Below are 113,029 nucleotides of genomic sequence, written 5' to 3'. Positions count from 1 at the left end.
CCACCTGCCTTCCGCTGCTGTGACATGTTGCGGCTCGGCCGAGTGGGCCGCCCGCGGTGCCCTCAACTGCCGTCGATGATCGCCCGCGCCGCGGCTCGCGCGTCCGCCACCGGTATCGCGAAACCGATCCCGATGGAGCCGCCCCGCTGTTGGTCCAACGTCGCGATGGCCGTATTGATGCCGATGACCCGGCCGTCGGCGTCGACCAACGGGCCGCCGGAGTTGCCCGGGTTGATCGACGCGTCCGTCTGCAGGGCGCGTCGCCGCTCGCCGCCCTCGCCGAGCCGTACGGAGCGGTCCAGGGCGCTGACGATGCCCGAGGTGACGGTACCGCTGAGGCCGAGCGGGGAGCCGATGGCGAGGACGGTGTCGCCCACGCCGGGCTTGGCGCCGGCGGCCAGGTCGGCGGCCCGCAGTCCGCGTGCCGTCTCCGGTTCCAGGACGGCCACGTCGTTGGCGGGGTCGTCGCCGAGCACGTCCGCACGGAGCCGGCGCCCGTCCTGGAGCTCGATCGACACCTCCGAACTGCCCGCCACCACATGCGCGTTGGTGAGGATCCGGCCCCGTTCGTCGAATATGAACCCGGATCCCTGGCCCTCCGCCGTCTCGATCGACACGACACTCGGCAGCACACGCGCGGCGACGGCTTCGAGCCCGGTGACATCCTGCGCGGCGGCCGGCGTGGCGGGGTCCTCGTCGCCGATGGCCCCCGCCGCGTACCCCGCGGCACCGCCCGCGAGGACGGCGGCGAGGACCGCGGCCACTAGGGGGCTGACCTTGCGTGTCGGCCGGGGAGCAGGAGGGGGCTGCGGGGTCTGGTACGGGCTCGCGTAGGGCTGCTGCGGTGGCATCACGGGCGGCCCGAATCCCTCCGGGGGCCGCCCGGGCAGGAAGGAGGGCCCGCGTGGCTCACCCAGACCGAGGTAGGGGGTGTCGGGTTGCTCGCCTCGGTACGGGTCGCCGGACTCCGCCGCTGCCCAGCCGCCCTCGCTCCTGGGGCCGTTGGGGCCCAGCGGGCCGGACGGGCGGGGCGGCCCGGACGGGCGCGACGGGCCCAGGGGGCGGGTCGGGCCGGGGTGGGCCGGAGGCCCCGAGCGGCCCGGGAGGGCCGCACCGCCCGGCAGGCCCTGGCCGTCCGGTGCACTCGGAAGGCCCGTCCGGCCCGGGATGCCTGCGCCGCCCGGAAGGGCGTCGTGGCCCGGATATCGGTCGTACGACACGGTCGTTCCTCCTTGGTCGCGGAACCCGGGCCCGGAGTGGCCGGGGTACGGAACCCGGTGGTGCCGGAAGCCGGACCGGGGCTGCCGGTCAGGGGAGTCGGGAGAACCAGAGCAGCGACGTGGCCGCCGCGGCGAGGGCGGTGATGAGGCCGGCGGCGACGAACCACTGCCAGATCTCGCGTTCCTCGGTGCGGTGGCCGACGGAGCTGCCGATGTCGTCGTACACCTCCTGGAGTTCTTCCCCGGTCGCGGCCTCGTGGAAGTCGCCGCCCGTGCGGGAGGCGAGGTCCTGGAGGGCCGGGCCGTCGACGGGGACGCTCACGGTGTCGCCCGACGGCAGGTCAATGGTCCCGCCTTCCGTCCCGTACGCGATGGTCGAGACCGGGATTTTGTCGCCGGCCGCCTCCTCGGCCGCCGCCTCGACGGACCGGCCCACGGTGTTGGAGCCGTCCGACAGCAGCACGATGTGCGCGGGCGGCGGCTTGGTCTCGGCTTCCCTGTCCAGCATGCGGACGGCGTCCCGGGCGGCCACGACGGCCTCGCCGATCGCCGTGCCCTCGCCGGTGGTGAGCCGTTCGATGGCCGAGCGCAGCGCGTTCCGGTCGGTGGTCGGCGGGACCGCGACCGTGGCGGAACCGCTGAAGGGGACGAGCCCGGTGTTGAAACGCTCGGGCAGCCGGTCGACGAAGGCGAGCGCGGCACGCTGGGCGGCCTCGAAGCGGGTGGGCTCGACATCGGTGGCCTCCATGGACGCCGACACGTCGAACGCCACCACGATCGTGGCCCGTTCACGCGGCACCTGCACCTCCGAGGTCGGCCGCGCGAAGCCCACGACCAGCAGCGCGAGCGTGGCGCAGAAGGCCGCCGCGGGGACATGGCGGCGCCAGCCCGGCTGCCTGGGCGCCACCTTGTCCAGCAGATCGAGGTTGGTGAACCGGACCGCGTACCGGCCTCGCCTGCGCTGCACCAGCAGATACGCGCCGATCAGCAGGGCGAGCGGTACCAGGAGCAACAGCCAGCCGGGCGAGCGCAGACTCACGGCATCTCCAGCGGACTCATGGTCCCTCCAAGGAATTCAGAGGAGACGGGCGACAGGGCTACGGATACGGTCACGCGGCACCGCCTCCCGAGCGGCGTCGCTGTTCCTCGACATACCGGATGACGTCCCGCACCCAGTCGCGGTCCGTACGCAGCCGCAGATGCGCGGCGCCGGACCGGCGGATGGACGCTTTGATCAACGCCCGCTGCTCCAGGGCCGCTTCGGCGTACCGCTCACGCAACCGCCGTGAGTGGGTGGGGATTTCGCGCCTGCGGCCGGTCTCCGGGTCGACGACCGTGAGCAACCCCACGGAGGGCAGCTCCAGTTCGCGGGGATCGACCGTCTCGACCGCCAGGATCTGGTGGCGGTGGGCGATGGTCCGCAGAGGCCGCTCCCAGCCGGTCTCCAGGAAGTCGGAGACGACGGCGACCAGCCCCTGGCCGGGCAGGGTGCGCAGCGCGCGCAGGGCGTCGGCCAGGGTGTGTTCGGCCGCTCCGGACGAAACCCGGGGCCGGTCCAGGGCGGCGCGCAGGATCGTGAGGAGGTGACGGCGTCCGGTGCGGGGCGGAATCCGCTGGATGCCGTCGGGCCCGGTGATCTGCGCGCCGAGCCGGTTCCCGGCCCGCTCGGTGAGGAAGGCGACGGCGGCGGCCGCGCCGACGGCGAGGTCGCGCTTCTCCATCCGGGCCGTGCCGAAGTCCATGCTCGCGGACGCGTCGAGCACGATCCAGGTGGTCAGTTCCCGGTCGGCGAGGGTGAGGCGGACGTGCGGGACGGTGGTGCGCGCGGTGGCGTTCCAGTCCATCCGGCGTACGTCGTCCCCAATGACGTACGGACGGGTCTCGGACACCTCGCTGCCGGGCCCCGGCATGAGGCTGGAGTGGTCGCCCTGGAGGAGGCCGTCGGGGCGGCGGGTGAAGAGCAACTCCAGGTGTTTCAGGGCTTGTTCGGGGGTGAGTTCGCGGAGGCTCGGGGTGCCGCTCATGCCGCTTCTCCCTCTGTCTCCTCCCCAGGGCGGGTGGCGGCCTGGCGCGGGCTGATGCGCGGCTGCTCCACGGCGGCCAGTACCTCGTCGACGATCTCGGCGCCGGTGATGCCGTCGGCGAGCGCGTCGAACGACAGCACGAGCCGGTGGGCGACGACCTCGTGGGCCAGGTCGTGCACGTCCTCGGGCAGGACGTAACCGCGGCCGCGCAGCAGGGCGAGCGCGCGGGCGGCGGCGACCAGACCGAGCGTGGCGCGCGGGCCGGCGCCGTGCGCCAACCGGCTGTCGGGACCGGCGAGTTCACGGGTCGAGACGACCAGGCGTACGGCGTACTCGGCGACCGCGTGGTGCACGAACACCTCGTCGGCGGCGCGCTGGAGCGCGATGAGGCGCTCGGGGGTGAGGACGGGGCGCGGCCGGGGCGGGTCGACGCTCATGCGGTAGAGGATCGCCAGTTCCTCGGACTCGCTGGGGGCGGCGACGTCGACCTTGAGCAGGAAGCGGTCGCGCTGGGCTTCGGGGAGTTGGTAGACGCCCTCGGACTCGATGGGGTTCTGGGTGGCGAGTACGAGGAACGGCTCGGGGACGGGGATGGTGGTGCCGCCGATGGAGACCTGGTGCTCGCCCATCACTTCGAGGAGCGCGGACTGCACCTTGGCGGGGGCGCGGTTGATCTCGTCGGCGAGGACGAAGTTGGCGACGACGGGGCCCGGTTCGACGGTGAACGTCTCCTGGGACGGTCGGTAGATCCGGGTGCCGGTGATGTCGGACGGGACGAGGTCGGGGGTGAACTGCAGCCGGGTGAACTTGCCGCCGGCCACCTGCGCGAGCGTCTTCGCGGCGAGCGTCTTGGCGACGCCCGGGACGCCCTGGAGCAGGCAGTGGCCACGGGCCAGGACCGCGGTGAACATCCGCTCCACCATGCGGTCCTGGCCGACGATCACCCGCTTGACCTCGAAGAGCGCCTCTTCGAGGAGTTTCCCGTCCGCGGCGCTGCCGCCGCGGGGGTCGGCGGTGGTCACAGCGCTGCCGCGGGGTTGCTCGGATCCTCGGACGGTGTGGTGCCCCCGCTTCCGTCCTTCTCGGGGCAGTCCTCGCGGGACCAGGTGCTGGTTCCGCTGTTGTCGGAAGCCCCCTCCTCGACGACTAGCCGGATCTCCTCGCGGGGTGCCTCGTCACCGTCGGCGGCGAGCGCGACGCCGCCGCCGGCGATGCCTGCGGCGGCCAGCACGGCGGCGACGACAACGGTCTTACGGTTACGGATACGACGTGTCATGGTCAGTGGCTCCTTCGGCCGTGTGGACGACGTCGGGTACGGAGCCAAGACCATCAGGTGAGGGCGAAAACGGGCTTAAAGGGGGGTGCGGCCTGCGGATTTGGAGCGCCGAGGGGGTCGTTTGCTGGCTGCGGGTAGTTCGTGGCTGGTCGCGCAGTTCCCCGCGCCCCTTACGGGGCGCGGCTGGCCGGCGCCCCGAAACAGGAGCTGCGCCTACGGGTGCTCCACCCCATCGCCCAGCTTCTGGCCTCTCAGGAGCACCCATGCCGCCACCGACGCCGCCAGCAACACCACCGCTCCCATGCCCGCCGCAAGGGCGATGCCGTCGACGAAGGCGGTGCGGGCGGCGTCGAGGAGCGCCTCCGCGTTCGGCAGGGCTGTCGACGCCTCCACCGCGCCGCCGAGGGATTCGTGGGCCGCTGCGGCCACCTCGGGAGGCGTACCCGCCGGGGCCGTGAAGCCGGCGTAGACGCCGGTGACGATGGAGCCGAGTAGGGCGATGCCGAGGGCCGCGCCCAGTTCGTACGCCGTTTCGGAGACCGCGGACGCGGCGCCCGCCTGTTCCTTGGGGACGCTGGAGAGGATCACGTCGGCGGTCACGGTGAAGGAGAAGCCGGCGCCGACGCCGACGACCAGCAGGGCGCCGCCGAGGAGCGGATAGCCGGTGGACTGGCTGAGCAGGGTCAGGGCGCCCAGGGCGAGCCCTATCGCGGCCAGCCCGCCCGCGGCGACGGCACGCACCGAGTAGCGGCGCGCGAACGTACCGGCGACGAGGCCCGCCGCCACCGCGCCCACCGCCGCGGGCAGTTCGGCGAGCCCGGCCTCCAACGGCCCTCTGCCCTGTACGAGTTGCAGGTACTGCGAGAGGAAGAAGACCAGCCCGGACAGGCCGAGGATGGTCAGCAGATCGGCGAGCACGGCTCCGGAGAAGCCGCGGTTGCGGAACAGCCGCATGTCCAACAGCGGGACCGGCAGCGTGAGTTGCCTGCGGACGAACCCGTAGAGCGCGGCGGCGCCGAGCAGCGCCGCGGCGACCGCCGTCACGGTCGGCCCGTGCGAGGCGGCCTCCTTGATCCCGTACACGATGCCGACCATGCCGACGAGGGACAGCACGACACTGGTGAGGTCCCAGGGGCCGGGCTCGGGGTTGCGGGACTCGGGCAGCAGCTTCACGCCGACGAGGACGAGGACCGCCATCACGGGGAGGTTGATCAGAAAGACGGAGCCCCACCAGAAGTGTTCGAGCAGGAATCCGCCGACGACTGGGCCGACCGCCGTACCGGCCGAGGCGGTGGCGCCCCAGATGCCGATGGCGAGGCTGCGCTCGCGCGGGTCGTGGAAGAGGTTGCGGATGAGCGCGAGGGTGGCGGGCATCAGGGTGGCGCCCGCGACACCGAGCAGCGCCCGCGCCACGATCATCAACTCCGGTGTGCTCGCATAGGCGTTGAGCACGGACACGAGGCCGAACGCGACCGAGCCGACGAGCAGCAGCTTCTTGCGCCCGACGCGGTCGCCGAGGCTGCCCATCGAGACGAGCAGACCGGCGATGACGAAGGAGTAGACGTCACCGATCCACAACAGCTGCGTACCGGAAGGCTTCAGGTCCTCGCTGATATAAGGGGTCGCGAGACCGAGGACGGTCGCGTCGACGGCCACCAGCAGCACGGCGAGGACGAGGACGGAGAGCGCGAGCCAGCGGCCGGGGCGCTTCTCCATCTCTGTCGCGAAGGCCGGCTGCGTCGTGCTGGTCATGATTCCTCTCTCCGTGGTTCGTCTCTTCTGAGTGCGCCGCCGAGCAACAGCTCAGTGATCATGCGCGGGAAGTCCTTCCGGGCGACCTTGCCGGTCAGCACGACCCAGGCACCGGAGGCGATCAGGCCGTACAGCGCCTCGGTGAGCCAGGCGGGCGTCAGGTCGATACGGAACTCGCCGTTCTCCTGGCCCCGTCGGAACAGGGCGGAGATACGGGCGTCGAGCCGCTCCCAGCCCGCGTGCTGCTCCTCGCCCTCGAACAGCTGGTTCTCCGTGTAGAGGAAGGCGAGCAGACCGGCGGCGGGCTCGACCTCGCGCACCAGGCGGCGTACGGCGTCGCTCGCGGCCCCCTCGTCCAGGCGGGCCGCGTCCAGGGCGGCCTCGCACTCCGCGATGCCGAGCGATTCCAGCGCCCGGACGAGGGCGTCGCGCCCGGCGAACTGGCGGTGCAGCGTGGCCCGGCTGATCCCGGCCGCCTTGGCGACCTCGTCCATGGTGGCGGTGGATTTCCGGGTGAGCAGGGCGGCTGCGCTGCGCAGCACGTGTTCACGATCGACGGCCATGAGACAAGAATAGCCCACATGAGACATGAATGTCTCATTCGAAGCATGCGACGCTCACGAACAGGAGGTTTGTCAGCGAAAACGCATACCCGTGAACCCTCGAAGCACGGGCTCTCAGTGCCAGGGCAGCTGCCCGCGCCGCTCCCAGTACGCCTCCGGCTCCTCGGCCAGCGCGTCGAGCCGGGCCAGCTGGTCGTCGTCGAGGTCGACCACGGCGGCGTGCAGGTTCGAGGCGAGCTGGACGACCGTGGCCGCGCCGGAGAGGACTACGCCGGCCCACGGCTGACGCAGCACGAGCGCGAGGGCCACCGCGTCGGAGCCGAGGTCCGTCTCATCGGCGATGGCGCGTACGGCGGCCGGCGCGTGCGGATCGGCGAGGCGGCCGTTGGCCACACCCTCCTTGACGATCACCGTGAGACCGGCGTCGTGCGCCTCGGCGAGGGCGGGGGCGGCGGAGGTCTCCAGCACGTTGTAGGTGGCCTGGACGGTACGGAAGAGGGGCTCGCCGTCCACGGTCACGGCGAGCGCGCCGCGAATCGCCTCGGCCTGGGCGGGGCCACTCGTGGAGAAGCCGACGGTCAGGCCCCCCGCGGCCGCCTCGGCCAGCTTGGCGTGCAGTTCCTTGTCGGTGAGAGCCGGGCTGTCGGGGGTGACCGAGTGGATCTGGTAGAGGTCGAGCCGGTCGCCGAGCAGCTCCGCGGTCTCGGCCCGCTGCCTCTCGAAGGTGGCGACGCCGTGGTCCTTGACCTCGTGCGATTCGGCGTCGGCGCGCCAGCCCGCCGTATACGTGTAACCCCACTTGCTGCCGACGACCACGTCGTCGATGTCGGGCCGCATGTTCAGCCAGTCGGCGAGGAACTCCTCCGAGCGGCCGTACGAGCGGGCCACGTCGAAATAGCGCACGCCCTGGGCGTAGGCGGCGTCGAGGAGTTCGTGGGTGCGGGTGCGCAGCGTCTCGACGCTGCGGTCCTCTCCGAGGTCTTGGTCCCGGCCGAGGTTGATGTAACCGGGGCGGCCGACGGCGGCGAGGCCCAAGCCGATGTGGCAGGTGGGCGTCGTGGCGGTGGCGAGACGTGCGAAGGGCATCGCGGGCTCCGTTCGGTCGGCTCCGGTACGGCTTTCCGACCAACGTAACCCGCGATGACCTTCGGTTCCGCCTAAGAGCTCGGTTCGTGCGGTGCTTTGGCGGGTGCGGGATCGTTGTGGCTGGTCGCGCAGTTCCCCGCGCCCCTTAAGGGGCGTTTCCCTTACCGCTTCTTCTTAGCCGTGGCCCACACATGCTGGGCCGCCACGTCCGACTTCAGCTCGGCGAGCTGTACGGCGACCGCGCTGGGGGCCGTTCCGCCGCGGCCGTTGCGGGACGCCAGGGCGCCTTGGACGTTGAGGACGGACCGCACCTCGGGCGTCAGGTGCGCGGAGATCTTCGCGAACTGCTCGTCGGTCAGCCCGTCCAGCTCGATGCCGTCGGCCTCGGCGGCCTTGACGCACTCCCCCGCGACCTCGTGCGCGACGCGGAACGGCACGCCCTGCTTGACCAGCCACTCGGCGATGTCGGTGGCGAGCGAGAAACCGGCGGGAGCCAGTTCCTCCATGCGCTCGCGGTTGACGGTGAGAGTCGCCATCATGCCGGTGAACGCGGGCAGCAGGACCTCCAGTTGGTCACAGGAGTCGAAGACCGGCTCCTTGTCCTCCTGGAGGTCGCGGTTGTACGCGAGAGGCAGTGCCTTGAGCGTCGCCATCAGCCCGGTCAGGTTGCCGATCAGCCGGCCCGACTTGCCGCGCGCCAGCTCGGCGATGTCCGGGTTCTTCTTCTGCGGCATGATCGACGAGCCGGTCGAGAAGGCGTCGTGGAGGGTGACGAAGGAGAACTCCTTCGTGTTCCAGATGATGACCTCCTCGGCGATCCGGGAGAGGTTCACACCGATCATCGCGGTGATGAAGGCGAACTCGGCGACGAAGTCACGGGAGGCCGTGCCGTCGATGGAGTTGCCGGAGCTGCCGTGCTCGAAGCCCAAGTCCTTCGCGACGGCCTCGGGATCCAGGCCCAGCGAGGAGCCGGCGAGCGCACCCGAGCCGTACGGCGACACGGCCGTCCGCTCGTCCCACTGACGCAGGCGCTCGGCGTCCCGGGACAGCGACTGCACGTGGGCCAGCACGTGGTGGGCGAAGAGCACGGGCTGGGCGTGCTGGAGGTGCGTACGGCCGGGCATCGCGACGTCCGGGTGCGCCTCGGCCAGGCCGATCAGCGCGTCCTGGAGGTCGGCGACGAGGCCGCCGATGATCCGGGCGTGGTCGCGCAGGTACATCCGGAAGAGCGTGGCGACCTGGTCGTTCCGCGAGCGGCCCGCGCGCAGCTTGCCGCCGAGATCCGGGCCGAGCCGCTCGAGGAGACCGCGCTCCAGGGCGGTGTGGACGTCCTCGTCGGCGATGGTCCCGACGAAGGAGCCGTCCGCGACATCGGCCTCGAGCTGGTCGAGCCCCGCGAGCATGCGCGCCAGCTCGTCGTCGTCAAGGAGGTTCGCCTTGTGCAGCACGCGCGCGTGGGCACGCGATCCGGCGATGTCGTACGGCGCCAGCCGCCAGTCGAAGTGGACGGACGCGGACAGCTTGGCCAGGGCCTCGGCGGGACCGTCGGCGAAACGACCGCCCCAGAGCCGTACGTCACCGCTGTTGCTGCTCACTTGCTGCGCTCCTCAAGGCTGTTGAGTACGGGACGCGCCCCGTAGGGGCGCGGGGAACTGCGCGACCAGCCCACCACAACCCGCACGTGGTGACGAACCGGACTCCGCAAAACGCTTACGCCAGATCCCTCTTCGCCGCGATCTTCGAAGACAACGCGAAGATGTCGATGAACCCCTGCGCCTTGGACTGGTCGAACGTGTCGCCCGAGTCGTACGTGGCGAGGTTGAAGTCGTACAGCGACTCCTCGGACCTCCGGCCGGTGACCACGGCGCGGCCGCCGTGCAGGGTCATCCGGATGTCGCCGGAGACGTGCTGGTTGGCCTCGTTGATGAAGCCGTCCAGGGCGCGCTTGAGGGGGGAGAACCACATGCCGTCGTAGACCAGCTCGCCCCAGCGCTGCTCGACCTGCCGCTTGTAGCGGGCGAGCTCGCGCTCGACCGTGACGTTCTCCAGCTCCTGGTGGGCCGTGATCAGCGCGATGGCGCCGGGAGCCTCGTAGACCTCACGGGACTTGATGCCCACGAGCCGGTCCTCGACCATGTCGATCCGGCCGATGCCCTGGGCGCCCGCGCGCTGGTTGAGCTGCTGGATCGCCTGGAGGACGGAGACGGGCTTGCCGTCGATGGCGACCGGGACGCCCGCCTTGAAGGTGATGATCACCTCGTCGGGCTCACGCGGCAGCGCCGGGTTCTTCGTGTACTCGTAGACGTCCTCGATCGGGCCGTTCCAGATGTCCTCCAGGAAGCCCGTCTCGACGGCGCGTCCGAAGACGTTCTGGTCGATGGAGTACGGCGACTTCTTGGTGGTGGCGATCGGCAGGCCCTTCTCCTCGCAGAAGGCGATCGCCTTGTCCCGGGTCATCGCGTAGTCACGGACCGGGGCGATGCACTTGAGGTCCGGGCCGAGGGCCTGGATGCCGGCCTCGAACCGCACCTGGTCGTTGCCCTTGCCGGTGCAACCGTGGGCGACGATGCCCGCGCCGTGCTTGCGGGCGGCGGCGACGAGGTGCTTGACGATCGTGGGCCGGGAGAGCGCGGAGACCAGCGGGTAGCGATCCATGTAGAGGGCGTTGGCCTTGATCGCCGGGAGGCAGTACTCGTCGGCGAACTCGTCCCTGGCGTCCGCGACCTCGGCCTCGACGGCACCGCAGGCGAGCGCGCGCTTGCGGATGGCGTCCAGGTCCTCGCCGCCCTGGCCGACGTCGACCGCGACGGCGATGACCTCGGCGCCCGTCTCCTCGGCGATCCAGCCGATGGCAACGGAGGTGTCCAGACCGCCTGAGTAGGCGAGTACGACGCGCTCGGTCACGGGTTTCTCCTCACACTGCATTCGCTGACATGCATGAGTATGCAAGGCTCTGCATGATTCGTCAATCTGAGGGGTGCCGGGAAGTAATTCCGAAGACGTTTGAACGCGGGAAACCGCTTTCACGTACTCCACCCCGAACGCCGGCGCCGCGTTTGTAAACCCACTCCTGACCCAAGTGAGGCATCCGCATGTCCAGGGCTCTTCCGAAGTACCACAAGCGCCGCGTGGCGATCATCGGTGGCGCGGCCGCCGTGGCGTTGTCCGGAGCGGTGATCGCCGGGTCGGCCTTGGCCGGGGAAACCTCCAAGAGCGGCAGCGGGAAGGCCGCCAGAACCAACGCGTCCCCCGGCACGGTGAGCTGCCCCGCGGTCGCGCCGAGCCTGCCCGCGATCCCCGCCTCCGCCAAGGCCGAGGTCGACCGCAACCTCGCCCTCCTGAACACCCAGATCGCCGAGGCCAACAAGCGCCTCGTCGACACCGTCGGCCAGGGCGGCCCCAACTTCGCGCAGAACGCGATCGTCGGCCCCCTCAAGGACAAGCGCGTCGCAACCATCAACCGCATCGCCACCGCCATCGGCCGCACCGCCGCCAAGCCCCAGGGCCTCGACTCCCTCGCCGCCTGCACGCTGAACACGGGTGCGGCGAACGGCGGCGGTGCCGCGGCGACGCCGAGCGCGCCGGCCGCCCCGCCGGCGGGCGGCAACACCGGGAACGCGGGCAACACGGGGAACAACGGCAACGCCGGCAACGCGAACGCGGCCGGCACCGTGAACTGCCCCGCGGTCGCGCCGAGCCTGCCCGCGATCCCCGCCTCCGCGAAGGCCGAGGTCGACCGCAACCTCGCCCTCCTGAACACCCAGATCGCCGAGGCCAACAAGCGCCTCGTCGACACCGTCGGCCAGGGCGGCCCCAACTTCGCGCAGAACGCGATCGTCGGCCCCCTCAAGGACAAGCGCGTCGCAACCATCAACCGCATCGCCACCGCCATCGGCCGCACCGCCGCCAAGCCCCAGGGCCTCGACTCCCTCGCCGCCTGCACGCTCAACAAGTAACCGGCCCCCCACGGGCGCCCCGCACGCCGACCGGGGCGACCCCGGGGCCCGTGGACCACATGGTCCGCGGGTCCCGGGGATCACGGAGGATCATGAGGAGGGCGCAATTCCTTAGACAGGCAAAGGACTTCCGCCCATAATCGTTGGACATGGGAAAGATCCACGAGCGCATAGACGGCCGCCTGCGTACGTTCATCGAGGCGCAGCCCCTCTTCTTCACCGCGACCGCGCCTCTGTCGGGCGACGGCACGATCAACCTCTCCCCCAAGGGCCTGACCGGTTCTTTCGCGATCCTCGACGAACTCACCGTGGCGTATCTGGACTTCGCCGGCAGCAACGCCGAGACGATCGCCCACCTGCGGGAGAACGGCCGGATCACCCTGATGTGGTGCGCCTTCCAGGGCCCGCCCAATATCGTCCGCATCCACGGGCGCGGCGAGCCGGTGTTCCGCGACGACCCGCGCTTCGAGGAACTCCTCACCCGTTTCCCGGGCATCGACCCGACGCCGCACGGCCTGCGCGCGGTCATCGTCGTGACGGCCGAACTCATCCGCGACACCTGCGGATACGCGGTGCCCAACATGTCGTACGACGAGGACCGCGACCTGCACGCCAAGCGCTTCGCGCGCGAGGACGACGTCTCGCTGAACGCGTACTTCGAGAAGAAGGAGCACGTGGAAACCAGCCTGGATGGCCTACCCGGGCTGCCGCTGCCGCTGCCTCCCCGTAGCGTCTGAGCATGCGCCTCGGAGCCGTCGCACTCGCGTCCGCGTCCCTGTTCGTGCTGGCCGCCGGCGGCCGGCCCGGCCAACTCCCGCTGCCCGAGCGTATGGCGGACACGGGCGGCGGCAGCCAGCTCATCACCGCGCAGGCCTCGCGGGCCTCCTCGACGACCGGCACGGTCACGTGGTGGAACCGCCGTGACGGGCACTGGGTGAAGGCCGGTTCCACGCCGGCCCGCTTCGGCGCGAAGGGGCTCGTCGAGGGCGGCTCCCGCAAACAGGGCACGAACACCACCCCCACCGGCCTGTACGGCCTGCCGTACGCCTTCGGCATCAAACCGGCACCCAAGGGGACGACGACGGCGTACCGCCGCGTGAAGCAGAACTCGTGGTGGTGCCAGGACAACGCCTCCCGCTCCTACAACCGCTGGACCGAGCCGCGCCCGGCCCACTGCCGCGCCACCGAGTCCGAGCACCTGATCTCGTACGGGACGCAGTACGCGTACGCCCTCGTCGTCGGCTTCAACTATGAGCGGCCGGTGCGGGGGCGCGGCGCGGGGATCTTCCTGCATGTCAACGGGCGTGGGGCGACGGCCGGTTGTGTGTCCGTGTCCCGGGACGCGATGCGGCGCATTCTGAGCTGGGCCGACCCGGCCCGGGGACCGCACATCGCCATCGGGACGGACAGCGGCCCGACCTCGATCATCCGCTACTGACCTCCGCGCGGCCACTCGCCAGGACATCCGCACGACGGCGGGGTTACCGCGAGTCTCAGCAGTTCACGGCTTGCTCCGCAGCCCGTTGAACACACGGCCGTCCCGGGACGTACCAGTGGGCCAGGGCCACTCCCCTTCCCAGCGTCCCCCAACGGAGGAACCGTGAGCACGATCGCCGGCGGTCGCGCCGCGCGGCGCCAGACGATGCGCCGTATCCGACCTCGCCGCTCCCCCGCAGTCCCGTTGCTCATCGCCGTGTGGGCGGGTGCGGCGGGCGTGCTCTGGCTGTGGTGGAACAACACCCCGTCGATCGCGGACGACAAGGGCCGCGTCCTGAACGCGGGGCGGATCACCGGTCTGCTCGCCGGGTATCTGATGGCTCTCGTGGTACTGCAGATGGCCCGGGTACCCGCACTGGAACGCCGGGTCGGCTCGGACCGGGTCGCCCGCTGGCACGCCATGAGCGGCCGCTACATGCTCTGTCTGACCCTCGCCCACATCGGGCTGACGATGTACGGCATGTCGATGCAGGCCGGCATCGGGATCGTCGACCAGACCATCGACGCGGTCAAGACGCTGCCCGACATGGGCAAGGCGGCGATCGGCACGGGTCTGCTGCTGTTCATCGGCCTGATCTCGATCGGCGGGCTGCGGCGCAGGATCCCGTACGACACCTGGTACCACATCCACCTGCTCACCTACGCGGCCGTGTACCTGTCGTTCTGGCACCAGCTGTCCACCGGGAACGACTTCGCCGTCGAGCCCGCCGCGACCACCGCCTGGTACGCGCTGTACGGGACGGTGACCGCGCTGGTGCTCTGGTACCGGGTGATCACTCCGATCCGGCTGAACCTGCGGCACCGGATGCGGGTCGAGGAGGTCGTCGAGGAGGCGCCCGGCATCGTCTCCGTGCTCATCAGCGGCAAGCGGCTGCACCGCATCGGTGCCGAGCCGGGGCAGTTCTTCCGCTGGCGGTTCCTGGCACCGGGCATGCGGCTCAGCTCGCACCCGTACTCGCTGTCGGCGGCGCCCCGCCCCGGTCTGCTGCGGATCACCGTCAAGGCGCTGGGCGACCACAGCACCGCGCTGCGGGGGCTGAAGCGGGGCACGCGGGTGTGGGCGGAGGGCCCGTACGGGGCGCTGACCGCGTCCCGGCGCAGCCGCGGCAAGGTGCTGCTGATGGCCGGCGGAGTGGGGATCACCCCGATGCGGGCGCTGTTCGAGACGCTGCCGGCGGCGCGTGGCGACCTCACGCTGCTGTACCGGGCCAACAGCACGCAGGACCTGGCGTTGTGGGACGAGCTGTCGGCCATCGCCGACGAGCGCGGTGCCCGGCTGATGTACGCGGTGAACAGCCCCGACGGGGAGCGCCCCGACATCAACCCGGAGACGCTGCGCCGCAAGATGCCCGACATCGACGATCACGACGTCTTCCTGTGCGGGCCGCCCGGCTTCGCGCAGGACGCGTACACCGCACTGCGCGGCGCGGGCGTGCCGGCCCGCCGCATCCATCACGAGTCGTTCGAGCTGTGAGGAACGGGAGTCCGGACCGATGAAGAAGAGTCATCCCCTGCGACGCATTGTGCTGGCCGGTGCCGCCACGGTGTCCGGGATCGTACTGCTGCTGACCATGAAGCCCTCGTCGGATCCGGCGTCCGCGTCGGCCGAGGGCGCACCACAGGGGCAGCAGTCGGTCGCGCCCCAAGGAGGAGCGCAGGCCGCGGGCAACGGACAGGCCCAGACCCTGACCGGTGACGTCGTCAAGACCCAGTACGGCAATGTCCAGGTCCGCGTCACCATGAGCGGCGGGAAGATCACCTCGGCCGCCGCGGTGCAGGCGCCCAGCGGCGGCCGCAGTACCGAGGTCAGCTCCAACGCGGTGCCCAAGCTCAACCAGGCGGCGATCGCCGCGAGCACCGCCGACATCGACGCCGTCTCCGGCGCCACGTACACCAGCGGCGGCTACAAGGAGTCCCTGCAGTCGGCTCTCGACAACGCGGGCGCGACCGGCGGCGGCTCGGGCAACGCGAGCGGCACGGGCGGTGGCGGTGGCTCGGCCGACGCGAGCGGATCAAGGTCGGGCGCCGCCCAGGCGCAGACCCTCACCGGCAAGGCCGTCACGACCGACTACGGCCCGGTGCAGGTCCGGATCACCGTCAGCGGCGGGAAGATCACCAAGTCCGAGGCGGTGCAGCAGCCCAGCGGCGGACGCAGCAGCCAGATCAGCGGTGACGCGGTGCCCAAGCTCAACCAGGCCGCGGTCGCGGCGGGCAGCGCGGACATCGACGCCGTCTCCGGCGCCACGTACACCAGCGGCGGCTACAAGGAGTCCCTGCAGTCGGCCCTGGACCAGGCCGGTGGCTGAACCCACCGAATCGGCTGATCCCGCCGAGGCGCCCGTGGCGGTGCGGCACGCGGAGGAGGTGATGGGCACGGTCTTCTCCTTCGACGTACGGGGTGGCGAACCCAAGGCCGTACAGGCCGCGTTGGAGGCGGCCGTCGCCCAACTCCACGTGGTGGACGAGGTGTTCAGCACGTACCGCGAGGACAGCCAGATCTCCCGGCTCGCGCGCGGCGAGCTGACCGTCGACCGGTGCGACCCGGAGGTCGCCGAGGTGCTCGAACTGTGCGCCGAGGCCGAGCGGTCGAGCGACGGCTGGTTCAGCATGACGTACGGGGGTGTCGTCGATCCGACCGGCATGGTGAAGGGCTGGGCCGTGGAGCGCGCGGCCCGGAGCCTCGTCGCGGCCGGGGCGACCGGCGTGAGCCTGAACGGCGGCGGCGACGTGCAGATGTACGGCGCCCCCGGACCGCACCGGCCCTGGCGGGTCGGCGTGTCCGACCCGCTGCGGCCCGGCGGTCTGGCCGCCGTGGTCTCCGCGGCCGGGGTGAACGAGCTGGCCGTGGCCACCTCCGGCTCCGCCGAGCGCGGCACGCACATCGTGGACCCGCGCACCGGCCGCTCCGCGGTCACCGACCTGGTCGCCGTGACGGTGGTGGGCCCCCGGATCACCTGGGCGGACGCCTGGGCAACAGCGGCCTTCGCCATGGGCTCCCGCCAGGCCCTCGGCTGGCTGGAGTCCCTGCCGGACATAGAGGCCCTGCTCATCACGGCGGGGGACGAGGTCAGATGTACGGGCGGCCTGGCAAACAGGCTGGGCTGAGGCAGCTTTTTAGGGGCGCGGGAGCACTTTTAGGGGCGCGGGAGCGCCTTCAGGGGCGCGGGGAACTGCGCGACAAGCCACAGATCACCCGCACCCGACACACAACCCTCAATGGTTGTTCTGAGCCAACCGCAGCAAGTGGTCCGCCAGCGCCTGCCCACCCGTCGGATCACGACTGATCAACAGCAACGTGTCATCCCCGGCGATCGTCCCGAGAATGTCATGCAGCTCGGCCTGATCAATCGCCGAGGCAAGAAACTGCGCAGCCCCCGGAGGGGTCCGCAGGACCACGAGATTCGCCGAAGCCTCCGCGGAGATCAGCAGCTCCGCGGACAGCCTCCGCATCCGCTCCTCCTTCGCCGACTCCCCCAGCGGCGCACGGGGGGTACGGAAACCCCCCTCGCTCGGCACCGCATAGATCAGGTCGCCGTCGTTGTTGCGGATCTTCACCGCGTTCAGCTCGTCCAGATCCCGGGACAGCGTCGCCTGCGTGACGTTCAGCCCGTCGTCGGCGAGAAGCTTGGCCAACTGGCTCTGCGAACGCACCGGTTGCCGGTTGAGAATGTCCACGATCCGGCGGTGGCGTGCGGTGCGGGTCTGCGGGACGGCAGGCCCCGCGTGCTCGTGATCCTGCGCCTGACTCATCGTCGTCTCATTCTTTGGGTCGTCCGTCCCCGTTGGCTACCGCGTCGAGAACCCCGGGAAGCACTTGGAGAAACGCGTCCACTTCGTCGTCGCCGAGGTTCAGCGGCGGCATCAGCCGTACGACATCGGGGGCGGGCGCGTTCACCAGGAAGCCGGCGTCCTGAGCCGCCTGCTGCGCCTGGGGCGCGAGCGGCTCGGTGAGCACGATACCCAGGAGGAGGCCCGAGCCCCGGACACGGCCGATCAGCGGATGGCCGAGGGACTCGATTCCGTTCCGCAACTTCTCGCTCGCCCGCTTCACGTTCTCCAGCAGGCCCTCGGCCTCGATCGTGTCGAGGACGGCGAGTCCGGCGGCGCAGGCGACCGGGTTGCCGCCGAACGTCGTGCCGTGGTGGCCGGGCTTCAGGAACTGCGCGGCGCGGCCGAAGGCGACGGTCGCGCCGAGGGGCAGTCCGCCGCCGAGGCCCTTCGCGAGCGTGACAATGTCCGGCAGGACACCCTCGTGGGCCTGGTACTCGAACCAGTGCCCGGTCCGGCCGACGCCCGTCTGCACCTCGTCGAGGACGAGGAGGGTGCCGGTGGCGGCGGTGATGGCGCGGGCCGCCTTGAGATAGCCGGGCGGCGGCACGACCACACCGTTCTCGCCCTGGATCGGCTCGATGACGACCAGCGCGGTGTCCTCGGTGACGGCGGCGGCCAGCGCCTGCGCGTCCCCGTACGGTACGTGCGTGACGTCGCCCGGCAGCGGCAGGAACGGCTCCTGCTTGCCCGGCTGGCCGGTGAGCGCGAGCGCGCCCATGGTCCGGCCGTGGAAGCCGCCCTCGGTGGCGACCATGTGCTTCCGGCCCGTCAGCCGGCCGATCTTGAAGGCGCCCTCGATGGCCTCGGCCCCCGAGTTGCAGAAGTACACGCGGCCATCGCGCCCGAAGAGCTGGAGCAGCCGTTCGGCGAGCGCCACGGGCGGCTCGGCGACGAAGAGGTTGGAGACATGGCCGAGGGAGGCGATCTGCTTGCTCACGGCCTCGACGATCGCCGGGTGGGCGTGGCCGAGCGCGTTGACCGCGATCCCGCCGACGAAGTCCACGTACTCCTTGCCGTCGGCGTCCCAGAGCTTGGCGCCCGCGCCGCGGACGAGGGGCAGCCGGGGGGTGCCGTAGTTGTCCATGAGCGCGCCCCGCCAGCGCTGGGTGAGCTCCTGGTTGCCGGTGGGTCCCTGATGGCCCGTCGGCTCCTGACTGCCCGTCATTTCATGTCCCCCTCTTGCTTGTTCTGCTCTTTCTCGTCCGGCACGACCATCGTGCCGATGCCCTCGTCGGTGAAGATTTCCAGCAGGATCGAGTGCTGGACCCGGCCGTCGATCACGCGGGCCGTGTTGACGCCGTTGCGGACGGCGTGCAGGCAGCCCTCCATCTTCGGCACCATGCCGCTGGCCAGCTCGGGCAGCAGCTTCTCCAGCTCTCTCGCGGTGAGCCGGCTGATGACCTCGTCGGAGTTCGGCCAGTCCTCGTAGAGTCCCTCGACGTCCGTGAGGACCATCAGTGTTTCGGCACCAAGCGCCGCAGCGAGTGCCGCAGCCGCCGTATCAGCATTGACGTTGTAGACATGTCCGTCGTCCTGGGAACGGGCGATCGAGGAAACGACCGGGATGCGGCCGTCCGAGAGCAGCGCCTCGATCGCGCCTGTGTCGATTGCGGTGATCTCGCCGACCCGCCCGATGTCGACGAGTTCGCCGTCGATCTCGGGCCGGTGCTGGGTGGCGGTGATGGTGTGCGCGTCCTCGCCGGTGAGCCCGACGGCGAGCGGTCCGTGCTGGTTGAGCAGCCCGACGAGCTCGCGCTGGACCTGCCCGGCCAGGACCATGCGTACGACGTCCATGGCCTCCGGGGTGGTGACCCTGAGGCCCGCCTTGAACTCGCTCTCCAGCCCGTGCAGATCGAGCTGCGCGCTGATCTGCGGGCCGCCGCCGTGCACGACGACGGGCTTCAGGCCCGCCTGCCGCAGGAACACGACGTCCTGCGCGAAGGCGGCCTTCAGCTCCTCGTTCACCATGGCGTTGCCGCCGAACTTGATGACGACGGTCTTGCCGTTGTGCCGGGTCAGCCAGGGCAGCGCCTCGATGAGGATCTGGGCCTTGGGCAGTGCGGTGTGCTTACGAGTAGTGCTCATGACGAGTACGCGCTGTTCTCGTGGACATAGTCCGCGGTGAGGTCGTTGGTCCAGATCGTGGCGGTCTCCGTGCCGGCGGCGAGGTCGGCGACGATGTGGACCTCGCGGTAGCGCATGTCGACCTTGTCGCGGTCCTCGCCGACGCCGCCGTTCTTGCAGACCCAGACGCCGTTGATGGCGACGTTCAACCGGTCGGGCTCGAAAGCGGCTCGGGTCGTGCCGATGGCGGAGAGGACGCGGCCCCAGTTGGGGTCCTCACCGTGGATCGCGCACTTGAGGAGGTTGTTGCGGGCGATGGAGCGGCCCACCTCGACGGCGTCGTCCTCGCTCGCCGCGCCCACGACCTCGATCTTGATGTCCTTGCTGGCGCCCTCGGCGTCCCGGATGAGCTGCTGACCGAGGTCGTCGCAGACCTTCCGTACGGCCTCGGCGAACTCGGCGTATTCCGGGGTGACCTGGGAGGCTCCGGAGGCGAGCAGCAGCACGGTGTCGTTGGTCGACATGCAGCCGTCGGAGTCGACGCGGTCGAAGGTCGTACGGGTGGCGGCGCGCAGCGCCTTGTCCAGGCTGTCGCTCTCGACGTCGGCGTCCGTGGTGAGGACGACCAGCATGGTGGCGAGGCCGGGGGCGAGCATGCCCGCACCCTTCGCCATACCGCCGACGGTCCAGCCGTCCCCCTGTGCGACCGAGGTCTTGTGGACGGTGTCGGTGGTCTTGATGGCGATGGCGGCCTTCTCGCCACCGTGCTCACTCAGGGCGGCGGCGGCCTGCTCGACTCCCGGCAGGAGCTTGTCCATCGGGAGCAGCAGGCCGATGAGCCCGGTCGACGCGACGGCGACCTCGCCGGCGTTCTGCCCCAGAACCTCGGCGACCTTCTCCGCGGTGGCGTGCGTGTCCTGGAAGCCCTTGGGTCCCGTACAGGCGTTGGCGCCACCGGAGTTGAGAACGACGGCGGAGACCTGGCCGCCCTTCAGCACCTGCTCGGACCACAGCACCGGCGCGGCCTTCACACGGTTGGAGGTGAAGACGCCCGCGGCGGCCAGACGGGGCCCGTTGTTGACCACGAGGGCGAGGTCCGGGTTGCCGTTCTCCTTGATGCCTGCTGCGATGCCGGAGGCGGTGAAGCCCTTGGCAGCGGTGACGCTCACGGTGCGACTCCGATCGTGGAAAGGCCCAGCTCCTCGGGGAAACCGAGGGCGATGTTCATGCTCTGCACCGCGCCGCCCGCGGTGCCCTTGGTGAGGTTGTCGATGGCGCTGATCGCGATGATGCGGTGCGCGGCCTCGTCGTACGCGACCTGCACCTGAACGGCGTTGGAACCGTAGACGGACGCGGTCGCGGGCCACTGCCCCTCGGGCAGCAGGTGCACGAACGGCTCGTCGGCGTAGGCCTTCTCGTACGCGGCCCGCACGGACTCGGCGGTGACGCCCTCACGAGCCTTCGCGGTGCACGTGGCGAGGATGCCGCGCGGCATCGGGGCGAGGGTCGGTGTGAAGGACACGGTGACGGGCTCGCCGGCGGCCGCGCCGAGGTTCTGGATCATCTCGGGGGTGTGCCGATGGCCGCCGCCGACGCCGTACGGGGACATGGACCCCATGACCTCGCTGCCGAGCAGATGGGGCTTGGGCGCCTTGCCCGCGCCGGAGGTCCCGGACGCGGCGACGATCACCGCCTCGGGCTCCGCCAGCCCGGCCGCGTATGCCGGGAAGAGCGCCAGCGAGGCGGCCGTCGGGTAGCAGCCGGGCACCGCGATGCGCTTGGACCCCTCCAGCGCAGCGCGGCCGCCCGGCAGTTCGGGAAGGCCGTAGGGCCAGGTCCCGGCGTGCGCCGAGCCATAGAACCGCTCCCAGTCGGCCGCGTCCTTCAGCCGGAAGTCTGCCCCCATGTCGACGACCAGCACATCGGGCCCGAGCTGCTCGGCGACGGCGGCGGACTGCCCGTGGGGCAGCGCCAGAAACACGACATCGTGCCCCGCGAGGACATCGGCTGTGGTCTCCTGGAGCACGCGGTCGGCCAACGGCAGCAGATGCGGCTGCAGCGCACCGAGCCGCTGTCCCGCGTTGGAGTTGCCGGTCAGAGCGCCGATCTCGATCTCGGGGTGCGCCAGGAGCAGACGCAGCAGTTCCCCGCCCGCGTACCCACTCGCTCCGGCCACTGCCGCACGTACCGCCATGGAACCCTCCTCTTGGATGGCATGACTATACGTTTCCCTGCACTTTTATGCAATCCATTTGCGGTCGGGGCGGTGCGTGCGGGTCCTCCCGGGCTGAGCGCGCCCGCGCGGCGGGAGCGGGTGCCACAGCCCCGCGCATCCGAAGAGGCGCCGCCGCCGAGGCGGACCGGCCCGTCTCGCGGAAGCCGCCCCGTCGCGGTGCCGCGATGCCCGGACCAGGCTCCGGCAAGCCCACAGCGCGGGGAGCAGCGCCGCCGCGGGCCGACGCTCCCCCGCCGCGATCACCACGACCGGGCGCTCGGCCGCCCGGTACTCGCGCTCAGGCGAGACGGTATCGGTACGCCCCCGGTCACCGGCCCTTCCGCGCCGCGTAGGCCCGGGCCGCCCGCACCCGGTTGCCGCACTTCGTCGTGCACCAGCGGCGGGCCGCGTGGGAGCGCAGGAACCAGCGGGCGCAGCCCTGGGCGGCGCATTCGGTGAGCTGGTCGGCCTCGGGGTCGGTGAGGAGTTCGGTGGCGTCCTCGGCGAGGAGGGAGAGCGCGGCGGCGGCCGGGTTGCCGGTGTCGGGTTCGTCGGCGCGGTGCGGGCCTTCGGACGTCCAGGCGAGCCGGGGCGTCGAAGGGGCCGCACCCAGCGCGGAGTTGAGGGTGTTCAGGCTCTCCCCCGGTGGCACGGAATGGGCTGTGCGCGCCTCGAACAGTGCGCGCAGCGCCTCGCGCAGGCCGAGGAGCCGGCCTGCCTGCCGTCCGTTCAGCGCCACCCGGTCCGGCAGCAGCTCATGCCGTACGAGCCACAGGTGCGCGGCCTCGGTGCCGTCCAGCAGGTCAACCGGGCCGTGGCTCAGCGTAAAACGCGTGTTGACCAGGGCGAGCGAGACATAGCGCTCCTCGCCGGGGACCTGCAGCTGGTGCAGGTAGTGAGGGGCCTCGTGATCCACGGCCTCATGTTAACGCTTGCGATTCTCCGTGAGAATGCCTAGCGTTCCTCACGCCAAATGCCCTGAGTACCCGTGAGAGGTGAACCGCCGTGGCCTTCGACGTGGACACGCTCCGCAAGGACTTCCCGATCCTCGGCCGGACCGTGGAGAGCGGCGCCCGGCTGGTCTACCTCGACTCGGGGGCCACCACCCAGAAACCCCTCCAAGTCCTCGACGCCGAACGGGACTTCTACCTCACACACAACGCCGCCGTGCACCGCGGCGCCCACCAACTGGCAGGCGAGGCGACGGAGGCGTACGAGAACGCGCGCCGTACCGTCGCGGGCTTCATCGGCGCCTCCGCGGACAGGACGGACGAGGTCGTGTTCACCAAGAACGCCACGGAGGGGATCAACCTCGTCGCGTACGGCCTCGGCAACGCCCACCGGATCGGCCCCGGCGACCGGATCGTGGTCACCGAGATGGAGCATCACGCGAACCTCGTCCCCTGGCAGCAGCTCGCGCAGCGCACCGGCGCGAGCCTGGACTGGTTCGGGCTCACCGACGAGGGCCGTCTCGACCTGTCCCGCATCGACGAGCTGCTCGACGAGCGGACGAAGGTCGTCGCGCTCACGCACCAGTCGAACGTCCTCGGCACACTCAATCCCGTCCGGCTGATCGCCGAGCGCGCCCACGCCGTGGGGGCGCTGGTGGTCGTGGACGGCGCCCAGTCGGTGCCCCACCGGCCAGTGGACGTACGGGAGTTGGGCGCCGACTTCCTCGCCTTCTCGGGGCACAAGATGCTCGGCCCGAACGGTGTCGGTGTGCTGTGGGGCCGGCGCGAACTCCTCGCGGATCTCCCGCCGTTCCTCACCGGCGGCTCGATGATCGAGGTCGTCGAGATGGACCGTTCGACGTTCCTGCCGCCGCCCCAGCGGTTCGAGGCGGGCGTCCCGATGGCCCCGCAGGCGGTGGGGCTCGCGGCGGCCGTGGACTATCTCCAGGCTCTGGGCATGGACGAGGTCGCCGCACACGAGGACGCGCTCACCGTGCGGGCGTTGGAGCTCCTCCAGGAGATCCCCGGCGTACGGATCATCGGCCCGCGCGAGGGCGGCGAACGCGGCTCCGCCGTCTCCTTCGCCGTCGATGGCATCCACCCGCACGACGTCGGCCAGGTGCTCGACGACCGGGGCATCGCGGTCCGCACGGGCCACCACTGCGCCCGCCCCATCGTCCGCCGCTACGGCGTTCCGGCCACCACCCGGGCGACCTTCTACGTCTACAACACCCTTGAGGAAGTGGAGCAGTTGGCGGAAGGAGTACGGGCGGCCCAGGCATACTTCGGCACCTGAGCCGCCCGCCGGGTCACCCCTTCTTGATCCTGAGGAACGTCACCGAGTTCGCCGGGAAGGTGTACGTGAACTTGTCGGACACCCCGGAGAAGGTGGACGTGACCGGCGCGACGGCCGTGTCCGTCTCGGTGTTCACCGCGTCGGGCGCGGCCGCGAGCGTGGTCACCCGGGCCTTCGACGCGACCTTCGCGCCACCGAGGTCGATCGCCGTACGGGCGTCCGCCGCCTGGGCGTTGACCACCTTGACGATCAGGTCACCGGTCTTCGCGTCCCGCGTGACGACCTGCCGGAACGGCTCGGCCGGCTTGTCGTCGGTGAAGCTGCCCCACTCCTTGCCGTCGAGGTAGAGGGTCACCTGTCGGCCGCGCACCTTGATGTCGATGTCGTACGCGCGGCCCGTCTCGATGGACCCGGCCTTGGAGATGAGCGTCGACTTGCCGCCGTCCGAGGCCTGCTCGACCGCGGACTGGGTGTTGTTCCAGCCGCCCAGGTTCCACCAGTAGTAGTTGCCGGTGTCCTTGACTCCGAAGGCGACGAGGAAGCCTTCCTTGCCGGCCTTCTTGGTGGCCTTCACGTGCAGGTCGTAGTCGTGCCAGGCCGGGTCGCCCGCCGACACCATGGTGTTCTCGGCGGCCTCGTCGGTCTGCACGTACTGCCCGTCCTGGACGCTCCAGCTGCCGCCGCCCGTGTGGGTCCACTTCGAGGCGTCACCCGAGAAGTCGTCGCTGAGCAGTGCCGTGCCGTCCGCGCCGGTCACCTTCACGTCGTCGTACGCCGCGGTCGTCGCCCACGTCGACAGGCCGACCGCGCCCGTGATGGGCCCGCTCAGCGAGGGCGTGCCGGTCGCGCTCGACGGCACGACACGGTCGCCGACGTTGCGCATGAAGAGCTTCTGGACCTCGTAGTTGGCGGAGTTCCAGGAGGCGTGGTTGTTGAACCAGATCATGTCGGGGCGCCACTGCACGTAGTCCTCGTTGGCGAGCAGCGGGGCGTACGAGGCGAGCTTCACGATGTCCGCGTTGCGTTCGAGGCCGGTCATGAACGCGGCTTCAGAGAGGGCGTTCTTGAAGGTGTTGCCCTGCGAGGCGTACTCGCCGAGGAAGACCTTGGGGCCGTTCCTGTCGTACGAGTCGTAGCGGTCGTTGTTCTGCAGGAACCACTGCGGGCTGTTGTAGTAGTGCTCGTCGACCATGTCGACGTTCGCTTCCCGGTTGAGCTTCCAGGCCGTGTCGAACGTCGAACCGGCGTCGTCCGGACCGGAGTTGGAGATGATGGTGATGTCCGGGTACTTCGCCTCGATGGCCGTGCGGAACTGCTTGAAGCGCTCGAAGAACTCGTTCGGGAGGTTCTCCTCGTTGCCGACCCCGAGGTGGGTGAGATTGAAGGGCTTCGGGTGGCCCATCCTGGCCCGCTTCTTGCCCCACTCGCTGGTCACGGGCCCGTTGGCGAACTCGATGAGGTCCAGGGTGTCCTGGATGTGGCGCTTGAGGAGGGTGTCGTCGTCGGTGGCCTTGTTCTGGCCGCAGCCGGTGACGAGGGCGGGCACGACGGGCAGCGGCATCGCGCCGATGTCCTCGGAGAACTGGAAGTACTCGTAGTAGCCGAGCCCGTAACTCTGGTTGTAGCCCCAGAAGTTGGAGTTGGTCGCGCGCTGCTCGACCGGACCGATGGTGTCCTTCCACTGGTACGAGCGCTTGCGCTCCCAGCCGGATGCCTCGTCGTAGCCCTCCATGCTGCCGGTGTTGACCAGGCAGCCGCCCGGGAAGCGGACGAAGGCGGGGTCCAGGGCGGCGATCTTCTGGGCGAGGTCCTTGCGCAGCCCGTGGCCCTTGTACGTGTCGCGCGGGATGAGCGAGATCATGTCGAGCGCGGCCGGACTGCCGGCGGCGACGGTGAGCCGGCCGGTGGTGCTGGTGCGCGTCGCGGTGAACCGTGCCGTGTACTTGGCCCAGCCGCCGCGTGCGGTGACGCGACGGGCCTGCGCGAGCTCGCCGTCGGCGTCCTGCAGGGTCACCGTGAGGGCCGACGCCCCTTCGGCGCGGGCCCAGACTGAGAAGTCGTAGACCTTGCCGCTCTCGACCGCGATACCGGTGTTGTAGCCGGAGTTGGTGACGGACGAGCCGCCGTCCAGGGCGAGATACGTGCGGTTGCGGGCGTTCAGGCGGCCGTCGTCGTCGACGGTCTTCGCCGTGCCGGTGGTCGCCCAGGAGGTGAGGGGCGTGTACGAGCGGTTGTCGGCCGTCGAGTACTCGAACGACCGGTTCTGCACGAGTTCCGCGTACAGGCCGCCGTCCGCGGCCCGGTTGATGTCCTCGAAGAAGACGCCGTACATCGTGTCGTCGATCTTCGCGCCCGACGCCTTCGGGTCGACGGTGATCGCGTAGTCGGTGGTGTCCTCGGCGGCGGCGTTCACCGGGGCGGGGACGAGGAAGGAGGCGGCCAGCAGGGCGGTGGCCGTGAGGGAGAGTCTCCAGCGGGTCCGGGTGCGGGCATGTGACATGGATCCTCCGCGGCTCTAGAGGGATTCAGCAGGACCAGCGAGTGCACAGCAGATTCGAAATATCGGACAGTGATCAATACTTCGAACGGCAACATAGATAGCGGGCAGGAGGGCGTCAATGGGTTGCACAGGAGAGGCCGGGGAGGCGGAAGGGATGTCCGAATTCTGGCCGGTGGCCGACGTGTTGGCGTATCTGGCCGGGAGCTGGCACGTGGAGCGCTCGGTACGGGATCTGGCGAGCGGGGCGGCGGGGTCCTTCAGCGGGACGACGGTGTTCGAGGCGCCGGCCGACGGCGGACCCGGCCTGCTCCACCATGAGTCCGGCACCTTCACCTGGGAGGGTGCGGCCCGGCCCGCCGAGCGCACACTGCGGTTCCTGCCGGGCGACGACGGGGCCGGCCGGGCCGACGTACGGTTCGCGGACGGCCGCCCCTTCCACGACCTGGACCTGACGTCCGGGCGGCACGTCGCCGACCACCCGTGCGCGGCGGACCTCTACCGGGGCGAGTTCACCGTGTACGACGCGGACCACTGGCGGACGGTGTGGCGGGTGGGCGGCCCGGCCAAGGACCTGGTCCTCACGACGGACTACACGCGGAACTGACGGACTGCGCGCGGAACCGACGGACCCCGCGCGGAACTACACGCGCGCGGGCTGAGCGTCGAGGCGGAGGTTCCAGCGCCCGGCGCGGCCGGTGAGCGTGGCCGTCGACAGGGGGCGGACGTCGAGGTTCCAGTACGTCGACGGGGGCGCCTTCAGGGCGTAGACGAGCGCCGCGCGCACGACCGCGGGTTCGGCCACGGCGACGATACGGCCACCGTCGTCGGCGGGGCGGGTGTCGAGCCAGTGCCCCACCCGCCGGACGAACTCCATCAGCGGCTCTCCGCCATGCGCCGCGGAGTACGGATCGGCGAGCCAGGCGTCCACGGCCTCCGGTTCGCGGGCCATCGCCTCGCCGAGCGTCAGGCCGCGCCACCGGCCCATGTCGCAGTCCCGCAGGGCCGGCTGGGCCAGCGGCGCGAGGCCCAGCGCGTCACCGGTGGCCCGGCTGCGGGGCGTCGGCGAGCAGTACCGCAGCTCGGCCGCCGCCAACGGCACCAGCGCGTGCGCGACACGCTGCACCTCGTCCCAGCCCGCCTGGTCCAGCGGCCGGTCGTCGTCGAAGCGCTCGGCGAGCAGCGAGGAGCTGCGGGCGGCGGCGATCAGCGTGACCCGAACATGCATGTGGGGATGGTGGAGCCCGGGACTCCGCAGGTCAAGAGGGGATCGATGGCACGCACGGAATGCTCACGGACGGTGGATCACTGGAGACCCGTCGCCATCCATTGGCCAGGATTGTCGAGCGCCTTGAAGCCCAGCTTCTCGTAGACACCGTGGGCGTCGTGGGTGGCGAGCAATATGCGGCGCAGGCCCATGGGTTGGAGGTACTCGCGCACGGCGGCGACCAGAGCGGTACCGAGTCCCTTGCCCCGCACGGACCGGTCCACGTACACATCGCAGAGCCACGCGAAGGTCGCCCGGTCGGTCACCACCCGCGCGTAGGCCACCTGCTCGTCCGAAACCGTGTCATACGCCCCGAAGTTGAGCGAACCGGTCATCGCCCGCTCCTGCTTCTCGCGCGGGCGGTCGATCGCCCAGTACGCGTCGCCGGCGAGCCGGCGGTGGACACGGTCCACGTCGATCCGGTCGGGGTCGGTGGAGATCTCGTAGCCCTCAGGGAGGTCCGGTACGTCGGTCATGGCGGGGTCCGGTACGTCGGTCATGGCGGGGTCCGGTACGTCGGTCATGGCGGGAGAGTCACAGGTCAGGCGCGGCTTGTCGAACCGTTTTCGGCGGCCGTGGAGGTTCCCCGGGCCGAAGGCCGCAGCACCTCGTCACAGGCCGTCCGCAGCCTTCGTACGCCCTCGGTGATCTCCGCCGTCCCCGCGACCGCCGCGAAGCTCAACCGCAGGTGTGCGGCCGGAGGCTCGGCGCTGAAGTAGGGGCGGCCCGGGGTGACGGCCACGCCCGCGCGGAGGGCGGCCGCGAGGAGGCTCGGCTCGTCCGTGCCGTCGGGGAGGCGCAGCCAGAGGTGGTAGCCGCCGGACGGGATGTGGGGCAGGGAGAGTTCGGGGAGGTTCAGGCGGAGCGCGGCGGTCATCGTGTCGCGGCGGGTCTTCAACTCGGCCGCGACGGCACGGAGATGGCGGGGCCAGGCGGGTGAGCCGACGAGTTCCAGGGCCGCCTCCTGGAGAGGGCGCGGTACGAAGAGGGTGTCGACGACCTGGATCGCCCGCAGCCGTTCCAGGACGGGCCCGCGGGCGGCCAGCGCGCTCACCCGGAAGCTCGGCGAGGTCGCCTTGGTGAGGGAGCAGACGTGCACGACGACTCCGTCGGGGTCGTCCGAGGCCAGCGGACGCGGCAGCGGCCCCGCGTCCTCGTGCACGAGCCGGCGTACGAAGTCGTCCTCGATGACGAACGCGCCCGCGTCGCGCGCGATCCGCAGCACGTCGCCGCGGCGCTCCGGGGCGAGCACGGCACCGGTCGGGTTCTGGAACAGCGGCTGGCAGACGAAGACGCGCGCTCCGGTCGCCTTGAAGGCGTCGGCGAGCAGCGCAGGCTTCACACCGTCCCGGTCCACGGGCACCGGCACGGGCCTGAGGCCGGCCGCGCGGGCGATCGCCAGCATGCCGGGGTACGTGGGCGACTCGACGAGGACCGGTGCGCCGGGCGGGGCGAGCGCGCGCAGGGCGGTGGTCAGCGCGGACTGGCCGCCCGCCGTGATCAGCACCTCGGCGGCGGTGATGGCGCCGCCGATGCCCCGCGCGAACCACTCGCGCAGCTCCGGCAGCCCGTCCACCGGCGGGCGCGTCCAGGCGCCGGGGCGACGGCCCGCCCTGGACAGGGCGGCGGCCATCGCCCGTTCCGGCTGCAGTGAAGGGTGCAGATAGCCGCCGTTGAACTCGACGACTCCCGGCGGCGGGGCGGCCAGCGTGACCAGCACTCCGGAGGCGTCCACCGTGCGTGGCACGAGTTCGGCGGCGGCGTCCGCGCTGAGTGCGACCTCCTGCCAGGAGGTGTCCCCGACGGCCGGCCCGGCGTCGCGCGGCTCGGCCCGGAAGGCCCCAGCCCCGGGCCGCGTGACGACCAGCCCCTCGGCGGCCAGCTGAGCCAGCGCCCGCGACACGGTCACCGGACTCACCCGGAACCGGTCGACGAGCACCCGACTCGACGGCAGCTTTCCACCTGGAGAGTAGCGGTTGAGCTCTCTCCTCAACTGATTCGCCAAATCACCGACACTGCTACGCTCTTGCATGAGAGCACAGGATAGCGCTACCGCACAGACCTCGATAGCGGTGCCCGCCCGGTCCGGATCCACTCAGGCCACCGCCGACCGGGCCTCCACCCCGCACGCCCCCTCAGGGAGCGGCACTCTCCAAGCCGCCCTCGGCGTCACCGCCTTCTCGCTCACCTTCCCCGCGACCGCGTGGGGCCTGGAGGGCTTCGGCCCGTGGTCGCTCGTAGCGGTACGCAGCGTGCTGGCGGCGGTCATCGCGGGCAGCTGCCTCCTGGCCCTGCGCGTACCGCTCCCCGGCCGCCGTCACTGGGCGGGCCTGGCCGTCGTCGCCGCCGGAGTCGTCCTCGGCTTCCCGATGCTGACCACCCTCGCCCTGGAGACGTCGACCACCGCGCACGCCGCGGTCGTGGTCGGACTGCTCCCCCTCACGACCGCCCTGTTCTCGGCCCTGCGCGTCGGCACCCGCCCGTCCCGCACCTTCTGGGCCGCGGCTCTCGCGGGTGCCGCCGTGGTGATCGCGTTCACCGTGCAACAGAGCGGCGGCGCCCTGACCAGTGCCGACGCCTATCTCTTCGGGGCCCTGCTGGTCTGCGCGGCGGGCTACACGGAGGGCGGCCGGCTGGCCCGCGTGATGTCGGGCTGGCAGGTGATCGGCTGGGCGCTGGTCCTTTGCCTGCCGCTTACGGTGCCCGCGGCCGCGATCGCGCTGTCCTACGAGCCGGTACACCTGACCGCGCACAGCGTGACCGGACTGCTGTGGGTCGCGGCCGGCTCGCAGTTCCTCGGCCTGGTCGTCTGGTACCGCGGGATGGCCGCGATCGGCATCCCGAAGGCCAGCCAGTTGCAGTTGGCGCAGCCGCTGCTCACACTGGTGTGGTCGGTACTGCTCCTGGGCGAGCACCTGACACCGGCCGCACCCCTGGCGGCAGCGGCCGTGCTCGTCTGCATCGCCGTCACCCAACGGGCGCGAGGCTGAGCGGCGCGTACGGACCGGTCCCAACCGGCACCACCCGCCGTAGACTTGCGGCCACGAACAGCTACTCCCGTGCCATACGAGGAGGCCCTACAGATGCAAGCAACCGTAGGCGACCATCTGCTGGTGCACGGCAGGATCGTCGGGCAGCACGACAAGGTCGCGGAAGTCATCGAAGTGCTCGGACAGCAGGGGAATCCCCCCTACCGAGTCCGCTTCGAGGACGGTCACGAGGCCCTGATGTCGCCCGGCCCCGACTGCGTGGTCCAGCACAAGGACACCGCCCGATAGGCCTTGTCGGCCCAGGTCAGCGTGGGAGCTTCGCCGGCTGCTGGTAGTGGTCGGCGACCACGCGTGCCATCGCGCCGATCTTGTCCGCTCCCACTTCTCTGGCCGAGAAGAACACATGCCCGCACACCTGCGGGTAGTCCTTGGCAAAGGTGAGGTGCCGGGACAGCTCGCCCGCGTCCTGCCAGGCCGCGGGCTGCGCCGGGTCACCGGCCTTGTAGAGCGCCTCACCCACGTACAGCTGCGTCCCGCTGTCGCGCGCAACCCCGGCCCACCAGGGGACCAGCTTCGCGTAGTCGGCGGCGGCGAAGCCGATGTTCCAGTACAGCTGCGGGCAGATGTAGTCGATCCAGTTCTCGCGGACCCACTTCCTGGTGTCGGCGTGCAGGTCGTCGTACGTCTGCACACCGGCCCGCGTGTCCGAGCCGAGCGGGTCGGTCGCGGCGTTCCGCCACACCCCGAAGGGGCTGATCCCGAACTTCGTGCCCGGCCGGACCTCCTTGATCCGGGCGGCCGTCTCGCGCACCAGCTTGTCGATGTTGTCCCGCCGCCAGGCCGCCCGGTCCGGGAAACCCCCGCCGTACGCCGCGTACGCCGCGTCGTCGTCGAAGTCCTGGCCCGCGACCGGATACGGGTAGAAGTAGTCGTCCCAGTGCACGGCGTCCACGGCGTACTTCTTCACCGCGTCGAGCATCGCGTCCTGCACGAAGGCGCGGACCGCCGGCAGACCCGGGTTGTAGTAGAGCTTCCCGCCGTACGTCACCACCCAGTCGGGGTGCCTGCGGGCGGGGTGCGAGGCGACGAGCTTCGTCGGATCGGCGTGGTTGGCGATCCGGTAGGGGTTGAACCAGGCGTGCAGTTCCAGACCGCGCGCGTGGGCCTCCTTGACCGCCGTGCCGAGCGGGTCCCAGCCGGGAGCCTTGCCCTGGACACCGGTGAGGCACTGCGACCAGGGCTCGTACGGGGAGGGCCACAGGGCGTCGGCCGTGGGGCGCACCTGGAAGATCACCGCGTTCAGCCGGCGCTCCACCGCCACGTCGAGCTGCGCGAGCAGTTCGGAGCACTGCTGGGCCGCGGTCAGGCCGGGTTTGGACGGCCAGTCCCGGTTGGCTACGGTCGCCAGCCACATACCGCGGAGCGCACCGGCCGCAGAACGGCGCTTGGACGACGCCGACCCGCCTCCACCGGACCCACCGGACACCTCCGCCGCCACCGCCAGTCCCGCCGTCACGAGTCCCGACAGCCCCACCGCCGCGGCCGCCGCGAACCCCCGACGTGACATACGCCCCATGCCGTAACACCCCAAACGCTGTGGGCCCGCCTGGTCACGGACCGTTCACCCGCACAGCATGCCCGACCCGGCCCGTCGATCGTGTGCAGATCCGGAGTAACGTGCGTGGCGGCAGCAGGCGCCGTACAACGGCGGCTGCCGAGCCCGTGAACAGCGAGAGCGAAAGGCACGATGTGACGGACACCTGGGGCGACATCTCACGCGTCGGAGTGGTGGGCTGCGGCCAGATGGGGGCAGGCATCGCCGAGGTGTGCGCCCGCGCCGGCCTGGATGTGAAGGTCGCCGAGACCACCGGTGAGGCGTTGGAGATCGGCCGGACCCGGCTCTACAACTCGCTCTCCAAGGCGGCCGAGCGCGGCAAGATCTCCGAGGAGGAGCGGGACGCCACCCAGGGGCGGCTCTCCTTCACCACCGACCTCGGCGAGTTCGCCGACCGCGACCTGGTGATCGAGGCGGTCGTGGAGAACGAGCAGGTGAAGACCGAGATCTTCCAGGTGCTCGACCAGGTGGTGACCCGGCAGGACGCGATCCTCGCCTCCAACACCTCCTCCATCCCGCTGGTGAAGCTCGCCGTCGCCACCTCGCGTCCCGACCAGGTCATCGGCATCCACTTCTTCAACCCGGCCCCGGTGCAGAAGCTCGTCGAGCTGATCCCGGCCCTCACCACCTCCGAGGGCACCATCAGCCGGGCGCAGGCGCTGGTCGAGAAGATCCTCGGCAAGCACGCGATCCGCGCCCAGGACCGCTCGGGCTTCGTGGTCAACGCGCTGCTGATCCCGTATCTGCTCTCCGCGATCCGGATGTTCGAGTCCGGCATGGCGAGCCGCGAGGACATCGACAACGGCATGGAGCTGGGTTGTGCCCATCCGATGGGCCCGCTCAAGTTGTCCGACCTGATCGGCCTGGACACGGTCGCGTCGGTCGCGTATTCGATGTACGAGGAGTACAAGGAGCCGCTGTACGCGGCTCCGCCGCTGCTGCAGCGCATGGTCGACGCGGGTCGGCTGGGCCGGAAGTCGGGCTCGGGCTTCTACACCTACGCCTAGACGAATGAGTCCGGTGCCGGGGGGCTGGTGCGCGAGCTTTGCCCACGCCGTCCCGCGCGCCGGACTGCTCGGCATCGCAACGGCGGCCACCTGCTTCGGGGTTCTGTTCGGCAGGCTCAGGGGTAGAGGCCGGCCCGGAAGGCGAACGAGACGAGTTGCGCTCGATCACGTGCGCCGACCTTCGTCATGGCCCGCACCGCATGCGTCTTCACGGTGAACGGCGACACGGACATCTGGGCCGCGATCTCGTCGTTGCCGAGACCGCTCGCGACGAGAACGACCACGTCCCGCTCCCTGGGTGTCAGCGCGTCGAAGCGTCGAAGCAGTTCCTGGTCGATCACCGGGGGCGGACTGTCGGTCATGTGACCGATGAGCGCGGCCGTCGCGGCGGCCGACAGCGCACCGCCACCGCCGACGACCTCGGTGATTCCGGCGACGAGTTCAGCGGGGCTCACGGTCTTGCTCAGGAAACCGTTGGCGCCCGCGCGGAGGGCGGCGAGAACGATGTCGTCCTGGTCAAAGGTGGTCAGCACGATCACCCGCAACCTTTCGGGTGGGTGCTCTTTGCGGATCCGGCGGGTGGCTTCGACACCGTCGATGCCGGGCATCCGAATGTCCATCAGGACCAGGTCGACGGGGTGGTCCCGGAGGAAGGGGACGACCTGGAGTCCATCGGAGAGATCACCCGCAACAACGAGACTCGGGTCGAGCCGGAGCATCGCTTTGATGCCGGCCCTTATCTCGTCCTGGTCATCGACGATCAGAATCCGCGTCATCAGACGACGGCTCCCAGGGGGCTGAACTCCGCATGGACCCGGAATCGCCCGTCGTCACTGTCGATCGTCAGCCGCCCGCTGGAGGACTCGACGCGTTCGCGCATCCCCACGAGTCCGAGTCCGCTGCCCGAGCCGGAGCCGCGCAGTGCGTGACCCACGCGGTTCTCCACGGTGACGCAGATCCTGCCGTCGCGCTCGCGCACATCCACCGTTGCCGCCCCCTCTCCATGCCGGTAGGCATTCGTGAGTGCTTCCTGAACGACCCGGTAGACCGTCACGCCGACGCTGGGCTCCACGAAACCGGCGGGGATGTCGATGGAGGGATGGACGTCGAGGCCGATGCTCTCGAAAGAGGCGATAAGGCCTTCCAGGCCACTGAGCGCCGGGGTCGGCCGGAGCGCCTCGTCGTCGGAGATGTCGTCTTCGAGGCGGAGGAGCGCGAGGATCCGTTGCGTTTCGACGACGACGGTGCGGGCGCTGGACCTGGCTGAGACGAGGGCATGCCGGGAGGACTCGGCGTCTTCGGGCAGCCCGATCTCCGCAGCACCGAGATGCATGCTCAGCATCGCGACCTGGTGGCCGATGACGTCGTGGAGGTCCCGGGCGATGCGGAGTCGTTCCTCGGTCACCCGACGGGTGGCTTCGATCTCGCGGGTGGCGATGGCGCTTTCGGCCCGTTCCTCCAGGGTGCGCCAGTGCTCTCGATGGATGCGCAGCGCGGCCCCTGTCGCACCTCCTGCTATGGCTGAGAAGAGTGCGGCGGCTCCCACGATCGCGCCGCCACGGAATCCTCCCAGCGTCATGAACGCCCCCAGGAAGAACGCCGCCACGATGCCGGTTCCGGCCAGCGGCTGCTTCCCCCTGAGCGTGACCGAGAACAGCACGAGCACCGCCATCATCCACACCGACAGGGGGTCGTGGCCCACCGCTGTGACGGCGAAGGACGCCGCGCTCGTCACGACCAGTCCTGCCCACGGCCTCCGCCATGAGAGGGCGACACCGCCACCGGCGAGGAGCACGGAGAGGGCCGTCGGCCAATCCGACCCTCGCAGGATCACTGCCACGATCTGGCCGGTGAACACCAGCGCGGCCACCGAATAGGCGCCTAGGTGCAGCGCCTCGGGGCGGCGGACCCACAGGGGTGCCACGGACCCGTCCTGATTGTTCTGCGCCTTGCCCATGGCCTGATTCTCGCCCACGTGTGCTGCGGCCATGTACTTCGAATGATGTAGACGGCGAGCCCGGTCCGGGCGATGGGGACGGCAGAAAGCATTCGATTCGAAGTGGATGGCAAAACTACTTCGTTCGAAGTACACGGCCCCTCCCGAGGCCGCTGAGACTCCTCATCGAGGCGACCGTCTCACACCATCACGATCACAAAACGGGACACCCGATGACTCAGACCACCGTGACTTCGAGCACGACCACGACCACGACCACGCCCTCCGGGCTCCGATCGCTCTACCTGATCCGAGTCGCCTTCTCCCTGATCTGGGTGGCACTCGTCGTCACGACCTCCGCCTCGCTCGTGTCGACGGACAAGCCCACAGTGATCACGGCCGTGCTGCTCGTCGTCTACCCCCTGTGGGACGTCATCGCCACGCTCCTCGAGCGCCGCATGGCCGGCACCGGCTCCACGGACCGCGTCGCTACCACCAACGTGGCTCTCGGCCTCGCCACCACCGCCGGGATGATCATCGCTGTCTTCTCCACCATCGGGACGGCTCTGCTCGTGTTCGGCATCTGGGCCCTCCTTTCCGGAGCGATCCAGCTCGTCGTGGCGATCCGGCGCCGACGCACCGTCGGTGCCCAGTGGCCCATGGTCATCAGCGGTGGACTGTCCGTCCTGGCCGGTGCCTCCTTCGCTGCCATGTCCGCCTCGCCGACGAGCAGCCTGTCCACCATCGCCGGCTACTCGGCCTTCGGTGCCTTCTGGTTCCTTGTCTCCGCCATCGCCCTGAGCATCCGCATCCGACGCGAAAAGCGTTGACCACCGCCGTCGGAGCCACCGCCTCTCCCGGAGGTGCGGCGTCTTCCACAAACTCGCCGTCGAGCAGATCGACTACGGTCCGTACAACCTCAGGCCGACGCGGGCCCGGTCCTCTTCGGAGGGCCGGGCCCGTGCCATTCACACACCGTGTGCGCATAGGGCTCGCATATGCCCCTCGCACACGCTCCCCACGTGTCCACCAGGCGAGTTGACTTTCCGTGCGCATGTAAGGGATGTGACGACTACGGAAAGGAGCGGACTCGTGACCGCCGACCCGGAGCATCCCGTGGTCCAAGGAGAACTCGCAGAGTTACGCCGCCGCCTCGATGTGGCGCATGCCCGCGTCGAGGGAGGGCTGGCTCTGCTCAGTCATCGCGCCGAACAGACCGCCAAGGAGCTCGACGACCTGAGCGCACGGGTCGTCGCACTCGAACACACCCGCTGGCCACTGCGCGCGGTAGCGGTCGTCACGGCCGTGGGCGCGCTCGCCGTGGCGGTCTATCAGGCTCTGGGCCACTAGGTCCCAGGACGCGGTGGGGGGATCAGGGCAAAGCGTCCTGCCCGAGCCTCAGATGGTGCAGGAGGAGCAGCGCGGCTGCCATGTTGGCGGCCGGGACCTCGCCGCGGGCGACCATGTCGGGGACGAGCTTGAGGGGAACCCATTCCCGACGGTCGGACTCGAAGTCGTCCACGGGGTGTCCGATGTACGCGCCTTCGTCGGCCCAGTAGATGTGGTGCCGGGCGTCGGTGAGCCCGTTGGAGGGCTCGACGCTCATCAGATGGCGCAGAGGTCCCGGCCGCCATCCGGTCTCCTCCTCCAGTTCGCGGGCCGCCGCGACGGCGATGTCCTCGCCGTCCTCGACGACGCCCGCCGGAAGCTCCCATCCCCAGCTGTCGGTGATGAAGCGGTGCCGCCACAGGAGCAGCACCTCGTTCGCCTCATTCACCACAGTGGCCACGGCGACGGGCCGCAGCCGTATTAAAAAGTGATCGAGGTGCCGACCGTCCGGCAGCTCGACATCTGCGAGATTGACGCTGAACCAGCGGTTTGCGTACACAGTTTGTTCGTTCTGTTTCGTCCACTGCACGGTTCTGCCACCTTCCGCCGAGTAGATGGCAATATCGCAGCAGGAGCGTCCTCACAGCAGGCTCACAGCGGGCCGCTCGCAGCGCAGCGGTAGGCGCAGACTTACCCACCCCGGAGGGCTCGGGGACCCCCGGCAGTGGTTGGGGCATCCTCCCGCGGGTCCCTCCGGGCTCTTTCCGGAGTTCCCCGACGGGCTCTTCCTAGAGCGGTACGCGCAGTGCTCCGTCGATGAGTTCGGCGGCCTCGGAGGTGCCCGCGCACCCGTTGGCCACCAGGTGCTCGCGTACCGCCCGCAGTCTGTCGCGCAGCCGCTGGGACTCCATCCCCCGCGCCCGCTCCGCCATTTCGACCGCGGTGACCACCGCCTTGTCCGCGTTGCCCTGGCGCAGTTCGATCTGGCTGAGCATCGCGAGCCGGTGCACCCTGCCCCGGTCGTGCGCCGGGTTGTCGACGGCCGCCGCGGCGTGCTCCCGGGCGGCGGCCAGGTCGCCGAGGCTGAGCAGGGCCTCCGCCACCTGCACATTGACCAGGCCCGGCTGGACATAGCCGGTCTCATCCGGCTCGTATCCGCGCCGGATGCGCTCGGCGGCCTGCTCGGCACGCCGGATGCAGGACAGCGCGCTGCTGCCATCGCCGAGGTGTGCGTACGCCTTGGCCTGCATCGCGTAGAGGTCCGACGCGAGCGCCGGAGTGATGTGCCGTCCCGCGGCGCGCAACGCGGCCTCGGCGAACGCGACGGCCTGCCGGTGCTCGCGCATGAACAGGGACTGGTTGACCAGCAGAGCGATGACATACGCACCAAGTCCTCTGTCCCCGCTGGCCTTCGCGAGTCTGAGCGCCTGGTGGAAGTAGCGCTGGGCGAGGCCGTGCGCGTCGGAGTCGTACGCGCAGATGCCCGCGACCGCCACCAGGCCGCCGGTGGCGCGGTGGAGCTGGCGGCCGGTGGCGTCGGTGTAGCTGCCTCTGAGGAGCGGCGCCGTCTCGGAGTTGAGGAAGCCGACGATGCGCGTGCGGGTCGCGATGCCGCCGGCCTTGCGGTACATCTGCTCGTAGTGGGCACGGGCGGCGCGCAGCATCTCGATGTCGGACATGCTCACGCGGTGCCGTCCGCCGCGCGAGACGTCCACGTCCTCGGGCGGGTTCTCCCACTCCCACACGGGCATCACGGCGGGCGTGCCGGTGACGGCGGGGGCGCCGAGGATGTGCGGGCGCTGCTGTTCGTCGGAGCGCCACAGGGCGGTGGCGCGCTCGACGAAGCCGGAGAGCGTCGTGCCGTGCGGGGCGGCCGGTTCGCCGGGCACGCCGAGGCCGATGTCGTCGAGCGTGACGGGCCGTTGGAGCCGGGTGGCCAGCACCTCGCAGATCAGGTCGGGCACCTGCCCGCGCGGCCGCTGGCCCTTCAACCACCGCGCCACGGCGGTGTGTTCGTAACGAAGCGCGAGGCCGCGTGCCCGCCCCGCCTGGTTCACATGGGCGGCGAGTCCCGCGTGCGAGATCCCGGCCTCGTCGAGGATCGCGTCGAGCAGAGTGTTGGGCTGCATGAATGCCCTCCGGTGACTCGGTGCCAAGAGAGTAGTGCCTCCCTCTTCACACGGGGTGTGAATAGAGTGCCCGAATCCGGGCAGTACGCGCGCTGTTGCGGAGAGTTGCGGGCCGGTTGACTGAAATGCCTCGTAAGAGGCCGGCCGGGCCGCCGGCTCCCCCTCGTACAGTGCGGCGGCCCGTTTCGCGCCGTCCGCCCAGCTGCCTGCCCGACACTCCGTGGCGGGGCGGACGGCTCCGCCGGCTCAGCAGGAAAAGGGTGCCTGTTTGTGGGCTGCCTGCGGGTAGTCCGGGGCTGAGCGCGCCCGCGCGGCGGAGCCGCATATGTCACAGCCCCGCGCCCCTGAAGGGGCGCGTCATGCGGGGCGTGAAACAGTCACTTGAGCTGGTGGGCCAGAGGCTCACCCTGTTGCATTGGCACTCTTGCTCGGTCGTTGCGCAGGACCAGCATGGCTACGTCGTCCGACGGCAATCCGCCCGCGTGGCCCAGTAGTTGGGTGAAGAGCGTGCGGAGTACGGACTGGGGGGAGACCGGCTGGGTGCGGTCCGCCTCGGTGAGGGCGGCGGCCAGGGGAAAGAATTGGCCGGCGCTGTCGCGGGCGTCTTCGACACCGTCCGTGTGCAGGAACAGCGCCTCGCCGGGCAGGAGGTGCCCGCAGCGGACGACGGGCAGCTCGGCGGGGAGAGGGAAGGGCCCGAGGGGAGGCAGGGGGTCGCCGGCGGTGAGGTGCTCCACAGGCCCTCGTTCACCAGTCGGTCCGGCGTGGCCGCGCAGCAGATACGGCCAGGGGTGACCGCAGTTGAGGGCGCGCACCTCGCCGTCGTGGCCGATCTCCAGGAGCAGTACGGTGACGAACTCCTCGGCCACTGGGCTGTCGGCGTCGAGCCCGGACGAGGGGTGCTCGGCTTTCGCGCGCTCCCTCAGATGGCGGGCCAGGGCGCGCTCCAACCTCCTGAGTACACCCGGGAGTTCGGTCTCGTCGTGGACGGCTTCGCGGAAGCTGCCGAGGACAGCGGCGACGGTCCCGATGGCGGCGAGCCCGTGTCCGCGGACATCGCCCATCACGACCCGCACGCCGTATTCGGTGCCGATCACGTCGTACAGATCGCCGCCGACGGTGGCCCCGCGGTCCGCGGAGAACTGCACCGCGGCGATGTTCAGCCCGTCGATACGCGGTGGCAGCGGTCGCAGCAGAGCACCTTGGGCGGCGCCCGCGACCTTGCGGATCTGCCGGAGCTCGCGGAGCAGCCCGCGCCTGACGTGCAGTATCAGGCCGGTGCCGACCGCGAAGAAGACGGCGCAGGTGACGATCCGGGCGCCGAGCCCGTTCTGCTGGGCGAGCGGACAGCCCAGTTTGTAGGTGATCGCCACGGCGCCCCATACGGTGGGCAGCCCCATCGCGAGCGCGCGGCGCAGTCGCTGCTGGTCCCGGCCGAGGCGACGGGCCTCGGTGCGGCCGAGTCGGCGGGCCCGGGCGCGGCCCAGCCTGCCGGTCCGGGCGCGACCGAGCGTCCGGGCGACGGTTTTCCGCCATCCTGTCCGGTGTTTCACCCCGGGCCTGGCCCGACGGGGAGCCCCAGCCTTCGTACGGATCATGCCGATGGCCCCCCTAAGGCCCTGTTCAGCGCGCAGGCACCGGCCTCTTCGGCCGGATCGATTCTGTCGACCGCATGCCCCGATCGGGCCAGATCGCCCACACTTGTCACCCAAATGAGTGAGGTGACTGCACAGAGCTCCAGGGGGGCGCCCCGAAAGGGGCGCGGGGAACTGCGCGACCAGCCACGACGAACCCGCAGCAGACCAACAACCCGCAGTTCCCCGGCACTACCTGCCTCGGGGGGCTAACCCCGCAGAACCGCCCCCGTGCGCTCGCCCGCGAGGGCAACCGCCGCGTCACGGGCCCTGGAGGCCTGGTCGACGGTCAGGGTGCGGTCGTCGGCGCGGAACCGCAGCGCGTACGCCAGGGACTTCATGCCCTCACCGAGCTGCTCGCTCTCGTAGACGTCGAACAGCCGGATGGACTCCAGGAGTTTCCCCGCACCCTCACGCAGCGCGGCCTCCACATCGGTCGCCGGAACGTCCCGGGAGACGACCAGCGCGACATCCTGCGTGGCGACCGGGAAGGCGGAGATGCGCGGCGCCTGAAGGGCGCCGGTGCCCGCCTGCTCCAGGAGGTCGAGCTCGACCTCCATGGCACAGCTGCGCTCCGGAAGGTGCAGCGCCTTGATGACGCGCGGGTGCAGCTCACCGGCGTGACCGACGAGGGTCTCCTCGCCGTGCACCGTGACGTACAGCGCGGCGCAGCGGCCGGGGTGCCAGGGAGCGTGCTGGTCACTGCGCACGGTCAGCTCGACACCGGCCTCGCGGGCGACGGTACGCGCCGCCTCGACGGCGTCCGCCCAGTCCGCCGGACGGCCCTTGCCCCACCAGCCGGCCTGCTCGCGGGCACCCGCGAGGACGACGGCGGCGCGGCGCGGCTGACGCGGCAGCGCGGCGTTGATCCCGGCGATCTCCTCGTCGGTGGGACGACGGTCGACGGGCAGGCGCTCGGCCGTGTGCTCCTCGCCGGTCGGCCGGAAGACCAGGCCGGTCTCGAAGAGCGCCAGGTCGTGCGAGCCGCGGCCGTCGTTGCGCCGCAGCGCGCCGAGCAGCCCCGGCAGCAGGGTGGTGCGCATCGCCGGCTCTTCGTCGGAGAGCGGGTTGACCAGCTTGACCGTGGTGCGCCGCGGGTCGTCGGCCTCCAGGCCGAACTGGTCGAGCACCTCGGTCCCGATGAACGGGTAGTTCAGCGCCTCGACGTATCCCGCACCGGCCAGCGCACGCCCGACCCGGCGGTGCAGTCGCTGCCGGTCGGTGAGGCCCAGGCCGGCGGGCGGCTTCGGCAGGGTCGAGGGCAGGTTCTCGTAGCCCTCGAGCCGGATGACCTCTTCGGCCAGGTCGTTCGGGTCGGTCAGGTCGGGCCGCCAGGACGGCACGGTGACGATCAGCTCGTCCTGCCCGTAGACGTCGCAGCCGACCTGCTGGAGACGGCGTACGACGGTCTCGCGGCCGTAGTCGACGCCCGCGACCTTGTCCGGGTGGTTGGCCGGGATGGTGATGGTGCGCGGCGCGGAGGGCGCGATGACCTCGGTGACGCCGGCGTCGGCGGAGCCGCCCGCGAGGAGGACCAGCAGGTCGACCGTGCGCTGCGCGGCGGCGGACGCGGCCTCCGGGTCGACGCCGCGCTCGAAGCGCTTGGACGCCTCGGAGGCCAGCTTGTGGCGGCGGGCCGTCCGCGCGATCGAGATCGGGTCGAAGTGCGCGGCCTCGATGACGACTTCGGTGGTCGTGCCCTCCGTGTCGTCGATCTCGGTGTTGGCGCCGCCCATGACACCCGCGAGGCCGATCGGCCCGCGGTCGTCGGTGATCAGCAGGTCCTCGGCGTCCAGTGTGCGCACGACGCCGTCGAGCGTGGTGAGCTTCTCGCCCGGCTCGGCCCGGCGCACACCGATGGTGCCCTGGACGCGGGAGCGGTCGTACGCGTGCAGGGGCTGACCGAGCTCCAGCATCACGTAGTTGGTGATGTCGACGGCGAGCGAGATCGGACGCATGCCCGCCTTCTGGAGGCGGCGCTGCAGCCAGATCGGGGAGTGCGCCTCGGGCGACAGACCGGTGACCGTACGCGCGGTGAAGCGGTCGCAGCCCCGCGGGTCGGAGACCTGCACCGGGTAGCCGAACGCGTTCGGACCCGGTACGTCGAGCAGCGCCGGGTCGCGCAGCGGCAGCCCGTACGCGATGGCGGCCTCGCGGGCGACACCGCGCATCGACAGGGCGTAGCCGCGGTCGGGGGTGACCGCGATGTCGAGGACCTCGTCGACGAGTTCGAGCAGCTCGATGGCGTCCGTGCCGACCTCGTGCTCCGGCGGCAGGACGATGATGCCGCCGCTTCCGTCGTCACCCATGCCCAGCTCGCCGCCGGAGCAGATCATGCCGTGCGAGGTCTTGCCGTACGTCTTGCGCGCGGCGATCGCGAAGTTGCCGGGAAGCACGGCGCCGGGCAGGACCACGACGACCTTGTCGCCGACGACGAAGTTACGGGCGCCGCAGACGATCTCCTGGGGCTCACCGGTGCCGTTGGCCTGGCCGACGTCGACGGTGCAGAAGCGGATGGGCTTCTTGAAGCCCTCCAGCTCCTCGATGGTCAGCACCTTGCCGACGACGAGCGGCCCCTTGAGGTCGGCGCCGAGCTGCTCGACGGTCTCGACCTCGAGGCCTGCCGAAATGAGCTTGGCCTGGACGTCGCGCCCGGTCTCCGTCGCCGGCAGGTCGACGTACTCCCGCAGCCAAGAAAGCGGGACCCGCATCAGATCTCCATCCCGAACGGCCGGGTGAACCGGACGTCACCCTCGACCATGTCTCGCATGTCTTCGACGTTGTGGCGGAACATCAGCATCCGCTCGATGCCGAACCCGAAGGCGAATCCGCTGTACTTCTCGGGGTCCACACCGCAGGCGATGAGCACGCGCGGGTTGACCATGCCGCAGCCGCCGAGCTCGATCCAGCCCTCGCTCGAACAGGTGCGGCAGGAGCGGTCGGGGTTGCCGACGGACTCGCCCTTGCACACGTAGCAGAGCATGTCCATCTCGGCGGACGGCTCGGTGAACGGGAAGTAGTTCGGGCGCAGCCGGGTCTTCATGTCCGCGCCGAAGAGCGACTGGACCATGTGATCCAGGGTGCCCTTCAGGTCGGCCATGGTCAGGCCCTCGTCGACGGCGAGCAGCTCGATCTGGTGGAAGACCGGGGTGTGCGTGGCGTCCAGCTCGTCGGTGCGGTAGACGCGGCCGGGGCACACGACGTAGACGGGCGGCTCGCGGTCCAGCAGGGCGCGGGCCTGCACCGGGGAGGTGTGCGTGCGCAGCACGACACCGGACTCGCCGTCACTGTCAGCGCCCTTCGCCCCCTGCACGAAGAAGGTGTCCTGCATCTGCCGGGCCGGGTGGTCGGGCGTGAAGTTGAGGGCGTCGAAGTTGAACCACTCCGCCTCGACCTCGGGGCCCTCGGCGATCTCGTATCCCATGGACACGAAGACGTCCGAGACCCGCTCCATCATGGTGGTCAGCGGGTGCCGGGCGCCGGCCGGTACGCGGTCGTAGGGCAGCGTGACGTCCACGGCCTCCTCGACCAGCACGCGGGCGTCCCGCTCGGCCTCGAGCTCGGTCTGGCGGGCGGCGAGCGCCTTGTTCACCGCGCCGCGGGCCTGCCCGACGCGCTTACCGGCGTCCGCCTTGGCGTGCGGGGGCAGGGCGCCGATCTCGCGGTTGGCGAGGGCCAGCGGCGAGGTGCCGCCGGTGTGGGCGACCTTGGCCTCCTGGAGCGCGTCGAGGTCACCGGCGGCGGCGAAGGCGGCGAGCGCCTCGTCCCGCATGCGCTCGATCTCTTCCGGTTTCAGTGCCTCGACCTCAACAGGGTCGTACGACTTGTTCGGTGCCGACATCTCTTCCCGTGCTTCCGGTTGGCTGGCTGAGGGTCCCCGTCTACGACTCGGAGACGAATCGTCTCTGACTTCGGACGCAAGGTGCCAAAAGCCGAGTCTATCGGGGTTGAGGTGTGCGAATGCGCCCGTGGGGCACCGTTCGGCGTTACTGCAGATACGCCGGGGTGCTCACGGGCAACGTAAATCGGAACTGCGCGCCGCCCTCGGGGGCGCGGCCGACCGTGATGGTGCCGCCGTGGGCTTCGACGATGCCCTTGACGATGTACAGCCCGAGGCCGGTGCCGCCGCGCTTGCTGCCCCGCCAGAAGCGGGTGAAGACGCGGTTCATGGACTCCTCCGGGATGCCGGGGCCCTCGTCGCTCACCGTGACCGACGTGCCGGCTTCCTCCGCTTCGCGGGGCGACGGCGCGGGCTCTACGTCGATGGTGACGGTTCCCTCGCCGTGCCGCACCGCATTTTCCAGCAGATTGCTGAGCACCTGGTCGACCTTGTCGGGGTCGGCCCACAGGTCGGGCAGCGGCTGGCCGATGCGCAGCAGGAAGCGGTCGGCGGACTGACCGGAGGCGACGTATGCCTGGATGTGGCGGCCGACGGCGGCGCCGATGTCGACGGGCTGGCGGCGCACTTCGAGACGCCCGGAGTCGATGCGGGAGATGTCGAGGAGCTCCGCGATGAGACGCGTGACGCGGTTGGCGTCGGCGTCGACCGTCTCCAGCATCAGCTTCTTCTGGTCGTCGGTGAACCTCTCCCACTTGGCGAGCAGCGTCGCCGTGAAGCCCTTGACGGAGGTGAGCGGTGAGCGCAGCTCGTGGGCGACCGTGGCGATCAGCTCGGCGTGGCTGCGCTCGGTGCGGCGGCGGGCCTCGGTGTCACGGAGGGAGACGACGACGCGGCGGATCGGTCCGGTGGGCCGCACACGCACGTACCGCGCCGAGACCAGGACCTCCCGGCCTCCCGGCAGCAGCAGATTGCGCTCGGGCTGTCCGACGCGGATCGCGAGACCGCCGTACGGGTCGGTCAGCTGCCACCAGCGGCGGCCTTCGAGGTCCTCTAACGGCAGGGCCCACTCCAACTGCCGGCCGAGGGCGTCGGCGGCGGAGGTGGCGGTGATCCGGGCGGCCGCGGCGTTGAAGCAGATCACCCGGCCGCGCTCGTCGGCGATCACGAGTCCGTCGGGAAGTTCGTCGGGGTCGATGCCGAGCTCGGCGAGATCACCGTGCCGGGACGCGGGTGTGCTCCGCACGTCCCGTGCCCCTGGTGCCCTGCTCGTGCCGACACTCATCCCCGTACCCCACCTCTCGTCCGGCGCAGAGGCCCCCGAGCCCGTCACCCTACTAGCTGGGAGTGACGGAACGGACCCCCTCAGGAACGAGCACCGCGGTCACGCTGCGCACGAGCCGACGCGTAGAGACATACGGCGGCCGCCGTCGCGAGGTTCAGGCTTTCGGCCTTGCCGTGAATGGGTACGCGCACGACGGCGTCCGCCAGCGCGCGGGTATCCTCCGGGAGCCCCCATGCCTCGTTGCCGAACACCCAGGCGGTGGGCCCGCCCATGGTGCCCTTGTCCAGCTCGTCGTCCAGGTCGTCCTCCCCGGCACCGTCGGCGGCGAGGATGCGTACGCCGACGTCCTTCAGCCCCTGCACCGCGTGCTCCACGGGTACGCCGACGGCCACGGGCAGATGGAACAGCGAACCGACCGACGCCCGTACGGACTTGGGGTTGTAGAGGTCGACGGAGGCGTCGGTGAGGACGACGGCGTCCGCCCCGGCGGCGTCGGCGCAGCGAAGGACGGTGCCCGCGTTCCCGGGGTCCCGCACATGCGCCAGTACGGCGACCAGCCTTGGCTCCGTCTTGAGGATCTCCTCGAACGGAGTGTCCAGGAACCGGCAGATCCCGACGAGCCCCTGCGGGGTGACGGTCGTCGAGACGTCCGCGATCACGTCCTCGGCGGCGAGGTGCACACGGGCCCCGACGGCACGGGCCCCGCCCACGATGTCGGCGTACCGCTCCGCGGCGTCCGGGGTCACGAAGAGCTCGACCAGCGTCGCGCCCCCCTCGCCCCGATGCCCGGCCGCCTCCCGCACGGCCTGCGGCCCCTCAGCGAGAAACAGCCGCTCCTTCCCCCGGAAGTTCCGCTTCGCGAGCCGCCGAGCGGCGGTGACGCGGGACGAGCGGGGGGAGATCAGCTCGGGGCCGGCAGGCATGGGTTCACCTTTGGTTCACGGGCGGGGCAAGTCATTCGGCTGCTGCACGGGTCTGGGCAACTCCGGCTGCTTCACAGATCTGGGCAACTCGTTCGGCTGGATTCACAAGGGCCGGGGCCGGGGGCCGCGGGCCGGGGCACCTCATGTCCGCCGCGGCGGCGCTCAGCCACGACGGCGGATTCCGGCGGTGCCATACCAACCGAAGGCCGCGAAAACAGATGTGGACCCGCAAGCCAAAGGGCAAGCGGGTCCACAACCAGTTCCGGCCAAGGCCAGCGCCGGCGTCACGCAGCCTTGGGCGCGTTGACGTCGGAAGGCAGCGCCTTCTGGGCGACCTCGACGAGCGCCGCGAAGGCGTTCGCGTCGTTGACGGCAAGCTCCGCGAGGATCTTGCGGTCGACCTCGATGTTCGCGGCCTTCAGACCCTGGATGAAGCGGTTGTAGGTGATGCCGTTGGCGCGGGCAGCGGCGTTGATGCGCTGGATCCACAGCTGACGGAAGTCGCCCTTGCGCTTCTTGCGGTCGTTGTAGTTGTAGACCAGCGAGTGGGTGACCTGCTCCTTGGCCTTGCGGTACAGGCGCGAACGCTGACCGCGGTAGCCGGAGGCCTGCTCGAGGATCGCCCGGCGCTTCTTGTGGGCGTTGACTGCCCGCTTGACGCGTGCCACTTGTTAACTCCTTGTAGCGGGGCCGTGGTGGTCGGCACACGGCCCGAAATCGATTGGGTCCCGGTCAGAGATCAGGTGCGCGGTGCGCAACCGACATCACTTGCCGAGAAGCTTCTTGATCTTCTTGGCGTCGCCCGGGGCCATCTCGGCGTTGCCGGTGAGGCGGCGCGTCAGGCGCGACGACTTGTGCTCGAGCAGGTGGCGCTTGCCGGCGCGCTCACGGAGCACCTTGCCGGAGCCGGTGATCTTGAAGCGCTTGCTGGCACCGCTGTGCGACTTGTTCTTCGGCATAGCGCCGTTCTCTCCTCGTCAGTGGCGCTCCTGTGCCCGGTCGTGAAACCGGGCACAACGGAACGTCATGTGTATCGGTTGACGTCCCCGAACTCTCGTCCGGGAACCCCCTGGGACTCGTGCCCTGGTGGACTCGCGCCCTGGGATCAGGCCTCGGCGGATGCCTCGGCCGGGGCCTCGGCAGTCTCGGTGGCGTCGACGTCGCCGTCGATGTCATCGTCCGCGGCGTTCTGCGAGCGGCCCGGGTTGGCCTTCGCTTCCGCCTTCCGTGCCGCCTGGGCCTCACGGGCCTCGGCCATCGCCTCGGTCTTCTTCTTGTGCGGACCGAGAACCATGATCATGTTGCGGCCGTCCTGCTTCGGATTCGACTCCACGAACCCGAGGTCGGCCACGTCCTCCGCGAGACGCTGCAGCAGTCGGTAGCCGAGTTCCGGCCGGGACTGCTCGCGACCACGGAACATGATCGTGATCTTGACCTTGTCGCCCTGCTTGAGGAACCGGACGACGTGACCCTTCTTGGTGTCATAGTCGTGCGGGTCGATCTTCGGCCGGAGCTTCATCTCCTTGATGACCGTGTGCGCCTGGTTCTTGCGCGCCTCACGGGCCTTCATGGCCGACTCGTACTTGAACTTCCCGTAGTCCATGAGCTTGCAGACCGGCGGACGCGCGTTCGCGGCCACCTCGACCAGGTCGAGGTCGTACTCCTGCGCAAGCTCCAGGGCCTTGGCAAGCGGGACAATCCCGACCTGCTCGCCGCTGGGACCGACAAGTCGCACCTCGGGAACGCGAATCCGGTCGTTGATGCGGGGCTCGGCGCTGATGGATCCTCCTTGGTAGCACCACACGGCGGTCTGGCGGACAGCCGCGTATGTCTCTGATGACACTTGGACCAACCACCGCAGCACATGAAAAATGCCCCGGACGGGACACAGGCGGGGCTCCAAGGACTACCGGAGCACCGTCGCGGTCAACCGCGGGGCGCACTTTCGGGCGATTCCATCGTCCGTACGGAACGATGGTGACCGCCTGACCGGGTGACCCGCCGTCCCGGAGGATGGTCGGGTGGGAGTTCGGAGCCTCCACTTGTGGGCCGGGCACAGGGGTGTCCGGCCGGTCGTTACACAAGGTTAGCAGCTCCCCGGGGATGGTGCGAATCGTCGTGCACGTACTGTTCTCGGGCTCCCGCGGGCTCCCGAGGACGGCCGCCGGCAAGCCTGGGCCTATCGTGTGGGGCATGAGTGACACCCCTCCTGAGTCCCCCGACTTCGACGCCATGACCCGTGACATCGCCGAGGTCCCCGCGGTCGAGGTCCTTGTGACGGTCGCCGTCAACCTGATGAGCGCCGCCGCCGTGAAGCTCGGTCTGACCGAGGAGGGCGACAAGTACAAGGACCTCGACGAGGCACGCAAGCTGGTGCACGCGCTGGCCGGGCTGCTCGACGCGAGCGCGACCGAGATCAGTTCGTTCCACGCGGCCCCGCTGCGCGACGGCCTGAAGTCGCTCCAGCTGGCCTTCCGCGAGGCGTCGGTCGTCCCGGACGAGCCGGGCCAGGGCCCGGGCGAGAAGTACACGGGTCCGGTCTTCGGCTGACCCGTTCCTCACGGACGTACGGAACACGGAACCGCGGGTCTTCACGGACGGACGTACGGATTGACGAGCGTACGCACCTACTGGCGTACGTACAGGGGCTCGCCCGGTGGCGTTGCCTCGGCCGGCAGAAGTGCCAGGTCGAGGCCGCGTACCAGGCGGGCCCTCAGTGTTTCGTCGGCGGCGAGGCGCTGGGCGACGGCGCGGGCGGTCTCGCCCTGGGCCGCGGACGGGTCCAGTACGAGGGCGAGGGTGCCGTCGGCCTGACCGGGGCCGAGGTGGGCGCGGAGCACCAGAGGCTCGGCGGCGACCGCGGCGCGTACCGCGTCGACCACGGCGGGATCGGCCAGCGGGTCCGTCGTCGTACGCCCCTCGGCGAGCGCCAGCAGGGCCGGGCCCGTCAGCTCGTACGGGACCGGCCCGGCCAGGTCGATCACCACCGTGTCGGCCTTCTCGTGGGCGGCGGCCTGGAGGGCCTGGTGCAGGGGTACGGCGACGGGGCGGGCCTGCGGGTCCCAGCGGGCCAGTGACTCGGTGGACGTGAAGGCGGGCAGCGCGGTCCGGTCACCTGCCTTGAGGGTGGGGACGGCCATGTCGCTCGTCTTCTCGCGGCGCAGCCCGTTCTCGTCCTCCTCGACCTCGCCCAGCACGGCGACGACGGGGACGAGGAGCCGGGCGTCCTTGAGCGCCGCCAGGACGGAGCCGTGCGCGGACCGGTCCTCGGCCCAGGCCGCGAGCGCCGCGCTCAGCCGGGGGTCGGCGGAGCCGTCGTCGTCGGAGAAGCCGGGGTCGGGGATGCTCTTGTTCGCCACGGGTACCGACCCTATCTGTGCGGGGCGGCGGGCCCTCCGGTGGGCCGAACGTGCCCTTTGCGCGTCCCGGAAACCCGTTGTTCACGGCGTTCATGGGTTTCTCAGGGATCCCTGACACGCTTCTAACATGCGTCTAACCGGGCGCACAGTGCCGGGGCCCATTCTCGCGGCATGTTCCCCCACCGAGCTTGTCCGCGCAGCGACCGGCCGTCCTGCCGCAGGCCTCTCGTCTACGCCGGAGTGGCCTCCGTCGTCCTCGTGGGCTCCACGGCCTCGGGGACGACGTACGTGAAGGCGCAGGCGCCCGACGCCGGTGGCCTCGTATCGTCCTCGGCGTCGCCCAGTGCGAGTGGGGCGGTGTCCGAGGCAACGGTGGCGATGGAGGCGACGGTGGAATCTTCGACGGCAACCACGGCTACGCACTCTCCCGGTCCCACGCCCAGTCCCAGTCCCAGGGTGGATCGGGATGCGCTGCTCGCCGAGGCGGTGGGGTCCGTGGCCGTCGAGGACGGGGCGGCGGTGTCGGTGGCGGTGCTGGATCTGTCGTCGGGTGAGAGTGCGGTGTACGGGGACGGGGCGTTCGACACCGCGAGCATCGTGAAGGTGGACATTCTGGCCGCGTTGCTGTTGCGGGCGCAGGACGCGGGTCGGGGGCTGACCGCGCAGGAGAAGGCGTACGCGTCCGCGATGATCCGCAGCAGTGACAACGCGTCCGCCACGGCGCTGTGGGACGCGATCGGGCAGGCGAAGGGGTTGGAGGCGGCGAACAAGCGCCTCGGGCTTCGTGACACGGAGGGTGGGGACGGGGCGCTGTGGGGGCTGACCCAGACCACGGCCGCCGATCAACTCACTCTGTTGCGGCAGGTGTTCGGGGACGAGTCGGAGTTGAGTGAGGCTGCTCGGGCGTATCTGCGGGGGCTCATGGGGGACGTCGCCGTGGGGCAGGACTGGGGGGTGTCGGCTGCGGGGTCTGCTGAATTCGCCCTGAAGAACGGGTGGTTGCCGCGGAGTGCGACCGGGCTGTGGGACATCAACAGCATCGGTCACGTGGCTGCGGACGGTCGTGAGTATCTGGTTGCGGTGCTGTCCGACGGCAACTCGACGAAGGAGAAGGGGGTTTCGTTGGTGGAGGCCGTCGCGAAAGCAGCCGTGTCTTGTTTTGCGGGTTCCTGACGCTGCGTGGCGCTGCCGCGATGTCTGGTGGGTGAGGTGCGGGTTGTGGGTGGCTGGTCGCGCCCACGCGGCGGAGCCGCATATGTCACAGCCCCGCGCCCCTGAAGGGGCGCGGCCCTTACGGGGCCGTCCGTCTTCTGCTGCCTCGCCAGAGGATGATCGCCACTACCAGGAGTACGCCGCCGGTGCTGCCTGCCAGGGGGCCTGCCCAGGCGGAGGTGGGCTGGTCGTCCTTTTCGGGGGTCGGGCCGCTGCCGAAGTACTTGTTGCCGTAGGCCGCCGCGGTCAGGCCCTCCGGCTTCAGTTCGGCGCCCGCCTTGATGGCTGCCGCGGGGTCCACGAAGCCGAAGCCCCGCGAGTCGTCGCGGCCGCCGGTCGGGGCGTCGCGGGCCGTGTCCTCCAGGAGTTGTTTGATCTGGGCCGGGGACAGGCCCGGGTGGGCCGCCTTGACGAGGGCGACGGCGCCGGAGACGAAGGCCGAGGCGGCGCTGGTGCCCCAGCCCTCGTAGTACTTCTGGTCCGGGTCGGCGATGACCACGTCGACTCCGGGTGCGCTGACCGTGGCGTACCAGCGGCGGGTGGAGAACGAGGCGCGCGTGCCGTAGCGGTCGACGGCCGTCGCGGCGATCACGCCGGGGTAGGCCGCCGGGTACGAGATGTGGTCGCCCTTCTCGCCGCCGTTGCCTGCCGAGGCGACGACGACGGAGCCCTTCTTCAGGGCGTACTGGACCGCGGCGTCCTCGGAGGCCTCGGGGTGGGCGGACTTGGAGTCGTCGCCGAGGGAGAGGTTGATGACGTCGGCGCCGTGGTCGGCGGCCCAGCGGATGCCTTCGGCGAGGGCGTTGCCGCGGGTGTTGCGGGCCTTGCCGCGGGCGGAGTCGCCGTCTTCGAGGATCACGCGGACGGGCAGGATCTTCGCCTCGGGGGCGATGCCCATGACTCCGTCGGCGTTGCCCACGCCGTGTCCGTTGCCCGCGATGATGCCCGCCATCGCGGTGCCGTGCCGGGCCCAGGAGCGGTCGCCGCGGCCTGCGCCGAAGCCGACCATGTCCTTGCCCGTGAGGACGTTGCCCGCCAGGTCCGGGTGTTCGTCGTCGACGCCCGTGTCGAGGACGGCGACGGTGATGCCCTCGCCCTTCGTCGTACGCCAGGCCTCCCGCGTGTGCATCGCGTCCAGTGCCCACTGCTTCGCGCGGATGCCGTCGGCGTGGGCGGCGGTGGAGGGGAGGAGGGCGAGGGTGGCGCCCAGGAGGGCGACCAGGATTCCCGTTCTGCGCGGGGCCTTGCGGGTCATGACGGCTTCTCCGTGGCCGAGTTGACGGTCTTGCGGAGGCTTCGCTCGACGCGGTCGGCGAGGCCCTGGGCGTCGTGGCCGAGGCCTGCCTGGGCGGCGGGCGTGGTGGCGTCGGACTTCATCGCGGCCTCGGCGGGCTGCGGTTCGGTGACGGTACGGCCGTCGGCGAAGCCGGAGACGGCGTAGACGACGACCGGGGCGTCCTTCAGGACCGACACCGTCCACGACGCACGCTGGTCGTCGCCGAACCCGGCGGCCACGGTGTTCCGCGCGGCGTACGGGCGGGGCATCAGGTCGCGCCGCCCGTCGAGTCCCTGTGCCTTGAACCGGCTCTGCAGGGCGCCCATCGCCGCGGAGTCCGCCTTCGTGAACAGCAGGCCGACCGTGGTGACGTGGCTGCGGGTGGCGTCCGTGTAGGTCGCGCGCAGGAGACGCAGACAGCCAGCGGGGGCGAGAGCCTCGCGCAGGAGGGGGTCGAAGGCGTCCTTGCAGCCGCTGTCCGGGGCCACGGCGATACGGGTCCACGTGCGGTCGGCGCCGCCCGGGCCCGCGCCCTCGCCCTTGACGGTGGGCGGGAAGAGCTCGTCCACGGGGACGCTGTGCCACAGGTCCCCGGCCGCGGTGAAGGCGTCGCGCGTCCCGGCCCCGCCCGTGCCGTCCCCGGTGAGCCAACTCCCCGTCACCGCACCGCCGATGAGCCCGAGCCCCAGAACGACACAGGCCGCGGCGGTCACCACACGGGGGCGCAGCCGGGCGCCCGAGGTGTGTGGCTGCGCGGTGTCTTCGTCGTACGTGTCAGGGGGTGCGAGTGAGACGAAGGGACGGTGGCTGGGAGCGGCCGCCATCAGGTCCCAGGCTTCGGCGACGTGTCCGGAAGGGCCGGGGAAGCCGGAAGTGCCGGGGAAGGGTGGTGTCGCCGGGCTGGACAGACCGGCGTCGGGCGGTGGCGTACTTGACACCGCGAGCGGTTCGGCGGGGACGGGCCGGAGCCGGGTCGTGGTCTCCGACGGGGTCTCGCCGGGTGCTCCGGTACGCCGTGCGGCGGCAGGGTGCAAGGTGCTCGGCCGGGGCGGCATGGGCGGCCTCGTCGGCCGTTCCCCGCCACTCGGCCCGGACGGCGACGACGCGCCGCCGCGCTCCGCGGTGCCCGGCCGGGGCGCCGAAGCACCCGGCCGCGGCGATGCGAACGGCCGGGCGGGCATACGAGGGCCAGGCCGCTCCGGGGAGTAACTGGTCGCCGCCCTCGGCTCGGTGGCGGGAGGAGGCGGCGTAGACCGGCTGTCGCCATTCGCCACCGGCTCGCGGGGCTCGGCCGCAGGGCGCGGCGGAACACCCGTCCCCTGGACACTCCTCGTGGCCGACCTCGGCTCGCTCGCGGGACGCGGCGGGGCACCCGTCTGGTCGGTGCTTCTTGTGGGCGCCGCGGGCTCGTTCGCGGGACGCGGTGGGGCGCCTGCCCCCTCCGGGCTCCGCCTGGGAGCGGGCGGGGCGGTCGACGGGCGTGGTGGAGCAAGCGCACCCTCCACCCGTGGCAAGGCACCCGTCACAGGCGGCGGCATGTCCGGAAAGCGGGCCGAAGCCGGCGGAGGCGGCGGCATCTCCGGTGGCTGTCGCTGTTCGCCGGTGGGGCGGAGGTTCGGGAAGCGGAGGGACGTGGCCGGGGATGTGTCCCGGGGGCCGGTCCCGTCGGTCGTGCGCGGCCGGGGCGGCATGGCCGCGGCGTTGGAGCCTGGCCGGGCCCCCGCGATGCCGGGCCTCAGCGGGGCGTTGCCGGGCTCGCGCCTCGGCAGAGGACCCGTGGTGTCGATGTCGGTGCCGGTGTCGCTTTCCTCCGGAACACCCGTGCCCTTGGGTCCCCGCGATGCGTCCCCGGATCTCCCAGGGCGGGCGGAGCCACGCCCCGGCCAGGCCTCCGGGCCCTCGGCCCTCTCTGAGGCGGTGCGGTCGGACGGGGCACCCGTGGTCCCGGGCCCCTCGAACGGCTCTTGCTCGCCCTCCGCGGCAGGCGGCTCGGGCGGCATCGACGGGCGCGGAGGAATGGAGGCGCGGCGCGCTTCCGTGCTCATGCACCCCCCGTTTCCTCGACCCGGGCGACCGGCCCGCCGAAGGAACCCCTCCGGAATCCGTTCCCTGCTTGCGTGCGCGTCACTCTACGGGTTGAGGCTGTGCGAGTGGGAACCAGTCCGCAGGCCCGGGGCATCTGCCCGGAACGTCCCCCTACCCTGCGGTAATCAGGTCTGGCAGGCTTCGGTCATGACTGCCCGCGCCGCAGACCGGGCCCGCTACGACCGGGCCACCGCTCACCTAGACGCACCTCTCGCGATCGTGGACCTGGAGGCCTTCGACGCCAACGCGGAGGATCTCGTACGGAGGGCGGCCGGCAAGCCCGTACGCGTCGCGAGCAAATCCGTACGCTGCCGGGCCCTGCTGGAACGCGTGCTCGCCCGGGACGGTTTCGCCGGGATCATGTCCTTCACACTCGCCGAGTCGCTGTGGCTGGCCCGCTCCGGCTTCGACGACGTACTGCTCGCCTATCCGTCCGCCGACCGGAAGGCGTACGCGGAGCTCGCCGCCGATCCCAAGCTCGCGGCCGCCGTCACCGTCATGGTCGACGACCCGGCGCAGCTGAGGCTGATCGACGACGCGCGGGACGGCGGACGCGAAGAGGTGCGTGTCTGCCTGGAGTTGGACACCGCGCTCAGGATGCTGGGCGGCCGGGTCAGGGTCGGCGCCCGCCGTTCGCCGCTGCACTCCCCCGCTCAAGTCGCCGAGATGGCGCGTACGGTGGCCCGTCGGCCGGGCTTCCGGCTCGTCGGGATCATGGCGTACGAGGGACACATCGCGGGTGTCGGGGATGCGCTGCGAGGGCGCCCCGTGCGGTCGCGCGCCATCCGGCTGATGCAGGCGACCGCCCGCAAGGAGCTGGCCCAGCGCCGTGCGGACGTCGTGCGTGCGGTACGGGCCGTCGCGCCGGACCTGGAGTTCGTCAACGGCGGCGGCACCGGCAGCGTCCAGCACACCGCCGCGGAGGACTCCGTGACGGAGATCGCGGCCGGGTCGGGGCTGTACGTGCCACGTCTCTTCGACAACTACACGTCGTTCAGCGGGCGTCCGGCCGCGCTCTTCGCGCAGCCCGTCGTGCGCAGGCCGGGGGTGGGTGTCGTGACCGTCCTCGGCGGCGGCTACCCGGCGTCGGGCGCCGCGGGCCCCGACCGGCTGCCCGAGCCGTACCTCCCGGAGGGGCTGCGCTACGACCCGCAGGAGGGCGCGGGCGAGGTGCAGACGCCACTGCTCGGCTCGCCCGCCGACGATCTGCTGATCGGCGACAAGGTGTGGTTCCGGCACGCCAAGGCCGGGGAGCTGTGCGAGCGGTTCGACATGCTGCACCTCGTGGAGGGCGACACCGTGACGGCGACGGTCCCGACGTACCGCGGGGAAGGTCACACGTTCCTGTAGCCGACGGGACGGCGGCCCGACAGGCCGACAGGCCCTACTGCGTAGGACCGATGCTGCTGCCCACGCCGCCGCTCGTGCCCTCGTCGCCCACCGGCCGGATCCCCTTGGTGATCCGGTCCATGTCGGCGAGCGGCGGCCCCTCCTCGCCCGCGTCGAAGACGTACCGCACCATGACCATCGCCTCCGAGCCGACGCTGGAGGGGAACGCCATCGACTGGACGTAACCGCCGGGCCCCGCCTCCGTCCTGACGCGCCAGCGCACGAAGTATCCGGTGCGGCCGGCGACCGCGACCGGGCCCTGCTTGACCAGCTTGCGGGACGTGATGCCGTGGAAGGGGCGCTGGTCGATCTTGTTGCGGTCGTACGCCCGGTCGGCCGCCTCGGAGATGTCGCCCTTGGCGAGTGCCTCGGGGGACTTCTCGTCGTTCGAGGTGACCGTGTTCGAGATGACCGTGCCGTGGCGGCAGAGGCCGTCGTCGCCCGGGCACTCGTACGTCCCGGGTGTGGTCATCACGACGTCGGCGTCGCTGACGTTCTTGGGCCTGGCCCAGCCGTCGAGGAGCGGCAGGGTGATGCCGTTGAGCGGGTCCACGACGACGGCGGGGTCGTCGGCGGACGGCTCGGAGGTGGACTCCGATGGCGAGGGCGAGGGCGAGGCGCTCGTCGGCGCGGACGACGTGGGCGTCGGCGCGGTCTTCGCCTCCGGGTCGCCGTCGTCCCCGTTCAGGACGACGGCGCCCGTGACGATCGCGGCGACCAGGACGGCCGCCGCGGTGACGAGGGCGATCGTCTTCGCGCGGCCGGAGCCGCCGCCGGATGCCAACTGCATCGTCGGCACCGTCGGCGCGAACTGCGGTTGCGCCTGCGGCTGTTGCGGCGTCGGCGCCTCGGGCGTGCGCCGGTGTTCGGTCCAGGCGGTCCCGTCCCACCAGCGCTCGACGTGCGGGGCCGAGGGGTCCCGGTACCAGCCGGGCGGGGGCGTCATGCTCATTACGGCACTCTAAGCGCCGCCCGCACACCGGCACACGGCCGTCTCGCCGACCGGTTTCAGAGAGGCGTGACGTACGCCCCGGAGATCCCGCCGTCCACCAGGAAGTCCGTGGCGTTCACGAACGAGGAGTCGTCGCTGGCGAGGAACGCGACCGCCGCGGCGATCTCCTCGGCCTCCGCGAACCGCCCGACCGGGATGTGTACGAGGCGGCGTGCGGCCCGCTCCGGGTCCTTGGCGAACAGCTCCTGGAGGAGGGGGGTGTTGACCGGCCCGGGGCACAGGGCGTTCACGCGGATGCCCTCGCGGGCGAACTGCACGCCCAGTTCGCGGGACATGGCCAGCACGCCGCCCTTGGAGGCCGTGTACGAGATCTGCGAGGTCGCCGCGCCCATCCGGGCCACGAACGACGCGGTGTTGATGATCGACCCCTTGCCCTGGCGCCGCATGTAGGGGATCGCGGCCTTGCAGCACAGGTACACCGACGTGAGGTTGACCTCCTGGACGCGCTTCCAGGCCTCCAGGCCCGTCTCCAGGATCGAGTCGTCGTCGGGCGGTGAGATGCCCGCGTTGTTGAAGGCGATGTCGACGGATCCGTAGGTGTCGTACGCGGTCTTGAAGAGCGCCTCGACCTGCTCGGGGTCGGTGACGTCGACCTTCACGAAGATTCCGCCGACCTCCTCGGCGGCGGCCTTGCCCCGGGTCTCGTCGACGTCGCCGCAGACGACATGGGCGCCCTCGGAAGCGAGCCTGCGCGCGGTGGAGAGGCCGATGCCGCTGCCGGCACCGGTGATGACGGCGGTACGGCCGACCAGGCGGCGGCAGATGGTTTCGTCGGTCACTGTGCGGGACCCTCCGTGCTGATGAAGACGTTCTTGGTTTCGGTGAAGGCGGTGAGGGCGTCCGGGCCGAGTTCGCGGCCGATGCCGGACTGCTTGAAGCCGCCGAAGGGGGTCCAGTAGCGGACGCTGGCGTGGGAGTTGACGGACAGGTTCCCGGCACGGACGGCGCTCGACACGCGCAGGGCGCGGCCGACGTCGCGGGTCCAGATGGAGCCGGACAGGCCGTAGTCGGTGGCGTTGGCGAGGCGGATCGCGTCGGCCTCGTCCTCGAAGGGGAGGACCACGGCGACGGGGCCGAAGACCTCCTCGACGGCCACGCGCGCGTGGGGCTCGATTCCGGTCAGGACGGTGGGCGGGAACCAGAAGCCGGGGCCTTCGGGGGCGGTGCCCCGGATGCCCACCGTGCTGTCGGCGGCCTCGGTGACGTACGACCGTACGCGCTCCAGCTGGGGCCTGGAGATCAGCGGGCCCATCGCGGTCTTCTCGTCGGCCGGGTCGCCGACGACGACGGACTCGATCGCCGGGGCGAGGAGTTCGAGGAAGCGGTCGTACGCCGAGCGCTGGACGAGGATACGGGTGCGGGCGCAGCAGTCCTGGCCCGAGTTGTCGAGGAAGGACATGGGGGCGGCGGCCGCGGCGGCCTCGATGTCGGCGTCGGCGAAGACGATGTTGGGGCTCTTGCCGCCGAGTTCGAGGGTGACGCGCTTGAGAAGGGCCGAGCCCTTGGTCAACACCTGTTTGCCCACGGCCGTGGACCCGGTGAAGACGATCTTCGCGACCCCGGGGTGCTCGACGAGCGCGTTGCCGGTGACGGGGCCCGCTCCCGGGAGTACCTGGAAGAGGTGCTCGGGAAGGCCTGCCGCCAGGGCGAGTTCGGCCAGGCGCAGAGCCGTCAGCGGGGTCGTCTCGGCGGGCTTCAGGATGACCGCGTTGCCCGCCGCGAGCGCCGGGGCGGTGCCCCAGGCCGCGATCGGCATCGGGAAGTTCCAGGGTGCGATGACGCCGACGACGCCCAGCGGTTCGAGGATCGTGACGTCGAGACCGCCCGGCACCGGGATCTGGCGCCCGGTGAGCCGCTCCACTCCCCCGGCCGCGTAGTCGAGCAGGTCGCGGACGTTGCCTGCCTCCCAGCGGGCGTTGCCGATGGTGTGTCCGGCCTCGCGGACCTCCAACTGAGCCAGTTCCTCGAGGTGTTCGTCGACGACGACGGCGAACCGGCGCAGCAGCCGGGCCCGCTCGCCGGGCGCGAGGGCGGCCCATCCGGCCTGCGCCTTCGCGGCCCGTACGACGGCCGCGTCCACGTCCGCCGCGCCGGCGCCCGGAACGGTGGCGATGACCTCTTCGGTGGCCGGATTGAGCACCAGGAGCTCGTGCTCGTCGGACGCACCGGTCTGCGACTGTGACAACGAAGAACCTCTCACATGCGTTCGAAGGAGCGGCGGAGCTCCCAGTCGGTCACCGCGGCGTCGAAGGCGTCCAGCTCGACGCGCGCCATGTTGCGGTAGTGCGCGACCACCTCGTCACCGAAGGCGGCCTTGGCGATGGGGCTGTTCTCCCAGAGCTCGGCGGCCTCGCGCAGAGTGGTGGGCACGTGCTCGTACTCCGAGGTGTACGCATTCCCCGTGCACGCCTCCGGCAGCTCCAGCTTCTGCTCGACGCCGTACAGCCCGGCCGCGACAAGGCCGGCGACGGCCAGATGCGGGTTCACGTCCCCACCGGGCAGCCGGTTCTCGAACCGCATCGAACGGCCGTGGCCGACCACCCGCAGCGCGCAGGTGCGGTTGTCGTGGCCCCAGGCGACGGCGGTCGGCGCGAACGAGCCCGGCTGGAACCTCTTGTACGAGTTGATGTTGGGCGCGTACAGCAGCGAGAAGTCCCGGAGCGCGGCGAGCTGTCCGGCGAGGAAGTGACGCATGATCGGCGACATGCCGCCCGGGCCGTCGTCCGCCATCACATTGGTGCCGTCGGCGTCGGTGAGCGAGAGGTGGATGTGACAGGAGTTGCCCTCGCGCTCGTTGTACTTGGCCATGAAGGTGAGCGAGACACCCTCCTGGGCAGCGATCTCCTTGGCGCCCGTCTTGTAGATGGCGTGCTGGTCGCAGGTGACCAGGGCCTCGTCGTACTTGAACACGATCTCGTGCTGCCCGGGATTGCACTCACCCTTGGCGGACTCGACGGTCAGACCGGCCCCGGTCATCTCATTCCGGATGCGGCGCAGCAGGGGCTCGATACGCCCGGTCCCGAGCACCGAATAGTCGATGTTGTACTGATTCGCGGGCGTCAGCCCCCGATAGTTCGCGTCCCAGGCCTGCTCGTACGTGTCCTTGAAGACGATGAACTCCAGCTCGGTGCCCACCTGGGCGGTGAGGCCGTGCTCGGCGAGCCGCTCCAGCTGGCGGCGGAGGATCTGGCGGGGCGCGGCGACGACGGGCGAGCCGTTGTTCCAGGCGAGGTCTGCGACGAGCATCGCCGTACCGGCGTTCCAGGGCACCCGGCGGAGCGTGCTCAGATCGGGGTGCATGGCGAAGTCGCCGTATCCGCGGTCCCAGGAGGACATCTCGTACCCGTCGACCGTGTTCATGTCGGTGTCGACCGCGAGGAGGTAGTTGCAGCCCTCCGTACCGTGGTGCAGAACCTCGTCGAGGAAGAAACGCGCGGCGAACCGCTTCCCCTGGAGCCGCCCCTGCATGTCCGGGAATGCCAGGACGACCGTGTCGATCTCGCCGCTCGCAACGAGGGCGTGCAACTCCTCGACGCTGAGGGGTGGTGTGCGGTCTGCCACGGGAAAGGCCTCCTTCGGTCAGCCGAGAGCCATAAGGTATTGCCGAGAACCATTGCTTGGGAAGGGGGCACGGCCAGATGTCGCAGCCGGATCCACACGTCTTGAACGACCGGCTGACGCCGGTCCTGCGGCCGGTGCGCGCGGGCAACGGCTTCGAGGAGGCCCTGGAGCAGATCCTCCAGGTCGTCCGGCTCGGCCTGGTGCCCGGGGGTGAACGGCTGCCCGCCGAGCGGGAGTTGGCGGAACGGCTCGGGATCAGCCGGGTGACTCTGCGTGAGGTGCTGAAGGTGCTGCAGGACCAGGGCCTGGTCGAGTCACGGCGCGGACGCTACGGCGGCACGTTCGTGGTCCCGAGGACCGAGACGCCCGGCGCGGACGAGCTGCGCCGGCGCATCGAGGAGGTCGATGTCGAGGACGTCCTGCGCTTCCGCGAGGTGCTGGAGGTGGGCGCGGCCGGGCTGTGCGCCCAGCACGGTCTGGACGAGAAGCAGGCGCAGCGGCTGCGGGTCGCTCTCGCGCGCACGCACGACGCGCCGCTCACCGACTACCGGCGCCTGGACACGATGCTGCACCTCACCCTCGCCGAGCTGTGCGGTTCCCCGAGCCTGACCGCGCAGTACGCGGCCGTGCGCGCGACCGTCAACGACCTCCTGGACTGCATTCCGCTGCTCGTCCGGAACCTGGAGCACTCGCAGCAGCAGCACACCGCCCTGGTGGAGGCCGTGCTCGACGGGGACGCCGACGGGGCGCGGGAAATGATGCGCGAGCACTGCGCGGGGACGGCCGCCCTGCTGCGCGGCTTCCTCACCTGACGCCCCCGCATGACGCGCCCATGACGGCGCCGTCGCGCCCCGGCCCCGGGACCCGTGACGGACGGTGCGGCTTCCCGGCGTGAGAGCCGATTAACGGTCACGTAACCCGCGGGTATTGCTTTCCGGCCATGCAGCCCGCAAAGGTATGGAACCGTTCCATTGCTTTTCGCTGCGCCGCCGGGAGCCCTGCACGTTGCCCCGGGTCGCTTCGCCCGAGCGTCCACCGCCCTGTGGGGAGTCGTCCATGTCCCTGGAATCCACGGAATCCGCCAAGCCATCCACCGCCCCGGAGGGGGACGACTATCTCGAACGCAGGGCCCTGCGCAGGGGCAGCGCCGGCTGGCTGCTGCTGACCGGTCTCGGCGTCGCGTACGTCGTCTCCGGCGACTACTCCGGCTGGAACTTCGGACTCGCCGAGGGCGGCTTCGGCGGCCTCGCGATCGCCATGGTCCTCATGGGCCTGATGTACACGTGCATGGTCTTCGCGCTCGCCGAGCTCTCCTCCGTGCTGCCGACGGCGGGCGGCGGCTACGGCTTCGCACGCCGGGCGCTCGGCCCCTGGGGCGGCTTCCTGACCGGCACGGCGATCCTCATCGAGTACGTCCTCGCGCCCGCCGCCATCGCCATCTTCATCGGGGACTACGTCGAGTCGCTGGGCCTGTTCGGGCTCACCTCCGGCTGGCCGGTGTACTTGGCCTGCTTCGTGATCTTCATCGGCATCCATCTGTGGGGTGTCGGCGAGGCGCTGCGCTTCAGCTTCGTCGTCACGGGAATCGCGGTGGTGGCACTGCTGGTGTTCGCGCTCGGCGCGTTCCCCGAGTTCGACGCGTCGAACCTCGACGACATCGCGGTGGACGCGAGTGCCTTCGGCTCCAGCTCCTGGCTTCCCATGGGCCTGCTGGGCATCTGGGCCGCGTTCCCGTTCGGCATGTGGTTCTTCCTCGGGGTCGAGGGCGTGCCGCTCGCGGCCGAGGAGACGAAGGACCCGGCCCGTACGCTGCCGCGGGCGATCCGCTGGTCGATGGGCATCCTGGTGGTCCTGGCACTGGTCACCTTCTTCGCCGCCGCCGGGGCACGCGGCTCGGCCGCGATCCAGGAGGCGGGCAACCCGCTCGTCGAGGCACTCCAGCCGGACGGCGAGGCAACGACGCTGAGCCGACTCGTCAACTACGCGGGGCTCGCGGGCCTGGTGGCCTCGTTCTTCTCGCTGATCTACGCGGGCTCGCGCCAGCTCTTCGCGCTCTCCCGGGCCGGCTACCTGCCCCGCTTCCTGTCCCTGACGAGCAGCCGCAAGGCCCCGTACCTGGGTCTGCTCGTGCCGGGCGCGATCGGCTTCGGGCTGGCCGCGGCGACGGGCGACGGCGCGCGCATGCTGAACGTGGCGGTCTTCGGCGCCACCATCTCGTACGCGCTCATGTCGCTCTCGCACATCGTGCTGCGCCGCCGCGAGCCGGGGCTCGAGCGGCCGTACCGTACGCCGGGTGGTGTGCTGACGTCCTCGGTGGCGCTGGTGCTGGCGTGTTCCGCGCTGGTGGCGACGTTCCTGGTGGACGTGACGGCGGCGTTCATCGCGCTCATGGTCTACGTGGTGGCGGTCGCGTACTTCGGGCTCTACAGCCGCAAGCATCTGGTGGCGAAGGCGCCGGAGGAGGAGTTCGCGGCGCTGGCGGCGGCCGAGGCAGAGTTGGAACGGAACTGATCCAGTCTCATCCAGTAGAAGGAGTTCATGGTGGGCGGCAGGCCGCTGATCGGAGTCAGTACGTATCTGGAATCCGCGCGCTGGGGCGTGTGGGAGCTGGAGGCGGCGCTGCTGCCCGCCGGGTACCCGCGGCTGGTGCAGGCCGCGGGCGGGCTCGCCGCGATGCTGCCGCCGGACGATCCCTCGTACGCCGCGGCGGCCGTCGCCCGCCTCGACGGGCTCGCGATCGCGGGCGGCCCGGATGTGGATCCGACGCGGTACGACGTCGTACGTGACCCTCGGACGGGCCCCGAGGCACGGCAGCGGGACACCTGGGAACTCGCTCTGATCGATGCCGCGTTGGCCTCCGGCACGCCGCTTCTCGGCATCTGCCGGGGGATGCAGCTTCTGAACGTCGCGCTGGGTGGGACGCTCGTTCAGCACATCGACGGGCACACCGAGGCCGTGGGGGTCTTCGGGCGTCATACGGTGAAGCCGGTGCCGGGTTCTCTCTACGCCGGTCTTGTACCGGAGGAGGCGAGTGTGCCGACGTACCATCATCAGGCCGTGGATCGTCTCGGCGCGGGGCTCGTGGCCTCCGCCCACGCGACGGACGGCACGGTGGAGGCCGTCGAACTCCCTGGTCCTGGGTGGGTGTTGGGCGTCCAGTGGCATCCCGAGATGGGGGAGGACCTGCGGGTTGTGTCGGGGCTGGTCCGGGCGGCTTGCTGAACTGGATTCTTCCTTTCCCCAACCCAGCCCCTTCCCGAAACTGGGGGCTCCGCCCTCAGACCCCTCAGGCCAGTTCGTGTGCGGGTCGGTGGGAGCTGGTCGCGCCCACGCGGCGGAGCCGCATAGGTCACAGTCCCGCGCCCCTGAAGGGGCCCACCGCCGGAGGCGACCCCCTACGACCGCGTCAACGTCAACAAGTCCCGCGCGGGCCCTGTAGGCCGATGCCCCGTAGGCCATACCGCCCGCAGATCACGGCTCAGCTCAACGCCCTCCACGGGGATCTCTACGAGCCGGCGAGCGGAGAGTTCCTCGCCAAGAGCCAGCTCGCTCAGAACGGCCGGCCCCGCCCCCGACGCCGCCGACGCCTTGACCGCGGTCGTGGAGGACAGCTCGATCAACGGGCGGGCAAGCCCGCCGAGCGCCGAGTCCAGTACCTGCCGCGTCCCGGACCCCTCCTCCCGAAGAATCAGCGGCGTCCCCGCCAACTCCCCCGCATCCAGAGCCCGTCGCCGCCGCGCCCAGGCATGACTGGGCGCAGTCACCACGATCAACCGGTCCCGGGCGATCACCACGGAGTCGAGCCCGCCCGCCACGGACAGCCCCTCCACGAACCCAAGATCCGCCTCACCCCCGAGCACCCGCTCAGCCACCACCGTCGAGTTCCCCGCGAGCAACGAAACCGCCGTATCGGGCCGCTGCGCGCGCAGCGCGATCAACCACCCCGGCAACAGATACTCGGCGATCGTCATGCTCGCGGCGACCCGCAACCGCGAGTCCCGCCGGTCCCGCAACGCCTGCGCCCCCGCGTCGAAGACCTCCGCCGCCTCCACCACCCGCCGAGCCCAGTCGGTGACCAACGCCCCGGCGTCCGTGAGCTGCGACCCCCTGGGCGACCTGTCCACCAGAGCGACCCCCAACTGCCGTTCCATGGACCGGATCCGGCTGCTGGCCGCCGGCTGCGTGATCCCGAGCTCCCGAGCCGCCCGCCCCAGACTGCCCAGCCGCGCCACGGCAAGGAGCAACTCCAGCGCACCCAGATCCGGCACCCGGTGCGCCAGCCCTCCCCCCGACACCGCCGCCGCGCGAACCCCCTGGTCAACCGTCCCGTCATCCCGACTCATAAAGCCACCTTATGCCCTCATAGACCGGCACTCCCTGGCGAGCCCCCGCCCCCGCGGGCACCGTGAGCTCATGGTCACCGCAGCCCACCCGCTCACCGTCCCCACCGGACACACAGGACTCGTAGGACACACGGAACACACTGGCCATTCGAGCCATACGGGCCACCCTCGCCCCACAAAGGCGCCGGCCCTCCGTCACCTCGGCCCCAACTGGTACGCCCCCGTGATGGGCACAGCGATCGTGGCCACAGCGGGAGCCGGCCTCCCGCTGGACATCCCGGGCCTGCGCACCACCTGCGCAGCCGTCTGGGCCCTCGCACTGACCATGCTCGTGACCCTCCTCGCCGCCCGGGCCGCACACTGGACGCACCACCGGGACCAGGCCAGGGCCCACCTCCTGGACCCGGCGATGGCCCCCTTCTACGGCTGTCTCTCCATGGCCCTCCTGGCCGTCGGCGGCGGCGCCCTCGTCGTCGGCCGGGACTGGATCGGCACACCCGCGGCGGTCGCGCTGGACGCCGCGCTGTTCACGACAGGCACCCTGATCGGACTGGCGGCGGCCGTGGCCGTCCCGTACCTGATGGTCGTGCGCCACCGTGCAGACCCGTCCCAGGCCACCCCCGTGTGGCTGCTTCCCCTGGTCGCCCCGATGGTCTCCGCGGCCCTCGGCCCGCTGCTGGTACCGCATCTCCCGGCCGGTCAGCCCCGCGAGACCCTCCTCCTCGGCTGCTTCGCGATGTTCGGCCTCAGCCTGCTGGCCACGCTGGTGATGCTGCCGCTGATCTTCGCCAGGCTCGTCACCGGCGGTCCGCTGCCCCTGGCCCTCAGCCCCACGCTGTTTCTGGTCCTGGGTCCGCTGGGCCAGTCCACGACGGCGGTCGACAAATTCGCCGTCACCGCCCCGGGCGTGCTGCCCGCCCCGTACGACCAGGGCTTCGGCATGCTGGCGGTGCTCTACGGCGTACCGGTGATGGGTTTCGCGCTGCTCTGGCTGGTGCTGGCCGGTGCCGTGGTGCTTCGGGCCCGCCGCCGCGGCATGGGCTTCTCGATGACCTGGTGGGCGTTCACCTTCCCGGTCGGTACGTGTGTGACGGGCGCCGAGGGGCTCGCGCGGCACACCGGGCTCGTGGTCTACGACGGGCTCGCGGTCGCCCTGTACGCCCTGCTCCTCACGGCCTGGGCCGTGGCCGCCGCGCACACAGCCCGCGGTCTGCTCAGCGGACGGCTGCTCGCAGCGCCTCGCTGAGCACCCGCGGGGCTTCCGCCAGCGACGGCCCGTACCACGTGAGATGGCGCCCGCTGACGAGTGCGCAGGGCAGCCCCGGAAACGCCTCGGGGCCGTCGTCGCGCGTGAAGCGGTACGGCTCGTCGGGCAGCACCACCAAGTCGAGGTCGGCGGCGCGGAGTTCGTCGATCGGGATACGGGGATAGCGTTCGGCGTGTGCCGCGTACGCGTTGTCGACGCCCATCCGCGCCAGCACGTCCCCGGCGAAGGTGTCCCGGCCGAGCACCATCCAGGGCCGCCGCCAGACGGGGACGGCCGCGCGCAGGCGAAACGACGGACAGGGCGGGTCCAGCCAGGCCTCCTCGGCCTCGTCGAGCCATCGCGGCCGTCCTCGCACCCCGCACGCCCCGGTCACCCGCTCCAGCTCACCGAAGGCCTGGGGCACGTCCCGTACCTCGGTGACGAGCACCTCAAGTCCCGCTTCCCGCAAGGCGGTCAGGTCGGGCTCGCGGTTCTCTTCTTCGTTGGCGATCACCAGGTCGGGCGCGAGCGCGACGATCCGCTCGACGTTCGGATTCTTGGTGCCGCCGACGCGTACGACGTCGAGGTCGGCGGGATGGCTGCACCAGTCGGTCGCCCCGGCCAGGATCCCGGGCGCGGACACGGCGACGGCCTCGGTGAGGGACGGGACCAGCGATACCACTTTCATGGCCGGGCCCCCGACACGGTGATCATCGGCGCGGATCGTCCTCCACGGCCTCGATATGGTCCGCGACCGCGACGACCAGCACGCGTGTGTCCTCCTCGGTGGCCCGCCACCGGTGGCGTACGCCGCCGGTCAGGTACAGCGTGTCGCCGCGTCCCAGGCGGTACGCGCGGCCCTCCGCCTCGACCTCGACGGTGCCGTCGGCGACGTACAGCAACTCGTCGTTGCGAAGCTGGAATTCACGGCCCGGATCGTGGTCGCCGCTGAACTCCACGGCGTGCAGCTGATGGTGACCGCGCACCAGCGGGCGTACGCGGGGCTCATGGGTGAACTCGGAGTCGTCGGCGCGCACCACGTCGACGCTGCGCGCCGGGTCGGCGGCGGCGAGGAGTTCGACGCAGGTCGTGCCGAGGGCGTCGGCGACCCGCTGGAGGGAGCGCATGCTGGGCCGGGCGCGCTCGTTCTCGACCTGGCTCAGGAACGGCACCGACAGACCGCTGCGCTCGGCGACGACGGCGAGGGTGAGCTCCAGTGCCCGGCGCCGCCGCCGGACGGCCGCGCCCACCCGAAGGGTTTCTTTGTTTTCGTCCATCGCTTCGGCTCCCCCCTGTGCGTCGTCGGTGCGTGAGGTGCGGTGGCGGCGCGGTTTTTGTGCGTACGCGCCAATGTCTCGCGGGTTCCTGATGTGTTGTCTGCACCCTACGGGTGTTCGGCAAACCGTTTCATGCGCCCGTCACATCGCTGTAAACATTGCCGCACCGTGTGCGCTTCCGAGCGTCACAGTTCGCGCCAGTAGATCAACTGGCCCGACTCGCCGGGCGCGGACTCCTCGCGCGGGACGAACAGGCTGACGAGGAGCGCCGGACGCCCGTGGGGATCGGTGATCAGCGTGGCCGAGGGGTTGGCGAAGGCCCGGCTGCCGCCGTGGGTACGCAGCGTCACGCGGTCGGCGCGGCCGGTTCCCGGGTCGTATGCATAGGTACGCCAGCTTCCGAATTCGTTCCGCCACCGCTGTCCCTCGATGAGCACCAGCCGCTTGCCGCCGAGCTCCAGGAGGGAGCGGTCGCCTATGTTGCCGCCGGTTCCCCAGGCCTGAAGGGCCCGGTCGAGGCGCTTGTCGGGCTCGGTGTGCCAGGTCGTGAAGTCCGTGAGCCTGGCGCGGAGTTGACGGTCGGTGTCGCACTCCGCCCGGTAGTGGCCGGTGAGCTCGATCGTGTCGCCGCGCGCGGAGGTGATGTCCGGGGTGCCCTCGGCGCAGGAGGAGAGGGTGCGGGGTGCGTCGTACGTGCGGTCGGCGCGGCCGGCGAGCAGCGCGGCCAGGTCCGGGTAGCCGCGTACGGCGATGTGGTTGTCCGGATCCTTTTCATAGGCGACGACGTAGCCGCCCTTGTCGTCGTCGTCGGCGGCGAGCGAGGGCTGGCTGCTGCCGGCGCCGAAGTCGTGGCGGCGGGTCCAGGTGCGCAGGTCCGTGGAGGTGGCGAGGGCCGCGTGGAAGCGGCCGTCGGCGAGGGTGGTGTGGTAGACGGCGAGATATGTGCCGTCGGGCGCCTGCGCGATCTCGGCGGCGTCCATGGTGCGGCCCGTGTCGTCCGTCGCCGCGTACCGGTGGCCGTCGGCCTCGCGCACGTCCCCGGCCAGGTCGGCGAAGCGGGCGGTGGCGGCGGAGGCGGGCCGCACGTGCGCGTGCGGCAGTCCGAACAGCGGCACCGCGGCAGTCACGAGCGTCACCAGGACGGCGGCGAGGGACTTCGGGTGCGCGATCACGGACTGGGGTCTCACAGGAACGGGCGACGACGGGGCGGAAGAGTCGAGCGTACGAACGACCGGATACCCGGGGGTACGCCGCGAGGAGTGGGCTTCGCCACACGGCGCTGCCCACCCCGCGCGTCCACATATCCACCGGCACGCGCGCGTGGTGGCCCATTTTCGAAATGGGCCACCACTGGAGGCGCGTTTACTGCGGAGTCATCCGTTCCACCATGTCCGGGTGCTCCTTCAGCCAGGCGGCGACGGCTTCCTCCTCATGCCCCTGGCCGCGATCCTTGATCTCGCTCTCCAGGGTGCCGAGTTCGTCCTCGCTCATCTTGAAGCTCTTGATCCACTTCGTGAGCTGCGGGTACCGGTCCGGAAACGCCTTGTTGGTGATGGTGCGGATCGTGTTCCCCTCGCCGAACAGCTTCTTCTCGTCCGTCAGCTTGGTGAGCTCGTACTCGCTGTACGCCCAGTGCGGCGACCACAGCGTGACGGCGATCGGCTCCTTCTTGGCGTACGCGCGCTTCAGCTCGGCCAGCATCGCGGGCGTCGAGCCGTCGACGACCTTGTACTCCTTGTCGAGGCCGTAGCCCGGCAGGACATCCTTCTTGAGCAGGTTCATCTCGCCGGTGCCCGGCTCGATTCCGATGATCCTGCCGTCGAAGGTGTCGGCCTTGCCCTTGAGGTCCGCGAGGGACTTGACGTCCTTCACGTACGAGGGCACGGCGACCTCGAGTGAGGTGGGCTCGTACCAGGTGCCCAGGTCTCTGAGGTTCTTCTTGTTCTTGTCCCAGTAGTTCTGCTGGGCGTACGGCAGCCAGGCGTCGAAGTTGACGTCGAGGTCGCCGGTGCCCAGGCCCGTGTAGACCGGGCCGACGTCCATCTGCTTGAGGTTCAGCGTGTAGCCGCGCCGGGCCAGGACGTTCTTCCACAGGTAGGTGACGGCGACGTTCTCGTCCCAGGGGAAGAAGGCGACGTCCACCGGGCGCTTGGCCTCGGCCGGGGTGCCGCCCGTGGAGTTCTTGACCGGGGCGAGCTTGTCGACGACGCCGGGGTTCTCCTTCAGCCAGGCGCGCACGGCGTCGGGCTGCTTGCCCTTGCCGGCCTTGTTGATCTCCGCCTCGAGGCTGGTGAGCTGCTTCTCGGTCATCTTGAAGTTCTTGAGCCACTCGCCGACGACCGGGTTCTCCTGGGCGAAGCCCTTGCGGGAGAGCGTGTGCACGCCGTCGCCCTTGCCCCAGGCACCCTTCGGGTCCTTGAGCTTCTTGAGGTCGTAGTCGCTGTACGCCCAGTGCGGCGACCACAGCGTGACGACGATGGGCTCCTTCTTGGCGTACGCACGCTTCAGCTCGGCCAGCATGGCGGGCGTGGAGCTGTCGACGACCTTGTACTCCTTGTCGAGCCCGTACTCCTTGAGGACCTTGCTCTTGAGCATGCCCATCATTCCGGCGCTGGACTCGATGCCGGTGATCTTGCCGCCGAACTTCGCGGCCTGCCCCTTGAGGTCCTCCAGGGAGTCGATGCCCTTCATGTAGGAGGGCACGGTGAGCTCCAGGGACGTCTCGCCGTACCAGGCACCCAGGTCGTCGAGCTGCTTGCCGTACTTCTTCCAGTACTGCTCGTGGGTGGTCGGCAGCCAGGCGTCCGTCTGGAAGTCGATGTCGCCCTGGGCGAGCGAGGTGTAGATCGGGCCGGCCTCCAGCTGCTTCGCCTCGACCTCGAAGCCGCGCTGCTCCAGGATCTCCTTCCAGAGGAAGGTGGAGGCGACGCCCTCGTCCCAGGGGATGTAACCGATGCTGATCTTCTTGCTCTGGCCGACGTTCGTCGAGTCGGCCGCGGTGGGCTCGGACTTCGTACCGCCGAAGACGCCCATGCCGCCGGCGACCAGCGCCAGCACGACGACGCCGATCACGGCCACGGCGGGCCGGGGGCGGTAGGTCCAGATGTTCAGGCCCTGCGCGGCACGCAGCTTGGCGACGGCACGGCGGCCGAGCGGCGAGACCTGGGTGCCCAGGGAACTGGTCATGCGGTCCAGGTAGATCGCCAGGATGACGATGGCGACTCCGGCCTCGGCGCCCAGGCCGACGTTCAGCTGGCCGAGGGCCTGGTTCACGTCGCCGCCGAGACCGCCGGCGCCGACCATGCCCGCGATGGCGGCCATGGACAGGCCCAGCATGATGACCTGGTTGACGCCGGCCATGACCGTGGGTAGCGCCAGCGGCAGCTGCACGCGCAGCAGGGTGTTGCCGGGCGTGGTGCCGAACGCGTCGGCGGCCTCGACCAGCTCCTTGTCGACCTGGCGGATGCCCAGCTCGGTCATCCGGACGCCGGGGGCGAGGGCGAAGATCAGAGTGGCGACGATTCCGGCGGGGGCGCCGGTGCCGAAGAACAGGATCGCCGGGATGAGGTAGATCATCGCGGGCAGCGTCTGCATGAAGTCGAGCACGGGGCGGACGATGCTGCTGACCCGGTCCGAGCGCGCCGCCCAGATGCCCACGGGCACGGAGATGACGAGCGCGATGATCGTCGCCACGAGGACGAGCGACAGGGTCACCATCGCGTTCTCCCACAGTTCGAGGGAGTCGATGAAGGCGAATCCCACGAAGGTGAGGACACCGGCGGACGTGCCGCGCAGCCAGAACGCGATGACCGCGAAGATGCCCGCGAGGAGGAGCGGTTCGGGCGCCTGGAGGACCTCGTTGATGCCCTCGTAGGCACCCTCGAAGACGGTCTTGAAGAAGTCGAAGAGCCACGCCATGTGGTTGAGCAGCCAGTCGACCGTGTCGTTGACCCAGTCGCCGAAGGGGATCCTAGGCACCGGCCTTCACCGCCTCGACAGCCTTGTCGCGCGGTGTGTCGCACGGCACGGGTTCGCCCTGTTCGTCGCCGAGGAAGCCGACGAGCCGCTGGCGGGGCACGACACCGACCAGCTTGCCCTTCTTGTCGACGACGGCGACGGAGTGCGTCAGCCGCGCGCTGATGGCGCACAGCTCCCCGAACGACGAGTCGGGCCGTGCGGTCTCGCAGGCGCAGTCCGCCTCGTCGCCGCGCAGCTCCGTGTCCATGACGGAGGCCGCGGTGAGGACCCGGGTGCGGTCGACGTCCTGCGTGAAGGAGGCGACGTAATCGTTTGCGGGGCGGACGAGGATGTCCTCGGCGGTGCCGATCTGGACGATGCGGCCGTCCCGCATGACGGCGATGCGGTCGCCCAGGCGCATGGCCTCGTTGAGGTCGTGGGTGATGAAGACGATGGTCTTCTTCAGCTTCTTCTGGAGCTCGATCAGCTGGTCCTGCATGTCGCGGCGGATCAGCGGGTCGAGCGCGCTGAAGGACTCGTCCATCAGGAGCAGGTCGGCGTCGGTGGCGAGCGCACGGGCGAGGCCCACGCGCTGCTGCATACCGCCGGACAGCTCGTCGGGCCAGGACTTCTCCCAGCCGGCGAGCCCGGCCAGCACCAGGGCCTTGGTGGCGCGCTCCTCGCGCTCGGCGCGCGGCACACCCTGCACCTCCAGGCCGTACGCGGCGTTCTCCAGGACGCTGCGGTGCGGGAAGAGGGCGAAGTGCTGGAAGACCATACTGATCTTCTTGGAGCGGACTTCGCGCATCTCCCGGTCGTTCAGCGCGGTCAGGTCCTGCCCGTCGAAGACCACGTGTCCCGCGGTCGGCTCCAGGAGTCCGTTGAGCATGCGCAGCAGCGTGGACTTGCCGGACCCCGACAGGCCCATGACGACGAAGATCTCGCCGGGTTCCACCGTGAAGGACGCGTCGATCACCGCGGCTGTGGTGCCGTCGGCGCGCAGTTCCTCACGGTCGGCCCCCCGGCGCAGTTGCTCGACTGCCTCGCCGGGTCGTCTGCCGAACACTTTGTAGAGCTGTTCCGCCTGCAGCCTGGATGACACAAGTACCTCTCGGGTCGAACGAAGACGGCCCGCCACTCCCCCGTCGGCGGGCCGTGGAGCGACGCGGGTTCCGCCCGCTCGTCCGGTGCGCGTTTGTCAGGTGTGGTTGAAAATGCGACCGGGTTCACTCCGCATCGGCGCCTGCCCCCGCCTGGATGGCGCAAACGCGACCGTGTGCCAGTTCACAAGGCGTTTACGTCCGGCCGGTAGTGGCGGCCACTCTCGCCCACTGTCCGCGCCGAACCGTGACTGTCGGTGGCGTACGGCATGATGCGAGGCGTGACGCAGCAGACTCGACGACTCATGCTCCTGGACACCGCTTCCCTGTACTTCCGGGCCTATTTCGGGGTCCCGGACTCTGTGAGGGCTCCGGACGGCACACCGGTGAACGCCGTGCGGGGCCTGCTCGAATTCATCGACCGGCTGGTCCGGGACCACCGTCCGGACGACCTGGTGGCGTGCATGGACGCGGACTGGCGGCCGCAGTGGCGGGTCGACCTGATCCCCTCCTACAAAGCACATCGCGTCGCCGTGGAGACCGAGGTCGGCCCGGACGAGGAGGAGGTGCCCGACACACTGTCGCCCCAGGTGCCGGTCATAGAGGAGGTCCTGGACGCACTGGGCATCGCACGTGTGGGCGTCGAGGGGTACGAGGCGGACGACGTGATCGGCACGTTCGCCGGCCGCGCCACGGGCCCGGTCGACATCGTCACCGGCGACCGCGACCTGTACCAACTGGTCGACGACAAGCGGCAGGTGCGGGTGCTCTATCCACTCAAGGGCGTGGGCACGCTGCAGGTCACGGACGAGGCGTGGCTGCGTGAGAAGTACGGGGTCGACGGGGCGGGGTACGCGGATCTGGCAACGCTGCGCGGCGACCCGAGCGACGGGCTGCCGGGCGTGCCGGGCATCGGCGAGAAGACGGCCGCCAAGCTGCTGGCCGAGTTCGGCGACGTGGCCGGGATCATGGCGGCGGTCGACGACCCGAAGGCCAAACTCACACCGTCGCAGCGCAAGCGTCTCGACGAGTCGCGGCCGTATGTCGCCGTCGCGCCCACGGTCGTCCGGGTGGCCGGAGACGTACCCTTGCCTGACGTGACCACCGCGCTGCCCCACGCGCCGCGCGATCCGGTGGCTCTGGACGAGCTCGCGGCGCGCTGGGGTCTGGGCGGTTCGCTGACGCGGCTGCTGTCGACGCTCCGCACATGAGGGCTCAGCACAAGAGGGCTCAGCACCTATGAGGCGGTAATCGGATTCCCGCAAGACGGTAATCCGATTCCCAAGGCAGAGGCGCCAGTGGGGGGAGAGGTGCTAACTTAGGTAAGCCTAAGCGAAATTCGGGAGGCTGTCATGGCAGAGCGTCCGGCACGCAGGGCTCCGAAGCCCCACACCGCCAGGGTTGTCCGCACGGAGCGGCTCACGCCGCACATGCAGCGTGTGGTGCTCGGCGGCGACGGCCTCGCCGAATTCACCGCGGGCTCCAGCACCGACCATTACGTCAAGTTGCTGTTCGGCGCCGAGGGTGTGACCTATCCGGAGCCCTTCGACATGACCCGCATCCGCGAGGAGTTCCCGCGCGAGCAGTGGCCCGTCACGCGTACGTACACGGTGCGCGCCTGGGACTCCGAACTGCACGAGCTGACGCTCGACTTCGTGATCCACGGCGACGAGGGGCTCGCCGGGCCGTGGGCCATGCGCGTCCAGGCGGGCGAGGTCGTACGGTTCCTCGGTCCCGGTGGAGCGTACGCCCCCAATGCCGAGGCGGACTGGCATCTGCTGGCAGGTGACGAGAGCGCGCTGCCCGCGATCGCCGCGTCGCTGGAGCGGATGCCGGACGGTGCGCGGGTGCATGCCTTCGTGGAGGTCGCGGGGCCGGAGGAGGAGCAGAAGATCGACTCCGATGTGGATGTCGTCTGGCTGCACCGTGGTGACCGGCCGATCGGTGCGGCGTTGGTCGAGGCGGTTCGGGCGCTGCCGTTCCCTGAAGGTCGGGTGCACGCTTTCGTGCACGGTGAGGCCGGGTTCGTGAAGGAGCTTCGTCGGCTGCTCCGTGTTGAGCACGAGGTTGCGCGCGAGGATCTGTCCATCTCCGGGTACTGGCGGCTCGGGCACGATGAGGATGGGTGGCAGGCCGCGAAGCGGGACTGGAACGCGCAGATTGAGGCCGAGCAGGACGCTCCGCAGGAGGCCGGTGCGTAGTCTGCGGGTCGCCTTGGGCTGGTCGCGCAGTTCCCCGCGCCCCTTAAGGGGCGCGGCTTACGGGCCCTCGCCAACAAGGGCCCGTACGGAATCAACGGCCGCTAGACCGAGCGTTGGTACGACCTGAACGTGCGGATCGACAGCCATACCGCCACCACGGCCAGGGCGAGGAGTGCGCCGCCACGGGTCAGTACGTCGCCCCAGTCCGGGTTCTCCGTCATTGCTGAACGGGCCGCCACCATCGCCCAGTTGAGTGGGTTGTAGTCGGCGACGTGGCGCATCCAGCCGGGCATTTGGGATGGGGCCATGAAGGCCGAGGAGAGAAAGGTCAGCGGTAGCAGCAGGAAGGTGTTGATGCCGATGATCGACTCCCGCTGGCGCACCAGCATGCCCAGGGCGTTCGAGAACGCCCCGAAGACCGTGCCGAGCAGTGAGGCCGCGACGACGAGTACCAACAGGCCCGCGGCCCCGCCCGGATAGTCCGCGCCGCCGAGCTTTCCGAGCAGGATGATCAGCGCGGACTGCACGGCCGTGGTGAGCGCCTGCTGCACCACGTTGGCGTTCATCAGGGCGCCGCGGCTGACCGGAGTGGTCAGGAACCGGTTGAGCGTGCCGCGTTCGATCTCCTCCAACGTGCCCATGCCCGCCCACATGTTGGAGCTGAGGGCGCTCATCACGACGATGCCGGGCACGAGGTAGTCCAGATAACTGCTCGTGCCGAAGCCGCCGAGCTCGACGACCTCCTTGAAGAGGTTGCCGAAGAGGAACAGCCAGATCGCCGGCTGGATCAGCATCATGACGACGTACGCGGGCTGGCGCAGTACCGCTGTGAGTTGACGCTGCGTCATGTACCAGGTCTGGGCGAGGGCGTTGGTGCTCATCGGGTACCTCCCGCGACGGAAAGGTCTTCGGTCCGCTCGGCCTCGACCGCGGCTGCGGCCTCGGCTTCGGCGTAACGGCGGCCCGCGTACCGCAGATAGACGTCGTCGAGTGACGGGCGGGCGACGGTGGCGGCGGTGACGTCGACCCCGGCGCGTTCCAGGGCGCCGAGCAGGGCGGGCACGGCGGCGGCCCCGTCCTCGGCGCGGACGCTGATACGGCGGCCGTCGAAGAGCGCCTCGTGCACGCCGGGCAGTGCGGTGAGGGCGCCCGTGAGGAGCGTACGACCGGCTTCGCCGACGGGTCGGCGCAGCTCCACGTGGACGGCGTCGCCGCGGAGTTCGCCCTTGAGGGCGTTCGGGGTGCCTTCGACGACGACGCGGCCGCGGTCGACGATGGCGATGTGGCCCGCGAGGCGATCGGCTTCTTCGAGGTAGTGCGTGGTGAGCAGGATGGTCAGACCCTCGTCGCCGGCGAGGCGGGCGATCTCGTCCCACATCGCGGTGCGCGCCTCGGGGTCGAGACCGGTGGTCGGCTCGTCGAGGAAGAGGACCTCGGGCCGGTGGACCAGGCCGAGCGCCACGTCGAGACGGCGCTGCATGCCGCCGGAGTAGCCCTTGACCTGGCGGCCCGCGGCGTCCGTGAGCTGGAAGCGGGCCAGCAGTTCGTCCACCCGGTGGCGGAGGGCATCGCCCCGCAACCCGTAGAGCCTGCCCTGGAGTTGGAGGTTCTCGCGGCCGGTGGCCACCGGGTCGGCGCCGGACTTCTGGGCGACCACGCCGATGGTGCGGCGCACCCGGTCCGGGTGGCGCAGGACGTCGTGGCCCGCGACCGTGGCCGTGCCCGAGTCGGGGCGGGCGAGGGTGGTGAGGATCTTGACGGTGGTGGACTTGCCGGCGCCGTTCGGGCCGAGGAGCCCGAAGACGGTGCCCGGCTCGACGGTGAGGTCCATGCCGCTGAGGGCGGTGACCTCGCCGGGATAGGTCTTGGTCAGCTGACGCGCCTGCACTGCGGGCGCACGGGTGCTCATGACGACTGCTCTCCTGGGTGAGCGGATGACGGCTGATCCGCGTGAAGAGCACCGGGCTATCCTGGGTGTGCCGCACCTCGATCGCCTGGCCTGCCTCACCGCGGAGTCGGCTCGGGGTTCGAGACCCTGGCGGGGCTGCTGCAACAGCTCTGCCGGGGTCTGTTCACATCTGGGTTCGCCTCTGGGTTCGCTTCTGGGTCACTCCTCGAAGTGACGGGCCTCCAACTCCTCGAACTCCGGCGGCACTTCCCCGGTCTCGTGGAATTTCCGCCACTCCTTGACCCCGTCGAGCGTGCCGGACTCGAGCTCCCGCAGAAATCCGCGGACCCACTCGGCCTGCGCCTCGACCATGTGCAGTTGGTACTCGCTCTCGACGAGGAAGATCCGCGGCAGCGTCTCGTACAGCTTCGCGAGACCGCCGCGCGCGCTCGCGACCTGCACGTCCAGTGTCTTGAGCCGCTCCTTCAGCAGGCGTGCCACCTCGTCGGGGTGGATCACCCCCATCAGGGACAGCGCGGCCTCGAAGATCGGGAACTCCCGCGCCGGGACGGCGAGCAGGTCCGACAGCCACTCCGTGGCCTCTTCGCGTCCGGCGTCCGTGATGCCGTAGAGCGTGCGCTCGGGGCGGTTGCCCTGCCGCTGCACCTCGGCGACCTCGACGAACCCGTACTTCTCCAGGTTCTGCACGACCGTGTAGAGCGAGCCGTAATTGATCTTCAGACTGGTGTCCTTGCCACGGCTGCGCAGGGTCTGGGCGATCTCATACGGATGCATCGGCCGCTCGGTGAGCAGCACCATGACGGCCAGCGCCAGCGGATTGCTGAGCTTGCGGCGCTTCGTCGCCATCGGGATCACCTCGCCATACCCTCGCCTACGAATATCCGTAGCCGAACATATCGCGTCTCAGCAGCGAGCGTCAATACACACGATGTATCGCGATTCCGTTGCCGGCGCAAGGGCGTGAGGACTTAGGCCCGGCGTCGACATGACCGCGTCACGCGGGCGAAACAGGCCCTCCCTAATTTCTGTCACCCGACAGGAATTACGCCTGTCGCCTCCAGGACCCCGCTCCCTGCGCCGAAGGCAGGTGCCGCCGTGACCACTACCACCCCCTCCGACGTACGCCCCGACCCGCCGGAGCCGTCCGGCGAGTCGTCCGACGACCGCTCCCTCGCGGAGTTCGGCTACCGCCAGGAGCTGCACCGCAGCCTCGGCCGGTACGCCTCGTTCGCCGCCGGTTTCTCCTTCATCTCCGTCCTGACGACCGTCTTCCAGTTCTTCGCCTTCGGGTACGCGTTCGGCGGACCCGTCTTCTTCTGGGCCTGGCCCGCCGTGCTGATCGGCCAGTTGCTGGTCGCCGCGTGCTTCGCCGAGCTGGCCGCCCGCTATCCGATCTCCGGTGCCATCTACCAGTGGTCGTCCCGGCTCTCCAACCTCACCTTCGGCTGGTTCGCCGGCTGGATCATGGTGATCGGGCAGATCGTGGTGGTCGCCGCCGCGGCGCTCGCGCTGCAGGTGGTCATGCCCGCGATCTGGTCCGGCTTCCAGCTGATCGGCGACGACCCGTCACTGGCATCGGCGAGCGGCGCGGCGAACGCGGCGGTCCTCGGCATCATCCTGCTGGCCCTGACGACCTTCGTGAACGTCATCGACAACCGTGTGATGTCCCTGGTCAACCGCATCGGCGTGACCGCCGAGATCATCGGCGCCGCCCTGATCATCGTGCTCCTGTTCACGCACTCCGAGCGCTCTCCCGGTATCACCTTCCACACCGGCACGGCCGCCCAGTCGGGCCTGGTCGGGGCGCTTCTGGTGGGGTCGTTCACGGCGGCGTACGTGATGATCGGCTTCGACAGCGCGGGCGAGATGAGCGAGGAGACCCGCAACCCGCGGCGCACCGCTCCCCGCACGATCCTCACCGCGCTCGGCGCGGCGGGTCTGCTCGGCGGCCTGATCATCCTCGGCGGCCTGCTCGCCGCACCCAGCCTCACCGACGGCCGGCTCGGGGTCGAGGGGCTGAGTTACGTCCTGACCAGCAGCCTGGGCGACGGCGTGGGCCGGGCGCTGCTGGCGGACGTGGTGATCGCCATCGCGGTGGCGACCCTCGCGATCCAGACCTCCGCCTGCCGGATGCTGTTCTCCATGGCCCGCGACGGCCAACTGCCCTTCTCCGGACGCCTCGCGAAGGTCAACCCACGCACGGGCATGCCGAGCGCCCCTGCCCTGGTCGTCGGCGTCCTCGCCGCGGCCCTGCTGCTCCTCAACTTCGCCTCGCCGGAGGCCTTCCTGGCCATCGGCACCACCTGCATCGTGATGCTGTACCTCGCGTACGCGATGGTCACCGGGCCTCTGCTGGTGAAACGACTGCGCGGCGGGTTCCCCAGGACGGACGGCGTCGACGAGGAGGGCCGCCCCCTGTTCTCCTTGGGCCGCTGGGGCGTCCCCGTCAACGCACTCGCCCTGCTCTACGGCCTGTTCATGACGGTCAACCTGGCCTGGCCCCGGGCAGCGGTGTACGACCCGGCGGGCGGGCACTGGTACTTCCAGTGGTTCACCGTGCTGTTCCTGGGCGTCACCCTCCTCCTGGGTGGCGCGTACCGGGTGTACAAGGCTCGGGCGACGGTCGCGGAGGCGCCTGCGTACGCTTGACCAGGTGAGACGTAGATCCCGGATTCCGCCCTCTCCCCTGCCGCAGCGTGACGGGGTGGATCCGGTGCGGGTGCGGTTGCCGGCCGAGGGGGCCTGGGGGACCGTGCGGGAGCATCTGGTGGAGCGGCTCGCGGCGGGGGCCGGGGTGATCGACGGGATGCTCCATGCAGGGCTGGTGGTCGGGGCGGACGGGCGGGCGGTCGCGCCCGACGCGGCGTACGTGCCGGGGATGTTCGTGTGGTTCCACCGGGAGCTGCCCGACGAGGTGCCGGTGCCGTTCCCGCTGGAGGTCGTGTACCAGGACGAGCACATCGTCGTCGTCGACAAGCCGCACTTCCTCGCCACGACGCCGCGCGGCAGCCATGTCGCGCAGACGGCGCTCGCGCGGCTGCGGCGGGAGCTGGGGGTTCCGACGCTCGGGGCCGCGCACCGGCTCGACCGGCTCACCGCCGGGCTCGTGCTGTTCACGGTGCGGCCCGAGGAGCGGGGTGCGTACCAGTCGCTGTTCCGCGACCGCCTCGTACGCAAGGAGTACGAGGCGGTGGCCCCGTACCGGGAGACGCTGGAACTGCCGCGCACGGTCCGCAGCCGGATCGAGAAGGAGCGGGGGGAGATGGCCGCCCGGGAGGTGTCCGGCGAGCCGAACGCCGTGAGCCGGATCGAACTCGTCGCGCGCCGGGACGGCTTGGCGCGCTACCGGCTGCTGCCCAGTACCGGCCAGACCCACCAGCTGCGGGTGCACATGAACGCGTTGGGTGTGCCGATCCTCGGGGACCCGCTGTATCCGGTGGTGACCGGCCCCGTGCCGGCCGGTGACTTCCGGCGCCCGCTCCAACTGCTGGCGCGGGTGCTGGAGTTCACCGATCCGGTCACGGGGCTGAGGCATGCGTATCGCAGCGGACGGACACTCCGGGCGTGGTCCGCGTACGACGACTGGGCCGGCGGTCAGCCGCCTCAGTAGCCGCGCCACCAGCGCACGAAGCGCTGCCAGGCACCGAGCCGGCGTCCCGGTTCGGCGGCGGGGGCGGGAGTCGGGGCCACCGGCTCGTCGACCGTGGGCCGCGGCGCCGGAGAGGGCCGCGGGGCGGGCGCGGACATGTCCCAGTCCGGACGCGGCCGTGGCACCTCGCTCACTCCGGGCCGCTCCATGACGTCCTGCGGCGACGCCGGCTCGAACACCACCGGCAGTTCCACCAGATGCCGCGAGGAGATCGACGCGGTCCACCTCAACTCGTGCTCCTCGACGGCGAGTTGGACGTCCGGCAGCCGCTTGAGGAGCGCGTCGACGCCGGTGTCGGCGATGACACGGCCGATGTCCTGGCCGGGACACTCGTGCGGGCCGCCGCCGAAGGCGAGATGTGAACGGTTGCCCTTCATGTTCGCCTTGAGGTCCGGGCGGACGTGCGGGTCGACGTTGCCCGGCGCGATCCCGAGGAACAGCCCGTCGCCCTTGCGGATCCGCTGACCGCCCAACTCCGTGTCCTGCTTGGCGAAGTAGCCGAGCACGGTACTGAACGGGGGCTCGTCCCACAGGGACTGCTCGACCGCCTGGGGCACCGTCATCTGGCCGCCGTTGAGCTGGGCGCGGAAACCCGGGTTGGTGAAGACCACCCGCAGCACGTTCGCGAGGAGGTTCGCCGTGGCCTCGTACGCGGCGAGCAGGACAAGACGAAGATGCTGGCCGACCTCTTCGTCGGTGAGTCCGGCCGGGTGGTTGATGAGGTGGCTGGTGAAGTCCTGGGCGGGCTCGGCACGGCGGCGGGCGGTGAGCCGCATCAGGACGCTCATGACGTACTCGTTGCTGGCGATCGCGGTCTCGGTGCCCTTGAGCAGGTCGCGGGCCGACTGGACCAGACGGTCGTCGTACTCCTCGGGCATGCCGAGGATCTCGCACAGCACGGCCATCGGCAGATGCTCGGCGTACTGGGAGACCAGGTCGGCGGTGCCCCGCTCGCAGAACTGGTTGACCAGCTCCTGGGTCCAGTGGTTGATGTGGCGGCGGAGGTCACGGGAGTTGATGGTCGACATGGCGCCCATGACCGCGCCGCGCAGCCGCTGGTGCTCGTCACCCTCGGCCATGGAGCAGATGGGCTGCCAGGCGATGTGGGGCATGAGCGGGTGGTCGGGCCCCGCCGTGCCGTCCAGGACGGCGGTCCAGATGCGGCTGTCGCGGGTGTAGATCGAGGGGCTGCTGACCATGTGGAGGTTCTCGCCGTGCCCGAGCACCATCCAGAAGGGCACGTCGTTGTGGAGCAGCACGGGCGCGACGGCCCCGTGCTCGGCGCGGAGCTTCTCGTACAGGGCCGCCAGGTCCTGCGCCTCGGGTCCGTACAGGCGGCGCAGTCCGCCGGGACCCGTACCGTGGGCGGGGCAGCTCGGCGGCGGGCCGGACATGGGGTCGTCCGTGCCGGTCAGGGAGTGGGATTCAGGCGTCACGGTGGTTGCTCCGAGGCTGAAGTGGTTCCGGTGTCTTGGGATCGGTCCGGTGTCTTGGAGTCCGGGCCGCTGTCGTGGGGAATCCGGGCAGTGCGTACGCGGCTGGGATCGAGGTGGGTCAGGCCCGCGCCGAAGCGCCCGCCATGGCGATCGAGTGCAGGAAGCGCATCAGGGTCATCAGGACGTCCCGGCTGGAGGCCCGGCGGCGCGCGTCGCACTTCACCATGGGGATCTCCTCGGGCAGGTCGAGCGCCGCGCGCAGGTCCTCCATGGGGTAACGGGGCGCGTCCGGGAAGTCGTTGACGGCGACGACGAACGGCACGCCGCGCTCCTCCAGGCGTCCGATGACGTCGAAGCTGACCTCCAGGCGCCGGGTGTCGACCAGGACGACCGCGCCCAGGGCGCCCTCGAACAGGCCGTTCCACAGGAACCAGAAGCGCTCCTGGCCGGGGGTGCCGAACAGGTACAGCACCAGCTGCTCGGTGATGCTGATGCGGCCGAAGTCCATGGCGACGGTGGTGGCCGTCTTCGTCTCGGAGCCGTAGTTGTCGTCGACACCGATGCCGGCCTGCGTCATGGTCTCTTCGGTGGTCAGCGGCCTGATCTCGCTGACGGAGCCCACCATCGTCGTCTTGCCGACCCCGAAACCACCCACGATCACGATCTTCACCGCGGCCGTCGCCGTGTGCGGGAGGTGGTCCTCGGCGCGAGGTCCCGGGATGGTGTCAGAGCTTTTGAAGTCCATGCATCACCGCTTCGAGGAGGGAACGGTCGGGCAACGCCGAGCGGACGATCGGGGCGCGCGCCTGTACCAGTTCAGCCGTCAGCAGCTCGGTCAGCAGTACGGTCACCACGCTGAACGGCAGATTGAGATAGGCCGAGAGTTCGGCCACGGACATGGGGGCCTGGCAGAGCCGGAGCAGCGCCGACTGCTCCGGCTGGGCGGAGGGCGGGGCGTCGGCGCACGCCACGATTAAGGTCACCAGGTCGAGTTCGGCGCGGTCGCCGCCCTCGACCTGGCCGGTGACGACGTACAGCCGCTCCGGTTCGCGGGTCTGGCCCTGCCCGCCCTGCCCTTCCGCAGGGGGTACGGGGTGTTCCTCCGGCGCCGCCTCCTTGGGGAAGCGCCGTCGTCGTTGCGGAGGAGTCATACGGTCTGCCCGTTCCGCCGGGGCGGACTCGTGAGGTGCGCACCGATCCGTACGACGAGGTCGCGCATGCGGGCGCTCATGAGCCCGGCGTCCACATGCGCCTCCGCCAGCACGGCGAGATAGGCGTTCGGGCCGGCGGCCATCATGTAGAAGTAGCCGCCCTCCATCTCGATGATCACCATGCGCATCTTGCCGTCGGTGTCGGGGATCTCCGTGGCGACGGCCCCGGCGAGGCTCTGCAGTCCGGCGCAGGCCGCGGCGATGCGGTCGGCGGCGTCGGGGTCGCCGCCGTACCGGGCGATACGCAGGCCGTCGGCGGAGAGCACGACGACCTGCCGGGTCCCGTACACCCCGTCGGACAGCTCCTTGAGCATCCAGTCGAAGTTGGCTCGCTGCTGGATCACTTGAGGTCCCCCTCGTCGTCGGCCTCGGTGCCGGCCGGACTGTTCGTCGCTTCGGGTGTCTGCTGCTGGTTCTCGTCTCCGCCCTTGAGGCCGGCCATGAACGCCTCGACCCACAGCCCGGGTTCCTTCTCTTCCTTCTTCTTCGGGGCGGGCGTCTGCGTGGACGACCGGGTCCAGTCGATGACGGGGCGGCCCTCCCGTCGGGCGGCCTCCGCCTCCCTCTCGGCCTCACGTGCCTGGAGCACCCGCTGGCTGTAGGGGATCTTGACCCGGCTGCGGCGCTGCGGCAGGCCGTTGGCCGTCCACTCGGTGACCTCGGGGACGTCGTCCTCCATGCCTTCCGGCACGGGGACACGGGGTCCGGTGGTGGGGCGGCGCTTCTTCTCCTTGCGCTCGGGGGCCTTGACACCGCCGAAGTCGACCTTGGGTACGGCGGCGGCGCCGATGCCGTGGGCGAGACCGGGGGCGTTGTCCTCGGTGAGCAGCTTGCGCGGCACGACGAGCACCGCACGCACCCCGCCGTACGCGGACTGCCGCAGGGAGACCTGCATGTCGTACATGTCCATGAGACGGCCGACGACGGCGAGGCCGAGCCGCGGGTCCTCGCCGAGGTTGTTGAGGTCGGGTCCTGCCGCCGCCCGCTCCAGCATCTTCTCTGCCCGCGTACGGGCCTCCTCGCTGAGGCTGACGCCGGCGTCCTCGATCTCGATGGCGACGCCGGTCTGCACCTCGACGGCGGTGACGTGCACCTTGGTGTGCGGCGGCGAGTAGCGGGTGGCGTTGTCGAGGAGTTCGGCGGCCGCGTGGATGACCGGCTCGACGTGGATGCCGTTGACGGCGATCTTGGCGATGGAGTGCAGCTCGATGCGCCGGTACTCCAGGATCCGGGACATGGCGCCGCGCAGCACGCTGTACAGCGGAACGGGAGCGGGCCACTGGCGGCCCGGGCGGCCGCCGCCGAGCACGGCGATGGAGTCGGCGAGGCGGCCGATCAGCGCGGTGCCGTGGTCGATGCGCAGCAGGTCGTCGAAGACCTCGGGGTTGCGCCCGTGGTCCTCCTCCATCTCGCGCAGTTCCACGTTCTGCTGGTGGACGATCGCCTGGACCCGTCGGGCGATGCTGACGAAGGAGCGCTGCGCGGCCTCGCGCTGCAGTTCCTCGTTGTCCACGATCTTCAGCACTTCGAGCAGCAACGCGCGCTGGGTCGGCGGGATGTTCCGCTGGGCGGGATCGTTGTCGACGATCACCCGGACCGCCGCCTCTGGCGAATTGCCCCCGCGCATCCGCCGGAGCACGGCGGGCAGCAGTTCCTCGCGGAGGTGGTCGATCTCGGCGTTGTGCAGGGAGACGCGCCGTTCCATGACGGCGGTCCGGTGTGCGAGCTCGGCGCGCACACCACGGATGACACGGCCGCGGCGTACCGCCTCGGCGGCCGTCGCGATCACGAGCAGTGTCGCGATGGCTCCGCACCAGCCGACGGCGGTCCGGGCCGGCTGCGTCACCAGGGCGACGGCGGCCCCGGTCGCCGCGGCCATCACTATGGCCGGCAGCAACAACGCGCGCGCGTAGGGAACTTCACGGCCACCGGGAGGCGATTGAACACTCACCATGTATGCCCTCTGAGACAGGTCGACTGGAGGTCGGGGGGAGGTAACTGGATCTACAGAACATTGGGGAACAAGCGCACGAATACACCTCAACTCGGTGCGCTGCGGGCGAGCTTAGTCCGACCGGATCATCGCTGTGTCATATTCAGCAAGCACCTGAAATCGCCCTCGCGACAGGAGTACGCTCTGCCACATTTACACGCTGCGATGCCATTCGCACACGGTCCGTGACGGCGCACGAGTGTGCGAAAACCCCTCGTCAGAAGGGGTGAGGCACCGTTTCCAGAGCGGTTCCGGCCCGGCTTCCGTTCAGATTCCGGCGATGCGCAGGGCCGCGTCGGCGGTGGCCTCGGCGAAGGCCGAGACGGGCCGCTCCGGGTCGGAGCGGTGCACGAGGATCACACCTTCGATGAGGCCGAAGAGCAGATCCGTCCGCAGATCGAGCTCACTCTTGGCGAGCGCGCCGCCCGCCTCGGTCGCGGCGAGCAACTGCCGGTAGGCGTCCTTGAGTTCGGCCCGTACGGCGTGGAAGCCGGCGAACCGCTCCGCACGGACCTCCGGCAGCAGATAGAGCCCGCCGAGGTTGTGCGAGCCGCCGCAGAGCAGTTCGACGTCCGTGCGGCACAGGTCCCACAGCCGGTCCTCGGCGGGGGTGTCGTCCTCGGCGAGGAGCTGCCGGGCGAAGGCCAGCGAGGGCGTGACGGTGGACTCCAGGAGCGCGGCGAGGAGCTCCTCCTTGCCGGACACGTAGTGGTACATGGACGCCTGTCGCATGCCCGCCCGCTCGGCGACGGCGCGGGTGGTCGTGGCCGCGTAACCGCGCGTCGTGAACAGCTCAGCGGCGGCGGCGAGCAGTTCGTCACGCGGCGAGAGACCGCTGTCCGGCCGCTGCTCGGCACGCGGCCTGCCCACTCGACGCCCACTGGAACCCATGCGTTCGATCCTCGCACACCGCCTCACCAGGCGATCTCCGTGAGGGATCGGTAACCGGTCCGCAACGCGCGGGCAACGGCGTCGACCCGGTCGGCTCCTAATTTCTGTCGAGCGACAGAAATGCAAGTCCACGGACATGCACGTCCAGCGAAGACCAGTGACCGACCCCAGACACACCACTGCCGAGCCGGAGGTCCCGCGATGGCGACAGCGACCACTTACGGAGCCCGGGCGCACGCACGCGCCCAGGAGGGCACCCGAGCCGAGGCGATGCCCGTCGTCCCGGCGAGCGCCTGGCCCGCGCCGCCGTGCGAGGCGGGCCACCTGGTGTGGGCGGAGACGGTGGCGGGCGGCAACTACACGCACAAGGTGCTGGCCCGCGGTACGGAACTGCGGCTGACCGACCTCAGCGGCGACGCCTGCGCCCATCTGCTCCTCTTCGCCGCCGACCGGCCGTGGGAGCGCCTGAACGTGGCCGACACGGTCAAGGTCCAGTGGAACGCCTACCTCGGCGAGGGCCAGTTGCTCCTCTCCGACCAGGGCCGCGTCCTCGCCTCCTTGATCGCCGACACCTCCGGGCGGCACGACGCGCTGTGCGGCACCTCCAGCCTCGTACGGAACACGGAGCGGTACGGGGACGGGACTCCGCAGTCCGAATCCCCGGCCGGGCGTGAGCTGTTCAAGCTGGCGGCCGCCAAGAACGGGCTCGCGCCGCGGGATCTGCCGCCGTCGCTCTCCTTCTTCCAGGGCGTGGAGGTACGCGACGACGGCTCCCTGGACTTCACCGGCTCGGCCGGTCCCGGCGCGAGTGTGACGCTCCGCGCCGAGCAGGACGTCACGGTGCTGCTCGCCAATGTGCCGCACCCGGCCGACCCGCGCGACGCCTACACGAGCACCGCGCTGGAGGTACTGGCCTGGCGCGCCGAGGCCACCCGATCCGGCGATCCGCTGTGGGAGGCCACCCCCGAAGGCCGCCGCGCCTTCCTCAACACGGCCGAGTTCCTCGCCGCGAGGGGGATCGCATGAAGACCGAGGAGCGCATCAAGGCCGTCGTTCCGGCCCGCTCCGCCTGGTCCGCGATCGTGCGGTCCGGCGAGACGCTCACCATCACCGACCTGCACGGCAACCAGGCCGTGGACTTCCTGGTGTACGACGCCGAGGACACGGCCGTGCGCTACAGCGCGCCCGACACGATCCACGCCCAGGGCAACCTCTTCCTCACCACGGGCAGCGTGCTGATGTCCAACGAGCACACCCCGCTGATGACCGTGGTCGCCGACGAGGTCGGCCGGCACGACACGGTCGGCGGCGCCTGCTCCAAGGAGTCGAACACCCTGCGGTACGGGCACCACACCTGGTCGCAGCACGCGTGCGTCGACAACTTCCTTGCCGAGGGCGCCAAGTACGGCCTCGGGAAGCGTGACCTCGTCTCGAACATCAACTGGTACATGAACGTGCCGGTCGAGAAGGACGGCACGCTGGGCATCGTCGACGGCATCTCGGCCCCCGGCCTGAAGCTGACGCTGCGCGCGGAGCGCGACGTGCTCGTCCTCGTCTCCAACTGCCCCCAGATCAACAACCCCTGCAACGGCTTCGAGCCGACGGCCGTGGAGATGACGATCAGTCAGGCGGGCACCGCATGAGTTTCGACACGCTCCTCGTCGCCAACCGGGGCGAGATCGCGGTCCGGATCATCCGTACGGCACGGGAGTTGGGCCTGCGGACGGTCGCGGTGTACTCCGACCCCGACCGCTCGGCGCCCCATGTGCGACTCGCCGACGAGGCCGTACGGCTCGGTCCCGCGCCCGCAAAGGAGTCGTATCTCGACCCGGATCTCGTCCTGCGGGCGGCGAAGGACACCGGTGCCGGGGCGATCCACCCGGGCTACGGCTTCCTCTCCGAGGACGCGGCGTTCGCGCGGCGCTGCCAGGACGCGGGGATCGTGTTCGTGGGTCCGACGCCGGAGCAGCTGGAGCTGTTCGGGGCGAAGCACACGGCCCGGGCGGCGGCCGAGGCGGCGGGGGTGCCGCTGGCGCCGGGGACCGGGCTGCTGGCGTCCGTCGACGAAGCCCTGGCGGCCGCCGCGGACATCGGCTACCCCGTGATGCTCAAGGCGACGGGCGGCGGAGGCGGCATCGGTATGTCCGCGTGCCGTTCGGCGGAGGAGCTTCGGGACGCCTGGGAGCGGGTGCAGCGCGTCGCCGCGGCCTCCTTCTCCTCCGCCGGGGTCTTCCTGGAACGGCTCGTGGAGCATGCCCGCCATGTGGAGGTGCAGGTCTTCGGCGACGGCGAAGGGGAGGTCGTCACGTTCGGGGACCGCGACTGCTCGCTCCAGCGCCGCAACCAGAAGGTTCTGGAAGAGGCCCCCGCGCCGGGTCTGTCTCCCGGTGTCCGTGAGCAACTGGCGGCCTCCGCACGGGACTTGTGCGCGAGTGTCGGCTACCGCTCCGCCGGTACGGTCGAGTTCGTCTACGACGCGGCCCGCGAGGAGGCGTACTTCCTGGAGGTCAACACCCGGCTCCAGGTGGAGCATCCGGTCACCGAGGAGATCTACGGGGTCGACCTCGTGGCGTGGATGCTGCGTCTCGCCCGCGGCGACTCCGATGTCGTACGGGACCCGGGGATGCCGCGCGGTCACGCCGTCGAGGCACGGGTGTACGCCGAGGACCCCTCGCGCGAACACCGGCCCAGCGCGGGTCTGTTGACGCGGGTCGAGTTCCCGCGGGGCGTCCGAGTGGACGGCTGGGTCGAGACGGGCACCGAGGTCACCACGTCGTACGACCCGATGCTGGCGAAGATCATCGCGTACGGCTCCGACCGGGCGCACGCGCTGGAGCGGCTGGACGAGGCGCTGGCCAGGACGCGGGTCGACGGCATCGAGACGAACCTCGGGCTGGTGCGCGCGGCCCTGTCCGATCGGTCCTTCCGGGCGGCCTCGCACTCCACGGCCACCCTCGCGGGGGTGAGCGATCCGACGCCGCGCATCGAGGTCGTGTCCGGCGGGACGCTGACGACGGTCCAGGACTGGCCGGGGCGGACGGGCTACTGGCAGGTGGGCGTGCCGCCGTGCGGTCCGATGGACGACCTGTCGTTCCGGCTCGGGAACCGGTCCCTGGGCAACGACGAGGGCGCTCCCGGGCTCGAATGCACCTTGCAGGGACCGGCGTTGAGGTTCACGCATCCGACGACGGTGTGCGTCACGGGTGCCCCGGCTCCGGTGACGGTCGACGGTGCGGCCGTGGCGCAGTGGGAGCCGGTGACGGTGCCCGCGGGGGGCGAGCTGGAGGTCAGGGCTCCCGCGGAGCACGGGCTGCGGACGTACGTACTGTTCGCGGACGGCGGGCTGGATGTGCCGGCCTTCCTGGGGAGCGCCTCGACCTTCACGCTGGGCCGGTTCGGGGGGCACGGCGGGCGGACGCTGCGGACGGGGGACGTGCTGCACGGGGGTGCGGTGACGTCCTCCGGCGCGGCGGTGCCCGTGGCCGAGCAGCCGGCGTTCGGCGCGGAGTGGCGGGTCGGCGCGCTCGAAGGACCGCACGCCGCACCGGAGTTCTTCACCGAGGAGGACATCCGCGACTTCTACGCGGCCGAGTGGAAGGTGCACTACAACTCCGCGCGTACGGGCGTACGGCTGGTCGGGCCGGCGCCCCGCTGGGCGCGCACCGACGGCGGCGAGGCGGGACTCCACCCCTCCAACATCCATGACACGCCGTACTCGGTCGGTGCCGTCGACTACACGGGCGACATGCCGGTGCTGCTCGGCCCGGACGGGCCCTCGCTCGGCGGGTTCGTGTGCCCGGCGACGGTCGCGAAGGGGCAGCGGTGGAAGCTCGGGCAGCTGCGGCCCGGTGACACGGTGCGTTTCGTGCCGGTGACCGTGCCCGAGGCCGGGCGGCTGCGGCGTACGCCGGCCGTCGACCCGGTCGCCGACCGCGCGGAGATCGCCGACGGTGGCGTCCTGGCCCGGGACGCCGACGTGACGTACCGGCGCAGCGGTGACGACAACCTGCTCGTCGAATTCGGGCCCATGCAGCTGGACTTGGCGCTGCGGATGCGGGTGCACGCGTTGATGGAGGCGGTGTCGGCGGCGGAGCTTCCGGGGATCACGGACATCACCCCGGGGATCCGCTCCCTCCAGATCCAGACCGATCCGGACGAGCTCCCGCAGCCCGAACTGCTGTCCCTGGTAAGGGAGATCGTCACGTCCTTGCCGCCCGCCGACCAGCTCGTCGTCCCGTCCCGCACCGTCCACCTCCCCCTCTCCTGGGACGATCCGGCGACCCGCGAGGCCATCGCCCGCTATATGGCGGGCGTGCGGGACGACGCGCCCTGGTGCCCGTGGAACATCGAGTTCATCCGCCGTGTCAACGGGCTCGACTCGGTGGAGGACGTGTACCGGACGGTCTTCGACGCCGAGTACCTGGTCCTGGGGCTCGGTGACGTCTACCTGGGGGCGCCGGTGGCCACGCCGCTCGACCCCCGCCACCGTCTCGTCACGACGAAGTACAACCCGGCGCGCACCTGGACGGCCGAGAACTCCGTCGGCATCGGTGGGGCCTACCTCTGCATCTACGGCATGGAGGGGCCCGGCGGCTACCAGTTCGTGGGCCGTACGACACAGGTGTGGTCCGGATGGCAGCAACGAGGCGCGTTCGAGCCGGGCTCGCCCTGGCTGCTGCGCTTCTTCGACCGCATCAAGTGGTACCCGGTGGCCGCGGACGAACTGCTGGATCTCCGCTCCGACATCACCGCCGGCCGCTTCGTCCCGAAGATCGAGGAGGGCACCTTCTCGCTCTCCGCGTACGAGGCCTTCCTCGCCGAGAACGCCGAGTCCATCGCCTCCTTCCGCGCCCGGCAGGGCACGGCCTTCTCCGCGGAGCGCGAAGCGTGGGAGGCGGCGGGCGAGTTCACCCGCGCGGAGGCGGCGTCGGCCCCGACCGCACCCCTCGTGGAGGTGACGGTGCCCCCGGGCGCCCGCCTCGTGGAGGCCGAATTCGCCGCGTCGGTATGGCAGCTGAACGTCAGGCCGGGCGACCGGGTCGCCACCGGCCAGCCCTTGCTGGCCCTGGAGGCCATGAAGATGGAGTCCCGGGTGCCGTCCCCGATGGACGGAGTGGTCCTCGAAATCCTGGCCAAGCCCGGCGACCAGGTGGAGGCGGGCACGGCACTGGTGGTGGTCGGCCCACCCCCACCCTGAGCATCCGCCGTCTGTGGGCAGGCGTTCCGCAGGGCGGAACGGGTGGGCACAGACGGCCACCGGCCCGCAGTCGACCACGAAACCCCGAGTAAGGAGCACAGATGTCGCCCCAGACCCAGCCGCAGGCCCACGCAGTGACCCGCGTCCGCATGGCCTACGCCCGTATCGAGGCCGCGGCCCGCCCCGAGGTCTGGATCGACCTGCGCCCTCGGACCGAGGTGGAAGAGGAAGCCCGAACCATCGACACCCGCCTGGCCGCAGGCGAACAACTCCCCCTCGCCGGCAGGCTGTTCGCGGCGAAGGGCAACATCGATGTAGCAGGCCTCCCCACCACCGCAGGCTGCCCGGCCTACGCATACCGGCCGGAGGCGGACGCCCCGCTGATCGCCCGCCTCCGCAAGGCCGGCGCGATCGTCCTCGGCACCACGAACCTGGACCAGTTCGCCACGGGCCTGGTCGGCACTCGCTCCCCCCACGGCGCCGTCCGCAACGCCATCGACCCGCAAAGAATCAGCGGCGGCTCCAGCTCAGGAAGCGCGGTCGCGGTAGCCCTCGGCATCGTGGACTTCGCCCTCGGCACGGACACCGCGGGCAGCGGCCGCGTCCCGGCGGCCTTCAACGGCATCGTCGGCCTCAAGCCCACCCGAGGCCTCGTCCCCACGGACGGCGTGGTCCCGGCCTGCGCCTCCGTCGACTGCGTGACGGTCTTCGCCCGCACCCTCCCGGAAGCGGCGCAGGCCCTGGCCCACATGGCCTCCCCGCCCGCAAGCGACCTCCCGCCACTCCCCCAGCGCACCCCGGGCCCATGGCGCATCGCCGTCCCACCCCGCGATCAACTCGGCGAGCTGGACGAGGGCTGGGCGCAGGCGTACGAAGCCGCCGCAGCCCAACTCCACGCGGCGGGCGCCGAGTTGCGCACGATCGACCTCGCCCCCTTCACCGAGGCCGCCGCGATGCTCTACGAGGGCGCCTTCGTGGCCGAGCGCTACACCGCAGTCGGGAGCTTTGTCGACAAGTTGATCGATGAGGGCGGGGCAGGCCTCGACCCCACCGTCGCCGGCATCATCACCCGCGCCCGAGACATCCCGGCCCACCAGCTCTTCGCCGACCAGGACCGCCTGGCCGCGCTGCGCACCCGCGCCCTGGCGGAACTCGGCGACGCGGACGCCCTGCTCCTCCCGACAACCCCCGGCCACCCCACACTCGCCGAGGTCGCCGCAGACCCGCTCGGCTCCAACGCCCGGCTCGGCCGCTTCACCAACTCCACGAACCTCTTCGACCTGGCCGCCGTGGCCGTCCCGGCGGGCGAGGTGGCAGGTCTCCCCTTCGGCGTCATGCTGATCGGCCCGGCCTTCACCGACGAACGCCTCGCCCTGATCGCCCGCGCGCTGGAAGTACCCCCGACCCGGATCGCCGTGGTGGGCGCGCATCTGTCGGGCCAGCCGCTCAACGGCCAACTGCTCGCGCTGGGCGCCCAGTTGGAACGTACAACCGAGACCGCCCCCGTCTACCGGCTGCACGCCCTGTCCACCGAACCCCCCAAACCGGGTCTCGTCCACGTGGGCGAGGGCGGAACCGCGATCGAGGCCGAGGTGTGGCGGCTGCCCGCCGAGGGGCTCGGCCGCCTGCTCACCGCGCTGCCCCGCCCGATGGCCCTGGGCCGGGTCGTCCTGGCCGACGGCAGCGACGTACCCGGATTCCTGTGCGAGCCGGGCGCGCTGGACGGCGCGCGGGACATCACGGCGTACGGGGGCTGGCGCGCGTATCTGAGCTCGCTCGACGCCTGACCCGGGCCACCAAGCGCCCGACACCCGAACTGACCCGACCGCCAAGCCGGCCCGGCACCCGAGGAGGTCGGGCCCCGCTCAGCCGCTCACCCCACCGACGAGTACGCCACGACTCCACGCAGCAACTGATCGACCGCCTTACGCGCGTTCTTCGCCACCGTCGAGCTCGCCGCCCCGGAGATCGGCGCCGCCGCGGAGATCTGCCCCAGCACGTCGATGACCTGCTTGCACCAGCGCACGAAGTCACCGGCGGGCATCTCCGCCTCTCGCAGCACCTCGTCGAGGCCCTTGCCGGAGGCCCACTCGTACGCCGCCCAGGCGAAGCCCAGGTCGGGCTCGCGCTGGCCGACGCCCTCGGTCTGGGTGATGCGGAAGTCCTCCTCCAGGGCGTCGAGCCGGCCCCAGATGCGGACCATCTCACCGAGCGCAGCCTTCGCCTTGCCGGACGGCAGCTTCGGCGCCATCGCGTCGTCGCCGACCCTGGACTCGTACACCAACGCCGAGACGCACGCGGCCAGTTCGGCCGGCCCGAGGCCCTCCCAGACGCCGTCGCGCAGGCATTCGCTGGCGAGCAGGTCCATCTCTCCGTACAGCCGGGCGAGTCGCTTGCCGTGCTCGGTGACCTCGTCGCCGCGCAGATAGTCCATCTCGGTGAGGAGCGCGACGATGCGGTCGAAGGTGCGGGCGATGGTGTTCGTCCGGCCCTCGATGCGGCTCTCCAGCTGGGCCGTGTCGCGGCGCAGCCGGTGGTAGCGCTCGGCCCAACGGGCGTGGTCCTCACGGTCGTTGCACCCGTGGCAGGGGTGGGCCCGGATCGCCGTGCGCAGCCGCGCGATCTCACGGTCGTCGGCGGCCTCCGCGCGCCGCTTGCGGTGGCGCTCGGGCACGATGTGCCCGGCCTTGGTGCGCAGTGCCGAGGCCAGGTCGCGGCGCGACTGCGGCGAGCGCGCATTGAAGGACTTCGGGATGCGCATCCGGTCCAGGGCCTCGACGGGCACCGGGAAGTCGATCGACGCGAGCCGCTTGACCTGCCGCTCGGCGGTGAGCACGAGCGGGCGCGGCCCGTCGTGGTGCTCGAACCCGCGATGGCCGTTGGACCGCCCCGCGGGCAACCCCGGGTCGAGGACCAGCGCGAGCCCCGCGAACTTGCCGGTCGGGACATGGATGATGTCGCCCGGCTTGAGCTTCTCCAGCGCGACGGCCGCCTCGGCCCGCCGCTGCGACGCGCCCTGCTTGGCCAGCTCGGTCTCGCGGTCCTTGAGCTCGCGACGCAGTCGCGCGTACTCCTCGAAGTCGCCCAAGTGGCAGGTCATGGAGGCCTTGTAGCCCTCAAGACCCTCTTCGTTGCGCTGCACCTGGCGGGAGATCCCGACGACCGACTTGTCGGCCTGGAACTGTGCGAACGACGTCTCGAGCAGCTCACGCGAGCGGTGCCGCCCGAACTGCTCGACGAGGTTCACCGCCATGTTGTAGGACGGCTTGAAGCTGGAGCGCAGCGGGTATGTGCGCGTGCCGGCGAGTCCTGCGAGGTGGTCGGGGTCCATGGCACGCTGCCACAGCACCACGGCGTGGCCCTCGACATCGATGCCACGGCGGCCGGCCCGGCCGGTGAGCTGGGTGTACTCGCCGGGGGTGATGTCCGCGTGCTGCTCGCCGTTCCACTTGACGAGCTTCTCCAGCACCACCGAGCGGGCGGGCATGTTGATGCCGAGCGCGAGGGTCTCGGTGGCGAACACGGCCTTCACCAGGCCGCGTACGAAGAGCTCCTCGACGACCTCCTTGAACGTCGGCAGCATGCCCGCGTGGTGGGCCGCGATGCCGCGCTCGAGGCCTTCCAGCCACTCGTAGTAGCCGAGGACGTGGAGGTCCTCGTCCGGGATGGAAGCGGTGCGCTCCTCGACGAGGGAGCGGACCTCCTCCCGCGCCTCCTCGTCGTTCAGCCGCAGTCCCGCGTACAGACACTGCTGGACGGCGGCCTCGCAGGCGGCGCGGCTGAAGATGAACGTGATGGCAGGCAGCAGCCCTTCGGCGTCGAGCCGCTCGATGACCTCGGGCCGGCCCGGCGTCCACACCCTGGACCGCTGCCGCCGCTCGCGCTCGCGGTCGGCCTCGCGCATGGCGCGGCCCCGTCTGCGGTCCTGGTACGACGGACGGCTGGCCTCCATGCGTGCCAGGCGCGTGAGGTCGGGGTTGACGGCCTTCTTGTGGCCCTCGCCCTCCTCGAAGAGGTCGTACATCCGGCGCCCGGCGAGCACGTGCTGGAACAGCGGCACGGGCCGGTGCTCGGAGACGATCACCTCGGTGTCGCCGCGCACGGTGTCCAGCCAGTCGCCGAACTCCTCCGCGTTCGACACCGTCGCCGAGAGCGACACCAGCGTCACCGACTCGGGGAGGTGGATGATCACTTCCTCCCAGACGGCGCCACGGAAGCGGTCCGAGAGGTAGTGCACCTCGTCCATGACGACATGGCCGAGGCCGAGGAGGGTCTGCGAGCCCGCATACAGCATGTTCCGCAGCACCTCGGTGGTCATCACGACCACCGGCGCCTCGGAGTTGACGCTGTTGTCGCCGGTGAGCAGGCCGACCTTGTCCGCTCCGTAACGGCGGCACAGGTCGGCGTACTTCTGGTTCGACAGCGCCTTGATGGGTGTCGTGTAGAAGCACTTCTTGCCCTGCTGGAGGGCGAGGTGGACGGCGAACTCGCCGACGATCGTCTTGCCCGAGCCGGTGGGCGCGGCCACCAGCACCCCCTTGCCCGCCTCGAGCGCCTGGCAGGCCTCGATCTGGAAGGGGTCGAGGCCGAAGTCGTACATCTCGCGAAAACCCGCGAGCGCGGTGGCCTGCTCGACAGCCCGCTTACGTGCTGCCGCGTACCGCTCGGCCGGTGAGAGATCCTCTGTCATCGTGCTTTCGAGACTACCGGCCACCACTGACAACAGGACGATCATTATCCGATCGGACCCTGTGAATCCGGAGTCCGCCCAGCTCAGTGACGCGCGAACGGGGATCAGACAGACCAGCTCAGGGCCCCGCGACCCGCACCGCGCCCGGTATGCATTCCGCGGTCAGCGGCAGCGGTCCGAGCGGCTCCCCGTCCGCGTACCCGGTGATCCCCTCCGCGGCCAGTCCGATCTTCGAGACCCGGTGCACGGTGATCTTGGGATGGCCGAGATGGGTGCCCTTGTAGACCTTCGGGAACACCCTGAGCAGCGACCTGCGGCTGCAGTCGCCGACCACGGTGACGTCGAATAGCCCGTCCGTGAGATCCGCGTCCGCGCAGATCTTCATGCCGCCGCCGTACGAGGACCCGTTGCCGACGGCCACGAGCGTCGCCTCGATCTCCCGGACCTCGCCGTCGTCCAGGGTGATCCGGTACGGGAAGGGCCTGAAGGCGGCGAGTTCGGCGAGCATCGCGAGGTCGTACTTGAAGCGGCCGCTGGGCCAACGCATCCGGTTGCCGCGGTCGTTGACCCGCGAGTCGAAGCCGGAGGCGAGGACCGTGCCGAACCAGGTGCCGTCGACGCGCCCCAGGTCGATGTCGCGCAGCCGGTCCCCCTTGAGCGCCTCGGCGACCACCCGTCCCGCGGCCGCCGGGTCGCGCACGGGCAGCCCCAGGGCCCGCGCGAAGTCGTTCCCCGTGCCGACGGCCACCAGGCCCAGCGGCGTACGCGTGGCGGCGACGGCCTGCAGCGCGAGGTTCGCCATGCCGTCCCCGCCGACGGCCACCAGGGCGCCGGTGCCGCCCTCGACGGCGGCACGCGCGCGTGTGAGGGCGTCCTCGGCGTTCTCCCCGAGGACCGTGCGTACGGAGAAGCCGGCCGCCCGCAAAGCAGCAGCGGCCGGCTGCGCCGCGCGGGCGCCCCGGCCGCGTCCCGCGGTGGGATTGACGAATAGGGTGATCTCGCTGGTCACGGCCCGGACCCTACAAGCTCGCCCGCCGACGTCACGTCACGTCGTCGTAACCGTTGATCCGTTCCCGCTCGGAGTCCGCCTGCGCCGGCAGCGCCGGGGTGGCCGACACCGACTCGATCTCGCCGATGTCCTCGGGCGAGAGGTCGAGCTCGGAGGCCTCGTCGTCGTCCGGTCCCTCGGCCTCACGACGGGCCCTGCGGCGGTCGTTCAGCAGCGAGAAGGCGGTGGCCACGAAGTACAGGATCCAGATGGGGGCGGCGAGCGCCAGCATCGTCAGCGGGTCCGTGCTGGGCGTGGCGATCGCGGCGAACAGCGTGATGCCCATGATCATGCCGCGCCACCAGCCGGCCATGCGCTTACCGGAGATCGCCCCGGTCATGTTGAGCATCACCAGGAGCAGCGGCAGCTCGAAGGAGAGGCCGAAGACGAGCACCATGCGCGTGACGAGGTCGAGCAGATCGTCCAGCGGCAGCAGGTTGTCGACGCCGAACGGCGTGAACTCGATCAGGACCTTCGCGGTCGTGGGGAGCACCTTGTACGCGAAGAAGGCGCCACCGAGGAAGAGCGGGACACCCGACGCGACGAACGCGTAGGCGTACTTCTTCTCGCTCTTGTGCAGACCGGGCGCGACGAAGGCCCAGAGCTGGTAGAGCCAGATCGGCGAGGCGAGGACGACGCCCGCCATGAGGGACACCTTCAGCGCGAGGGTGAAGGGCGTGATCAGGCCGTTGATGGTGATGCGCGCGCAGGGGTTGCTGTTGTCGGGCGCCTTCGCGAGCTGCTCGAAGGACTCCGAACAGCCGACCTCTTTGAGGATCGGCTCGGTGAAGAAGTTGATGATGTCGTTGTAGAAGAAGGCGGCGACGACCGTGACGAGGACGATGGCCAGCATCGCCTTCGCGAGCCGGTTGCGGAGCTCACGAAGGTGCTCCGCGAGGGGCATCCGCCCCTCCGGATCCTTCTCTTCCTTCTTGCGGGCAGACTTGAGCAACCCACGTTCCCATCTCGTGCAGCGGGCCGGACGTCACCGGCCCTGCGTCAGCGCTTGGTCGTGTCCGTCGGCTCGCTCACCGGTCGCGAGCTGGTCACGTCACCGGGCGCGGCCTGGATGGTGCGCTGGACGGGGGGCTGCTGGTCGTCGTGCGGCGGAGCGGCCGGGGTGGCGCTGTCGTCCTTGCCCTCGGTCTTCATCGCCTTGGCCTCGCTCTTGAGGATGCGGGCGGACTTGCCCAGCGAGCGGGCCATGTCCGGAAGCTTCTTCGCGCCGAACAGCAGGATGATGACGACGAGGATGAGAATGATCTCGGGAGCGCCGAGCCTTCCGAACATAAGCTTTTACCTTCTCACCGAGGCGGCGTGGTTGGGTTGCTGCCCGACCGGTCGGACGTCTGTCCGAGAGTCGTGCTGGCAGCGATCGTAACGCTCAGGGGTAAACGCGGGGCAATCCCTGTGCGTACTCCCAGTTTGCGGCCCGCGCCTCGCTCTCCGGGCCGCGACCAGCAGAGTACCTGCCGATCCCACGAAGTTGACAGGTCAGAGTGACTCAAAGCGCACGAACAGAAAGGCTCAGAGGGTCTCCGCGGCGCGGGCCGCGCCCACGGAGGCCCGCTCCAGATCCTCGGCCGCGCGGCTGATCCGGCGTGCGGATTCGGTGACCTGCCTGCCCAGACGCTCCGCCTCCAGGAAGACACGGACGGCGAGCACGCCGAGGACGGCGATTCCCAGGAAACCCACAGCGATCGCGAGCATCGGCCAAAACATGTGCTGAGCCTAGACCGTGGAGTGCAGCCGCAGGGTCCGCACCCCGCCTCCGGTGAGGAGTTCGACGATGCGCTCCCCGGCCGGCTTGCGGACCGCCACGCCGCACTCGGGGCAGGTGAAGGAGTAGAAAGTGGTCCGATCTGTGGCGCCGATGGCCAGGCGCAGGGCGCTCGCGGAGAGTTCGAAACCGGCGCGGCAGTCGGGGCATGCGGCCTTGAACACCACGGGATCCACCCTCGTCATCCCCGAGAATGCGGATGCTGCGGACATTTCACTCGTACCAGACATAGACGACCCGCTCAAAGCCCTTGCTCCTGCCTGCCGTACAGCCCGTTCTGAACTCCGTGCGGCCCGTCGTCCGGGCGCTGTGCTCCCCCGCCACCGCCGAGAGGCGCACCGGGGACGCCGTGCGGCGGGTCCTCCTCGTCGTACGCGCCCGACGGTGCGTCGTACGCCGCGAGGGCCTCACGGGCCGCCTGCCGGGCGCTGTCCGCGACCTCCCGCGGCGAGACGATCCGGCCGTCCCGCCCGAGCCGCAGCGCGAGGCGGCGCAGCGACGCGGGGTCGGGGGCGCGCAGGGTGATGCGCAGCCCGCCGTCCGGCAGTTCCTCGGCGCTGTCGTGGGGGTAGTACTCGGCGACCCAGCGCCCGCCGGGGCCGACCTCCACCACGACCTCGGGGTCCTCGGCGGCGGGCTGCACCAGCCCTTCGGAGAGGTCCCGCAGCTCGATCTCGGGCGGCGCGGACGGCTCGTCGAGGATCTTGATCTCGGCGACCCGGTCGAGCCGGAAGGTGCGGCGCGCCTCGGAGCGGCGGCACCACGCCTCCACGTAGGTGTGCCCGACGCTGACCAGGCGGATCGGATCGATCTCGCGCTCGCTGAGCTCGTCCCGCGAGGGCGAGTAGTAGCGGATCCACAGCCGGCGCCGCTCGGAGATCGCCCGGTCGACGTCCGCGAAGACCCCGCCCTCGGATTCGAAGGTGACCGACAGCCGGGCACTGGCACCCGCCGCCTCGCCCGAAGCGGCCTCCACCTTCGCGGTGGCGCGCAGCAGCGCCTGCCGGTCGCCCTCACGCAGGCCCGGCAGAGTGGACACGGCCCGCGCGGCCACCAGCAGCGCGGTCGCCTCGTCGGCGGCGATCCGCAGCGGCTCCGCGACGTCCTCCGGGTTGTGCCACCAGATCCGGTCGCCGTCCGTGTCGATGTCGAGCAGATCGCCACCGCGGAAGCTGGTCCCGCACAGCGGCAGCACGTCGAGGTCGGAGATCAGCTCGTCCTCGGTGATCCCGAAAGCCCGGGCCACGTCCTCGACGCGCGCGCCGGGGCGCTCCCGCAGATACGTCACCAGGGAGAGCATCCGCCGGGTCTGGTCGATGGCGTTCGTGGGCTTGGCCGGTTTTCCTGCCACGTTCTTACGTTCCCCCTCAGCCCTTGGCCACAGCGCGCAGCCGGTCCACGACGTCGGCCCGCAGCTCGGCGGGCTCCAGGACCACCACGTCCGGCCCGAACTCGACGAGCCAGGCGTCCAGGCCGTGCCCGTACGGAATCTCCAACTCGTCCCAGCCGTCGCCGAGTTCCCGTACGGAGGCGGCCTTGGCGCGCAGCGGGTAGCCGGCCCCCGACCGCAGCCGGATCAGCGCGGAGCGGTCGGCGATGTCCCCCGCCCAGCTCGCGACGGTCTCACGCACGGTGACGACGTCGGGCACCTCGGCCGTGTACTTCCCGCCGCGCGTACGGACCTTGCCCGTGATCCGGGACAGCCGGAAGACCCGCTCCGCTCCCCTGTCACGGTCCCAGCCGGCCAGGTACCAGTGACCGCGCCAGCACTCCAGGGCCCATGGTTCGACATGGCGGGGCTCGGGGTGGGCGGCGGTCGCCTTGCGGTAGTCGAAGGAGACGGGGCGCCGGTCGCGGCAGGCGAGCATCAGCGGCTCGAAGGCGGCCTCGTGCACGGGGATGCGCGGCTCCAGGGCCCCATGGGCCTCGTACGGGTCGACGTCCTCGGGCATTCCGGCGGCGCGCAGCTTCTGCAGGGCGCCGCTCGCCGCGCCCGCGAGGCGGGCCTGCTGCCAGACCTTGGCGGCGAGGCCGAGGGCGGCGGCCTCCTCGGCGTCGAGGGTGATGGGCGGCAGACGGTTGCTGTCGCGGCGGGCCAGATAGCCGACCTCGCCGTCGAGGTTCTCCACCGTCTCGATGACCAGGCCGAGTTCGCGCAGATCGTCCTTGTCTCGCTCGAACATCCGGTTGAAGGAATCGTCCGAGCTGGCTTCCAGATAGGCCTCGATGGACTCGCGAAGCTCGCGCTTGCTGAGCGGCCGCCGCGTCCCGAGCAGACACAGCGCCAGGTTCATCAGCCGCTCTGCCTTGGCAATGGCCATCGATGCCCTTCCCTATGGTGCTTCCGACCGATGACCGTACCGCCCCGGGGTGTCGTGGCAAAAGCCGAGGGCCCATGCCCGGACAGGCATGGGCCCAAGTGATCGGGTCCGGTCGGACCGCGACCACACGACGTACGAAGATCGGACCGTGACCCGACCGTCATGCTGACCGGACCGCGGATCGCCCGCGGCCGACTGTCCGCGGAGACTCAGACCGCGACCAGGTCGCAGACGAAGATCAGTGTCTCGCCGGGGCCGATACGGCCGCCACCGGCGCCACGCTCGCCGTACGCGAGGTGGGAGGGGATGGTCAGCTGGCGGCGGCCGCCGACCTTCATGCCCTGTACGCCCTGGTCCCAGCCCGCGATGACCTGGCCGACGCCCAGCTGGAACTGGAGCGGCGTACCGCGGTTCCAGGACGCGTCGAACTCCTCGCCGGTGGAGAAGGCAACGCCGACGTAGTGGACGGAGACGGTGTCGCCCGCCTTGGCCACCGGTCCGTCGCCCTCCCAGATCTCCTTGATCTCGAGGTCCGCCGGGGGCTCGCCGCCCGGGAAGTCGATCTCGGGCTTCTCGATGCTCACGTCTCTCGCTCCTGCTTGTTTGCGGCACATGTTTGCGACGCCTGTGTACGACAAGGCAACGCTGACAGTCTTGCATCCCCGAAGGGGTTACATCTTCGCGAGGATGTCGACGGAGAAGACGAGCACCGAGTCCTTCTTGATGCCGCTGCCCTCCGGCGGGTTGTCGCCGTACCCGAGCTTCGGCGGAATGACGATCAGGACCCGGCTGCCGACCTTCTTGCCGGTCAGGCCCTGCGCCCAGCCCTTGACGACCTGCGCCAGCGGGAACGAGGTGAGCTGCCCGCGGCTGTACGAGGAGTCGAACTCCTTGCCGTCGGCCCACAGCACGCCCTTGTACTGCACGAGGAGGCTGTCGCTCGCGGCGACCTCGTCCCCGTCACCCTCCAGGATGTAGTTCGCGACGAGCTTCGTCGGCGCGGCCTTCTTCGGTACCTCGATGGAGGGGGCCTTGCCGTCGGTGTTGGTGCCGACCTTCGGCAGGTCGATGTTGTCCTGTGCGACGGACGTGCCCTTGGCCGAGCTCTTGCCGTTGAACGTCTTCTGGATGTCGACCACGAAGACCAGCGTGTCGGTGCCCTTGATGCCCGCCTGCGCGTTGCCCGACTTGCCGTAGCCCCAGGTCGGGGGGACCGCCATCTCGACGCGGCTGCCGGCCTTCTTGCCCGCGAGGGCGTAGCGCCAGCCGTCGATGATCTGGCCCTGGGCGAGCTGGATGAGGAGCGGCGCCTTGCGGTCGAAGGAGTTGTCGAAGACCTTCCCCGTGGACCAGACCTGGCCGAGGTAGTGGGCCTGGACGAAGTCGTTCTCCGCCACCGTCTGGCCGGTGCCCACGATGACCGTCTCGACGGCGAGGTCCTTCGAGGGATCGCCGCTGCCCTTGGCGACGGTCGGCTTCTCACCGAACTTCTCGCCGGCGGTGATGCCCGGCAGCGGTCCGGCGACGATCTTCGGCGGCGGGGCCGACGAGGGAGAACCCGAGGCCGAGGGGGACGGGCTGTCGCTGGACTGTGCCTTGTCCGACTTGTCGTCGTCACCGCATCCGGCGAGAGTGACCAGTCCAGCGGGTACGGCGAGAAGAAGTGAGCGTCGGCGCACGGTGGGGGCCTCGTATCGGTCGATCTTGGTTGATGGCGTGCGCGCAACTCTACGATGTGAGCGGGGCGCCGTACGGAAAACGTACGGCGCCCCGCGTTGCGTTCCTGAAATCCCAGGACGCATGCGTCACTTTCCGGCGGTCACATGCCGGCGATGAGCTTCTCCACCCGGTCGTCGACGGAACGGAACGGGTCCTTGCACAACACGGTGCGCTGTGCCTGGTCGTTGAGCTTCAGGTGGACCCAGTCGACGGTGAAATCGCGGCGCTGTTCCTGCGCGCGCCGGATGAAGTCGCCGCGCAGCCGGGCCCGAGTGGTCTGCGGCGGCACGGACTTGCCCTCGAAGATCTTCAAGTCGTTGCAGATCCGGGCGGCTTGGCCCCGCTTCTCCAGCAGGTAATAGAGACCCCGGCGACGGTGGATGTCGTGGTAGGCGAGGTCTATCTGCGCGACGCGCGGATGCGACATCGTCATGTTGTGCTTGGCGCGGTACCGCTCGATGAGCTTGTACTTCATCACCCAGTCGATTTCGGTGCCGATCCGGTCGAGGTCCTCGGACTCGATCGAGTCGAGCGTGCGCCCCCACAGCTCGAGGACCTGCTCGACGGTGCCGGTGCGGATGCCCCGGCGCTCGCAGAAGTCCACGGCCTTCTCGTAGTACTCGCGCTGCACCTCCAGGGCCGAGGCCTCGCGGCCGCTGGCCAGGCGCACCTTGCGGCGGCCGGTGATGTCGTGGCTGACCTCGCGGATCGCCCGGATCGGGTTCTCCAGGGTCAGGTCGCGCATCACCGTGCCCGCCTCGATCATGCGCAGCACCAGGTCGGTGGCGCCGACCTTGAGGAGCATGGTCGTCTCGGACATGTTCGAGTCGCCGACGATGACGTGCAGCCTGCGGTAGCGCTCGGCGTCCGCGTGCGGCTCGTCCCTGGTGTTGATGATCGGCCGGGAGCGGGTCGTCGCCGAGGAGACGCCCTCCCAGATGTGCTCGGCCCGCTGGCTGACGCAGTACACGGCGCCGCGCGGGGTCTGCAGCACCTTGCCGGCACCGCAGAGGAGCTGCCTCGTGACGAGGAACGGAATGAGGATGTCCGCGAGCCGGGAGAACTCCCCGTGGCGGGCCACCAGATAGTTCTCGTGGCAGCCGTAGGAGTTGCCCGCCGAGTCGGTGTTGTTCTTGAAGAGGTAGACGTCGCCCGCGATTCCTTCCTCGTGCAGGCGTCGTTCGGCGTCTACCAGGAGTCCTTCCAGAATGCGCTCGCCGGCCTTGTCGTGGGTGACGAGTTCCGTCACGTTGTCACATTCGGGAGTCGCGTATTCCGGATGTGATCCCACGTCGAGATAGAGGCGGGCGCCGTTTCGCAGAAAGACATTGCTGCTGCGGCCCCATGACACGACACGGCGGAAGAGGTACCGCGCCACCTCGTCGGGAGACAGTCGACGCTGTCCCCTGAACGTACACGTGACGCCGTACTCGTTCTCCAGCCCGAAAATGCGGCGGTCCATGACTGAACATTACGCCTGATGGCCTGTGCTGAAACGGGGTTCGGTGGCACCGTTTCGATCATTTTCCGAACTTCCCTCAACCACCGTGCCGCCGCCCGTAGCTGCGAGGACCCGCCCTGTGGCCAGCAGAACAAGCAGCGCGACGCCTCCTGCGGCGCCCGGTACGGCGAACCCCCAGACGGCTCCACCCCACTCGACGACCGGTCCCGCGAGGCCCGTTCCGACGGACGCTCCGACTGTGAACGTCGTCACAAACCAGGAGAACGCCTCGGTGACCGTGCCCCTCGGCGCGTGCCGGTCGATGATGATGAACGCGCAGGCGATACAGGGTGCGAGGAAGACCCCGGCGAGCGCCACCAGCGCCGTCATGGCGACCGCGCCCGGCATGAACAGCAGCGGCAGATAACAGACCGCCAAGAGGGCGACGAGCACCCGAAGTCGCCGTTCCGGCGGGCCGGCCCACTGCCGCGCCCCGTAGACCGTGCCGCCGACGAGCGCGCCGAGCCCCAGGGCCGCCATCAGCCAACCGTACGTGGCGTCGCCGCCGTGGTCGTCCGCGTACGAGACGCCCGCGACCGTGATGGAGCCGAGCGCGCTACCGACAAAAAGAAACGCGCCGAGCAGTGCGATGAGTCCCGGTGAACGCAGCGCACCGAGCCAGTGCGCCTCCCGCGGCGCCGAACGCCACGCGCGCGAGGGCCCCGAGAGGACCACGGAGAGCGCTCCCAGGACGCCGATGACGTTGAGGACGATCAGCGCGGCCTGCGCGGACCACAGGGACACGCACAGCGTCACGAGCAACGGCCCGACGGTGAACATGACTTCCTGCGCGACGGCGTCCATCGCGTACGCCGTGTGCACCTGGTCCTCCTTACGGAGGACAGAGGGCCACAGTGCCCGCAGACCGCCCTCCAGGGGCGGCGTGAAGAGCCCGGCGACGGCTATGAGGATGTACGCGAGCGGGAGCGGCTCCGTGCCGGTGAAGGCGAACACGGTCATACCGAGGGCCGAGACGAGTGCGGCGGGCAGTTGGACCCGCGGCTGCCCGTGGACGTCCACCAGGCGGCCGAGCAGCGGCTGTCCCACCGCGTTGGCCACGCCGTAGACCGCGGCGAGCGCGCCGGCGAGGCTGTAGGTGCCGCCCTCCGCGCGGATGAAGAGCACGATCGCGATCGCGGCCGTGGCGTTCGGCAGCCTGCCCACCAAGGTGCCGACCAGCAGCCGCGTGGCGTGCCTCGTCCGGAGTATCTCCAGGTAACCCGCGGCCATGCCCTGCCCCTCTCGGCTCCCCGGCGCCCGGTGCTTCTCGTCCCCGGCGCCGGAAACGGCGGAAGTTTTACGTATAACGTCGCTCGTCATACGTACCATGTGCGCTGTCCGCGAGTCCAGCAGAAAGACAGGTCGACGGTGGCAGCAGGCAGCCCCCGCCCCACGAGCCGTGACGTCGCCCAGGCCGCGGGAGTGTCCCAGGCGGCCGTCTCGCTGGTGCTCGGCGAGAAGTGGCGCGGGCGGGTCTCCGAGCGGACGGCGGAGCGCGTACGGGAGGCCGCGCGCGAGCTCGGCTACCGGCCGAACCTGGCCGCCCGCAACCTCCGCCTGGGCAGCACCCGCACCGTGCTGCTGGTGGTCCCCGCCCTGACGACCGAGTTCTTCGCCGGCGTCTACACGGGCGCGGCCCGGGTGGCGGCCGAGCACGGCTTCGGCGTGGTGCTCTACCCCTCCCCCGAGGGCATCGGCCCGGCCCGGGACCCCTTCGCCTCCGCGCAGGCCGCCCTGGACGGCGTCATCGCCTCCTCCATGGCCGCCGACGCCCTCACGGCGATCCGCGGCGACCAGCTGCCGCTGGTCATGCTGGACAGCGACCCGGCGGGCAGCACGGGCGCTGCGACCGTCAACCTCGACATCCGTGACGGTGTACGGCAGGTCGCGGAGCACCTGCTGGGCCTGGGCCACCGCCGTTTCCTGCACCTGGCGGCGGACATCGCGTCCTGGACCTTCGAGGTACGCGCCCGGGAACTCGCCGAGCGGCTGGCCGCGGTCCCCGGCACGGAGCTGCGCACGGTCTGTGCCCCGATCTCCATCGAGGGCGCCCTGACCGCCGCCGAGAGCGCCCTCGCCGCCCCGGGCCCCCGCCCCACCGCACTGGTCTGCGACGACGACAAACTGGCCGCCGGCGCCTACAAGGCGGCCCGCCGCCTGGGCCTCCGCGTCCCCGACGACCTCTCCATCACGGGCCTCGACGACCTGGCCCTCGCCACCGCCATCGACCCGGAGCTGACAACCGTCCGCCTGGACGCCGAACTCTTCGGCGAACGCGGCATGGAAGCCCTCCTGGCCGTCATGGAGGCCCGCGAACCCCCTCAGGGTGACATCCCAGTGGAACTGGTGGTACGAGGCTCCACAGCCCCACCAGGCGCCCCCTAGGGGCGCGGGGAACTGCGCGACCAGCCCAGGACAACCCGCACGCCACGAACCGGACCTCAGCCCCCCCCAGAACGCCGTGTGCCCCGGCCTACAGGAGGCCGGGGCACACAAAGGGCAGAGAGGTTGAAGAAGTCGAGGAGGTCACTCCTCGTCTTCGGGCTCCTCGGCTTCCGCGGCGGTGGACGCCCCACCCTCCTCCAGCAGACGATCAAGCTGTCGGCCGACGATCCGCTTGAACTTACGCGCCTGCGGACGCGTCCGGTCCAGCACAGCGACTTCCAGCCGCTCCGCGGGAATCTCCCGCTCGCTGCCGTTCGTATCGCGGGACAGCGCTTGGACGGCCAGCTTGAGCGCCTCGGCGAGCGACATGCCGTCCTGGTGGCGCTGGTCGAGATAGCTGCTGATCTGCTCGGCATTGCCGCCGACCGCGACCGAGCCGTGCTCGTCCACGATCGATCCGTCGTGCGGCAGGCGGTAGATCTGGTCGCCCTCGGGGGTCTCCCCGACCTCGGCGACGACCAGTTCGACCTCGTACGGCTTCTCGGCCGCGGACGAGAAGATCGTGCCGAGCGTCTGGGCGTAGACATTGGCGAGACCACGGGCGGTCACGTCGTCACGGTCGTAGGTGTAGCCCCGGAGGTCGGCGTAGCGGACGCCGCCGATCCGGAGGTTCTCGTATTCGTTGTATTTACCTGCGGCAGCGAAACCGATCCGGTCGTAGATCTCGCTGAACTTGTGCAGCGCACGGGACGGGTTCTCGCCGACGAACACGATGCCGTCGGCGAACTGCAGCACGACGAGGCTGCGGCCACGGGCGATGCCCTTGCGGGCATACTCCGCCCGGTCGGCCATGGCCTGCTGGGGTGAGACATAGAACGGCGTCGACACCGGCTATCCGTCCCTTTCTGTGGAAGTCACTGGATCACCTTGACAAGAGGGCCGCTGTCAGAGCAGTGCGGCCCGCGGGCCGTCGGGCTGCTCCAGGCGTCGCTCCAGGATCGAGCGGGCGATCTCGGAGGACTCCTCGTCGGTGATGCGGCGGAATCCCTCGTCGGTGATCACGGTGACGATCGGGTAGATCCGGCGGGCGACATCGGGACCGCCGGTCGCCGAGTCGTCGTCTGCCGCGTCGTACAGCGCCTGTACGACGAGCGTCGTGGCCTGCTCTTCGGTCAGGTCGTTGCTGTAGAGCTTCTTCATGGCCCCGCGGGCGAAGATCGAGCCGGAGCCCGTCGCCGCGAAGCCGTGCTCCTCGGAGCGGCCGCCCGTCACGTCGTACGAGAAGATGCGGCCCTTCTCGCGGTCCACGTCGTACCCCGCGAAGAGCGGGACCACGGCAAGGCCCTGCATGGCCATGCCGAGGTTGGACCGGATCATCGTGGACAGGCGGTTCGCCTTGCCCTCCAGGGAGAGCGTGGTGCCCTCCACCTTCTCGAAGTGCTCCAGCTCCAGCTGGAACAGCTTCACCATCTCGACGGCCAGACCCGCCGTGCCGGCGATGCCCACCGCCGAGTACTCGTCGGCCGGGAAGACTTTCTCGATGTCGCGCTGGGCGATCATGTTGCCCATGGTGGCTCGCCGGTCACCGGCCAGCACGACGCCGCCGGGGAACGTGGCGGCCACGATCGTGGTCCCGTGCGGTGCCTCGATGACGCCCTTGATGGGCGGCAGCTGCCGGTTACCCGGGAGAATGTCCGGCTGGTGCTCGGACAGGAAGTCCATGAACGAGGACGAGCCGGGCGTCAGGAAGGCAGCTGGCAGACGCCCGGTGCTACGAGGGTTGGCTTCCACGCGATTCCTTCCACGTAGGCTGCGGCCCGCCGGGGACGGCCGAGCCGATCATCAAATCTGTGCACGGACCATACCCGTACCTACGCCAGTCATCCGTCCCGGCGCCGACCCGCTGAAACAGGCCGGCTCCGGGGCGGACAACCGGGGCTACTCTCCGCCCTTTTGAACGAAGGAACGCACGAAGTCCTCGGCGTTCTCCTCGAGGACGTCGTCGATCTCGTCCAGTACGGAGTCGACGTCGTCCGACAGCTTCTCCTGGCGCTCCTTGAGGTCTTCGGATGCCTGCGCGTCCTGCGCCTGCTCCTCGACCTCCTCGGTGTTGCGCGTTGCCTTCTGCTGTCCGCCGCCGGTGTCCTTGGTCGCCATAACCCTCACCCCGCTCGGTTCGACGTTCTTGATCAGACCCTACAAGCAGGGTCCGACATCGGCCCCGCAGTTGCTACAACGTCCGGGGGCCACCTCGATGATTCCCGGACGCCGCCTCTTTCCACCTCGCCCGGCCGTTTCGGCCCGAAGGCCGCGGCGGCCCGGTCAGCCGCCCGACAGGACCCTGACCAGGTCCTCCGCCGTGCGGCAGCGGTCGAGGAGCTCCTTGACGTGATTACGCGTTCCGCGAAGCGGCTCCAGGGTTGGAACCCGCTGCAGCGAGTCCCGGCCCGGCAGATCGAAGATCACCGAGTCCCAGGAGGCCGCCGCGACGTCGTCCGCGTACTGCTCGAGGCAGCGCCCGCGGAAGTACGCGCGCGTGTCCTCCGGGGGCTTCGTCTCGGCCCGCTGCACATCTGTCTCGTCCAGCAGGCGCTTGATCCTGCCGCGCTCCACCAGGCGGTTGTAGAGGCCCTTCTCGGGGCGTACGTCGGCGTACTGGAGGTCGACCAGGTGCAGCCGGGCGGCGTCCCACTCGAGGCTGTCACGGCGCCTGTAGCCCTCCATGAGCTCCCGCTTGGCCACCCAGTCCAGCTCGCCCGCCAAACTCATCGGGTCGCTCTCCAGGCGCCCCAGGACGTCCTCCCAGCGGGTCAGCACGTCCTTGGTCTGCTCGTCCGCGTCCGCGCCGAACCGCTCCTCGACGTACTTGCGCGCCAGCTCGAAGTACTCCATCTGCAACTGGACAGCGGTGAGTGTCCGGCCGCTGCGGAGCGTGATCAGGCGCTTGAGGGTCGGGTCGTGCGAGACCTGGTGCAGCGTGCGCACCGGCTGGTCCACGGCGAGGTCCACGGCGATGAAGCCGTCCTCGATCATCGACAGGACGAGGGCGGTCGTGCCGAGCTTGAGGTAGGTCGAGATCTCCGAGAGGTTCGCGTCGCCGATGATCACGTGCAGGCGGCGGTACTTCTCGGCGTCCGCGTGCGGCTCGTCACGCGTGTTGATGATCGGGCGCTTCAGGGTGGTCTCGAGGCCCACCTCGACCTCGAAGTAGTCGGCGCGCTGGCTGAGCTGGAAGCCGTGCTCGTGCCCGTCCTGGCCGATACCGACGCGGCCCGCTCCGGTGACGACCTGGCGTGAGACGAAGAACGGCGTGAGGTGGCGCACGATGTCCGAGAAGGGGGTTTCCCGCTTCATCAGGTAGTTCTCGTGCGTGCCGTACGAGGCGCCCTTGTTGTCGGTGTTGTTCTTGTAGAGGTGGATCGGCTGGGCGCCGGGGAGCTGGGCCGCACGCTCGGCGGCCTCCGCCATGATGCGCTCGCCGGCCTTGTCCCACAGGACGGCGTCCCGCGGGTTGGTGACTTCGGGAGCGCTGTATTCCGGGTGTGCGTGATCGACGTAGAGGCGCGCGCCGTTGGTGAGGATGACGTTGGCCAGGCCGATGTCCTCGTCGGTGAGCTGGCTGGCGTCGGCGGCCTCGCGGGCGAGATCGAAGCCTCGCGCGTCCCGCAGCGGGTTCTCCTCCTCGAAGTCCCAGCGGGCCCGCCGGGCCCGGTGCATCGCCGCCGCGTAGGCGTTGACGATCTGGGACGAGGTGAGCATGGCATTGGCGTTGGGGTGGCCGGGGACGGAGATCCCGTACTCCGTCTCGATGCCCATTACTCGCCGTACGGTCATGCGGCCCTCCTTGCCCGGCGGCGCCCTCGGTCGGGGACGCCGCTCAAGTACCGCTGGCGCTCCGGTGCGTGTGCGGTGCCCGTCCCCGCACTGCGCGACTCGGCGGTACCGAAGAGCCTAGAACGCCTTTGCGCTGGTGGGGAGATCATTTGCGTCATTGCTCTGCTCCAGCTGTGCCCTGAAAAACAGTCGGCTGCGGGTACCCAGTAAGGGCACCCGCAGCCACCCTGTCTTTTACAGGTACTGACCGGTGTTCGCCACCGTGTCGATGGAGCGTCCGGTGTCCGCGCCCTGCTTTCCGGTGATGAGCGTCCGGATGTAAACGATCCGTTCGCCCTTCTTTCCGGAGATCCGGGCCCAGTCGTCCGGGTTAGTGGTGTTCGGCAGGTCCTCGTTCTCCTTGAACTCGTCCACGCAGGCCTGGAGCAGGTGGGAGACCCGCAGGCCCTTCTGGTTGTGTTCGAGGAAGTCCTTGATGGCCATCTTCTTGGCGCGGCCGACGATGTTCTCGATCATGGCGCCGGAGTTGAAGTCCTTGAAGTACAGGACTTCCTTGTCGCCGTTGGCGTACGTGACCTCGAGGAAGCGGTTCTCCTCGGACTCGGTGTACATGTGCTCCACGGCGGACTGGATCATGCTCTGGACCGTGGTCGACCTGCTGCCGCTGTGCTCGCCGAGGTCGTCGGCGTGCAGCGGGAGCCGCTCGGTGAGGTACTTCCCGAAGATGTCCTTCGCCGCCTCGGCGTCCGGACGCTCGATCTTGATCTTCACATCGAGACGGCCGGGGCGCAGGATCGCGGGGTCGATCATGTCCTCACGGTTCGAGGCACCGATCACCACCACGTTCTGCAGACCCTCTACGCCGTCGATCTCGGCGAGCAGCTGCGGGACGATGGTGTTCTCCACGTCCGAGCTGACGCCCGATCCACGGGTGCGGAAGAGGGACTCCATCTCGTCGAAGAAGACGATGACGGGTGTGCCCTCGCTGGCCTTCTCACGAGCGCGCTGGAAGACGAGGCGGATCTGCCGCTCGGTCTCACCGACGTACTTGTTGAGGAGCTCGGGGCCCTTGATGTTGAGGAAGAAGCTCTTGCCCGCCGCCGCTCCGGTCACCTCGGCGACCTTCTTGGCCAGCGAGTTGGCGACGGCCTTGGCGATGAGCGTCTTGCCGCATCCGGGAGGCCCGTACAGCAGCACGCCCTTGGGCGGCCGCAGTTCGTGCTCCTTGAAAAGGTCGGGGTAGAGGTACGGAAGCTCGACCGCGTCCCGGATCGCCTCGATCTGGCCGCTCAGACCACCGATCTGCTCGTAGCCGATGTCCGGGACCTCTTCGAGGACGAGTTCCTCGACCTCGCTCTTCGGTACGACCTCGTAGACATAGCCGGAACGGGGTTCGAGCAGCAGGGCGTCGCCGGGGCGGATGGTGATGTCCAGCAGCGGCTCGGCGAGCCGTACCACCCGTTCCTCGTCGGTGTGCCCCACCACAAGGGCGCGCTCGCCGTCCTCGAGGATCTCCTTGAGGGTGACGATGTCGCCGACGCTCTCGTACTCCATGGCCTCGACCACGTTGAGCGCTTCGTTGAGCATCACTTCCTGGCCGCGCCGGAGCTCTTCGAGCTCGACGCTGGGGCTGACGTTCACCCGGAGCTTGCGGCCCCCGGTGAAGATGTCGGCCGTGCCGTCCTCGTTCGCCATGAGGAAGACACCGAAGCCGGCCGGCGGCTGTGCGAGCCGGTCGACCTCCTCCTTGAGTGCCACGATCTGGTCGCGGGCCTCTCGGAGGGTGTTGGCGAGCCGCTCGTTCTGCGCGGACACGCCGGCCAGGTTGGTCTGCAGCTCGACGATCCGCTCTTCGAGAATCCTCGTGTGTCGCGGAGAGTCGGCGAGCTTGCGTCGCAGGACGGCGATCTCCTGCTCAAGGTAGGCAATCTGCCCGGCAGGGTCGTCGGACCCTCGTCCCGGGCGGATGCCGCGGTTCATGTCGTCGTCGTGGGCTGCCACGGTCCTCACCTCCTCCAAGGGGAGCTGGACGCTTCCAGACCCTACCTGGGTGGGTGTCGATTGAAACCCCTAGATCACAAAGACGGTCGGGGTGTGTCCGATCTTCACCCTTGCGCTCTCCCTCACGCCAGGGGAATACCCACCCAACATGATTGGGAAGCGGCCGAAGGTAGGGTCGAAGTGTTCAACACCCGTCGGAGCTGGCCCGATTCCCGAGTCTTCGGGCAGCTCGGCGAAGGAAACGGCAGGAGAAATGACCGTGCAGCAGGAGTCCGGAGTCGACAGCGAGGCGCTTGAGGTCTGGATCGACCAGGACCTGTGCACCGGCGACGGAATCTGCGCCCAGTACGCCCCCGAGGTCTTCGAGCTGGACATCGACGGGCTGGCCTATGTGAAGAGCTCGGACGACGAGCTGCTGCAGGCCCCGGGCGCCACAACACCCGTACCCCTGACGCTTCTGCGCGACGTCGCCGACTCCGCGAAGGAGTGCCCGGGCGACTGCATCCACGTACGTCGGGTTTCGGACAGGGTCGAGGTTTACGGTCCCGACGTTGAATGACCTAAGAGTGACTTGACGGGTACTCCGCGTTACGACCTGTCTGATTTCTCACACCTCGGTGTCTTTTCTCACACGCTCCGGGCTCCGGACGGTGTCGAGCGGACGAACGCGCCGTTCTTCCACTGCCACTTGGCGCGGTCGTTCACGTCGGGGCAGCAACTCGGCACGTCCGGCGAGGAGTAGCCGAGGAGCGTCGCGGTGACCGCGGCGTCGCGGAGGGTGAAGTCCTTGACGCTCAGGCGGTCCTTCGGGTCGACGAGGGTGGCGACGACGCGGGGTTTCGGGGCGCCCTCCGCCTGCGTGAGGACGTAGACGCCGCTGGGCGGGGTGCCGGAGCCTGCCTCGCAGCGGACCACGGCGACCGTTTCGGGACGGCCGTCACCGTCGAGGTCGCCGGAAGCCTGCTCCTGGACGACGGCCTTGGTGGGACCGCACTCGATCGGGAAGTCGACGCCTGCGGGGTCCGGGGGCGCCGTCACGGCCGGGGCGGCCTGCGCCTCGGGGCCGTGCTGGGCGGCGGTGGCCCGGTCGGGCTGCAGGAAGGCCGAGACCGCGACGACCCCGGCGAGGGCGGTGGCGGTGGCGACCCAGTGGATCGGGCGGGTGTGCGTGTGTGCCAGTTCCGGGACGGCGGATTGCTGCACTAGGAAGTGTCTCCCGTGAGGGCTGTGCCGGTGGGGGTGGCCAGCATGGTGCCACACGTCAC

The 113,029-nt window shown here is 70.4% G+C and carries 103 protein-coding genes and 1 pseudogene; 30 read left to right on the top strand and 74 right to left on the bottom strand.

The features are described 5' to 3' along the window. Positions 1–62: 62 nt before the first annotated feature. From GAS53_RS08210 to GAS53_RS08160, 10 genes are all read right to left on the bottom strand, one after another. Positions 63–1,220, bottom strand: a complete 1,158-nt coding sequence (locus tag GAS53_RS08210) for a trypsin-like peptidase domain-containing protein (RefSeq protein WP_263974112.1) — start codon at positions 1,218–1,220, stop codon at positions 63–65. A gap of 88 nt (positions 1,221–1,308) precedes the next feature. Further along, positions 1,309–2,259, bottom strand: a complete 951-nt coding sequence (locus GAS53_RS08205; protein WP_151476781.1) for a VWA domain-containing protein — start codon at positions 2,257–2,259, stop codon at positions 1,309–1,311. A gap of 70 nt (positions 2,260–2,329) precedes the next feature. Further along, complete coding sequence (locus GAS53_RS08200; RefSeq protein ID WP_151476780.1) at positions 2,330–3,244, bottom strand: DUF58 domain-containing protein; 915 nt, start codon at positions 3,242–3,244, stop codon at positions 2,330–2,332. Further along, positions 3,241–4,266, bottom strand: a complete 1,026-nt coding sequence (locus GAS53_RS08195; RefSeq protein WP_225858799.1) for an AAA family ATPase — start codon at positions 4,264–4,266, stop codon at positions 3,241–3,243. Before GAS53_RS08195 ends, GAS53_RS08200 begins: the two co-directional genes overlap by 4 nt. After that, positions 4,263–4,520: a hypothetical protein gene (locus GAS53_RS08190; protein WP_151476779.1), complete on the bottom strand. Its 258-nt coding sequence runs from the start codon at positions 4,518–4,520 to the stop codon at positions 4,263–4,265. Before GAS53_RS08190 ends, GAS53_RS08195 begins: the two co-directional genes overlap by 4 nt. A gap of 213 nt (positions 4,521–4,733) precedes the next feature. Continuing rightward, positions 4,734–6,272, bottom strand: coding sequence for an MFS transporter (locus GAS53_RS08185; protein WP_151476778.1), 1,539 nt, complete (start codon positions 6,270–6,272; stop codon positions 4,734–4,736). After that, the gene (locus GAS53_RS08180; protein WP_225858798.1) at positions 6,269–6,835 is read right to left on the bottom strand and encodes a TetR/AcrR family transcriptional regulator; all 567 of its coding nucleotides are present in this window, start codon (positions 6,833–6,835) and stop codon (positions 6,269–6,271) included. The genes GAS53_RS08185 and GAS53_RS08180 overlap by 4 nt, the downstream gene beginning before the upstream one ends. A gap of 114 nt (positions 6,836–6,949) precedes the next feature. Then, a complete protein-coding gene (locus tag GAS53_RS08175; RefSeq protein ID WP_151476777.1) occupies positions 6,950–7,921 on the bottom strand; it encodes an aldo/keto reductase in 972 nt (323 codons plus the stop codon). Between the two features lie 161 nt (positions 7,922–8,082). Further along, positions 8,083–9,516: an argininosuccinate lyase gene (gene argH, locus GAS53_RS08165; protein WP_151476776.1), complete on the bottom strand. Its 1,434-nt coding sequence runs from the start codon at positions 9,514–9,516 to the stop codon at positions 8,083–8,085. A 115-nt stretch (positions 9,517–9,631) separates the two neighbouring features. Beyond that, positions 9,632–10,825, bottom strand: a complete 1,194-nt coding sequence (locus GAS53_RS08160; RefSeq protein ID WP_151476775.1) for an argininosuccinate synthase — start codon at positions 10,823–10,825, stop codon at positions 9,632–9,634. A gap of 188 nt (positions 10,826–11,013) precedes the next feature. Here GAS53_RS08160 and GAS53_RS08155 point away from each other — a divergent pair, with 188 nt between their 5' ends. The 6 genes from GAS53_RS08155 to GAS53_RS08130 all read left to right on the top strand — a co-directional run bounded on the left by GAS53_RS08155 (position 11,014) and on the right by GAS53_RS08130 (position 16,479). Next, a complete protein-coding gene (locus GAS53_RS08155) occupies positions 11,014–11,877 on the top strand; it encodes a hypothetical protein (RefSeq protein WP_151476774.1) in 864 nt (287 codons plus the stop codon). 149 nt (positions 11,878–12,026) lie between these two features. Next, a complete protein-coding gene (locus GAS53_RS08150; RefSeq protein WP_151476773.1) occupies positions 12,027–12,614 on the top strand; it encodes a pyridoxamine 5'-phosphate oxidase family protein in 588 nt (195 codons plus the stop codon). A gap of 2 nt (positions 12,615–12,616) precedes the next feature. Then, positions 12,617–13,315: a L,D-transpeptidase family protein gene (locus GAS53_RS08145; RefSeq protein ID WP_151476772.1), complete on the top strand. Its 699-nt coding sequence runs from the start codon at positions 12,617–12,619 to the stop codon at positions 13,313–13,315. 204 nt (positions 13,316–13,519) lie between these two features. Continuing rightward, positions 13,520–14,848 carry a ferredoxin reductase family protein gene (locus tag GAS53_RS08140; RefSeq protein WP_151476812.1) on the top strand — a complete coding sequence of 443 codons (1,329 nt, stop codon included), beginning with the start codon at positions 13,520–13,522 and terminating at the stop codon, positions 14,846–14,848. A 19-nt stretch (positions 14,849–14,867) separates the two neighbouring features. Beyond that, positions 14,868–15,680 carry an FMN-binding protein gene (locus tag GAS53_RS08135; protein ID WP_151476771.1) on the top strand — a complete coding sequence of 271 codons (813 nt, stop codon included), beginning with the start codon at positions 14,868–14,870 and terminating at the stop codon, positions 15,678–15,680. Between the two features lie 61 nt (positions 15,681–15,741). Further along, the gene (locus GAS53_RS08130; RefSeq protein ID WP_192583013.1) at positions 15,742–16,479 is read left to right on the top strand and encodes an FAD:protein FMN transferase; all 738 of its coding nucleotides are present in this window, start codon (positions 15,742–15,744) and stop codon (positions 16,477–16,479) included. A 108-nt stretch (positions 16,480–16,587) separates the two neighbouring features. Here the strand turns inward: GAS53_RS08130 and GAS53_RS08125 are convergent, their stop codons facing one another. The 6 genes from GAS53_RS08125 to GAS53_RS08100 all read right to left on the bottom strand — a co-directional run bounded on the left by GAS53_RS08125 (position 16,588) and on the right by GAS53_RS08100 (position 22,400). Continuing rightward, the gene (locus GAS53_RS08125; protein WP_151476769.1) at positions 16,588–17,124 is read right to left on the bottom strand and encodes an arginine repressor; all 537 of its coding nucleotides are present in this window, start codon (positions 17,122–17,124) and stop codon (positions 16,588–16,590) included. Between the two features lie 7 nt (positions 17,125–17,131). Then, a complete protein-coding gene (locus tag GAS53_RS08120; protein ID WP_151476768.1) occupies positions 17,132–18,370 on the bottom strand; it encodes an acetylornithine transaminase in 1,239 nt (412 codons plus the stop codon). Then, positions 18,367–19,290 carry an acetylglutamate kinase gene (gene argB, locus GAS53_RS08115; RefSeq protein WP_151476767.1) on the bottom strand — a complete coding sequence of 308 codons (924 nt, stop codon included), beginning with the start codon at positions 19,288–19,290 and terminating at the stop codon, positions 18,367–18,369. Before argB ends, GAS53_RS08120 begins: the two co-directional genes overlap by 4 nt. Continuing rightward, positions 19,287–20,438 (bottom strand): bifunctional glutamate N-acetyltransferase/amino-acid acetyltransferase ArgJ, encoded by a 1,152-nt coding sequence (gene argJ, locus GAS53_RS08110; protein WP_151476766.1) that lies wholly within the window; start codon positions 20,436–20,438, stop codon positions 19,287–19,289. The genes argB and argJ overlap by 4 nt, the downstream gene beginning before the upstream one ends. Next, positions 20,435–21,463 carry an N-acetyl-gamma-glutamyl-phosphate reductase gene (argC, locus tag GAS53_RS08105; RefSeq protein WP_151476765.1) on the bottom strand — a complete coding sequence of 343 codons (1,029 nt, stop codon included), beginning with the start codon at positions 21,461–21,463 and terminating at the stop codon, positions 20,435–20,437. Before argC ends, argJ begins: the two co-directional genes overlap by 4 nt. 349 nt (positions 21,464–21,812) lie before the next feature. Continuing rightward, positions 21,813–22,400: an ABATE domain-containing protein gene (locus tag GAS53_RS08100; protein WP_151476764.1), complete on the bottom strand. Its 588-nt coding sequence runs from the start codon at positions 22,398–22,400 to the stop codon at positions 21,813–21,815. Positions 22,401–22,489: 89 nt separating this feature from the next. On the opposite strand from GAS53_RS08100, the gene GAS53_RS08095 reads away from it, so the two are divergent. Next, positions 22,490–23,731: a cysteine desulfurase gene (locus tag GAS53_RS08095; protein WP_151476763.1), complete on the top strand. Its 1,242-nt coding sequence runs from the start codon at positions 22,490–22,492 to the stop codon at positions 23,729–23,731. Between the two features lie 13 nt (positions 23,732–23,744). Here GAS53_RS08095 and GAS53_RS08090 read toward each other — a convergent pair whose 3' ends face one another. After that, a complete protein-coding gene (locus GAS53_RS08090; RefSeq protein ID WP_151476762.1) occupies positions 23,745–26,231 on the bottom strand; it encodes an alpha-L-arabinofuranosidase C-terminal domain-containing protein in 2,487 nt (828 codons plus the stop codon). 154 nt (positions 26,232–26,385) lie between these two features. On the opposite strand from GAS53_RS08090, the gene GAS53_RS08085 reads away from it, so the two are divergent. Beyond that, the gene (locus GAS53_RS08085) at positions 26,386–26,835 is read left to right on the top strand and encodes a DUF6314 family protein (protein WP_151476761.1); all 450 of its coding nucleotides are present in this window, start codon (positions 26,386–26,388) and stop codon (positions 26,833–26,835) included. Between the two features lie 36 nt (positions 26,836–26,871). Here GAS53_RS08085 and GAS53_RS08080 read toward each other — a convergent pair whose 3' ends face one another. The 3 genes from GAS53_RS08080 to GAS53_RS08070 all read right to left on the bottom strand — a co-directional run bounded on the left by GAS53_RS08080 (position 26,872) and on the right by GAS53_RS08070 (position 29,527). Then, complete coding sequence (locus tag GAS53_RS08080) at positions 26,872–27,456, bottom strand: histidine phosphatase family protein (protein ID WP_151476760.1); 585 nt, start codon at positions 27,454–27,456, stop codon at positions 26,872–26,874. Positions 27,457–27,533: 77 nt separating this feature from the next. Beyond that, positions 27,534–27,971: a GNAT family N-acetyltransferase gene (locus GAS53_RS08075; RefSeq protein WP_151476811.1), complete on the bottom strand. Its 438-nt coding sequence runs from the start codon at positions 27,969–27,971 to the stop codon at positions 27,534–27,536. 65 nt (positions 27,972–28,036) lie between these two features. After that, positions 28,037–29,527, bottom strand: coding sequence for an aminotransferase-like domain-containing protein (locus GAS53_RS08070; protein WP_151476759.1), 1,491 nt, complete (start codon positions 29,525–29,527; stop codon positions 28,037–28,039). Between GAS53_RS08070 and GAS53_RS08065 the strand changes: the two genes are divergently transcribed. Both GAS53_RS08065 and GAS53_RS08060 read left to right on the top strand, forming a co-directional pair. Beyond that, a complete protein-coding gene (locus tag GAS53_RS08065) occupies positions 29,526–30,485 on the top strand; it encodes a DMT family transporter (protein WP_151476758.1) in 960 nt (319 codons plus the stop codon). The genes GAS53_RS08070 and GAS53_RS08065 overlap by 2 nt on opposite strands. A gap of 93 nt (positions 30,486–30,578) precedes the next feature. Further along, complete coding sequence (locus GAS53_RS08060) at positions 30,579–30,773, top strand: DUF1918 domain-containing protein (protein ID WP_151476757.1); 195 nt, start codon at positions 30,579–30,581, stop codon at positions 30,771–30,773. A gap of 16 nt (positions 30,774–30,789) precedes the next feature. Here the strand turns inward: GAS53_RS08060 and GAS53_RS08055 are convergent, their stop codons facing one another. After that, positions 30,790–32,061, bottom strand: coding sequence for a glycoside hydrolase family 10 protein (locus GAS53_RS08055; RefSeq protein ID WP_192583009.1), 1,272 nt, complete (start codon positions 32,059–32,061; stop codon positions 30,790–30,792). A 173-nt stretch (positions 32,062–32,234) separates the two neighbouring features. On the opposite strand from GAS53_RS08055, the gene GAS53_RS08050 reads away from it, so the two are divergent. Further along, a complete protein-coding gene (locus GAS53_RS08050) occupies positions 32,235–33,107 on the top strand; it encodes a 3-hydroxybutyryl-CoA dehydrogenase (protein ID WP_151476809.1) in 873 nt (290 codons plus the stop codon). A 116-nt stretch (positions 33,108–33,223) separates the two neighbouring features. Here GAS53_RS08050 and GAS53_RS08045 read toward each other — a convergent pair whose 3' ends face one another. Continuing rightward, positions 33,224–33,883: a response regulator transcription factor gene (locus GAS53_RS08045; RefSeq protein WP_151476756.1), complete on the bottom strand. Its 660-nt coding sequence runs from the start codon at positions 33,881–33,883 to the stop codon at positions 33,224–33,226. Then, on the bottom strand, positions 33,883–35,097 hold the full coding sequence (locus GAS53_RS08040) for a sensor histidine kinase (protein ID WP_225858797.1): 1,215 nt from the start codon (positions 35,095–35,097) through the stop codon (positions 33,883–33,885). Before GAS53_RS08040 ends, GAS53_RS08045 begins: the two co-directional genes overlap by 1 nt. A 179-nt stretch (positions 35,098–35,276) precedes the next feature. Here GAS53_RS08040 and GAS53_RS08035 point away from each other — a divergent pair, with 179 nt between their 5' ends. After that, complete coding sequence (locus GAS53_RS08035) at positions 35,277–35,873, top strand: DUF308 domain-containing protein (RefSeq protein ID WP_151476755.1); 597 nt, start codon at positions 35,277–35,279, stop codon at positions 35,871–35,873. Positions 35,874–36,135: 262 nt separating this feature from the next. Further along, a complete protein-coding gene (locus tag GAS53_RS08030) occupies positions 36,136–36,393 on the top strand; it encodes a hypothetical protein (protein WP_151476754.1) in 258 nt (85 codons plus the stop codon). Positions 36,394–36,415: 22 nt separating this feature from the next. Here GAS53_RS08030 and GAS53_RS08025 read toward each other — a convergent pair whose 3' ends face one another. From GAS53_RS08025 to infC, 10 genes are all read right to left on the bottom strand, one after another. Continuing rightward, positions 36,416–36,961: an NUDIX hydrolase gene (locus GAS53_RS08025; RefSeq protein ID WP_151476753.1), complete on the bottom strand. Its 546-nt coding sequence runs from the start codon at positions 36,959–36,961 to the stop codon at positions 36,416–36,418. A gap of 199 nt (positions 36,962–37,160) precedes the next feature. Beyond that, complete coding sequence (locus tag GAS53_RS08020; protein WP_151476752.1) at positions 37,161–38,501, bottom strand: transcriptional regulator; 1,341 nt, start codon at positions 38,499–38,501, stop codon at positions 37,161–37,163. A gap of 377 nt (positions 38,502–38,878) precedes the next feature. Further along, on the bottom strand, positions 38,879–39,901 hold the full coding sequence (locus GAS53_RS08015) for a PP2C family protein-serine/threonine phosphatase (protein ID WP_151476807.1): 1,023 nt from the start codon (positions 39,899–39,901) through the stop codon (positions 38,879–38,881). Between the two features lie 443 nt (positions 39,902–40,344). Further along, entirely contained in the window at positions 40,345–42,846 is a 2,502-nt protein-coding gene (gene pheT, locus GAS53_RS08010; RefSeq protein WP_151476751.1) for a phenylalanine--tRNA ligase subunit beta, read from the bottom strand. Then, positions 42,846–43,976, bottom strand: coding sequence for a phenylalanine--tRNA ligase subunit alpha (pheS, locus tag GAS53_RS08005; protein ID WP_151476750.1), 1,131 nt, complete (start codon positions 43,974–43,976; stop codon positions 42,846–42,848). The genes pheT and pheS overlap by 1 nt, the downstream gene beginning before the upstream one ends. Positions 43,977–44,121: 145 nt before the next feature. Further along, entirely contained in the window at positions 44,122–45,258 is a 1,137-nt protein-coding gene (locus GAS53_RS08000; protein ID WP_151476749.1) for a sensor histidine kinase, read from the bottom strand. An 80-nt stretch (positions 45,259–45,338) separates the two neighbouring features. Continuing rightward, a complete protein-coding gene (locus tag GAS53_RS07995; protein ID WP_151476748.1) occupies positions 45,339–46,181 on the bottom strand; it encodes a TrmH family RNA methyltransferase in 843 nt (280 codons plus the stop codon). Positions 46,182–46,465: 284 nt separating this feature from the next. Then, a complete protein-coding gene (gene rplT, locus GAS53_RS07990; RefSeq protein WP_016642495.1) occupies positions 46,466–46,849 on the bottom strand; it encodes a 50S ribosomal protein L20 in 384 nt (127 codons plus the stop codon). A 96-nt stretch (positions 46,850–46,945) separates the two neighbouring features. Beyond that, positions 46,946–47,140 (bottom strand): 50S ribosomal protein L35, encoded by a 195-nt coding sequence (gene rpmI, locus GAS53_RS07985; RefSeq protein ID WP_003947156.1) that lies wholly within the window; start codon positions 47,138–47,140, stop codon positions 46,946–46,948. Between the two features lie 146 nt (positions 47,141–47,286). Further along, positions 47,287–47,985: a translation initiation factor IF-3 gene (gene infC, locus GAS53_RS07980; protein ID WP_192583012.1), complete on the bottom strand. Its 699-nt coding sequence runs from the start codon at positions 47,983–47,985 to the stop codon at positions 47,287–47,289. 389 nt (positions 47,986–48,374) lie between these two features. Here infC and GAS53_RS07970 point away from each other — a divergent pair, with 389 nt between their 5' ends. Then, positions 48,375–48,731, top strand: coding sequence for a DUF1844 domain-containing protein (locus tag GAS53_RS07970; protein ID WP_151476747.1), 357 nt, complete (start codon positions 48,375–48,377; stop codon positions 48,729–48,731). A 77-nt stretch (positions 48,732–48,808) separates the two neighbouring features. On the opposite strand, the gene GAS53_RS07965 is transcribed toward GAS53_RS07970, so the two are convergent. After that, positions 48,809–49,540 carry an SseB family protein gene (locus tag GAS53_RS07965; protein ID WP_151476746.1) on the bottom strand — a complete coding sequence of 244 codons (732 nt, stop codon included), beginning with the start codon at positions 49,538–49,540 and terminating at the stop codon, positions 48,809–48,811. Positions 49,541–49,711: 171 nt separating this feature from the next. Here GAS53_RS07965 and GAS53_RS07960 point away from each other — a divergent pair, with 171 nt between their 5' ends. After that, the gene (locus GAS53_RS07960) at positions 49,712–50,713 is read left to right on the top strand and encodes a serine hydrolase (protein WP_151476745.1); all 1,002 of its coding nucleotides are present in this window, start codon (positions 49,712–49,714) and stop codon (positions 50,711–50,713) included. Between the two features lie 118 nt (positions 50,714–50,831). Here the strand turns inward: GAS53_RS07960 and mycP are convergent, their stop codons facing one another. After that, a complete protein-coding gene (gene mycP / locus GAS53_RS07955) occupies positions 50,832–52,007 on the bottom strand; it encodes a type VII secretion-associated serine protease mycosin (RefSeq protein WP_151476744.1) in 1,176 nt (391 codons plus the stop codon). Next, entirely contained in the window at positions 52,004–53,083 is a 1,080-nt protein-coding gene (locus tag GAS53_RS07950; protein ID WP_225858796.1) for a hypothetical protein, read from the bottom strand. Before GAS53_RS07950 ends, mycP begins: the two co-directional genes overlap by 4 nt. Before the next feature lie 1,177 nt (positions 53,084–54,260). Here GAS53_RS07950 and GAS53_RS07945 point away from each other — a divergent pair. Continuing rightward, complete coding sequence (locus tag GAS53_RS07945; RefSeq protein WP_151476743.1) at positions 54,261–55,463, top strand: amino acid deaminase/aldolase; 1,203 nt, start codon at positions 54,261–54,263, stop codon at positions 55,461–55,463. A 34-nt stretch (positions 55,464–55,497) separates the two neighbouring features. Here GAS53_RS07945 and GAS53_RS07940 read toward each other — a convergent pair whose 3' ends face one another. The 4 genes from GAS53_RS07940 to GAS53_RS07925 form a co-directional block, all read right to left on the bottom strand. Then, positions 55,498–56,448, bottom strand: a complete 951-nt coding sequence (locus GAS53_RS07940) for a DUF2510 domain-containing protein (protein ID WP_151476804.1) — start codon at positions 56,446–56,448, stop codon at positions 55,498–55,500. Between the two features lie 62 nt (positions 56,449–56,510). Next, positions 56,511–57,293 carry a 3-oxoacyl-ACP reductase gene (locus tag GAS53_RS07935; protein ID WP_151476742.1) on the bottom strand — a complete coding sequence of 261 codons (783 nt, stop codon included), beginning with the start codon at positions 57,291–57,293 and terminating at the stop codon, positions 56,511–56,513. Further along, entirely contained in the window at positions 57,290–58,699 is a 1,410-nt protein-coding gene (locus GAS53_RS07930) for an aldehyde dehydrogenase family protein (RefSeq protein WP_151476741.1), read from the bottom strand. Before GAS53_RS07930 ends, GAS53_RS07935 begins: the two co-directional genes overlap by 4 nt. An 11-nt stretch (positions 58,700–58,710) precedes the next feature. Continuing rightward, positions 58,711–60,075 carry a glutamine synthetase family protein gene (locus GAS53_RS07925; RefSeq protein WP_151476740.1) on the bottom strand — a complete coding sequence of 455 codons (1,365 nt, stop codon included), beginning with the start codon at positions 60,073–60,075 and terminating at the stop codon, positions 58,711–58,713. 77 nt (positions 60,076–60,152) lie between these two features. Between GAS53_RS07925 and GAS53_RS07920 the strand changes: the two genes are divergently transcribed. The 3 genes from GAS53_RS07920 to GAS53_RS07910 all read left to right on the top strand — a co-directional run bounded on the left by GAS53_RS07920 (position 60,153) and on the right by GAS53_RS07910 (position 63,297). After that, positions 60,153–60,887: a FadR/GntR family transcriptional regulator gene (locus GAS53_RS07920; RefSeq protein ID WP_151476739.1), complete on the top strand. Its 735-nt coding sequence runs from the start codon at positions 60,153–60,155 to the stop codon at positions 60,885–60,887. A gap of 244 nt (positions 60,888–61,131) precedes the next feature. Beyond that, on the top strand, positions 61,132–62,586 hold the full coding sequence (gene eat, locus GAS53_RS07915) for an ethanolamine permease (RefSeq protein ID WP_151476738.1): 1,455 nt from the start codon (positions 61,132–61,134) through the stop codon (positions 62,584–62,586). Positions 62,587–62,613: 27 nt separating this feature from the next. After that, on the top strand, positions 62,614–63,297 hold the full coding sequence (locus tag GAS53_RS07910) for a gamma-glutamyl-gamma-aminobutyrate hydrolase family protein (RefSeq protein WP_192583008.1): 684 nt from the start codon (positions 62,614–62,616) through the stop codon (positions 63,295–63,297). 173 nt (positions 63,298–63,470) lie between these two features. Here GAS53_RS07910 and GAS53_RS07905 read toward each other — a convergent pair whose 3' ends face one another. After that, positions 63,471–64,418 (bottom strand): LysR family transcriptional regulator, encoded by a 948-nt coding sequence (locus tag GAS53_RS07905; RefSeq protein ID WP_151476737.1) that lies wholly within the window; start codon positions 64,416–64,418, stop codon positions 63,471–63,473. Positions 64,419–64,488: 70 nt separating this feature from the next. Here GAS53_RS07905 and GAS53_RS07900 point away from each other — a divergent pair, with 70 nt between their 5' ends. Next, positions 64,489–65,664, top strand: coding sequence for a TDT family transporter (locus GAS53_RS07900; RefSeq protein WP_151476736.1), 1,176 nt, complete (start codon positions 64,489–64,491; stop codon positions 65,662–65,664). Here the strand turns inward: GAS53_RS07900 and GAS53_RS07895 are convergent. From GAS53_RS07895 to GAS53_RS07875, 5 genes are all read right to left on the bottom strand, one after another. After that, positions 65,633–66,352, bottom strand: coding sequence for a helical backbone metal receptor (locus GAS53_RS07895; RefSeq protein WP_151476735.1), 720 nt, complete (start codon positions 66,350–66,352; stop codon positions 65,633–65,635). The two genes, GAS53_RS07900 and GAS53_RS07895, sit on opposite strands and share 32 nt — an antisense overlap. A 22-nt stretch (positions 66,353–66,374) precedes the next feature. After that, positions 66,375–66,941, bottom strand: a complete 567-nt coding sequence (locus tag GAS53_RS07890) for a helix-turn-helix domain-containing protein (RefSeq protein WP_151476734.1) — start codon at positions 66,939–66,941, stop codon at positions 66,375–66,377. A gap of 185 nt (positions 66,942–67,126) precedes the next feature. After that, positions 67,127–68,113 (bottom strand): hypothetical protein, encoded by a 987-nt coding sequence (locus GAS53_RS07885; RefSeq protein ID WP_225858794.1) that lies wholly within the window; start codon positions 68,111–68,113, stop codon positions 67,127–67,129. 190 nt (positions 68,114–68,303) lie between these two features. Next, positions 68,304–70,919 (bottom strand): ABC transporter permease/substrate binding protein, encoded by a 2,616-nt coding sequence (locus GAS53_RS07880; protein ID WP_151476733.1) that lies wholly within the window; start codon positions 70,917–70,919, stop codon positions 68,304–68,306. Continuing rightward, positions 70,912–72,000 carry a quaternary amine ABC transporter ATP-binding protein gene (locus GAS53_RS07875; protein WP_151476732.1) on the bottom strand — a complete coding sequence of 363 codons (1,089 nt, stop codon included), beginning with the start codon at positions 71,998–72,000 and terminating at the stop codon, positions 70,912–70,914. Before GAS53_RS07875 ends, GAS53_RS07880 begins: the two co-directional genes overlap by 8 nt. 270 nt (positions 72,001–72,270) lie before the next feature. Here GAS53_RS07875 and GAS53_RS07870 point away from each other — a divergent pair, with 270 nt between their 5' ends. Together GAS53_RS07870 and GAS53_RS07865 are read left to right on the top strand one after the other, a co-directional pair. Further along, on the top strand, positions 72,271–73,209 hold the full coding sequence (locus GAS53_RS07870; protein WP_225858802.1) for a 5'-3' exonuclease: 939 nt from the start codon (positions 72,271–72,273) through the stop codon (positions 73,207–73,209). Between the two features lie 141 nt (positions 73,210–73,350). Further along, a complete protein-coding gene (locus GAS53_RS07865) occupies positions 73,351–74,199 on the top strand; it encodes a siderophore-interacting protein (RefSeq protein ID WP_151476731.1) in 849 nt (282 codons plus the stop codon). 101 nt (positions 74,200–74,300) lie between these two features. Here GAS53_RS07865 and GAS53_RS07860 read toward each other — a convergent pair whose 3' ends face one another. From GAS53_RS07860 to GAS53_RS07850, 3 genes are all read right to left on the bottom strand, one after another. Next, on the bottom strand, positions 74,301–75,080 hold the full coding sequence (locus tag GAS53_RS07860; protein WP_151476730.1) for an ABC transporter permease: 780 nt from the start codon (positions 75,078–75,080) through the stop codon (positions 74,301–74,303). Further along, on the bottom strand, positions 75,077–76,108 hold the full coding sequence (locus tag GAS53_RS07855; RefSeq protein WP_151476729.1) for an ATP-binding cassette domain-containing protein: 1,032 nt from the start codon (positions 76,106–76,108) through the stop codon (positions 75,077–75,079). Before GAS53_RS07855 ends, GAS53_RS07860 begins: the two co-directional genes overlap by 4 nt. A 198-nt stretch (positions 76,109–76,306) precedes the next feature. Continuing rightward, positions 76,307–76,954, bottom strand: a complete 648-nt coding sequence (locus GAS53_RS07850; protein WP_151476728.1) for a PadR family transcriptional regulator — start codon at positions 76,952–76,954, stop codon at positions 76,307–76,309. Positions 76,955–77,203: 249 nt separating this feature from the next. Here GAS53_RS07850 and GAS53_RS07845 point away from each other — a divergent pair, with 249 nt between their 5' ends. Both GAS53_RS07845 and GAS53_RS07840 read left to right on the top strand, forming a co-directional pair. Further along, positions 77,204–78,757, top strand: a complete 1,554-nt coding sequence (locus GAS53_RS07845; protein WP_151476727.1) for an amino acid permease — start codon at positions 77,204–77,206, stop codon at positions 78,755–78,757. Between the two features lie 4 nt (positions 78,758–78,761). Then, positions 78,762–79,718 carry an RluA family pseudouridine synthase gene (locus GAS53_RS07840; RefSeq protein ID WP_151476726.1) on the top strand — a complete coding sequence of 319 codons (957 nt, stop codon included), beginning with the start codon at positions 78,762–78,764 and terminating at the stop codon, positions 79,716–79,718. On the opposite strand, the gene GAS53_RS07835 is transcribed toward GAS53_RS07840, so the two are convergent. The 6 genes from GAS53_RS07835 to GAS53_RS07810 form a co-directional block, all read right to left on the bottom strand. Further along, complete coding sequence (locus GAS53_RS07835) at positions 79,712–81,193, bottom strand: cytochrome P450 (RefSeq protein ID WP_151476725.1); 1,482 nt, start codon at positions 81,191–81,193, stop codon at positions 79,712–79,714. The genes GAS53_RS07840 and GAS53_RS07835 overlap by 7 nt on opposite strands. A gap of 118 nt (positions 81,194–81,311) precedes the next feature. After that, positions 81,312–81,938 carry a GTP-binding protein gene (locus GAS53_RS07830; RefSeq protein WP_151476724.1) on the bottom strand — a complete coding sequence of 209 codons (627 nt, stop codon included), beginning with the start codon at positions 81,936–81,938 and terminating at the stop codon, positions 81,312–81,314. Continuing rightward, positions 81,919–82,344, bottom strand: coding sequence for a DUF742 domain-containing protein (locus tag GAS53_RS07825; protein ID WP_151476723.1), 426 nt, complete (start codon positions 82,342–82,344; stop codon positions 81,919–81,921). Before GAS53_RS07825 ends, GAS53_RS07830 begins: the two co-directional genes overlap by 20 nt. Then, a complete protein-coding gene (locus GAS53_RS07820; RefSeq protein ID WP_107019841.1) occupies positions 82,341–82,748 on the bottom strand; it encodes a roadblock/LC7 domain-containing protein in 408 nt (135 codons plus the stop codon). Before GAS53_RS07820 ends, GAS53_RS07825 begins: the two co-directional genes overlap by 4 nt. Then, positions 82,745–84,358 (bottom strand): sensor histidine kinase, encoded by a 1,614-nt coding sequence (locus GAS53_RS07815; RefSeq protein WP_151476722.1) that lies wholly within the window; start codon positions 84,356–84,358, stop codon positions 82,745–82,747. Before GAS53_RS07815 ends, GAS53_RS07820 begins: the two co-directional genes overlap by 4 nt. A gap of 306 nt (positions 84,359–84,664) precedes the next feature. Then, on the bottom strand, positions 84,665–85,288 hold the full coding sequence (locus tag GAS53_RS07810; protein ID WP_151476721.1) for a TetR/AcrR family transcriptional regulator: 624 nt from the start codon (positions 85,286–85,288) through the stop codon (positions 84,665–84,667). Between the two features lie 201 nt (positions 85,289–85,489). Between GAS53_RS07810 and GAS53_RS07805 the strand changes: the two genes are divergently transcribed. From GAS53_RS07805 to atzF, 4 genes are all read left to right on the top strand, one after another. Continuing rightward, the gene (locus tag GAS53_RS07805; protein ID WP_151476720.1) at positions 85,490–86,314 is read left to right on the top strand and encodes an urea amidolyase associated protein UAAP1; all 825 of its coding nucleotides are present in this window, start codon (positions 85,490–85,492) and stop codon (positions 86,312–86,314) included. Then, positions 86,311–86,931: an urea amidolyase associated protein UAAP2 gene (locus GAS53_RS07800; protein WP_151476719.1), complete on the top strand. Its 621-nt coding sequence runs from the start codon at positions 86,311–86,313 to the stop codon at positions 86,929–86,931. Before GAS53_RS07805 ends, GAS53_RS07800 begins: the two co-directional genes overlap by 4 nt. Further along, positions 86,928–90,485 carry an urea carboxylase gene (gene uca / locus GAS53_RS07795; RefSeq protein ID WP_151476718.1) on the top strand — a complete coding sequence of 1,186 codons (3,558 nt, stop codon included), beginning with the start codon at positions 86,928–86,930 and terminating at the stop codon, positions 90,483–90,485. Before GAS53_RS07800 ends, uca begins: the two co-directional genes overlap by 4 nt. 101 nt (positions 90,486–90,586) lie before the next feature. Continuing rightward, a complete protein-coding gene (gene atzF, locus GAS53_RS07790; protein ID WP_151476717.1) occupies positions 90,587–92,272 on the top strand; it encodes an allophanate hydrolase in 1,686 nt (561 codons plus the stop codon). A gap of 86 nt (positions 92,273–92,358) precedes the next feature. Here atzF and GAS53_RS07785 read toward each other — a convergent pair whose 3' ends face one another. The 12 genes from GAS53_RS07785 to GAS53_RS07730 all read right to left on the bottom strand — a co-directional run bounded on the left by GAS53_RS07785 (position 92,359) and on the right by GAS53_RS07730 (position 104,774). Continuing rightward, a complete protein-coding gene (locus tag GAS53_RS07785) occupies positions 92,359–95,220 on the bottom strand; it encodes a DEAD/DEAH box helicase (protein WP_151476716.1) in 2,862 nt (953 codons plus the stop codon). A gap of 73 nt (positions 95,221–95,293) precedes the next feature. Beyond that, positions 95,294–96,184 (bottom strand): diacylglycerol kinase, encoded by an 891-nt coding sequence (locus GAS53_RS07780; RefSeq protein ID WP_151476715.1) that lies wholly within the window; start codon positions 96,182–96,184, stop codon positions 95,294–95,296. A gap of 31 nt (positions 96,185–96,215) precedes the next feature. Then, positions 96,216–97,175 carry a twin-arginine translocase subunit TatC gene (gene tatC, locus GAS53_RS07775; RefSeq protein ID WP_151476714.1) on the bottom strand — a complete coding sequence of 320 codons (960 nt, stop codon included), beginning with the start codon at positions 97,173–97,175 and terminating at the stop codon, positions 96,216–96,218. Positions 97,176–97,222: 47 nt separating this feature from the next. After that, entirely contained in the window at positions 97,223–97,513 is a 291-nt protein-coding gene (gene tatA / locus GAS53_RS07770) for a Sec-independent protein translocase subunit TatA (protein WP_151476713.1), read from the bottom strand. A gap of 237 nt (positions 97,514–97,750) precedes the next feature. Beyond that, positions 97,751–97,945, bottom strand: a complete 195-nt coding sequence (locus GAS53_RS07765; protein WP_151476712.1) for a hypothetical protein — start codon at positions 97,943–97,945, stop codon at positions 97,751–97,753. Positions 97,946–97,954: 9 nt separating this feature from the next. Further along, the gene (locus GAS53_RS07760) at positions 97,955–98,233 is read right to left on the bottom strand and encodes a hypothetical protein (protein WP_225858793.1); all 279 of its coding nucleotides are present in this window, start codon (positions 98,231–98,233) and stop codon (positions 97,955–97,957) included. An 11-nt stretch (positions 98,234–98,244) separates the two neighbouring features. Beyond that, on the bottom strand, positions 98,245–99,354 hold the full coding sequence (locus GAS53_RS07755; protein WP_151476710.1) for a helix-turn-helix transcriptional regulator: 1,110 nt from the start codon (positions 99,352–99,354) through the stop codon (positions 98,245–98,247). 16 nt (positions 99,355–99,370) lie between these two features. Further along, complete coding sequence (locus tag GAS53_RS07750) at positions 99,371–100,324, bottom strand: helix-turn-helix transcriptional regulator (RefSeq protein ID WP_151476709.1); 954 nt, start codon at positions 100,322–100,324, stop codon at positions 99,371–99,373. A gap of 209 nt (positions 100,325–100,533) precedes the next feature. Further along, positions 100,534–100,908: an FKBP-type peptidyl-prolyl cis-trans isomerase gene (locus GAS53_RS07745; RefSeq protein WP_151476708.1), complete on the bottom strand. Its 375-nt coding sequence runs from the start codon at positions 100,906–100,908 to the stop codon at positions 100,534–100,536. 87 nt (positions 100,909–100,995) lie between these two features. Next, positions 100,996–102,003: an FKBP-type peptidyl-prolyl cis-trans isomerase gene (locus GAS53_RS07740; RefSeq protein ID WP_151476707.1), complete on the bottom strand. Its 1,008-nt coding sequence runs from the start codon at positions 102,001–102,003 to the stop codon at positions 100,996–100,998. Positions 102,004–102,143: 140 nt separating this feature from the next. Beyond that, positions 102,144–103,505 (bottom strand): Pup--protein ligase, encoded by a 1,362-nt coding sequence (pafA, locus tag GAS53_RS07735; protein WP_151476706.1) that lies wholly within the window; start codon positions 103,503–103,505, stop codon positions 102,144–102,146. Between the two features lie 9 nt (positions 103,506–103,514). Then, the gene (locus GAS53_RS07730) at positions 103,515–104,774 is read right to left on the bottom strand and encodes an MFS transporter (protein ID WP_151476705.1); all 1,260 of its coding nucleotides are present in this window, start codon (positions 104,772–104,774) and stop codon (positions 103,515–103,517) included. Between the two features lie 138 nt (positions 104,775–104,912). Between GAS53_RS07730 and GAS53_RS07725 the strand changes: the two genes are divergently transcribed. Beyond that, positions 104,913–105,929, top strand: a complete 1,017-nt coding sequence (locus GAS53_RS07725; protein WP_151476704.1) for a LacI family DNA-binding transcriptional regulator — start codon at positions 104,913–104,915, stop codon at positions 105,927–105,929. A 141-nt stretch (positions 105,930–106,070) separates the two neighbouring features. Here the strand turns inward: GAS53_RS07725 and prcA are convergent, their stop codons facing one another. The 6 genes and pseudogenes from prcA to arc all read right to left on the bottom strand — a co-directional run bounded on the left by prcA (position 106,071) and on the right by arc (position 111,764). Further along, positions 106,071–106,817, bottom strand: a complete 747-nt coding sequence (gene prcA / locus GAS53_RS07720; RefSeq protein ID WP_151476703.1) for a proteasome subunit alpha — start codon at positions 106,815–106,817, stop codon at positions 106,071–106,073. Between the two features lie 57 nt (positions 106,818–106,874). Then, a complete protein-coding gene (gene prcB, locus GAS53_RS07715; RefSeq protein WP_225858801.1) occupies positions 106,875–107,690 on the bottom strand; it encodes a proteasome subunit beta in 816 nt (271 codons plus the stop codon). Further along, positions 107,672–107,752: pseudogene (locus tag GAS53_RS56115) on the bottom strand (endonuclease VII domain-containing protein); the annotation flags it as partial. The gene prcB and the pseudogene GAS53_RS56115, both read right to left, overlap by 19 nt. 115 nt (positions 107,753–107,867) lie before the next feature. Further along, positions 107,868–108,086 (bottom strand): ubiquitin-like protein Pup, encoded by a 219-nt coding sequence (locus GAS53_RS07705; RefSeq protein WP_010988079.1) that lies wholly within the window; start codon positions 108,084–108,086, stop codon positions 107,868–107,870. A gap of 165 nt (positions 108,087–108,251) precedes the next feature. Continuing rightward, positions 108,252–109,763, bottom strand: coding sequence for a depupylase/deamidase Dop (gene dop / locus GAS53_RS07700; RefSeq protein WP_404829184.1), 1,512 nt, complete (start codon positions 109,761–109,763; stop codon positions 108,252–108,254). A gap of 234 nt (positions 109,764–109,997) precedes the next feature. Beyond that, complete coding sequence (gene arc, locus GAS53_RS07695) at positions 109,998–111,764, bottom strand: proteasome ATPase (RefSeq protein WP_151476701.1); 1,767 nt, start codon at positions 111,762–111,764, stop codon at positions 109,998–110,000. A 253-nt stretch (positions 111,765–112,017) separates the two neighbouring features. On the opposite strand from arc, the gene GAS53_RS07685 reads away from it, so the two are divergent. Next, complete coding sequence (locus GAS53_RS07685; RefSeq protein WP_151476700.1) at positions 112,018–112,323, top strand: ferredoxin; 306 nt, start codon at positions 112,018–112,020, stop codon at positions 112,321–112,323. A 68-nt stretch (positions 112,324–112,391) separates the two neighbouring features. On the opposite strand, the gene GAS53_RS07680 is transcribed toward GAS53_RS07685, so the two are convergent. After that, the gene (locus GAS53_RS07680; RefSeq protein WP_151476699.1) at positions 112,392–112,967 is read right to left on the bottom strand and encodes a hypothetical protein; all 576 of its coding nucleotides are present in this window, start codon (positions 112,965–112,967) and stop codon (positions 112,392–112,394) included. Positions 112,968–113,029: the final 62 nt, after the last annotated feature.

The organism is Streptomyces albicerus (assembly GCF_008905045.1).
Taxonomy (GTDB): Bacteria; Actinomycetota; Actinomycetes; order Streptomycetales; family Streptomycetaceae; genus Streptomyces; species Streptomyces albicerus.
This window is presented reverse-complemented; position numbering and strand designations above follow the sequence as displayed.

What these genes read in the sequence shown, in the direction of transcription:
- GAS53_RS08200 (WP_151476780.1), bottom strand. Translation starts at nt 3,244, where the DNA reads ATGAGCGGCACCCCGAGCCTCCGCGAACTCACCCCCGAACAAGCCCTG.
- GAS53_RS08190 (WP_151476779.1), bottom strand. Translation starts at nt 4,520, where the DNA reads ATGACACGTCGTATCCGTAACCGTAAGACCGTTGTCGTCGCCGCCGTG.
- GAS53_RS08185 (WP_151476778.1), bottom strand. Translation starts at nt 6,272, where the DNA reads ATGACCAGCACGACGCAGCCGGCCTTCGCGACAGAGATGGAGAAGCGC.
- GAS53_RS08180 (WP_225858798.1), bottom strand. Translation starts at nt 6,835, where the DNA reads ATGGCCGTCGATCGTGAACACGTGCTGCGCAGCGCAGCCGCCCTGCTC.
- GAS53_RS08175 (WP_151476777.1), bottom strand. Translation starts at nt 7,921, where the DNA reads ATGCCCTTCGCACGTCTCGCCACCGCCACGACGCCCACCTGCCACATC.
- GAS53_RS08155 (WP_151476774.1), top strand. Translation starts at nt 11,014, where the DNA reads ATGTCCAGGGCTCTTCCGAAGTACCACAAGCGCCGCGTGGCGATCATC.
- GAS53_RS08150 (WP_151476773.1), top strand. Translation starts at nt 12,027, where the DNA reads ATGGGAAAGATCCACGAGCGCATAGACGGCCGCCTGCGTACGTTCATC.
- GAS53_RS08145 (WP_151476772.1), top strand. Translation starts at nt 12,617, where the DNA reads ATGCGCCTCGGAGCCGTCGCACTCGCGTCCGCGTCCCTGTTCGTGCTG.
- GAS53_RS08140 (WP_151476812.1), top strand. Translation starts at nt 13,520, where the DNA reads ATGCGCCGTATCCGACCTCGCCGCTCCCCCGCAGTCCCGTTGCTCATC.
- GAS53_RS08135 (WP_151476771.1), top strand. Translation starts at nt 14,868, where the DNA reads ATGAAGAAGAGTCATCCCCTGCGACGCATTGTGCTGGCCGGTGCCGCC.
- GAS53_RS08130 (WP_192583013.1), top strand. Translation starts at nt 15,742, where the DNA reads ATGGGCACGGTCTTCTCCTTCGACGTACGGGGTGGCGAACCCAAGGCC.
- GAS53_RS08125 (WP_151476769.1), bottom strand. Translation starts at nt 17,124, where the DNA reads ATGAGTCAGGCGCAGGATCACGAGCACGCGGGGCCTGCCGTCCCGCAG.
- GAS53_RS08120 (WP_151476768.1), bottom strand. Translation starts at nt 18,370, where the DNA reads ATGACGGGCAGTCAGGAGCCGACGGGCCATCAGGGACCCACCGGCAAC.
- argB (WP_151476767.1), bottom strand. Translation starts at nt 19,290, where the DNA reads ATGAGCACTACTCGTAAGCACACCGCACTGCCCAAGGCCCAGATCCTC.
- argC (WP_151476765.1), bottom strand. Translation starts at nt 21,463, where the DNA reads ATGGCGGTACGTGCGGCAGTGGCCGGAGCGAGTGGGTACGCGGGCGGG.
- GAS53_RS08090 (WP_151476762.1), bottom strand. Translation starts at nt 26,231, where the DNA reads ATGTCACATGCCCGCACCCGGACCCGCTGGAGACTCTCCCTCACGGCC.
- GAS53_RS08085 (WP_151476761.1), top strand. Translation starts at nt 26,386, where the DNA reads ATGTCCGAATTCTGGCCGGTGGCCGACGTGTTGGCGTATCTGGCCGGG.
- GAS53_RS08080 (WP_151476760.1), bottom strand. Translation starts at nt 27,456, where the DNA reads ATGCATGTTCGGGTCACGCTGATCGCCGCCGCCCGCAGCTCCTCGCTG.
- GAS53_RS08075 (WP_151476811.1), bottom strand. Translation starts at nt 27,971, where the DNA reads ATGACCGACGTACCGGACCTCCCTGAGGGCTACGAGATCTCCACCGAC.
- GAS53_RS08065 (WP_151476758.1), top strand. Translation starts at nt 29,526, where the DNA reads ATGAGAGCACAGGATAGCGCTACCGCACAGACCTCGATAGCGGTGCCC.
- GAS53_RS08070 (WP_151476759.1), bottom strand. Translation starts at nt 29,527, where the DNA reads ATGCAAGAGCGTAGCAGTGTCGGTGATTTGGCGAATCAGTTGAGGAGA.
- GAS53_RS08060 (WP_151476757.1), top strand. Translation starts at nt 30,579, where the DNA reads ATGCAAGCAACCGTAGGCGACCATCTGCTGGTGCACGGCAGGATCGTC.
- GAS53_RS08055 (WP_192583009.1), bottom strand. Translation starts at nt 32,061, where the DNA reads ATGGGGCGTATGTCACGTCGGGGGTTCGCGGCGGCCGCGGCGGTGGGG.
- GAS53_RS08045 (WP_151476756.1), bottom strand. Translation starts at nt 33,883, where the DNA reads ATGACGCGGATTCTGATCGTCGATGACCAGGACGAGATAAGGGCCGGC.
- GAS53_RS08040 (WP_225858797.1), bottom strand. Translation starts at nt 35,097, where the DNA reads ATGGCCGCAGCACACGTGGGCGAGAATCAGGCCATGGGCAAGGCGCAG.
- GAS53_RS08035 (WP_151476755.1), top strand. Translation starts at nt 35,277, where the DNA reads ATGACTCAGACCACCGTGACTTCGAGCACGACCACGACCACGACCACG.
- GAS53_RS08020 (WP_151476752.1), bottom strand. Translation starts at nt 38,501, where the DNA reads ATGCAGCCCAACACTCTGCTCGACGCGATCCTCGACGAGGCCGGGATC.
- GAS53_RS08015 (WP_151476807.1), bottom strand. Translation starts at nt 39,901, where the DNA reads ATGGGGCTGCCCACCGTATGGGGCGCCGTGGCGATCACCTACAAACTG.
- pheT (WP_151476751.1), bottom strand. Translation starts at nt 42,846, where the DNA reads ATGCGGGTCCCGCTTTCTTGGCTGCGGGAGTACGTCGACCTGCCGGCG.
- pheS (WP_151476750.1), bottom strand. Translation starts at nt 43,976, where the DNA reads ATGTCGGCACCGAACAAGTCGTACGACCCTGTTGAGGTCGAGGCACTG.
- GAS53_RS08000 (WP_151476749.1), bottom strand. Translation starts at nt 45,258, where the DNA reads ATGAGTGTCGGCACGAGCAGGGCACCAGGGGCACGGGACGTGCGGAGC.
- GAS53_RS07995 (WP_151476748.1), bottom strand. Translation starts at nt 46,181, where the DNA reads ATGCCTGCCGGCCCCGAGCTGATCTCCCCCCGCTCGTCCCGCGTCACC.
- rpmI (WP_003947156.1), bottom strand. Translation starts at nt 47,140, where the DNA reads ATGCCGAAGAACAAGTCGCACAGCGGTGCCAGCAAGCGCTTCAAGATC.
- GAS53_RS07970 (WP_151476747.1), top strand. Translation starts at nt 48,375, where the DNA reads ATGAGTGACACCCCTCCTGAGTCCCCCGACTTCGACGCCATGACCCGT.
- GAS53_RS07960 (WP_151476745.1), top strand. Translation starts at nt 49,712, where the DNA reads ATGTTCCCCCACCGAGCTTGTCCGCGCAGCGACCGGCCGTCCTGCCGC.
- mycP (WP_151476744.1), bottom strand. Translation starts at nt 52,007, where the DNA reads ATGACCCGCAAGGCCCCGCGCAGAACGGGAATCCTGGTCGCCCTCCTG.
- GAS53_RS07950 (WP_225858796.1), bottom strand. Translation starts at nt 53,083, where the DNA reads ATGCCGCCCCGGCCGAGCACCTTGCACCCTGCCGCCGCACGGCGTACC.
- GAS53_RS07945 (WP_151476743.1), top strand. Translation starts at nt 54,261, where the DNA reads ATGACTGCCCGCGCCGCAGACCGGGCCCGCTACGACCGGGCCACCGCT.
- GAS53_RS07940 (WP_151476804.1), bottom strand. Translation starts at nt 56,448, where the DNA reads ATGACGCCCCCGCCCGGCTGGTACCGGGACCCCTCGGCCCCGCACGTC.
- GAS53_RS07920 (WP_151476739.1), top strand. Translation starts at nt 60,153, where the DNA reads ATGTCGCAGCCGGATCCACACGTCTTGAACGACCGGCTGACGCCGGTC.
- eat (WP_151476738.1), top strand. Translation starts at nt 61,132, where the DNA reads ATGTCCCTGGAATCCACGGAATCCGCCAAGCCATCCACCGCCCCGGAG.
- GAS53_RS07910 (WP_192583008.1), top strand. Translation starts at nt 62,614, where the DNA reads ATGGTGGGCGGCAGGCCGCTGATCGGAGTCAGTACGTATCTGGAATCC.
- GAS53_RS07905 (WP_151476737.1), bottom strand. Translation starts at nt 64,418, where the DNA reads ATGAGTCGGGATGACGGGACGGTTGACCAGGGGGTTCGCGCGGCGGCG.
- GAS53_RS07900 (WP_151476736.1), top strand. Translation starts at nt 64,489, where the DNA reads ATGGTCACCGCAGCCCACCCGCTCACCGTCCCCACCGGACACACAGGA.
- GAS53_RS07895 (WP_151476735.1), bottom strand. Translation starts at nt 66,352, where the DNA reads ATGAAAGTGGTATCGCTGGTCCCGTCCCTCACCGAGGCCGTCGCCGTG.
- GAS53_RS07890 (WP_151476734.1), bottom strand. Translation starts at nt 66,941, where the DNA reads ATGGACGAAAACAAAGAAACCCTTCGGGTGGGCGCGGCCGTCCGGCGG.
- GAS53_RS07870 (WP_225858802.1), top strand. Translation starts at nt 72,271, where the DNA reads ATGCGAGGCGTGACGCAGCAGACTCGACGACTCATGCTCCTGGACACC.
- GAS53_RS07865 (WP_151476731.1), top strand. Translation starts at nt 73,351, where the DNA reads ATGGCAGAGCGTCCGGCACGCAGGGCTCCGAAGCCCCACACCGCCAGG.
- GAS53_RS07860 (WP_151476730.1), bottom strand. Translation starts at nt 75,080, where the DNA reads ATGAGCACCAACGCCCTCGCCCAGACCTGGTACATGACGCAGCGTCAA.
- GAS53_RS07855 (WP_151476729.1), bottom strand. Translation starts at nt 76,108, where the DNA reads ATGAGCACCCGTGCGCCCGCAGTGCAGGCGCGTCAGCTGACCAAGACC.
- GAS53_RS07850 (WP_151476728.1), bottom strand. Translation starts at nt 76,954, where the DNA reads ATGGCGACGAAGCGCCGCAAGCTCAGCAATCCGCTGGCGCTGGCCGTC.
- GAS53_RS07830 (WP_151476724.1), bottom strand. Translation starts at nt 81,938, where the DNA reads ATGGACTTCAAAAGCTCTGACACCATCCCGGGACCTCGCGCCGAGGAC.
- GAS53_RS07825 (WP_151476723.1), bottom strand. Translation starts at nt 82,344, where the DNA reads ATGACTCCTCCGCAACGACGACGGCGCTTCCCCAAGGAGGCGGCGCCG.
- GAS53_RS07815 (WP_151476722.1), bottom strand. Translation starts at nt 84,358, where the DNA reads ATGGTGAGTGTTCAATCGCCTCCCGGTGGCCGTGAAGTTCCCTACGCG.
- GAS53_RS07810 (WP_151476721.1), bottom strand. Translation starts at nt 85,288, where the DNA reads ATGGGTTCCAGTGGGCGTCGAGTGGGCAGGCCGCGTGCCGAGCAGCGG.
- GAS53_RS07805 (WP_151476720.1), top strand. Translation starts at nt 85,490, where the DNA reads ATGGCGACAGCGACCACTTACGGAGCCCGGGCGCACGCACGCGCCCAG.
- GAS53_RS07800 (WP_151476719.1), top strand. Translation starts at nt 86,311, where the DNA reads ATGAAGACCGAGGAGCGCATCAAGGCCGTCGTTCCGGCCCGCTCCGCC.
- uca (WP_151476718.1), top strand. Translation starts at nt 86,928, where the DNA reads ATGAGTTTCGACACGCTCCTCGTCGCCAACCGGGGCGAGATCGCGGTC.
- atzF (WP_151476717.1), top strand. Translation starts at nt 90,587, where the DNA reads ATGTCGCCCCAGACCCAGCCGCAGGCCCACGCAGTGACCCGCGTCCGC.
- GAS53_RS07785 (WP_151476716.1), bottom strand. Translation starts at nt 95,220, where the DNA reads ATGATCGTCCTGTTGTCAGTGGTGGCCGGTAGTCTCGAAAGCACGATG.
- tatA (WP_151476713.1), bottom strand. Translation starts at nt 97,513, where the DNA reads ATGTTCGGAAGGCTCGGCGCTCCCGAGATCATTCTCATCCTCGTCGTC.
- GAS53_RS07765 (WP_151476712.1), bottom strand. Translation starts at nt 97,945, where the DNA reads ATGTTTTGGCCGATGCTCGCGATCGCTGTGGGTTTCCTGGGAATCGCC.
- GAS53_RS07760 (WP_225858793.1), bottom strand. Translation starts at nt 98,233, where the DNA reads ATGTCTGGTACGAGTGAAATGTCCGCAGCATCCGCATTCTCGGGGATG.
- GAS53_RS07750 (WP_151476709.1), bottom strand. Translation starts at nt 100,324, where the DNA reads ATGGCCATTGCCAAGGCAGAGCGGCTGATGAACCTGGCGCTGTGTCTG.
- pafA (WP_151476706.1), bottom strand. Translation starts at nt 103,505, where the DNA reads ATGGACCGCCGCATTTTCGGGCTGGAGAACGAGTACGGCGTCACGTGT.
- GAS53_RS07730 (WP_151476705.1), bottom strand. Translation starts at nt 104,774, where the DNA reads ATGGCCGCGGGTTACCTGGAGATACTCCGGACGAGGCACGCCACGCGG.
- GAS53_RS07705 (WP_010988079.1), bottom strand. Translation starts at nt 108,086, where the DNA reads ATGGCGACCAAGGACACCGGCGGCGGACAGCAGAAGGCAACGCGCAAC.
- dop (WP_404829184.1), bottom strand. Translation starts at nt 109,763, where the DNA reads ATGACCGTACGGCGAGTAATGGGCATCGAGACGGAGTACGGGATCTCC.
- GAS53_RS07685 (WP_151476700.1), top strand. Translation starts at nt 112,018, where the DNA reads ATGACCGTGCAGCAGGAGTCCGGAGTCGACAGCGAGGCGCTTGAGGTC.